The organism is Paenibacillus massiliensis 2301065 = DSM 16942, from assembly GCF_000377505.1.
In the GTDB taxonomy this organism is placed as follows: Bacteria; Bacillota; Bacilli; order Paenibacillales; family Paenibacillaceae; genus Paenibacillus; species Paenibacillus massiliensis.
In genome coordinates this window covers 57,672-173,014 of the sequence record NZ_KB898197.1, presented here as the reverse complement: position 1 = coordinate 173,014, position 115,343 = coordinate 57,672, and the positions used below count along the sequence as shown (strand labels likewise).

105 protein-coding genes and 1 pseudogene (1 of these 106 only partly in view) are annotated in these 115,343 nt (G+C 49.1%); 24 read left to right on the top strand and 82 right to left on the bottom strand.

Annotated features, from left to right (window positions below; genetic code table 11):
• From lanKC to D328_RS0122605, 17 genes are all read right to left on the bottom strand, one after another.
• On the bottom strand, positions 1–1,689 hold the 5' portion of the coding sequence (lanKC, locus tag D328_RS0122685; RefSeq protein WP_033413569.1) for a class III lanthionine synthetase LanKC. Its footprint begins 939 nt before the window's first position; only the first 1,689 of its 2,628 coding nucleotides appear in the window; the start codon lies at positions 1,687–1,689; its stop codon lies beyond the left edge, outside the window.
• Positions 1,682–3,475, bottom strand: a complete 1,794-nt coding sequence (locus tag D328_RS29610; protein ID WP_051091189.1) for an ABC transporter ATP-binding protein — start codon at positions 3,473–3,475, stop codon at positions 1,682–1,684. The genes lanKC and D328_RS29610 overlap by 8 nt, the downstream gene beginning before the upstream one ends.
• Positions 3,476–3,882: 407 nt before the next feature.
• Positions 3,883–4,788 (bottom strand): nucleotidyltransferase-like protein, encoded by a 906-nt coding sequence (locus tag D328_RS29605; RefSeq protein ID WP_018887346.1) that lies wholly within the window; start codon positions 4,786–4,788, stop codon positions 3,883–3,885.
• 206 nt (positions 4,789–4,994) lie between these two features.
• Positions 4,995–6,704, bottom strand: a complete 1,710-nt coding sequence (locus D328_RS0122670; protein WP_018887345.1) for a glycosyl hydrolase family 18 protein — start codon at positions 6,702–6,704, stop codon at positions 4,995–4,997.
• Between the two features lie 187 nt (positions 6,705–6,891).
• Positions 6,892–7,311 carry a peroxide-responsive transcriptional repressor PerR gene (perR, locus tag D328_RS0122665; protein WP_018887344.1) on the bottom strand — a complete coding sequence of 140 codons (420 nt, stop codon included), beginning with the start codon at positions 7,309–7,311 and terminating at the stop codon, positions 6,892–6,894.
• Positions 7,312–7,434: 123 nt separating this feature from the next.
• Positions 7,435–8,883 (bottom strand): DUF4097 family beta strand repeat-containing protein, encoded by a 1,449-nt coding sequence (locus tag D328_RS0122660; RefSeq protein WP_018887343.1) that lies wholly within the window; start codon positions 8,881–8,883, stop codon positions 7,435–7,437.
• Positions 8,883–9,488: a hypothetical protein gene (locus D328_RS0122655; RefSeq protein WP_033413526.1), complete on the bottom strand. Its 606-nt coding sequence runs from the start codon at positions 9,486–9,488 to the stop codon at positions 8,883–8,885. Before D328_RS0122655 ends, D328_RS0122660 begins: the two co-directional genes overlap by 1 nt.
• Positions 9,489–9,839: 351 nt before the next feature.
• Positions 9,840–10,553 (bottom strand): MgtC/SapB family protein, encoded by a 714-nt coding sequence (locus tag D328_RS0122650; protein ID WP_025677875.1) that lies wholly within the window; start codon positions 10,551–10,553, stop codon positions 9,840–9,842.
• 73 nt (positions 10,554–10,626) lie between these two features.
• Entirely contained in the window at positions 10,627–11,085 is a 459-nt protein-coding gene (locus tag D328_RS0122645) for a GNAT family N-acetyltransferase (protein WP_018887340.1), read from the bottom strand.
• Positions 11,086–11,153: 68 nt separating this feature from the next.
• Entirely contained in the window at positions 11,154–12,599 is a 1,446-nt protein-coding gene (gatB, locus tag D328_RS0122640; protein WP_018887339.1) for an Asp-tRNA(Asn)/Glu-tRNA(Gln) amidotransferase subunit GatB, read from the bottom strand.
• A gap of 26 nt (positions 12,600–12,625) precedes the next feature.
• Positions 12,626–14,083: an Asp-tRNA(Asn)/Glu-tRNA(Gln) amidotransferase subunit GatA gene (gene gatA, locus D328_RS0122635; protein ID WP_018887338.1), complete on the bottom strand. Its 1,458-nt coding sequence runs from the start codon at positions 14,081–14,083 to the stop codon at positions 12,626–12,628.
• 31 nt (positions 14,084–14,114) lie between these two features.
• The gene (gene gatC, locus D328_RS0122630) at positions 14,115–14,402 is read right to left on the bottom strand and encodes an Asp-tRNA(Asn)/Glu-tRNA(Gln) amidotransferase subunit GatC (protein ID WP_018887337.1); all 288 of its coding nucleotides are present in this window, start codon (positions 14,400–14,402) and stop codon (positions 14,115–14,117) included.
• A gap of 226 nt (positions 14,403–14,628) precedes the next feature.
• A complete protein-coding gene (locus D328_RS0122625) occupies positions 14,629–15,015 on the bottom strand; it encodes a hypothetical protein (RefSeq protein WP_018887336.1) in 387 nt (128 codons plus the stop codon).
• A 218-nt stretch (positions 15,016–15,233) separates the two neighbouring features.
• On the bottom strand, positions 15,234–15,554 hold the full coding sequence (locus tag D328_RS0122620; RefSeq protein WP_018887335.1) for a hypothetical protein: 321 nt from the start codon (positions 15,552–15,554) through the stop codon (positions 15,234–15,236).
• Between the two features lie 246 nt (positions 15,555–15,800).
• The gene (locus D328_RS0122615; RefSeq protein ID WP_018887334.1) at positions 15,801–16,427 is read right to left on the bottom strand and encodes an MBL fold metallo-hydrolase; all 627 of its coding nucleotides are present in this window, start codon (positions 16,425–16,427) and stop codon (positions 15,801–15,803) included.
• Between the two features lie 6 nt (positions 16,428–16,433).
• A complete protein-coding gene (locus D328_RS0122610) occupies positions 16,434–17,003 on the bottom strand; it encodes a thioredoxin family protein (protein WP_018887333.1) in 570 nt (189 codons plus the stop codon).
• A gap of 1 nt (position 17,004) precedes the next feature.
• Positions 17,005–17,619 carry a DedA family protein gene (locus D328_RS0122605; RefSeq protein WP_018887332.1) on the bottom strand — a complete coding sequence of 205 codons (615 nt, stop codon included), beginning with the start codon at positions 17,617–17,619 and terminating at the stop codon, positions 17,005–17,007.
• Positions 17,620–17,776: 157 nt separating this feature from the next.
• Between D328_RS0122605 and D328_RS0122600 the strand changes: the two genes are divergently transcribed.
• Positions 17,777–18,100, top strand: coding sequence for a hypothetical protein (locus D328_RS0122600; protein ID WP_018887331.1), 324 nt, complete (start codon positions 17,777–17,779; stop codon positions 18,098–18,100).
• A 101-nt stretch (positions 18,101–18,201) separates the two neighbouring features.
• Here the strand turns inward: D328_RS0122600 and D328_RS0122595 are convergent, their stop codons facing one another.
• The 4 genes from D328_RS0122595 to yyaC form a co-directional block, all read right to left on the bottom strand.
• Complete coding sequence (locus D328_RS0122595) at positions 18,202–19,368, bottom strand: class I SAM-dependent methyltransferase (RefSeq protein ID WP_018887330.1); 1,167 nt, start codon at positions 19,366–19,368, stop codon at positions 18,202–18,204.
• A gap of 56 nt (positions 19,369–19,424) precedes the next feature.
• The gene (locus tag D328_RS29600) at positions 19,425–20,102 is read right to left on the bottom strand and encodes a DUF6483 family protein (protein WP_018887329.1); all 678 of its coding nucleotides are present in this window, start codon (positions 20,100–20,102) and stop codon (positions 19,425–19,427) included.
• A gap of 180 nt (positions 20,103–20,282) precedes the next feature.
• Positions 20,283–21,077 (bottom strand): alpha/beta fold hydrolase, encoded by a 795-nt coding sequence (locus D328_RS0122585; RefSeq protein ID WP_018887328.1) that lies wholly within the window; start codon positions 21,075–21,077, stop codon positions 20,283–20,285.
• A gap of 79 nt (positions 21,078–21,156) precedes the next feature.
• Complete coding sequence (gene yyaC, locus D328_RS0122580; protein ID WP_018887327.1) at positions 21,157–21,726, bottom strand: spore protease YyaC; 570 nt, start codon at positions 21,724–21,726, stop codon at positions 21,157–21,159.
• Positions 21,727–21,919: 193 nt separating this feature from the next.
• On the opposite strand from yyaC, the gene D328_RS0122575 reads away from it, so the two are divergent.
• From D328_RS0122575 to D328_RS0122555, 5 genes are all read left to right on the top strand, one after another.
• Entirely contained in the window at positions 21,920–22,144 is a 225-nt protein-coding gene (locus tag D328_RS0122575) for a DUF1128 domain-containing protein (RefSeq protein WP_018887326.1), read from the top strand.
• A 148-nt stretch (positions 22,145–22,292) separates the two neighbouring features.
• Positions 22,293–22,979 (top strand): phosphatase PAP2 family protein, encoded by a 687-nt coding sequence (locus D328_RS0122570; protein WP_018887325.1) that lies wholly within the window; start codon positions 22,293–22,295, stop codon positions 22,977–22,979.
• Between the two features lie 193 nt (positions 22,980–23,172).
• Positions 23,173–23,430, top strand: coding sequence for a GlsB/YeaQ/YmgE family stress response membrane protein (locus tag D328_RS0122565; protein ID WP_018887324.1), 258 nt, complete (start codon positions 23,173–23,175; stop codon positions 23,428–23,430).
• Positions 23,431–23,479: 49 nt separating this feature from the next.
• Positions 23,480–23,890: a YtxH domain-containing protein gene (locus tag D328_RS0122560; protein WP_018887323.1), complete on the top strand. Its 411-nt coding sequence runs from the start codon at positions 23,480–23,482 to the stop codon at positions 23,888–23,890.
• Between the two features lie 101 nt (positions 23,891–23,991).
• The gene (locus D328_RS0122555) at positions 23,992–24,339 is read left to right on the top strand and encodes a DUF5665 domain-containing protein (protein WP_018887322.1); all 348 of its coding nucleotides are present in this window, start codon (positions 23,992–23,994) and stop codon (positions 24,337–24,339) included.
• A 150-nt stretch (positions 24,340–24,489) separates the two neighbouring features.
• Here D328_RS0122555 and D328_RS0122550 read toward each other — a convergent pair whose 3' ends face one another.
• From D328_RS0122550 to D328_RS0122490, 13 genes are all read right to left on the bottom strand, one after another.
• The gene (locus D328_RS0122550; RefSeq protein WP_018887321.1) at positions 24,490–25,464 is read right to left on the bottom strand and encodes a magnesium transporter CorA family protein; all 975 of its coding nucleotides are present in this window, start codon (positions 25,462–25,464) and stop codon (positions 24,490–24,492) included.
• 185 nt (positions 25,465–25,649) lie between these two features.
• A complete protein-coding gene (locus D328_RS0122545; RefSeq protein WP_018887320.1) occupies positions 25,650–26,426 on the bottom strand; it encodes a sigma-70 family RNA polymerase sigma factor in 777 nt (258 codons plus the stop codon).
• A complete protein-coding gene (gene rsbW / locus D328_RS0122540; protein ID WP_018887319.1) occupies positions 26,423–26,872 on the bottom strand; it encodes an anti-sigma B factor RsbW in 450 nt (149 codons plus the stop codon). Before rsbW ends, D328_RS0122545 begins: the two co-directional genes overlap by 4 nt.
• A gap of 16 nt (positions 26,873–26,888) precedes the next feature.
• Positions 26,889–27,227, bottom strand: a complete 339-nt coding sequence (locus D328_RS0122535; protein WP_018887318.1) for an STAS domain-containing protein — start codon at positions 27,225–27,227, stop codon at positions 26,889–26,891.
• 103 nt (positions 27,228–27,330) lie between these two features.
• The gene (locus D328_RS0122530) at positions 27,331–29,004 is read right to left on the bottom strand and encodes a response regulator (protein ID WP_018887317.1); all 1,674 of its coding nucleotides are present in this window, start codon (positions 29,002–29,004) and stop codon (positions 27,331–27,333) included.
• Positions 29,005–29,023: 19 nt separating this feature from the next.
• Positions 29,024–29,887, bottom strand: coding sequence for a CheR family methyltransferase (locus D328_RS0122525; RefSeq protein WP_018887316.1), 864 nt, complete (start codon positions 29,885–29,887; stop codon positions 29,024–29,026).
• A gap of 55 nt (positions 29,888–29,942) precedes the next feature.
• Positions 29,943–33,659: a response regulator gene (locus tag D328_RS0122520; protein WP_018887315.1), complete on the bottom strand. Its 3,717-nt coding sequence runs from the start codon at positions 33,657–33,659 to the stop codon at positions 29,943–29,945.
• Positions 33,656–34,825 carry a SpoIIE family protein phosphatase gene (locus D328_RS0122515; RefSeq protein WP_018887314.1) on the bottom strand — a complete coding sequence of 390 codons (1,170 nt, stop codon included), beginning with the start codon at positions 34,823–34,825 and terminating at the stop codon, positions 33,656–33,658. Before D328_RS0122515 ends, D328_RS0122520 begins: the two co-directional genes overlap by 4 nt.
• 174 nt (positions 34,826–34,999) lie before the next feature.
• A complete protein-coding gene (locus D328_RS0122510) occupies positions 35,000–35,344 on the bottom strand; it encodes a general stress protein (protein WP_018887313.1) in 345 nt (114 codons plus the stop codon).
• 142 nt (positions 35,345–35,486) lie between these two features.
• Entirely contained in the window at positions 35,487–36,014 is a 528-nt protein-coding gene (locus D328_RS0122505) for a hypothetical protein (RefSeq protein ID WP_018887312.1), read from the bottom strand.
• Between the two features lie 60 nt (positions 36,015–36,074).
• Entirely contained in the window at positions 36,075–36,572 is a 498-nt protein-coding gene (locus tag D328_RS0122500; protein ID WP_018887311.1) for a DUF948 domain-containing protein, read from the bottom strand.
• Positions 36,573–36,851: 279 nt separating this feature from the next.
• A complete protein-coding gene (locus D328_RS0122495) occupies positions 36,852–38,063 on the bottom strand; it encodes a C40 family peptidase (protein WP_018887310.1) in 1,212 nt (403 codons plus the stop codon).
• Between the two features lie 622 nt (positions 38,064–38,685).
• Positions 38,686–39,588 carry a cation diffusion facilitator family transporter gene (locus D328_RS0122490; protein ID WP_018887309.1) on the bottom strand — a complete coding sequence of 301 codons (903 nt, stop codon included), beginning with the start codon at positions 39,586–39,588 and terminating at the stop codon, positions 38,686–38,688.
• 212 nt (positions 39,589–39,800) lie between these two features.
• Here D328_RS0122490 and D328_RS0122485 point away from each other — a divergent pair, with 212 nt between their 5' ends.
• Positions 39,801–39,989 (top strand): hypothetical protein, encoded by a 189-nt coding sequence (locus tag D328_RS0122485; protein ID WP_018887308.1) that lies wholly within the window; start codon positions 39,801–39,803, stop codon positions 39,987–39,989.
• 83 nt (positions 39,990–40,072) lie between these two features.
• Here the strand turns inward: D328_RS0122485 and D328_RS0122480 are convergent, their stop codons facing one another.
• On the bottom strand, positions 40,073–40,957 hold the full coding sequence (locus D328_RS0122480) for a LysR family transcriptional regulator (RefSeq protein WP_018887307.1): 885 nt from the start codon (positions 40,955–40,957) through the stop codon (positions 40,073–40,075).
• A gap of 123 nt (positions 40,958–41,080) precedes the next feature.
• On the opposite strand from D328_RS0122480, the gene D328_RS0122475 reads away from it, so the two are divergent.
• Positions 41,081–42,262 carry an MFS transporter gene (locus D328_RS0122475; RefSeq protein WP_018887306.1) on the top strand — a complete coding sequence of 394 codons (1,182 nt, stop codon included), beginning with the start codon at positions 41,081–41,083 and terminating at the stop codon, positions 42,260–42,262.
• 120 nt (positions 42,263–42,382) lie between these two features.
• Here the strand turns inward: D328_RS0122475 and D328_RS0122470 are convergent, their stop codons facing one another.
• The 8 genes from D328_RS0122470 to isdC all read right to left on the bottom strand — a co-directional run bounded on the left by D328_RS0122470 (position 42,383) and on the right by isdC (position 54,328).
• Positions 42,383–44,011 (bottom strand): ABC-F family ATP-binding cassette domain-containing protein, encoded by a 1,629-nt coding sequence (locus D328_RS0122470; RefSeq protein WP_025677916.1) that lies wholly within the window; start codon positions 44,009–44,011, stop codon positions 42,383–42,385.
• A gap of 694 nt (positions 44,012–44,705) precedes the next feature.
• On the bottom strand, positions 44,706–45,527 hold the full coding sequence (srtB, locus tag D328_RS0122460) for a class B sortase (protein ID WP_026281336.1): 822 nt from the start codon (positions 45,525–45,527) through the stop codon (positions 44,706–44,708).
• A 16-nt stretch (positions 45,528–45,543) separates the two neighbouring features.
• Positions 45,544–46,338 (bottom strand): ABC transporter ATP-binding protein, encoded by a 795-nt coding sequence (locus D328_RS0122455; RefSeq protein WP_018887302.1) that lies wholly within the window; start codon positions 46,336–46,338, stop codon positions 45,544–45,546.
• Positions 46,328–47,314 (bottom strand): FecCD family ABC transporter permease, encoded by a 987-nt coding sequence (locus D328_RS0122450; protein ID WP_018887301.1) that lies wholly within the window; start codon positions 47,312–47,314, stop codon positions 46,328–46,330. Before D328_RS0122450 ends, D328_RS0122455 begins: the two co-directional genes overlap by 11 nt.
• Before the next feature lie 178 nt (positions 47,315–47,492).
• The gene (gene isdE / locus D328_RS0122445; RefSeq protein WP_018887300.1) at positions 47,493–48,407 is read right to left on the bottom strand and encodes a heme ABC transporter substrate-binding protein IsdE; all 915 of its coding nucleotides are present in this window, start codon (positions 48,405–48,407) and stop codon (positions 47,493–47,495) included.
• Positions 48,408–48,629: 222 nt separating this feature from the next.
• Positions 48,630–52,799, bottom strand: coding sequence for an NEAT domain-containing protein (locus tag D328_RS0122440; RefSeq protein ID WP_018887299.1), 4,170 nt, complete (start codon positions 52,797–52,799; stop codon positions 48,630–48,632).
• A gap of 155 nt (positions 52,800–52,954) precedes the next feature.
• Positions 52,955–53,425 (bottom strand): NEAT domain-containing protein, encoded by a 471-nt coding sequence (locus D328_RS0122435; protein ID WP_018887298.1) that lies wholly within the window; start codon positions 53,423–53,425, stop codon positions 52,955–52,957.
• 57 nt (positions 53,426–53,482) lie between these two features.
• A complete protein-coding gene (gene isdC / locus D328_RS30855) occupies positions 53,483–54,328 on the bottom strand; it encodes a heme uptake protein IsdC (protein WP_018887297.1) in 846 nt (281 codons plus the stop codon).
• Between the two features lie 520 nt (positions 54,329–54,848).
• On the opposite strand from isdC, the gene D328_RS0122425 reads away from it, so the two are divergent.
• From D328_RS0122425 to isdG, 4 genes are read left to right on the top strand one after another with little or no spacing between them, the layout of a single operon-like run.
• The gene (locus tag D328_RS0122425) at positions 54,849–55,829 is read left to right on the top strand and encodes an ABC transporter substrate-binding protein (RefSeq protein WP_018887296.1); all 981 of its coding nucleotides are present in this window, start codon (positions 54,849–54,851) and stop codon (positions 55,827–55,829) included.
• On the top strand, positions 55,829–56,830 hold the full coding sequence (locus D328_RS0122420; RefSeq protein ID WP_018887295.1) for a FecCD family ABC transporter permease: 1,002 nt from the start codon (positions 55,829–55,831) through the stop codon (positions 56,828–56,830). Before D328_RS0122425 ends, D328_RS0122420 begins: the two co-directional genes overlap by 1 nt.
• A complete protein-coding gene (locus D328_RS0122415) occupies positions 56,827–57,615 on the top strand; it encodes an ABC transporter ATP-binding protein (protein ID WP_018887294.1) in 789 nt (262 codons plus the stop codon). The genes D328_RS0122420 and D328_RS0122415 overlap by 4 nt, the downstream gene beginning before the upstream one ends.
• 5 nt (positions 57,616–57,620) lie before the next feature.
• The gene (isdG, locus tag D328_RS0122410; RefSeq protein WP_018887293.1) at positions 57,621–57,968 is read left to right on the top strand and encodes a heme oxygenase; all 348 of its coding nucleotides are present in this window, start codon (positions 57,621–57,623) and stop codon (positions 57,966–57,968) included.
• A 203-nt stretch (positions 57,969–58,171) separates the two neighbouring features.
• Here the strand turns inward: isdG and D328_RS0122405 are convergent, their stop codons facing one another.
• Entirely contained in the window at positions 58,172–58,753 is a 582-nt protein-coding gene (locus D328_RS0122405; RefSeq protein ID WP_018887292.1) for a LysE family transporter, read from the bottom strand.
• A 114-nt stretch (positions 58,754–58,867) separates the two neighbouring features.
• On the opposite strand from D328_RS0122405, the gene D328_RS0122400 reads away from it, so the two are divergent.
• On the top strand, positions 58,868–59,422 hold the full coding sequence (locus tag D328_RS0122400; RefSeq protein ID WP_018887291.1) for a helix-turn-helix domain-containing protein: 555 nt from the start codon (positions 58,868–58,870) through the stop codon (positions 59,420–59,422).
• 85 nt (positions 59,423–59,507) lie between these two features.
• On the opposite strand, the gene D328_RS0122395 is transcribed toward D328_RS0122400, so the two are convergent.
• From D328_RS0122395 to D328_RS0122375, 5 genes are all read right to left on the bottom strand, one after another.
• The gene (locus D328_RS0122395) at positions 59,508–60,515 is read right to left on the bottom strand and encodes an MBL fold metallo-hydrolase (RefSeq protein ID WP_018887290.1); all 1,008 of its coding nucleotides are present in this window, start codon (positions 60,513–60,515) and stop codon (positions 59,508–59,510) included.
• 152 nt (positions 60,516–60,667) lie between these two features.
• A complete protein-coding gene (locus D328_RS31120; protein ID WP_154659281.1) occupies positions 60,668–60,871 on the bottom strand; it encodes a hypothetical protein in 204 nt (67 codons plus the stop codon).
• Positions 60,872–61,055: 184 nt separating this feature from the next.
• Positions 61,056–61,166, bottom strand: a complete 111-nt coding sequence (locus D328_RS31925) for a hypothetical protein (protein WP_018887288.1) — start codon at positions 61,164–61,166, stop codon at positions 61,056–61,058.
• A 5-nt stretch (positions 61,167–61,171) separates the two neighbouring features.
• Positions 61,172–62,203 (bottom strand): cytochrome d ubiquinol oxidase subunit II, encoded by a 1,032-nt coding sequence (locus D328_RS0122380; RefSeq protein ID WP_018887287.1) that lies wholly within the window; start codon positions 62,201–62,203, stop codon positions 61,172–61,174.
• Positions 62,204–62,207: 4 nt separating this feature from the next.
• Entirely contained in the window at positions 62,208–63,545 is a 1,338-nt protein-coding gene (locus D328_RS0122375; protein ID WP_018887286.1) for a cytochrome ubiquinol oxidase subunit I, read from the bottom strand.
• 361 nt (positions 63,546–63,906) lie between these two features.
• Between D328_RS0122375 and D328_RS0122365 the strand changes: the two genes are divergently transcribed.
• Positions 63,907–65,040 (top strand): virulence factor, encoded by a 1,134-nt coding sequence (locus tag D328_RS0122365; RefSeq protein WP_018887284.1) that lies wholly within the window; start codon positions 63,907–63,909, stop codon positions 65,038–65,040.
• 31 nt (positions 65,041–65,071) lie between these two features.
• On the opposite strand, the gene D328_RS0122360 is transcribed toward D328_RS0122365, so the two are convergent.
• The 3 genes from D328_RS0122360 to D328_RS0122350 all read right to left on the bottom strand — a co-directional run bounded on the left by D328_RS0122360 (position 65,072) and on the right by D328_RS0122350 (position 68,601).
• Entirely contained in the window at positions 65,072–65,578 is a 507-nt protein-coding gene (locus D328_RS0122360) for a mismatch-specific DNA-glycosylase (protein WP_018887283.1), read from the bottom strand.
• A 383-nt stretch (positions 65,579–65,961) separates the two neighbouring features.
• Positions 65,962–67,317: an MFS transporter gene (locus tag D328_RS0122355; RefSeq protein WP_026281333.1), complete on the bottom strand. Its 1,356-nt coding sequence runs from the start codon at positions 67,315–67,317 to the stop codon at positions 65,962–65,964.
• A gap of 159 nt (positions 67,318–67,476) precedes the next feature.
• The gene (locus D328_RS0122350; RefSeq protein WP_018887281.1) at positions 67,477–68,601 is read right to left on the bottom strand and encodes a transglutaminase domain-containing protein; all 1,125 of its coding nucleotides are present in this window, start codon (positions 68,599–68,601) and stop codon (positions 67,477–67,479) included.
• A 277-nt stretch (positions 68,602–68,878) separates the two neighbouring features.
• On the opposite strand from D328_RS0122350, the gene D328_RS0122345 reads away from it, so the two are divergent.
• The 3 genes from D328_RS0122345 to D328_RS0122335 are packed head-to-tail and all read left to right on the top strand — an operon-like array spanning position 68,879 to position 71,353.
• The gene (locus tag D328_RS0122345) at positions 68,879–69,118 is read left to right on the top strand and encodes a FeoA family protein (RefSeq protein ID WP_018887280.1); all 240 of its coding nucleotides are present in this window, start codon (positions 68,879–68,881) and stop codon (positions 69,116–69,118) included.
• Positions 69,115–71,136 (top strand): ferrous iron transport protein B, encoded by a 2,022-nt coding sequence (feoB, locus tag D328_RS0122340; RefSeq protein WP_018887279.1) that lies wholly within the window; start codon positions 69,115–69,117, stop codon positions 71,134–71,136. Before D328_RS0122345 ends, feoB begins: the two co-directional genes overlap by 4 nt.
• Before the next feature lie 34 nt (positions 71,137–71,170).
• On the top strand, positions 71,171–71,353 hold the full coding sequence (locus D328_RS0122335; protein WP_018887278.1) for a FeoB-associated Cys-rich membrane protein: 183 nt from the start codon (positions 71,171–71,173) through the stop codon (positions 71,351–71,353).
• Between the two features lie 281 nt (positions 71,354–71,634).
• Here D328_RS0122335 and D328_RS0122330 read toward each other — a convergent pair whose 3' ends face one another.
• The 3 genes from D328_RS0122330 to xylA are packed head-to-tail and all read right to left on the bottom strand — an operon-like array spanning position 71,635 to position 75,301.
• Positions 71,635–72,441, bottom strand: a complete 807-nt coding sequence (locus D328_RS0122330) for a class I SAM-dependent methyltransferase (RefSeq protein WP_018887277.1) — start codon at positions 72,439–72,441, stop codon at positions 71,635–71,637.
• 30 nt (positions 72,442–72,471) lie between these two features.
• Positions 72,472–73,971, bottom strand: coding sequence for a xylulokinase (gene xylB / locus D328_RS0122325; RefSeq protein ID WP_018887276.1), 1,500 nt, complete (start codon positions 73,969–73,971; stop codon positions 72,472–72,474).
• Between the two features lie 13 nt (positions 73,972–73,984).
• Positions 73,985–75,301, bottom strand: coding sequence for a xylose isomerase (xylA, locus tag D328_RS0122320; protein WP_018887275.1), 1,317 nt, complete (start codon positions 75,299–75,301; stop codon positions 73,985–73,987).
• A gap of 230 nt (positions 75,302–75,531) precedes the next feature.
• Here xylA and D328_RS0122315 point away from each other — a divergent pair, with 230 nt between their 5' ends.
• Entirely contained in the window at positions 75,532–76,704 is a 1,173-nt protein-coding gene (locus D328_RS0122315; protein WP_018887274.1) for an ROK family transcriptional regulator, read from the top strand.
• Positions 76,705–77,166: 462 nt separating this feature from the next.
• Here D328_RS0122315 and D328_RS0122310 read toward each other — a convergent pair whose 3' ends face one another.
• The 4 genes from D328_RS0122310 to trxB form a co-directional block, all read right to left on the bottom strand.
• On the bottom strand, positions 77,167–78,519 hold the full coding sequence (locus D328_RS0122310) for a hypothetical protein (protein WP_033413546.1): 1,353 nt from the start codon (positions 78,517–78,519) through the stop codon (positions 77,167–77,169).
• 283 nt (positions 78,520–78,802) lie between these two features.
• Positions 78,803–80,086, bottom strand: a complete 1,284-nt coding sequence (locus tag D328_RS29590) for a hypothetical protein (RefSeq protein WP_018887272.1) — start codon at positions 80,084–80,086, stop codon at positions 78,803–78,805.
• Positions 80,087–80,432: 346 nt separating this feature from the next.
• A complete protein-coding gene (locus tag D328_RS0122300) occupies positions 80,433–80,669 on the bottom strand; it encodes a glutaredoxin family protein (protein WP_018887271.1) in 237 nt (78 codons plus the stop codon).
• Positions 80,670–80,816: 147 nt separating this feature from the next.
• Positions 80,817–81,761 carry a thioredoxin-disulfide reductase gene (trxB, locus tag D328_RS0122295; protein WP_018887270.1) on the bottom strand — a complete coding sequence of 315 codons (945 nt, stop codon included), beginning with the start codon at positions 81,759–81,761 and terminating at the stop codon, positions 80,817–80,819.
• Between the two features lie 358 nt (positions 81,762–82,119).
• On the opposite strand from trxB, the gene D328_RS0122290 reads away from it, so the two are divergent.
• The gene (locus D328_RS0122290) at positions 82,120–82,854 is read left to right on the top strand and encodes a ZIP family metal transporter (protein ID WP_018887269.1); all 735 of its coding nucleotides are present in this window, start codon (positions 82,120–82,122) and stop codon (positions 82,852–82,854) included.
• A 169-nt stretch (positions 82,855–83,023) separates the two neighbouring features.
• On the opposite strand, the gene D328_RS0122285 is transcribed toward D328_RS0122290, so the two are convergent.
• The 3 genes from D328_RS0122285 to D328_RS0122275 all read right to left on the bottom strand — a co-directional run bounded on the left by D328_RS0122285 (position 83,024) and on the right by D328_RS0122275 (position 88,829).
• Positions 83,024–85,009: a heavy metal translocating P-type ATPase gene (locus tag D328_RS0122285; protein ID WP_026281332.1), complete on the bottom strand. Its 1,986-nt coding sequence runs from the start codon at positions 85,007–85,009 to the stop codon at positions 83,024–83,026.
• A gap of 362 nt (positions 85,010–85,371) precedes the next feature.
• Positions 85,372–86,262, bottom strand: a complete 891-nt coding sequence (locus D328_RS0122280) for a hypothetical protein (protein WP_018887267.1) — start codon at positions 86,260–86,262, stop codon at positions 85,372–85,374.
• Positions 86,263–86,504: 242 nt separating this feature from the next.
• Entirely contained in the window at positions 86,505–88,829 is a 2,325-nt protein-coding gene (locus tag D328_RS0122275; protein WP_018887266.1) for a heavy metal translocating P-type ATPase, read from the bottom strand.
• A gap of 336 nt (positions 88,830–89,165) precedes the next feature.
• Between D328_RS0122275 and D328_RS0122270 the strand changes: the two genes are divergently transcribed.
• The 3 genes and pseudogenes from D328_RS0122270 to D328_RS0122260 all read left to right on the top strand — a co-directional run.
• Entirely contained in the window at positions 89,166–89,480 is a 315-nt protein-coding gene (locus D328_RS0122270; RefSeq protein WP_018887265.1) for a hypothetical protein, read from the top strand.
• Positions 89,481–89,631: 151 nt separating this feature from the next.
• A complete protein-coding gene (locus D328_RS0122265; protein WP_018887264.1) occupies positions 89,632–90,321 on the top strand; it encodes a helix-turn-helix domain-containing protein in 690 nt (229 codons plus the stop codon).
• A 14-nt stretch (positions 90,322–90,335) separates the two neighbouring features.
• A pseudogene (locus D328_RS0122260) lies at positions 90,336–91,196 on the top strand (IS3 family transposase); the annotation flags it as partial.
• 117 nt (positions 91,197–91,313) lie between these two features.
• Here the strand turns inward: D328_RS0122260 and D328_RS0122255 are convergent.
• From D328_RS0122255 to D328_RS0122160, 20 genes are all read right to left on the bottom strand, one after another.
• Positions 91,314–91,685, bottom strand: coding sequence for an ArsR/SmtB family transcription factor (locus D328_RS0122255; RefSeq protein ID WP_025680746.1), 372 nt, complete (start codon positions 91,683–91,685; stop codon positions 91,314–91,316).
• A 41-nt stretch (positions 91,686–91,726) separates the two neighbouring features.
• The gene (gene deoC / locus D328_RS0122250) at positions 91,727–92,404 is read right to left on the bottom strand and encodes a deoxyribose-phosphate aldolase (protein ID WP_018887261.1); all 678 of its coding nucleotides are present in this window, start codon (positions 92,402–92,404) and stop codon (positions 91,727–91,729) included.
• Between the two features lie 74 nt (positions 92,405–92,478).
• The gene (locus D328_RS0122245) at positions 92,479–92,853 is read right to left on the bottom strand and encodes a DnaJ family domain-containing protein (protein ID WP_018887260.1); all 375 of its coding nucleotides are present in this window, start codon (positions 92,851–92,853) and stop codon (positions 92,479–92,481) included.
• Between the two features lie 205 nt (positions 92,854–93,058).
• Complete coding sequence (gene cyoD / locus D328_RS0122240; protein WP_018887259.1) at positions 93,059–93,385, bottom strand: cytochrome o ubiquinol oxidase subunit IV; 327 nt, start codon at positions 93,383–93,385, stop codon at positions 93,059–93,061.
• Position 93,386: 1 nt separating this feature from the next.
• Complete coding sequence (locus tag D328_RS0122235; RefSeq protein ID WP_018887258.1) at positions 93,387–93,992, bottom strand: cytochrome c oxidase subunit 3; 606 nt, start codon at positions 93,990–93,992, stop codon at positions 93,387–93,389.
• The gene (locus D328_RS0122230) at positions 93,992–95,968 is read right to left on the bottom strand and encodes a cbb3-type cytochrome c oxidase subunit I (RefSeq protein WP_018887257.1); all 1,977 of its coding nucleotides are present in this window, start codon (positions 95,966–95,968) and stop codon (positions 93,992–93,994) included. Before D328_RS0122230 ends, D328_RS0122235 begins: the two co-directional genes overlap by 1 nt.
• Positions 95,969–95,993: 25 nt before the next feature.
• Positions 95,994–96,983, bottom strand: a complete 990-nt coding sequence (gene cyoA / locus D328_RS0122225) for a ubiquinol oxidase subunit II (protein ID WP_018887256.1) — start codon at positions 96,981–96,983, stop codon at positions 95,994–95,996.
• A 290-nt stretch (positions 96,984–97,273) separates the two neighbouring features.
• The gene (locus D328_RS0122220) at positions 97,274–97,510 is read right to left on the bottom strand and encodes a hypothetical protein (protein WP_018887255.1); all 237 of its coding nucleotides are present in this window, start codon (positions 97,508–97,510) and stop codon (positions 97,274–97,276) included.
• Between the two features lie 352 nt (positions 97,511–97,862).
• On the bottom strand, positions 97,863–99,536 hold the full coding sequence (locus D328_RS0122215; protein WP_018887254.1) for an ABC transporter substrate-binding protein: 1,674 nt from the start codon (positions 99,534–99,536) through the stop codon (positions 97,863–97,865).
• A gap of 48 nt (positions 99,537–99,584) precedes the next feature.
• Entirely contained in the window at positions 99,585–100,487 is a 903-nt protein-coding gene (locus tag D328_RS0122210; protein WP_018887253.1) for a carbohydrate ABC transporter permease, read from the bottom strand.
• Positions 100,488–100,499: 12 nt separating this feature from the next.
• Positions 100,500–101,474, bottom strand: coding sequence for an ABC transporter permease (locus D328_RS0122205; RefSeq protein ID WP_018887252.1), 975 nt, complete (start codon positions 101,472–101,474; stop codon positions 100,500–100,502).
• A 347-nt stretch (positions 101,475–101,821) separates the two neighbouring features.
• A complete protein-coding gene (locus D328_RS0122200; RefSeq protein WP_018887251.1) occupies positions 101,822–102,931 on the bottom strand; it encodes a DNA alkylation repair protein in 1,110 nt (369 codons plus the stop codon).
• A gap of 78 nt (positions 102,932–103,009) precedes the next feature.
• Complete coding sequence (locus D328_RS0122195; protein WP_233426233.1) at positions 103,010–104,620, bottom strand: response regulator transcription factor; 1,611 nt, start codon at positions 104,618–104,620, stop codon at positions 103,010–103,012.
• Positions 104,617–106,410 (bottom strand): cache domain-containing sensor histidine kinase, encoded by a 1,794-nt coding sequence (locus D328_RS0122190; RefSeq protein WP_018887249.1) that lies wholly within the window; start codon positions 106,408–106,410, stop codon positions 104,617–104,619. Before D328_RS0122190 ends, D328_RS0122195 begins: the two co-directional genes overlap by 4 nt.
• 26 nt (positions 106,411–106,436) lie before the next feature.
• Positions 106,437–107,024: a peptide deformylase gene (gene def, locus D328_RS0122185; RefSeq protein ID WP_018887248.1), complete on the bottom strand. Its 588-nt coding sequence runs from the start codon at positions 107,022–107,024 to the stop codon at positions 106,437–106,439.
• 208 nt (positions 107,025–107,232) lie between these two features.
• A complete protein-coding gene (locus D328_RS0122180) occupies positions 107,233–108,207 on the bottom strand; it encodes a polysaccharide pyruvyl transferase family protein (RefSeq protein WP_018887247.1) in 975 nt (324 codons plus the stop codon).
• Positions 108,182–109,561 (bottom strand): lipopolysaccharide biosynthesis protein, encoded by a 1,380-nt coding sequence (locus D328_RS0122175; protein WP_018887246.1) that lies wholly within the window; start codon positions 109,559–109,561, stop codon positions 108,182–108,184. The genes D328_RS0122180 and D328_RS0122175 overlap by 26 nt, the downstream gene beginning before the upstream one ends.
• A 43-nt stretch (positions 109,562–109,604) precedes the next feature.
• Positions 109,605–110,510 carry a glycosyltransferase family 2 protein gene (locus D328_RS0122170; RefSeq protein WP_018887245.1) on the bottom strand — a complete coding sequence of 302 codons (906 nt, stop codon included), beginning with the start codon at positions 110,508–110,510 and terminating at the stop codon, positions 109,605–109,607.
• Positions 110,511–110,541: 31 nt separating this feature from the next.
• The gene (locus tag D328_RS0122165; protein ID WP_018887244.1) at positions 110,542–111,495 is read right to left on the bottom strand and encodes a glycosyltransferase family 2 protein; all 954 of its coding nucleotides are present in this window, start codon (positions 111,493–111,495) and stop codon (positions 110,542–110,544) included.
• 303 nt (positions 111,496–111,798) lie between these two features.
• Positions 111,799–112,566, bottom strand: a complete 768-nt coding sequence (locus tag D328_RS0122160) for a DUF1836 domain-containing protein (protein WP_018887243.1) — start codon at positions 112,564–112,566, stop codon at positions 111,799–111,801.
• 275 nt (positions 112,567–112,841) lie between these two features.
• On the opposite strand from D328_RS0122160, the gene D328_RS0122155 reads away from it, so the two are divergent.
• Positions 112,842–114,164 (top strand): hemolysin family protein, encoded by a 1,323-nt coding sequence (locus D328_RS0122155; RefSeq protein WP_018887242.1) that lies wholly within the window; start codon positions 112,842–112,844, stop codon positions 114,162–114,164.
• A 154-nt stretch (positions 114,165–114,318) separates the two neighbouring features.
• On the top strand, positions 114,319–115,122 hold the full coding sequence (gene bacA / locus D328_RS0122150; protein ID WP_018887241.1) for an undecaprenyl-diphosphate phosphatase: 804 nt from the start codon (positions 114,319–114,321) through the stop codon (positions 115,120–115,122).
• Positions 115,123–115,343: the final 221 nt, after the last annotated feature.

Below are 115,343 nucleotides of genomic sequence, written 5' to 3'. Positions count from 1 at the left end.
CAAGGTATTATGGGATAAAACGCTAGCCTCCAACCACTCATTGACCCGACTATCCATATAGCCTGTTCTGTGAAGAGCCAATGCAGCGCCAGTACCGCCCGTTAATACATTGATTAAGCCACCTGAATTCTCATACTGTCTGATATCACCATGAACGAGGCCCTGCTCTGGTACCAAGTTGGCTAGCATTCCTCTACTCAGCCCCTGAATGACAGAGCTAATGTCACTAGATGACATCAATGATACAATGACCTGCTCGTCAGGGTACGTTTGCTCTTTTGCAGCTGTAATATTCTCATCGCATTGCTGTTCAACATGCCTGACGAAATTATGGAACACTTCACCAAACTCACTTCTGATCCATTCATTGTGATAGAACGATATACTGCGCTCAATGTTATCGACAGGACCTATAGGCAGTACACAGTATCTCAAGATTTTCTTAACAGCGTACCAATCGCGTTCTTTATGATTCTTATTGCGCGTATCTGAAAAGCCAATGGTATGAATAGCTGCCTTCTCTTCACTGTCCTTATCGCTCGCAGATTCAAAATCAATAAGGATGACCTTCAAATCTTCAGTAATCATGACATTGGATGGTTGTAAATCCCCCATGCCAACCTGGCGGTCATGCATTTCAGCTACAATAGTCATCAGGCTGGTTATGATCGTCTGAACCTTCAACACATACAATGCTGTATTCTTCAATCGATGAAATGGATAATGAGCCGCTAACCATCTCTTGAGATCGATCCCTTCTACAAACTCCTCTACTACAAAAAGATGCTTCCAAGCTTTGAAGCAATCTACAACATTCACTATACCCTTTACATCCGCAAGCAAGGACAACGCCTCATGCTCTTTAACTAGCCGATCTATAGCATCCTTATTCTGCCCGTCCAGACCGACCTTGGGCCTTGCCTCTTTAATGACAACCTTCATGTGATCCGACTTTCGCTCTGCCAAATATATTCCGCCTCCATTATTAAAGCGAATGACCCGCTGGATCTCATACGCTTGGAGGCCGGAGCTGTCTGCCTCATTCTCTGGTATGTTGTTATGGCTATCCAGGTAGATGTCGAATTCCTTCACAAATTCAGGCACCTGATAATAAGGTGTTCGGTTATCCGGGATGAGATTGCCCGATTCATCTCTGATGCATAACTGTCCTTCTTCATTTTGAATACTTCTGAATCCCCCATACCTGTAGTATAGATTGCTATCCTTCCAGCATTTATCGCTGAGGATGTAGGGTCCGTTATCTTCATCTCGAATTGCCTCATGCAGCACATGGAGTAGCTCCAGGAACTCCTCATCCGTTGCAGGGTAGATGGTTATGAATTTCCCTGATGATATCCTGTTGCCATTTTTAGAATTGACGCTATGCAGCTGCCGTTCACTAACAAGGTGCTTGAAGGCCACCTTCCGTTTCACTAATTGTTGACTCACCGTTTCTAAAATAGTGTGCGCGTTATCCATTGTGGCACTGACATGAATTTTCCAGCCCTGATCCTTCAAGCTCTTACCTGTGAAGCTATACATCACCCAGGGGGAATGATGATCTTGATTGATTATGCAATCCTCAGATAATTCCTTTACCTTGTAGCCTATCGTGTGATCCCCTGTCATCATCCTTGTATAATAATCGGAGTCACCCAGATAATTCAGATAGAGTTGGTTTTTATCCATGGACAAGTAGTTCACCCCTTTTTTCGCTTATGGCTGTATTAAATTGTAATTCACAGAATTGCTTGTACAATTCATGCGTTTGCTGTAACTCTTCATGTCTCCCTTGGCCGGTGATTCTGCCACCCTCTATGAAGATAATGTGCTCGGAATCTATGATGGTGGACAGTCTGTGTGCAACGACAATAGCTGTTCTACCCTCTATAACTTTCTTCATCGCGGATTGCACCTTCTCTTCAGATTGGCTATCCAGACTGGAGGTCGCCTCATCAAGCAAAATAATCTCCGGGTCCTTGAGGAACATTCGAGCGATAGCGATTCGCTGCCGTTGCCCACCAGATAAATTCAGGCCTTTTTCTCCAATATACGTATCCATTCCGTTAGGCAGATCGTTGATAAACTCCCAGGCATTTGCCATTTTGCACGCATCTATGATTTTCTCTTCACTCAGATGCTGCTCCAGACCGAACATCAAATTCTCCCTAACAGTACCGCTAATCAAGGTATGCTCCTGTGAGACATATCCAATCTGAGATCGCCAGGAGTGCAACGAGAAGTCCTCTATACGCTCACCGTCTACGAAGATATTTCCCCCTGTCGGCTGATAAAAACGTTCCAGCAGGGCCAACAACGTCGTTTTACCACTCCCGCTCGGCCCAACCAAAGCATAGGTGCTTCCCTTTTGCAGGCTCAGATTCATGTCTTCCAGCCCAAACGCAGAATGCTCATGTGTGCTGTAGCTAAAGCTCAAATTTCTGAGCTCAATTCCCTTGTAATTTGGAGCTAGCAGCTTCCCGGCACTCAGATTCTCCTCTTCCTCTGCGAGTAATTGCGAGATACGTTCTGTGGCCCCCTTCGTCTTCTGCAGCTGGGAGAAGAATAAGCCAAAGTTGGATAGTGGATTCATTATGTAGAAGATCAAGGTTAGAAATGCGATAAAGGTTCCCGGTGACAATTCACCATTCGCAAGCTGCATGCCACCATACCCGATGATCACCACAATGATGAACAGCATGATCATATTAAGAAATGGAGTAACGGCGGCGCTCCATTTGGCCTGTTTTAGACCAATGCGCATTAAATCCTGTATGATGCTGTGCCCCTTCTCGATCTGATTATGCTCTGCTGTGAATGACTTGATCAGCTTGTTCTCTGCAATCATTTCGATAGCCTTCACATTAAGCTTCGCCGTGGATTGCTGTAATTCTCTCGATAGCTGCGATAGCACTCTGCCCAGTGGAATGAAGAACAGCAAAAACAAAGGAATTGCAGCAACAATGATCAATGACAGCTTCCAGCTGTAGTAAAATAACCAAAAACCACAAAACAGCAGCGACAGTGTTGCATTGATAAATTGCGAGAACGAATGGCTAACCAGATTGTAAATAACCGTCGTGTCACTCACCAGTCTACTTGAGACATCCCCCGACTGATTTTTATCAAAAAATGGAGTGGGAAGCTTCACAATTTTAGACCAAGTTAGAGCTCTTAGATTAGCAACAACACTTAATCCTACTTTGCTAAGTAAATAACTCGACAGCACGCCTGTGATGGTTACGAAAATGAACAAGCCCCCCAGACCTGCAAAGGTTGAGCCATTAAAGGTGCCTGATTGTGTATAGGCGTCCACTATCATTTTCAGGAAATGAGGGATAAATGTCGTCAACACGGCACTAAGTGAACTTATAAGGCAAGCAACGACGAACAGAGTAGTTCTTGGCCGCGACTTATGAATCAGTTCAAAAAATTGCCGCCACGAGTAATGGTGTTCTCTTTTGTCTCTGATCATATCTTCACCTTTTCTATTTAGTTGTGTCGTCTGGTCATGTGTGTGGTCAGCGAGGTTCGTTTTAAGAAAGGCTCTGTGAAAGGTCTTGGGATGTGATGGTCCTGGGATGTGATGGTCCTGGGATGTGAACGTACTTGGTCTATTTGCTGGCTGGTGGTTGCCTAGGAGTTAGTATTTATGTAGTGTGCTTTACGAGTGTTAATTTAGTTAAAATTTATTATATATGATCTACAAATACCATAAAATAGTATTTTATTCCCAATTAAGATGGTGCTTAATCCCTAATTATTCCTTAAAATAACTAATATAATAAAAAACGACCCCCTTAACAGACTAAGGAAGTCGTGCCATACTTACATAGCAGCCAGCACGAAGTTGGCTTGCCTTTGCAATAATATTCAGATGCATTAATATGAGCAGTATCGCAATTCATTCGGCTTGTCATTATAGTAAGTAGCCTTGCTCCCGCTCTTGGCAATCTCTTTAATAAAGGAACGATAGACCAGCTTACGCAATACAAGTGGCAGCTCGAACTTGACGTGGATCAGCTCAGGATGATTGATCAGCTCTTGTATGGACCATGGCTCACGGCGGCTGCGTAGAATGCGGAAGAGCAGGACAGAGCAATCGGCCATTTTGGACATAACCGAGAATTCACAGGCAAGCAGTACCAATTCCACCCGTTGCTCCACAGTTTCTATACTTAGTGTCAATTCCTCATACAACTTGTACACGCCTTTGTTAACCATTTGTACCTCCTGCCATACGTTCACGGTTGGCAGGATTCCCCGATCAATTAATTCGATGCATGCCCAGTGATGCAGCGCCTGAAGCACACGGTGATAAGCATCCAACGACTGCCCTTCCTTCATACAGCGCTTGGCAAGTACATAGTGATTCAGGAAGGCGGCGAACTCATGGAATAGCTTCTGCTCACGCAGCGTGCCCTCAAAGGCCATAATTTCCTGCCTTAGCAGTTGAATCTTATGATCCGTCTCCCATAAAATATCGCCCTCCAACAGATAATTGACAAGATCAGAACGTTCTCCATCAATGATCCAGCGACGAAGCTGCTTTAAATGGACATGAAGAATCTGGCATGTAGTATCTCCCAACATCGCATGCTCCATGGAATCTTCTCGAGACTCTTGTTCATAGACGATCAGAATCAATACGCCAAAATCATGAATCAATGACCCGTGAAAACTCGTTCCGTTACGCCTGCAAGCTATCGCTCCAATGGCAGGCTCCTTCATCCACTCCATAGACAGCACATTGAATTTTGTTAACTGCACGTCACCCTCCATAGCCATTATGGCGACCTCCGCCAAATTTGAGTCTGAATAACAATGCTACAATTCTCCAATAATGAAATAAGTATCCCTTATCCGAAGTATTCTACACTGCAATTCCAACTTCCTGCTTAGATCACCATACACTTTACGGGTGAATTTCATTAAATATTTTATACGCCCATCTCTACATATCTCATATCTACATAAAAACATATCCACATAAGCTACTGTGTATTGAACTTGCTTAGTACCTTCCACGCCGTATCATTTGCAAAATTGCGATTCCAAACACCAATGCCCCCCAGCTCGAAAGACTTCGCTTGCTCAACTCTCGCCTGCAGCGACACCTCATCCTCCAGCCAGATTTTTTTGACTATGCCATCTTCCTTGTATTCCACATAGTTTTGTCCGACATCCTCCAGATATTCCTTGTCCAGCTTGAACTCTGTCAAAATGCTTGCCGCTGTACTCATTCCAACAGCCTTGGAGCTGACCTTCGTCTCCCCTTTGACTTCTTCCTCGGACCACACACGAGTATACAGCGGGATTCCAAGCACCAGCTTCTTCGGAGGCACGGAGTCCTCGTCAAGAATGCGGCGAATTGAACTCTCTGTCCATGGAAGGGAAGCGACTGATCCTGCCTTCGGACTGGCAGCCCAGTGCTCATCATACGCCATCAACATCATATAATCAGTGACTTCGCCCAGTGACTTGCGGTCCAGGAACACCGACCACATCTCACTATTGGATTTTGGAGTCACATCAATAGAGAGAATCAGGTCGTTAGCACGTGCCAGTGGCTTAAGCTCTCTCATGAACTGAGTAACATAAGGTCCATCTTTGGTGTAGACATTTTCAAAATCTATATTAATACCGTCCAGATCATACGACTTCGCGAGATCAATCGTCTGTTGAATAATATACTTGCGTCGTTCATAGGTCGAGAGAGCCTCGGTTGTCAGATCAGGATCAAAGCTGTTGCTCAGCAGTCCCCACACTTCCATGCCACGGTTATGAGCCCAGCGGACATAATCCATGTTCGCTTTACTATTCACTTTACCCTCAGGTGTGGTAATCTCGAACCATGTCGGACTTGTGACATTCACCCCGGGCATTGAACCAATATCAGCGGTTCGCGGATTGCGCGAATAGACAGCCTCCCAGGCGAGGTTGACAGGCTTATCCTCCCAATGCTGCTCTGATAATGAAAGTGTCTCTTCAAGAGGTGCCACGCTAAGAGCTGTACCAGGGCTAATATCATTTGCTTGTACATAGCCTGTAGCCCCGTTGTCCATCTGGGCATAATACCAGCCCTCCGCTTCACTCCATAACTTCACGACTGTGCCTTGTGGCATATCCGCTAAGATCGGTGCATACTTGGACGGCTCTGAACGAAGAGGTGCTGTTGAATCACTTTTGCCACTTGGAGTCGATACATTTCCGGTATCCACCTGCTCCCCTGCCCTCATAAGCAGTACCGCTCCTGTCGTCGCATCCTCCTGAACAGTTGCCCCATATATTTCAGCAATGGCCTGAAAAGGAACATACATCACTCCATCCTTCTCGGTCACCACCGTTGTTAATGCATACGCACTTCCATTTAATTCAGCCTCGTTCTCCGAAACGATCAAGCGCATGACCTTCTGCCGAGTAGACAGAACGACCGAATCCGTACTCTCCTCATGCCATACAGCCGAATTAACATATTGCTGAATGACCTCCAACGGCAGGCTTAGCGTATCCCCCTCACCAACCGCACTATAGTCTGTCAGTTGTCCCTCCACAAAAATCGGGCGAGCTACTCCCCAACTTAGCTTCTCATGCAGCGGATTTCCCCACCAGACAACAGCAAGTACACATAGAATTATGGCAGTAAAAAAAAGTCCAAACGTTCGTTTGATCGCCTTCCCTTTATGTCGGCGTTGTCGATTCATTCTAGTCAAAATGGGCCTCCAATGTTCATTTTCGATTTAAAACAGCTTCATGTCGTTAGATTGTAATACGTTCCAAGGAATGGGAGCGTTTCTAAATTACTTAATACCTACCCTTCGCTATCTGGACAATAAAAAAACGTGCAGAGCTGAATAGCTCCACACGTCGTATTGTACGTGAATTTCCGAGTCACCTGCAAGACCTGCATACTCCTCGCAGCTCCAACCGATGCCCACGAACCTCGAACCCGGTCATCTGTGCGGCATGCCGCTCCACATCCACCAAGGATGGATAACTAAAATCCTCAATCTTCCCGCAGCTCTCACACACGATATGGTAGTGATCGGACACATTAGCATCATAGCGGCTTGAATTGTCTCCGTACGTTAACTCATGCACCATTCCAGACTCGATGAATACCTTTAGATTGTTATATACCGTCGCAACGCTCATGTTGGGAAATTTGGGTTCCAGCGCCCGATAAATCTCATCTGCCGTCGGATGCGCCATGGATTCCATTAAATAATCTAATATCGCATGGCGTTGGGGGGTTATACGTACACCGGTCTTCTTCAGTTCTTGCAATGCATGCTGAACTCGAGTTGCCATTATACCCACCGCCTTAATCAATCGTTAACGTCTCTTCATCATATGTTTAATCATCTTATTTTAAATATATTGTAAATTGATATCAACTTTCTTGTCAACGCAGGGAACGGCTGAGTCCTCAGGCTACCCCTCTGCAGGATCTCCTATAGCTTCTCCAGCATTGGTATCCTCCGTATTTGATTCCCCGAAAGCCTCACTATTCGTGCTAGCAGCCGGCCCCTCCTGATCAGAATCAACCTCGTCAGTTTCACCCTGATCAGTTGTCTCCGTATCAGGCTCCTCTACTGGCGGGGGCAGCTCAGTCTGGTTCACAGTGAGGTCACTGTTGCCCTCAACCTTGACGCTGTATGCTCCAAGCCCTACTACACCTGTGATGCTTTTCCCTTCGATTGAGAAGGGGAAATCCGTGGACAGACGCCCATAGCTGCTTGACCCCTCTAATGTAAAATTACCGTCCGGTGGCAGGTAGAGCACAATGTCCCCAACCGCACTATACACATTCCAGTCTCCACCAATGCGATCTGTACGAATCGATACGCTACCATTCAGCGAATTCGCATTCACATTCCATACCGCGCTATTTATGATAATGTTGCCATTCTTGGTGTCCGCCGTAACTTTGCCATTTGTACGGGCAATCTGAATATCACCGACCTGTGTAGAGTAGGACACCAGACCGCTGATATCTCCTGCCAGCATGCTGCCCCGATTCGTCTTCATGTCCACGTTTCCGTCTACACGGTGCACATCGACGTTCCCGTTCAACGTTGTCCCATTTACATCCCCAATAGCATCCTGTACGATAAGCTGCCCATTCCCCGTCTGCAAATTCATACGGTCGATAGCATCGACGCGATCTACGGTAATATTGCCATTGGACGTCCGAATGTCCATATTGAGGCGGCGATTCTCCGGAATGACGATCGTTAGGTTGATTAACGGCTGACGTTTGCCTGACTGGCCGTATGCTTGTCCTTGCGTATGAACCTGTATGCTTGTCCCATTGGATATATCAATGGAGGAGGCTTCGGCAATAGCTGCAGCTTCCACACTACTTACCTGATCGACCCATACCGTCGAATGAACCTCTACGTGGGATACAGGCCCCCGAATCAATCGAATATTACCGTTCACCGACTCGACGAGCAGGCTTTCCGTATCCATGGACAAGGGCAGCAACACACTTCCTTTTGATAAGCGATTGTCAGCCTCTTCACTAAAATCCATTGAGGCTGTCGTTAAATTGATGCTAACTCTATTCCATAAATGCATATAATGGTGCTGCTCAGTCACTATGAACACCGAAGCGGACAAAATGATAGCCAGCATAAGCCCCTTCAGATCTGGACGAAAACGCCGCATTCGATGCGGCTTCCTGCCATTTCTCGTTACACTGACAAGCATAATTAAATATTCGAGTCCCCAACTGACGAAGATCAGCGGCCACCATTTCAATAGCAGCATCATGTGCTCTGTTCCGTTCATTTGATCCAATAACAAGAGAACACCAACTACCAATAGCAGTAAGGAGGAAGTATAGCGCCCAACTCTGATTTTGCTGTTCACGCCCATTATTCCCCCTTCTCCCGGAGATCGCGCTGCCGTTTCACGGAGATTCCCATCTCACGAATGAACAGCAACAGCCCTACGCCCACAAGCAAGAGTGCAGTCAGGACAAAGCCGTAAGCAGCAAAGAACTCTCCCAGCCAACGAGGCTTGGTGTGAAATAAAACCATCAGTCCCCCGCCAAGGATCAGCAGGAGCGCAAACGTAGTTCCCTGCTCCCATGCATCGAATCTGCTCTGCGGCTGATCAGCAGTACTACGAGGAGACAGTCGTCTTGGCTTCCTGCGATACAGCGTGATGTAGTCTGCTGATTGCAGTACATCATACACATTATAAAAATATAGTACCGGAATGAAGATACCTAACAGAATCAGCAAAGGTACATTGATCTGCAGACCCACGGAGGATACATAAAGCATAGCTGAAATATCCAGCAGCAGTAGCATCAGGAAAGTCAGCCCCCGCATATAGAGGCCCAACGAGAGATGGCCAACTCCCGGCAATAGTGCAGCTAGCAGAACAGATATGAACTTGCGGAGACGTGGCCTTAGCTTACGCGGCCGTCCTTTGGTCTGCCTTTGTATACCTCTAAAAAACCTTCTCGGTTGCATCGCTCCTCCTCACTACTGTCCAGACAGCTTTCCTATCTTGTACATTTGCGCATTCTTCATTTAAGCAAAGATCATAAGATCGTATATGTCTTAACCCTGGTACAACTCCGTCATACTATATCGTCTTTACGTTCGGATAGGATATGAAACATGTCTAGCCACATTCCTTCACAGAAGACAGGCCGCACTTAGTCGAAGTTTGTCTTGCGATAATGAGTTGTTCAGCCCCGTTGAAAACGTATGATTTCTTTTATCTTAAAATAGTACCCCATTCTACAGTAAGAGTAACTGTAAAAAAACTGGATAGCACCAAAAGGCCCTCCGCAGCAGCAGAAGGCCCTTGATTATGCATTACTCCACCGACACTCCGGATAACTCTTCCCAGTTACGCAGCGTTCCCGCAATTCGAAGCTGGTCAAACCCGGGCTTGCACAGCACCTCCATCTGAATCTCAACTGCCTTGCCCTCAGATGGAAGCCTGCCGATCGACATTGAATCCTCTTCCTTGATGGTGACCTTCTTAATCTTGATCTCTTCTTCGTTCATAAAATCCGAGATTCGTTCCAGCAAGCCTGGTGAAGAAAAGCCTTTTAAAATAATAATATGAACCTTCTGACCACTCATATAACGCTGCTCAATCTTGTTGAATATCCATAAATTAAGGAGAACAATAACCGTAGACACGATGGAGGCAAAATAAAAGCCTGCTCCCACACCCAGACCGATGGCTGCTACTACCCAAATAGATGCTGCCGTCGTCAGACCCGTAATGGATTTTCCAGTGAACAAGATGGTTCCTGCTCCCAGAAAGCCGACTCCCGTAATTACGGCAGTCGCCAGACGCGCAGGGTCAATACGGACATTAGGCTCGTCAATGAATGAGGCAAATCCATACACTGAAAGCATCATAATGAGCGTGGAGCCTACACATACAAGGATATGCGTCCGCAGTCCGGCTGCATGGTTGGAGCGCTCTCGCTCGTACCCGATAAGTCCGCCTAATAATAGTGCAAGCAATAGCCTACCCAAGATTTGCACATTGCTAATGATCCACGGATCTTCCAGTGATAATCCCTCCCAGTAGCCGCGGTTCAGTGTGCCGGGCGATGTAAGAGCCCCTAATCACCATCAGGAGCTTCTACATGCTATTCAGATGAAAGGTGATTAATTCCACGCCTGGCGCAATCTCTTCCGAGCTCACAGGCTTGAAGCCGTATTTCTGATACAACGACACAGCCGGAAGGTTCAAGGCACCGGTAGATACCACCTTTAGCGGAACCGTACTATACTGCTCCAGCACATACTCCATTAGAGAGCTGGCTATCCCTTGCTTGAAGCAATCTGGGTGTACCATCATTCTGGAAATACAGATAGAGTCCGCACCCTCTTCTACAGCCACTGCGCCTATGATCTCTGCCTCTTCATCCAATCGGCCATAAAACTGCTCTCCGCAGGCTCGTAATGTATCTAAAGTATCCATAAGTGGAGGGATCTGATGAAATCCGATGCGCTCTGCCTCCAGTCTATACGCAATATGCTGCAGGCGCCATAGCTGCTCCAAGGTGTCTTGATCCTGTAAAGATAACGGAGTAATCATCGTTCAGCCCTCCCAGTAAAAGCCATTCGGGACTTGCATCGCTTACCCTCGAATGGCTACTGTTGTTGTTAACGGCTCAGCACATCAGCCAGAAGCTTGTTCACCAGTCCTGGGTTGGCTTTGCCTTTACTTTCCTTCATGACTTGTCCGACCAGGAAGCCGATGGCCTTCTGCTTGCCTGCCTTATAATCCTCTACGGATTGCGGATTAGCTGCGACCACTTGCTCGACAATTGTCAGAATGGCACCCTCATCACTGATTTGTACCAGACCTTTTTCCTCGACGATCTGTTCAGGACGCTTGCCGCTCTCCAGCATTTCCTTGAACACCGTCTTGGCGATCTTGCTGCTGATCGTTCCTTTCTCAAGCAGACCGATCATTTCACCGAGGCCTTGTCCTGTCAAAGGAACCTCTGTCAGCTCCACACCCGCGCTGTTCAGATAACCCAGAAGATCACCCATAATCCAGTTGGCTACAGCCTTGGCATCCTTGGTGTACTCCAGGCTCGATTCCAGCAGATCAGCTAGAGGCTTGGAGGAAGTAATTACCTCCGCATCATAGGCCGACAGCCCGTATTCGGATGTATATCTGGCTTTGCGTTCATCTGGAAGCTCTGGAATAGAAGCTCTGATCCGTTCTTTCCAGGCTTCGTCAATATGCAGCGTCACCAGATCCGGGTCTGGGAAATAACGATAGTCATGGGATTCTTCTTTACCACGCATGGAGAAGGTCTTCCCTTGACTCTCATCCCAGCGTCGCGTCTCCTGTACGACACTTCCGCCCTCTTCGAGGATCTGCTCCTGACGGAATTGCTCGTATTCCAGACCGCGCTGAACGCCACGGAACGAGTTCATGTTCTTCAGTTCTGCCCGAGTACCCAACTTCTCCTGCCCATGAGGGCGGAGACTGATGTTGGCATCACAGCGGAGGGAGCCCTCCTCCATCTTCACGTCAGAGACATCACAGTACTGCATGATCGCACGTAGCTTCTCCAGATATGCTTTAGCCTCCTCTGGTGAAGAAATATCCGGTTCGGATACGATCTCCACAAGCGGTGTGCCGACTCGATTGAAATCAACAAGTGAAGCATATCCGCCATCCACGTGGGTCAATTTGCCCGCATCCTCTTCCAGATGCAGTCTTGTAATCCCAATACGCTTCGTTGTCCCGTTCACTTCGATATCGATCCATCCGTGCTCACCGATCGGCTGATCAAATTGTGAGATCTGATAAGCCTTCGGCGAATCTGGATAGAAATAGTTCTTCCGGTCGAATTTGCTTACGTCAGCGATTTTACAATTCAGAGCCATCGCGGCCTTCATCGCATAATCGACAGCCTGCCGATTCAGCACAGGCAGCACGCCAGGATGCCCGAGACAGATCGGGCAAGTATGCGAGTTAGGTGGCGCGCCGAACGCCGTTGAGCAGCCACAGAATATTTTGGATTGTGTATGTAGCTCTACATGGACTTCCAGTCCAATGACCGTTTCGTATTTTGATGTAGTTGTAGACACGATTGATTCCCCTCCTTCTGGACCGATTACAGCTGCGGACGCTGCTTATGGAATTCCGTATGCTGCTCGAACGCATGTGCGGCACGCAATACGGTAGATTCATCAAATGGTTTACCGATAATTTGCAGACCTACTGGCATGCCATCGGCGAAGCCGCAAGGCACACTGATAGCAGGGACACCAGCGAGACTGACAGGGATCGTCAGGATATCATTCAAATACATGGTAAGTGGATCATCTACCTGAGAACCCAGCTTGAAGGCTGTTGTCGGGGCTGTAGGTCCGATAACGACATCATATTTCTCGAATATTTGATCAAAATCGCGCTTGATCAATGTTCGTACTTTCTGTGCCTTCAGATAATATGCATCATAGTAACCTGAGCTAAGCGCATAGGTTCCCAGCATAATCCGGCGCTTGACTTCATCTCCAAAGCCTTGTGTTCTCGATTGATGGTACAGATCGAGCAGGTTGTCCGGATTCTCGGCACGTACGCCATAGCGGACACCATCGAATCTTGCCAGATTCGAGGAAGCCTCTGAAGAAGCCAGCAAATAGTATGTCGCCACTGCATATTCCGTATGTGGGAGCGATACTTCCTCCCATGAAGCACCGAGCCCTTCCAGTGTCTTCAACGCTTGCAGTACAGTCTCTTTTACCTGCGGATCAACGCCTTCTCCCAGATATTCCTTAGGAACTGCAATCCGCAATCCTTTCACGTCACCAGTGAGTGCCGATGTATAATCAGGAATATCGACCTTCGCCGAGGTAGAATCTGACCCATCATAGCCTGCAATGGCTTGCAGCACATACGCAGAGTCCTCAACATTTTTGGTGATCGGTCCGATCTGATCCAGTGAGGAAGCAAATGCCACCAGTCCAAACCGCGATACAAGACCATAGGTTGGCTTCAATCCAACTACTCCGCAATACGATGCCGGCTGTCGAATGGAGCCACCTGTATCCGAGCCAAGTGTAAAGTAGGCTTCTCCGGCAGCCACAGCTGCTGCTGAGCCGCCACTGGAGCCGCCCGGCACACGTTCAAGATCCCATGGATTGCTGACCGGATAGAAGCTGGAGTTCTCATTAGACCCTCCCATCGCGAATTCGTCCATATTCATCTTGCCCAATGTGATGACGCCAGCATCACGAAGCTTGCCTGTTACTGTAGCATCATATACCGGATTGAACTCACGAAGGAACTGACTGGCACATGTCGTCCGCAGACCTTTGGTAACAATATTGTCCTTGATCCCTGCCGGAATACCGAACAGTGGTCCACGCTTCTCCCCACCAGCAAGCTGGTCGTCCAGTCTTCGAGCGGCATTACGCGCGCCATCCTCATCAATAGTGATATAAGCCTTAACCTTCTCCTCACGCTGACTAATCGTCTCAAAAGCCTGCTCTACCAAATCCGTAACTGACAGTTCTTTGCGATCCAATCTGGATTGTAGCTCTGGCAATGTATGTTCAAACAAACTCAAGTGAAGCTTCCTCCCTTCAATCTTTCGATGATTACTCCAGCACCGCCGGAACCTTGAATTGTCCTTCTTCCTCATCTGGTGCATTCAACATGACCTCATCCAACGAGAGGCTCGGACGCACCTCATCCTCACGCATCACATTGCTGACATGCAACACATGTGTTGTTGGCTCGACCTCATCTGTATCCAGCTCATTTAATTTCTCCGCATACTTCAGAATGGCGTTTAATTGCCCGGTCATGATCTCCTCTTCCTCGGCTGTCAGGTTCAAACGGGACAGCTTGGCTACATGACGTACGTTATCAGCAGAAATACTCATGTCGGCTCCTCCTTATGGATCGGTGTGGTACATGCAAAATATATGTTCAGCAAGAATGACTGTATCTGGTCCCCATGACAGGTCAGATATCCAGTGCATTCATTCTGGCAAATCAAGTAGCTAACGGGGCTATTTCCCCTTTAAAATAACGTTTTTAATTATATTGTAGAATGTTGGACAATTCAATGTCACACCTTGCAAAAAAGAGCCGGCATAGGCCGGCTCCTCATATCCAAGCACGCAAATTAATTTGTTTGATAAATTCCGCCTGTGACAACGGCTCTGTAACCGCCTCATTCTCTTCCGCTTGCTCTTGCTCTTGATCACCATTCATGATGCTTCGGAACAATCGTTCATTATGTGTAGCCAGTGCATAGTCTATCAACGCTTCGCGTTCGACGCGTTCTGCCTCAAGCTTAAGCATGCTCTCCTCAAGCTCTACGTCCTGTTCCGGAACAAAGAAATTCCGGTTGGCCTTGGGCACTCGGATAATATAATCAAATGCATTATCCGGGTTACGGTCATATGCAATGATATAACCATACTCCCCTATTGGAAGACTTTGCTCAAAGGCGTCCGCGACGATTACAATTTTCTCTCCTAAACGGTGCATCGTCTACCTCCCCGGCTGTCTTGGATTATCTGCCTAGTCTACTAAAAAAATATGATAATGTCTATCATCAAATGATAATGCCTATCATTAATTGTAGGTCATCTGCTGATATAAGCGCAGTAATAGCCAGTGAAGACTCCAATATCCCTGTTGTACATCGCCCCGAATAGTGTCCCCTGGTGAGACTCTGCCAGATACTATGACTCTAGCATCCGATGCTATGATCTGCGCTGGTCCCGGTGCTGCTGCAGCCATACGAGCCAGGGATGTCTTGCTAATCTGCTACGTACGTTCTCTCTTCCTCCCCAAGTCACAACCTGAACCCGGCCTGTTGTGCTTCTGCTAGCAAGCGATCCTCTATCTTCATAACTGTTCGCTTCCCTGCGCCATCCCCTGCTCGACCTCCGGTAATCTCTGGATTCTGTCTGATCGACCGCGCGCGATACATCCACTGCCATCAGGACACCTGTAGCTTCTGCCCCATCACTCCAATATAGAACTCCCGAATATGGTACTTTCTTTCTTCCTCTATGCTTCATGGAATCCCCCTTGTGCACCCCGACCGACCACCCTTAATGTATCGAAAACCTAAAAAAAGACAAAAAAAGAACGCAAACCGGGCTTAAATCCACAGTCTGCGTGCTTCGCAAAGTTAATATGTAACATGTAATAAGGCTATATTAGCAAACCTTCCATCACTTGTCCAGATGATTTCGCAAGAAAAACGTCGATTGCTGCATTTTCATGGAGACAAACAATCGATCCGTTCTACTGATCAACTGTGTCTACCTAACGTAAGGATTATGCTGCTTCTCATAGCCAATCGTTGTCTTCGGCCCATGGCCAGGATAGACAATGACATCATCACCCAATGCAAAAAGACGTGAGAGGGAATCGAAGAGATCCCTTTCCCGGCCGCCTGGAAGATCGGTACGACCGACACCCATTCGGAACAGCACATCTCCGCCGAATAGATGCTGGTTGATTTGCAGGCTGACACTTCCCGGTGAATGCCCAGGTGTGTGGAGGACGGTAAAGCTATGGCCAATTAGCTCCAGCTTCTGCCCATCGGCCAGATCATATTCAGGCGGGTCTGTCTGGAGTGGAGTCGTAACATCAGGCCACATGGTAGAGCCATTCAGCTTGGGCGACGCCAGCCATTCATACTCAAGCGCATGCAAATATACGGGGCAGTTATGAAGCTTCCGCAGTTCATCCACTCCGCCCATATGATCGAAATGTGCATGTGTCAGCACGATCGCCTCAACGGTGAGGCCCTCGACTGCACGAATCAACGCTCCCGGATTCATTCCGGGATCAATAACAAGCGCACGCGTGGGGTCATCCCCCTGCAGCAGGTAAGCATTCGTCTGCAGAGGGCCCAGCGTGAAGCTACGAATAGATAATGTCATCCTTTTCTACACTCCTGACAATAGCTCACGCAATTCTTGTACGATCGTGCCATGAATCTCTGTTCCTTCTCCGTAGCGCTCCTTCATCTCTTGACGCGCCACCATAAGCTTGTCCTGATAATCCGCTGCTTCACGATCAGGGTTCTCTGTTTTGAAGCGCACCATAACTTCCTGTACATGGGCCGGGCGAGGGCCCCAGCGTCCCAGCACATGACCGCCGCTGTCTGCCACGATTACAACAGGGACTGAACGCCCCCCCATCGTCAGGAAGTCATCCATCAGCGCTTCATGGTTCTCCAGAATCAGAATTTCAGTCGGTACTCCACTGTGCTCCAGTGCACGCAATATTACAGGCACATTCCGAACTACATCGCCGCACCAGTCAGCTGCCAGTATAAGCACACGCAGATCATCCCGGTGATTCAGACTTTCAAAAAACTCGCGGTCCTCTTCATTCGCCCAGGAGAACTGGTCATACCAGGAGCGGAAAGCCTCCTGATTCTTCGTCATGACCTCCATGAATTGCTCACCAGACAATCCTTTGCCAAAATACTGAGATACGTTGGTTCGACTCATGCTATACACTCCCTTTCTTGTTTTTGGCGATCAGCCACTTTACGAGAAAATAGACAATCATGGCGGCAAGAGCTACCAGCAAAATCGGCGTAACGTAAGGTGTAGCTTTCTCATCAATCTGCGACCAGCTGCTGCCCAGCACCATCCCTAAATAAATAAACAATACACTCCACGGAATAACAGCCAGTGTCGTCAATAGAATGAATTTCCAAACACTCATACGAGCAATCCCGGCCGGGATGGAGATGGCATGACGTACTACCGGGATAAAACGGGCTGTAAAAATCACTCCAGTCCCATACTTGTTGAACCAGGCATCCGCATGGTCGATATGACTTTTCTTGATCAGTATGTACTTCCCGTACTTCTCCAGCACCGGTCTACCACCATACTTGCCAATCCAATAGATAAAGAGCTGTGCGAGCACCCCGCCGATCGTACCGAAAATAACGGCAATAAAGAAATTGATCTGTCCTTCAGATACAAGATATCCCCCATACGCCAGCACGATCTCGCTAGGTATGACCTCGATCATCAGACCGAGCATAATCCCAAAATAACCCAGCCCTCGAATCCACTCGAAGAGCTGTTCAATGATGCTTGATAACAGGTCCACATCCTACCTTCTTTCCGCATGTACTCTGTTTACAACGTTCCAATTCATGGTTCATTGTAGCATATGGCTTCCTAGCACTTCCAGCATGTCCATGTGCCCATAACGGTTCCCCAGCATGGGCTTGCGGCATATTCTGATGTGAGAGGAGCGTGGTAGGATGCCTGCCCATCAATTACCCAAGCACGCCAAAGGCCAATCCGGCCTCCCCACGGCGCGCGGCATTCGAAGAGCCTGCAGCAAGGAACTGTATCGTGCACGAAAGCGTCTTAAGCTCTATATAGCTCCAGAGCTCGTCAATAAAGGAGAAGAGCTCTATTGCCAAAAGGTTGGAGCCAATCTCTTATGGATCTCGGAGAATCACAGCAATCGTAAGGCACTGTGCGACTGGTGGGATACCGAGGTCAGTCAAGAGCTCGCAGAGCTCTGGGAAGTGGACCAGACACAGCTAAGTGCCGCCTTTCGCCAGTCCTTCGGGGGCTAATAGCGCGCAGACCTAACTCCATAATTCATAACATGCCATTAACTCGTGAGGCAGGTGTGTGAATCCTTTGCTACTTATAAAAACCTTTCGCTGTACCTCCCTCACGATGTCGGCAGCAAATCTGCACAGGCCCGTTCAAGATACGGGTCTGCATGGATGAAATCCCGAAATGAGGTATATTCCTCCCACAGTCTCTGCCGATCCTCCTGTGAGCCTTTTACCGCACGAATCAGAATATTCTTCGGAGTATGCTCCATATCAATGAATTCAAGAAGCTGTGTCTTATAGCCCATCACATCGAGCAGCTTGGCGCGAATGCCGTCTGTTGCGAGTGCAGCAAAGCGTTCCTTCAATATGCCATGTGACAGCATCGGCTCCAGCACCGAATTGTTGACCTGGCCGAACAGCTCGTGCTGACAGCACGGAACGGACAGGATGACGGATGCGTCCCAACGGACAGCCTTTTCCAGCGCAGCATCTGTAGCTGTGTCACAGGCATGGAGGGTCACCACCATGTCAACCTGCTCCATTTCGTCATAATCTGCGATATCACCGACCAGGAATTTCAAATTCTGATAGCCCAGCTTTTGCGACAGCGTATTACAGACTTCGATGACATCCGCCTTCAGATCAAGTCCGACAATATTCAGCGGTCTTCGCTGCTGAATCGCCAAATAATGATATAACGCGAAGGTCAGGTACGATTTGCCACAGCCAAAGTCCACAATGGTCAGAGGACGGCCTACTGGCAATGCAGGTAGAATATCCTGTACCATTTCCAGAAAGCGATTGATCTGCCTGAACTTATCGTACTTGCGGGCCAGCACCTTGCCATCGGCATTCATGATACCCAGCTCTACGAGAAAGGGAACTGGCTCCCCTTCCTCCAGCACATATTGCTTCTTGCGATTATGCGCCAGATTCATAGCTGACTTGGTCGGTGACTTGGTCAGGATGGACACCTTGAATTTCTTGCTGATCAGCACCTGATAGTCGGCCTCGGCTGTACACAGCAATCCCTGGCGGAAGGTCTCACCGAACAGCTGGGACAAGCGCTCCTGAGCCTCCTCTGGTGTCAGATTGTCATGTGTAACCTTGTTGCTATAGTGATAGGCGAACTGATAATACAGCTTCTTCTTCAGCTCTACAGGCTTGATCTGCACCTTGGTAAAGGTATCCGACTCCCGCTTGCGTAGCTGACTCAAGGTAGCCGTAATCAGCGTCCCCCCCGACAACAGTTGATTGGTTAAGTTAAGCAATGCTTCCACTACGTATTCCTGCTTTCTGCCTTTATTAGGCTATTTATCAATCGAATCCATCGTGATCATTCGGTATATTGGTCGGATGGCACGAGAGCTCTGAGGCGCAAAAGCTCCTGTCTGCCCTCCTCCACCTCCTGACGGGATAGCCCTCCCTGCTCCAACTCCTCCTCACCAAGCTGCTGCAGTCGGTCGTAGAAGGTAAACGCACCATCAAAAGACTCTGGATGCATGGCAATCAACCTGAACCAGATATTATCAGCCTCCGCCAATTGTCCCTCTCCCTCTTCATATCGGGCCAGCAGTTCGTCCACTTCTCTTGATAGTCGATACTCTCGCAGCTCTAGTCTTACTTCTGCAATGCGTTCCGGGAGCTGTAGCAAGGTACGATCCGCTCCATTCATATCGCTGTATACGTACAGGTAGAGTGCCTTCATCAATGTGGCTGCATCATCCTTCGTCTCCTCCATCTGCATACGCAGTCTGCCGGCCTCCTCCAGTAGCCGGGCAGCCTGCTGGAGCTTGTCAGGCTCAGGTGAACCGTTCATCCGGAATAAATCCGTAATCTGCTCCGGTGGCATCGACTCCAGCAGCTTGAGCGGAATGCGGAACTGCTTGCGCAGCAGCTCGTCCAGCAGTGCAATCGCCTGCGGATGCTTCATTTGACGCTTCAAGCCGAGCACCGCTCCAATAACCTCTCCCATTTCCTCAATCATGCGAGTCAAATAATCTCTTTTGAACACAGGCGCACCTCACTCCTTCCGTTCCATATGACCTGGGTCATCTTTCAATGAATAGATTGTAAGCCAATCCCGCTCCAATTGCCAAATGGACACGAAAAGAAGCCACCCTGTGGACCCGGACTTCCATTCACCAGGTCACACCAGGGTAGCTCATGCTGTAATCAAGCCGTGCCATAATTTTTACTGGATTCGTTCCTTCATGAAACCCGTAATGACTTGTGCCAGTTCAGATGGCGTCTCCAGCATACTCATATGCCCCGCACCTGCTATGATGGTGTGGACAACATTGGGCCCTTCTGCCGTGAAGGTTCTGTCAACAGGAATCAATTGATCCTTCTCCCCTGCAACGAGCAGCACTGGCAAGGAGGTCGCGGACAGAACGTCACGTCGATCCGGACGCTCGCGCATGGCCAAGGCTGCGCCACTCGCTCCCTGAGGAGGTGTCTTGTAGCCGAGCTCTCTGACCTTCAGCACCTGCTCAGGCATCTGCTCCAGATGCTCGGGTGCAAATAAACCTGGCACCAGGCCATCAATGAAGGCTGTAATCCCCTTGTTCTCAATGGTAGATACCGCCTGTAGCCGCTTGTCCTTTGCCTCCTCCGTGTCCGGGTAAGCTGTAGAGTGAATTAACCCTACTGCACTGAGTCGATCGGGGTACCGCTCCGCAAGGGATAGCGCAATATAGCCTCCCATCGAATGCCCCAGTACTGCTGCGCGAGGGATATTCAGCTCGTTCATCAGCTTCAGGACGTCATCGGCCATTCCGTCGATGGAATAAGCTCCCTTCGGAGCATCCGTACGGCCATGTCCACGCAGATCGGGAACAATGCAGCGGGAGGCTTCCGACAAATGTGGGACAACGTCGTCCCAATAAGCCGAGCTACCACAGAATCCATGTAGCAGAATGACAACTTGCTCTCCTTGCCCTTCCTCGGCATAACAGATGGTGGTTCCTTCGCACAGTACTTTTTTCATGAATGGCGCCTTCTTTCTCCGATTATGGCTTAGTCATTATTTTTGAAATATGAATTGTATATTATTAAGCACTAATGGTTCATCTGAAACTATATTGAGCAGCTTCCTCTATCTGAAGCCCGAAACCGACAGCCGCAGCCTCCGCAATCTGTGATGCCATCATAAGCACACTATGGAGGGACGTAGTCTGTAGTGTCCAATAGGGCTTCGGTCCGTATGCATTAACCACACCAGCAATGCTATAATCACCGATACCAGGCAGCTCAAGCCCTACAGATTGTGCCGGCCATAGCGGTCCTTCAGATGTCAGAAATAGTCCTACCGAGCCGGGTAATCCAAGGCAAGCATCAATAGCAATCACTGTATGCTCTGAGGGAATACTGGTGATGACGGATTCCAAGCTGTGTGCATCACAAGGCTTGTCCATCGTACCGAGCACATTCGTGAAGCCCTTATTCTTCAGCATCGTTCCGGCCAATGGCCCAAGCGAGTCACCTGTCGAGCGATCCGTGCCGACACAGATGAAGGTGATGGGTTGTCCCCGATGCGCTTCATGGACAAGTCGGAAAAATGCAGCAAGCTCACGACGGCTCGTTCTCTGCTGACCAGGCCTGCGCTCCCTTCCTTGATTCGGCGTATAGATTGACACCAAGGCATCCCCTTACCTTTCGTTTAAGATGGATTGTATATTTAACGTAGATTTTACCGTAATTATGTACAGCGTGGCAAAGTAATTGTATACCTAACATATCAGTATATAGCTACCGTTGGCTGGATTTATGTAAAATGCTCATGTTACAATATGGGCAATCGAGATTTTACGAAAGGGTGAACGGATTAGCATGGATTTAACTCAACCTTCTCAGGTCAATGTAGAGTACATGATCGAGAGTATCAAAAACAAGCTTCGGATGGCCAGCGGAGCTGCCATGCAGGCCTCAGCATTCTCTGTAGATTATTATGAGGATATCCATGATATATACGAGATGGTTATGAATAAGCCAAGCCTGAGCATCTCTGAGGTGGAAGCTGTCGTGTCCGAACTTGGACGCCTGCGCAAATCCTGATGCACCAACACCAGTATAGAATTTTCTGTATGCGAATTACAGCAAGCTCTGACTGGTGTTTTTTTGTACAAGCTATTTACCTGCACTGGCTGTTCATCGGAAGGCTGTAGCTCATTTAACTTATACTACCTGGAGGCTTTCAAGCTGCATGATTAAGTATCCATCGATTCAAAATTCATACATTCGGAGCATGATGGTTGCTCTAATCGTCATCCCTGTAGCTATGCTATTGATCGTTTATGTGCTCAAGCTACTCGGTACCGAGGGTATATTGCATCTTGATCGTACACTGCATGACCTACTCTTTCCTGGTCGCTCCGAGACTTCGTCACCTGTATTGCAAGCCCTGCTTCCCCTCATGCTGCTCATGAGCACGGCTGGCTCCTTCCCGGGAACTCTCCTGCTCACGATTGCTGTGTGCATCCTATGCTGGATACTACGCAAGCCGCGGACATATATCCTTGCCGTAGGAAGCAGTTTTGCGTCCATGTGGGGACTGAATACATTGCTGAAGTACATTCTTCAGCGCGAACGTCCACCGCTGGATTATTTAATCCAGGTGACGGGCTATAGTTTTCCAAGTGGACATGCGATGATTGCTACCGGCTTCTATGGGATGCTATTTGGACTATGGGCCATTGAAAGACGTATCCGGCGCAAGTCCATGCTGCTGCCTGTCATTCTGGGGATACTGTACAGTTTGATTACCGCCATCAGCCGAATTTACCTCGGGGTACATTATGCCAGCGATGTCATCGCAGGTATGCTAGCGGGAGGCATGTGGCTGTGTCTCATGCTCCCCCCGTTATACCGTAGAGCCGCTCGACTAGCTTAACACGTCAGGCCATGAGAGCTGCCGCTTGTCCTATGTATTTCCGCTCATTACCATGCAAGCTGTTGTTTCAGTCCCCCCTTTCGAAGTTTATATACCAAATAAGCAGATGAGAGATCTGTAACGTATAGCCACTTCTTACGTATTCAATAGTTAGTATGCTTGGCTATGGTATCTTCGAAGGGAGGCCATCTGTATGTGGGGGATTATACTCAGTATCATCATGGCAGTCATTATTGGACTGATTGGAAATGCCATTGCTGGTAAAGAAATGCCTGGCGGCATCATCGGCTCTATGGTTGCTGGATGGGTTGGAGCTTGGCTAGGAGCCATGCTATTCGGACATTGGGGACCAGTCATTGGCGGCTTTGCTATCGTCCCTGCTATTATCGGCACCGCCATCTTCGTGTTCTTGCTCGGACTCGTGTCCAGGCTAATCAGACGGGCAACCTAACTTTATATATAGTTGCACAAGTTTGAATCTATCAAAGGAGTGATTCAGTATGAATAAAGAAGATAATCAACAATGTTCAACCCCGGCTTCATCCTTTGCCAAAGGCGTATTTATCGGAGGTCTCCTTGGTGCAGCAGCTGCACTGCTATTCGCACCGAAGCCAGGACGTGACCTGAGAAGCGATTTGACGGACAAAATGAACGTCGTAACCGACAAGACCAAGGATGTAGCTCATGTTGTCGGTGAAAAAGCTAGCGATCTGGCCAAAACCGTGTCCACCAAGTCCTCAGAAGTAGTCAAGACCGTCGTCGACAGCAAGAACAACGTCGTAACCAGTCTCCAGAATGCTTCAGCCGATATTGCCGAGGAGGCTGCGGAGGCCGATCAGGAGATCATGGAAGCTACCGAGCAGGCCACCAAGGAAGCTAATGAAGAGCTGAACACGTTGTCCCGTTCTTAATCCGAACTCCTTCTTTCTTTACAAATTGAACCAGAACAGCCAGCTCAATTCTGAAGCTGGCTGTTTGCATGAACAGACTCGCAGCAAAGGTAGGGATCGAGATGAGTGAAATCAATCGAAAACACACGCCAGCGAATCCTATAGATGAGCATCCTTTCGAGCTCCGGCACGAGATCAAGCACCTGAACAGCAGATTGGATAAAATTTCAGACATGCTGGAGAAGGCAGAGATTGCAGATATTCTCCAGACCTATTCCAATCCGAAGAAACGACTCATTAGCAATCTCACGGCAGGCATCGCACGAGGACTAGGCTTGTCCCTGGGAACAATCATTGTCATCGCCCTCCTCGCTTGGCTTCTCAGCGCCCTTGTTCAGTTGAATCTGCCTGTGATTGGCGATTTTCTGGCAGAGCTATTGAAATATGTAGACGCGGCCAGAGACAGGTAGATCTAGCCTCACACTTCTGGCTGAGCAAAGCCACGTAAGACATACGTCTCTCTAGCCAAGCCCAAGTACCTTGGCAACTCAAATGTGAGATTAGAGCCACAGCAAGCCTAACAACGGTCGACCGGGCTCGTACGCTTGCTGCGGCTCGCTCTAATCATCTTTTACTTGACGCTGATTATTTAGCAGATCTCCGGTCCAGCCCTTCAAGTACATCCAATAATACATGCCCGCCGTAATCAGGAGCGTCCCCAGCATGACGCCTGTGAAGCCGAGTCTGGTCTGAATCCAGGGCAGGTTCTCAAAATTCATTCCCCATATAGCACCTACAGCCATTACGGGAGTAAATACTGTGGTGACAATCGTAAGCGTCTTCATAATCTCATTCCCACGGAAGCCAGAGATCGCATTATCCATAGATATCATGGTATCAATCTCCTTTTCATACCGTTCAAATAGCACCTCCATCCGCTCCATACGGTATAGCAGCCTCAGGAAAAACGGATTGTCATCAAGCTCCTTCAGACAGGCCTCGCGTGAAGCAGAGAGCAGTTCCCGAAATGGGGCAAACAGATTACTCCAGTACAGCAGCTCGAAGCGCGCCTCAACAATTCGATCCATCAGGGTACGGCGATTATGCCTATGCATTAGCTCCTCCAGCTCTCTCAGGTTCTTGGCGAACTGATCCAGACCCCCATGAAAATAATGCAGCAGCGTACGAATCAGCACAAACATGCCATCCATCCCGGTCCTACATGCATCCATCATCTGTCTGCGCTCATGTCCCAGCATCGTCTGTCTGGTCTGCTCGTCCAGATTGAGCGTAATCAACCTCTCCCTCGATATGAAAAAATAGAAATGATGACAGCCACGCGTACTTTGGAGCCTCTCCTTCATGGAATACTGCAGTGCTCCGAACATCACAGGCTCCTTTCCATCCGGGAAACGAACCGTCAGAAAGTCCACATCCATGTCAGGCAGCATCTTCAACCACATCTCTGCTTCTGGAGCTAGTTGACCAAGCTTGGTCAGCCTCGGATCAGAGGAGGATTCAAGCTGGACATCCCACCATTCCCATTGGCCATCATGAAATACGTGTGTCTCGTAGAAAGATGTATTATGCGGCACAGAACCACTCCCTCAGATATCTGACTTCTTATAGCCACAGCTTATAGCTACAACACATGTGAGTATCAAATACAACTTTTCAAAAAAGGACACGGTATCCATTCTTTCAATGAATACGTGTCCTTATTATGGAACAACTGGAACAACTAGTAGAATAAAGGCGGGATCACTGTTCATAATGACCATCAACCAGACGAAGCCGGATTAGACATAATCTGCTTCAGCTTCTCCGTGGCCCGCTTCTGAATTCGGGATACGCTCATTTGCGATACGCCGAGCTTCTGCGCAATAGCCCGCTGTGACTGTCCATCCTGGAACGCCAATAGCAGCACCTGCTGCTCTTGCTCCTTAAGCTGGTTCATCGCCTGCTGCAAATCCATCCTTTTCTCGACCGCATCATAATCATTGGCATCCGCACTAATCAGTTCACCTAGTGTGGCAGCACTCTCATCCTGAGATAGTGGAGAATCCAGCGATACATAGTGGTAGCATTCTCTGCCCGCTAACACCTCAATCGTCTCCTCTACGGATAGATCCAGATATTCTGCAATTTCCTTGACATCAGGAGAGCGTTCCAGCTTCACTGTCAGCTCATCAATCGCATGCTGAACCAAGGCTCCCTTTTCCTTGATTCTCCGCGGAACCTGTATGTACCAGGACTTATCTCGCAGATAATTTTTCATGTGACCAATCATACTTTTCATTGCATATGGCTCAAAAGGAATACCAAGCCCGATATCGTACTGCTGCAATAATCGAATAAGCGCCATTTGGCCGGTCTGATACAGGTCCTCATATAGATCAGGGCGGTTGCGGGCAATCTTGCCTGCTGCCATCTTGACCATAGGCTCATACTTTTTGATCAGCACAGTAGCGATTTCATTGTCCTTGGTCTGTTGGTACTCCCAGATTAGACTAACGGCTTCATCCATCGACTCTGGGGGAGTTACCTTTTCATTCATACTTTCTCCTCGCTTCTTGTTATGCGCTTAATCAATACGACTTCCGTACCTTTTCCAGCCTCATTCACGACACTGACATCATCCATTAGCGCCTGCATCAAATAGAATCCAAGTCCGCCAATCTGAGCATCGTCAAGCTCCTTCTCATGCAACGTCGGACGTACCCCCGCCTGCTCCAGACGCTCGAAGCTCTGGCCCTCATCCTTGACCTTGATGTGCAGAGAGGTATCATCGAACTCAAAGGTCACCTCTACCGTGCCATGCTCGTCGTTATAAGCATAGAGCACCGAATTGTTACAAGCCTCCGAGACAGCAACCTTCATGTCCTCAATCTCCTCGTAGGAGAAGCCCATCTTGGATGCAATCCCATATAAATTTAATCTGACAATATCGACAAACTCAGCAGTAGCCGGCAAATTAAGCGTTACTTTCTGCAGAACATTCATGCTATTCTTTCCTTTCCTATTGGGAATTCTCCTGTGTAGTGAAAAACTTGGCAATGCCCGTCATGTCGAAGAGCTTTTGAATCTGGCTAGGTACTTCTTCCACGTAAAATTTGGAGCCAGCGGCGTGCCTAGTTTTCAAAATTGACAGCAGAATACCGATCCCCGTACTGTCAATGTATTTCAGCTCCTTCAGGTTCATGATTAAATCCTTCTCAGATTCCCCCACCAGCGGCTCCATCACAAGCCGGAAATCAGGAGCGACCGACAAATCAAGCTCACCGCTTAGGTGGACGACATTTGCCCCGCTGCTTACTTCGGTTCTTGTATTGAACTTCTCGCTTTTATGTGTATTCATAGACTGCTCTCCCCTGTAATAAAGATGATTACCTTACCTAATAACCCAGATGGGCTCCAGTCGAAACAATCTCACATCGCATTCCACATTCCAAATTCAGGAATTAGGCCTCGTGTATATGTTCAATATTTCTTAAGCTTCGTTCATCGACCGTGTGGCGAAGTAGCATCTGCTTGACGCTGCTCATTTTGACTGGCTTACTGATGTAGTCGTTCATCCCTGCCGACAGGCACAACGTCTGTGTGCCCTCCATTACATTGGCTGTCATGGCGATAATCGCTGGTTGAATGGAAGATTGGAGTTGATCCCTGATTTGTCTGGTGCATTCCAGACCATCCATCACAGGCATGTGAAGATCCATGAAAATATAGCTATATTGAGCAGACAGCGCCTTATCCAGAGCCTGTTGCCCGTCCATAGCCACATCCGCCTTCATGCCAAGACGACCTAAGATACTGACCATCAGCTTCTGATTAATGGGATGGTCATCCACGACTAATACCGGAGCCGCTGGTCTGACGGAGGCTTCCTCTCCTGCCAGGTGCTCCAATTCCTCATTCTCCTTGGAGGTATCTGTCTGGCTGTGAGCCTTCTTCATTTTCACCGTAAATTTAAAATGTGCCCCCTCCTGGACGGTTGTATCCACATGAATATCGCCGCCCATCATCTTCACGAGGGTTTTGCATATAGCCAATCCGAGTCCCGTTCCGCCGTATTTACGAGTCATCGAAGAATCCAGTTGGGAGAACGGCTGAAATAACCGATCTGCCTTAGCTGGGTCAATTCCAACGCCTGTATCCTGTACAGAGAATTCCAGCATGACGTTATCCTGTTCTATTTCACGCAAGGAGGCATGTAGCTTTACGTAGCCTTGATCCGTGAACTTCACGCTATTTGAGATGAGATTGATCAATACCTGACGCAAGCGAGCCATGTCTCCATATAACAATGGAGGAATGTGATCATCCGTACGGTACTGAAGATCCAGCTGCTTCTTGCCGACTTCAACCGTGAACAGACTGAATACCTCCTTGATACAGGAATCCAGGTCAAAAGGATGCTCCTCCAGCTCTAGCTTGCCAGATTCCAGCTTCGTAAAGTCCAAGATGTCATTAATGACCGCCACGAGTGCATCCGAGCTGCGACGAATAATCTCGGCGTATTCACGCTGCTCTCCCTTGAGCTCGGTCTCCATCAGCAGATCAATCATTCCAATGACACCATTCATCGGTGTACGAATCTCATGGCTCATCATGGCCAGGAATTCGGTCTTAGCCTTGACAGCAATCTCTGCTGCCTCCTTGGCCACGACCAGCTCATGATTCATCCGTTCCAGCTCCTGAGTCTTCTGATGCAGGAGCGCCGATTGAGTCTTGAGCCGATTATTCGTCTGGTACATGTGAACAAACGCTTCAATCTTGGACTTGAGGATCTGGGGAATGAACGGCTTGACCATATAGTCGATACCACCAGCAGAATAGCCCGCGAATAGATGCTCCGCTTCCTTGCTATTGGCTGAGATGAAGATAATCGGGATATCCTTCGTCTTCTCTCTGGCCTTGATCAATTTGGCGGTCTCAATGCCATCAAGACCAGGCATTTGCACATCCAGCACAATGACGGCAAATTCGTCCTTTAACAAACATCGCAGCGCTTCTTCGCCAGACGTAGCCTTGACAAGATGATATTGCTCACTCTCAAGCACCGCCTCAAGAGCAAGTAAATTCTCGGGGCGATCATCGACTAATAGAATGTGTATCGGCTCATGCAAACCCATGGGACCCTCCTAAGCGTCTCTATTTAATCTTCCGGTATATTTTCTCCGATCGATCCAGGGGCTCGTAATGATCCGTATAATCCGTAAAGTGAATTGATTCCTTAGAGCCCAGGACCAGTACGCCAAATCGACTTAAGCTTTCGTAAAACAAGCCATGAACATGATTGCGTAGCTCATCATTAAAATAGATCATGACATTGCGGCAGAAAATGACATTGAACTCATTAAAGGAACGATCCGTTGCCAGGTTGTGCTCAGCAAAGATAATATTTTTACGCAAAAAAGGGTGGAATATTACTGAATTGTACTTAGCACTATAGTATTCCGAAAAAGACTGGCTTCCTCCAGCCTCCATATAATTTTTTGTGTACGTCTTCATACGGTCAATCCCGTAAATCCCTTCTTTGGCCTGTATCAGTGAACGGGAATTCATATCCGTAGCGTAGATGCGGGCCTTGTCGTACAGCCCTTCCTCATACAGCATAATCGCCATTGAATAGACTTCTTCACCGGTCGAACACCCTGCATGCCAGATGCGAATGTAAGGATACGTGCGCAGGATTGGAATAATCTTTTCGCGGAACGTTCTGAACAAGTCCGGATCACGATACATTTCGGTCACGGGAATGGAGAGGCTCTGTACCAGGCGCTCAAAGCAAGATCGATCGTGAAGCACCTTTTCCTGGAGGCCCGAGATTGAATTCACATTCTCAGATTGGATACTGTAATAAATACGCCGTTTCAAAGAAGGCAGGGCATAATTTCTGAAATCATACCCATACAGCCGATGAATTCCGCTTAACAGCAATTCAATCTCTATCAGTTCACGTTCGTCATGATTCGTTGCCAGCTTGGCTCCAGCACTTAGTTCATTCGAGGTCATACTATCTCTCCAGTTCATCAGTCTACGTTAACCTTTATTTACCCCAATTTTCGGTTTACGAATACAACCAGACACGCATCAGGGATAAAAGCTGATCCGTTTGGATTGGCTTTTTGACATAGTCTGACGCACCTGCTTCAATGCACTTCGCCCGATCATCCTTCATAGCCTTGGCCGTTAAGGCAATAATCGGTAGCTTCTCGAATTGAGGCATCTGGCGAATGCGAGTCATCGCCTCATAGCCATCCATCTCCGGCATCATCATATCCATCAATACCAGATCGTAATTGCTATTGTTCTCAAGAAGCTGAAGGGCCTCTTTGCCGTTCTCTGCGAAGGTGACATTCATGCGGTAGCCTTCCAGCACGCTCGACAGCGCGAAGACATTGCGGATATCATCATCCACTAGCAGGATGTTTTTGCCCTCGAACAGTTCTTCCTTGTTGTACAGCTTTTGTAGAATTCTCCGCTTATCCTCCGGAAGGTTGGCTTCCACACGGTGAAGGAACAATGTTGTCTCATCGAGCAGTCGCTCCGGAGATTTGACATCCTTGATAATGATGGACTCCGCATATTTTCGCAGCTGCATCTCTTCCTTGTTATCAAGCTCCTTGCCCGTATAAATGATAATCGGCAGATCATTCAGCTTCTCGTCATCCCGGATCCGATCAAGCAGATCGAAGCCCGTCATATCGCTGAGCATCAGATCCAGCACCATGCAGTCGTAATGCTGTCTGTTCAGCTCCTCCAGAGCCTCCTTGCCCGTGGATACAGCTGTGATGGCAACATCGTCGTGACCGATCAGTTCCATAATGGATTGCCGCTGCACATCATCGTCCTCCACAATCATGAGCTTCTTCACCGTGCTCTGTGTGTAAGAGGAGATTTGGGCGAACGCACGATCCAGACTTTCCTTGGAGGAAGGCTTCTTCAGATACGCAATAGCTCCCATCATAAGTCCCTGCTTCACATCATCGACGACCGAGATGACATGCACAGGAATATGTCTCGTGGCAGAGGATGCCTTTAGCTCGCCCAGGATGGCAAAGCCGTCCATGACAGGCAGCTGAATATCCAGAATGATGGCATTGGGCAGGTAGGTTCTCGCCATATCAAGCCCAGCATCCCCCTGTAGAGCAACCAGAGCCTTGTAACCACGACTTCTAGCCATCTCCATAAGGATCTTCGCGAATTTCTCATCATCCTCGATAATCAGCAGCACCTGATCTGTCGCTTGAATGTTCTCACGATCATCATTCAGTGGCTCCGACACCGCCGTCTTACTCCTATTCGTTGATGCAGCAGGCGGTGTTGGAGAGACAGCTAAGCTTGAGCGCGTATCTGCTCTGTGCTCCGCGATCGGGGCCACCTCCTGTCTAGCCTTGTACTGCTGATCCTGACTATGCTCCATTTGGGTATAGCCAGAGGTCTGTGCAGGGTCCGCAGGCAGGAAGAGGGTGAAGCAGCTTCCTTTCCCTTGCTCGGAGGTCAGCTCAATGCCACCACCCAGCAAGCGGGCCAGCTCACGACTGATAGACAGACCAAGCCCGGTTCCCCCGTATTTACGACTTGTCGTACCATCTACCTGCTGAAAGGCCTCGAAGATCAGGTCCGTCTTATCCGGTGCAATACCGATGCCCGTATCTTCTACAGATAAAGCAAGATAAGCCTGATTCTCATTCAAATAAGAAGGCAATTGCTCCGCTGCTGCAGGTGAAATGGAGAAGGTGATCGAGCCTGTGCTTGTGAACTTAAAGGCGTTAGAGAGCAGATTTCGTAAGATCTGCTTCACGCGATAGCTATCACTCATAATGGCTGTAGGCAGTTCACGATCGGCTTCGGTAATCAGCTGAAGCTCCTTCTTGGCCGCCATAGGACCAAAATTCTGCTCGACGAATTTTTGAAGCCCCTTCAGGCTGACCGTCTCATAGTTAATGTCCATTTTCCCTGCATCGACCTTGGACAGATCCAGAATTTCATCGATCATCTTGAGCAAGTCCGAGCCAGACATATAAATGGTCTGCGCATATTCCTTTTGTTTGCTACTCAGATTGCCATCCTTATTCTCGGCTAACAGTTGAGATAGGATCAGCAAGCTGTTGAGCGGTGTTCGCAGCTCATGCGACATATTCGCCAGGAACTCCGACTTGTATTTGCTCGTAACCGCAAGCTGCATGGCCTGCTGCTCCAGCTGAGCACGAGCCTTCTCGATCTCAAGATTCTTCTCCTCCACCTCGCGCACCTGCTCCTCCAGCGCTCTGGTCTTGGACATCAGCTCGGTATTGAAATGTTCAAGCTCCTCTTGCTGTCTCTGCAGCATCTCCTCGGAACGCTTCAGCTCTTCTGTCTGCTGCTCCAGATTCTCATTAGAGCGACGAAGCTCCTCCTGCTGAGTCTGTAGCTCCTCGGACTGGCATTGTAGCTCCTCAGTGAGAGCCTGTGATTCGCGCAGCAGCTGCTCGACACGCATTCTACGGCGAATATTGTTCAGGATAATCCCAAGATTCGACACCAAACGATCCATCAAGTCCCTCTCAAGGGCTGAGAACGATCCCAAGGAAGCCATCTCAACGACTCCAAGCAGCTCCTCCCCGAACATAATTGGATAGATCATAATCCCTGTCGGCTCTGTCGAACCAAGCGCTGATCCGATCGTCAGATAGCCTTCGGGGGCATTCTCCAGCAGAATTGGCTTCTGATCTAATGCGCTCTGACCGAGCAGTCCCTCACCGATGAGAAACGTCTCCTTGGTATGGTGATCTTCGTCATTACGGGCATAGCTACCGCTAAGGAAGAGCTTGTCTGGCCCTTTCTCTTCATCGAGAAGATAGATGGAGCCATAGCTCGCCCCAAGAATCGGAGTGAACTCGCTGATGAACGTCTGTGCAATCTGTTCGGGAGAATTGATGCCACGCAGTAGCTCCGTCACTCTGGCCGTATTGGCACTCAGCCATGTCTGATCCTTCTGCGATTGAATGATCGACTGCTCTAACTGGCGCTTCTCCTCCAGGTCCTCAGCCATCTCCTGGAAGACCAGAGCCACCTGCCCGATCTCATCGGTCGTGGTGACCTTCATCCGGCCAATCGCTTTGAATCGGCTTTTGCCGAAGCCAGAGATCATCATGGATAATGTATTCAGACCACGGGTAATGCTTGGAAGCACCCACAGAATAATGCCGAGTGACAGCAGCAGACCTGCAGCCATAATCAGGGTAGTTGTCTGTATGGCCTCCGAGAACATCTGCCTGGATACGGCCATTTCCTCATCGACAGCACTATCCTGATAACGTGACAGGTTATTAATACTGTCCAGAACATCGCTTTGTGCCGGTAGCCCTGTACTGTTACGCAGGGCATTCGCTTCGTCCATCCGATTCTGGGAGAGCAGATTCATCAAGCGATCCTCGTAGCTGTTGAACTCCTGCCACGATCTCACTACCTCCCGCATCAATCGGTCTTCCTCAGGATTCGAATTTCCTTCCTGCATACGGGTAAGCAAATCACCGCCAATAGTGGCTACCTGCGCAAGCTCTCTTATGCTGTCCTCCACGGATATCCCGGGATTCAGGAGCTGGTTAGCCATGATCTTGGCTTTCTCGTTGACCTGGGAGCGAAGTGCAGCCGTCTGTCTCACCTTGATGTATCGCTCCTCATATACCTTGTTCAACTGCTCGCTCATGCTCCCCAGCCTGTCATAGCTGATGACCGTAAGCGCTATAATGATGCACATTAGCAGGCTGAAGCCAATGAGCAGCTTATTTCTAATTTTCATGCCAAGCTCGCTCCTTCTTTCAATGATATCCATACCAGGCATTTATCATCATCGTGTGTGCTCGACGATTCCTGCTGAATGAAGGCCTTACGCATCGCGTCCTCATCCCATTCCACTCGGTCCCGTAGCTGATCAATCAGGAACTCAAGCTGCTCTTCATGCTCACCCTGAACGATCTCTAGCAGACCATCTGTATAGAGAGCAATACGCTCCCCATCCTCATATTGGATCGTCTGTGTCTCTACCTCGATCTGGTCGAACAAGCCAACCGGACTTGCTCCACTACTCAGCTGAAGCACGGTGCCATCGTTGCGGAACATCAGGCCAGGCGGATGCCCTGCATTCACATAATCGATCTTCTTGGAACGCGTATCAATGACCATGTAGATGGCCGTGAAATAGTACTGAACGAGCTGTCTACCCAGATCAAGCTGGCCAAAGCGTCGATTCAGCTCCTGAATCACCCTCTCCGGCTCCACATACGTGGTTACTGTATCCTTGAGAACTGCTGCGATGAACATGCAAAATAAAGAGGAAGAAATGCCGTGTCCCATCATGTCCAACAGGATGACACAATATCTTCCTTCTCCGAGCGAATACCAGGAATAGAGGTCTCCCGCCAGCTCAAATGAAGGCTGATAGATGGCGTGGGCTTGCAGAACGGGATCCTTGATTGCCGGACTTAACACTGCCTGCTGTACCAGAGAGGCCAGCTTCAGCTCATCCTGAATTCGTTGATCACGCTCCTTGTGCCAGTCCTTCTCCAGCTTCAGACGTAGAGCCAGCCGAATACGAGCCATCAGCTCTACCTTGTTGATCGGCTTGGTGACATAATCTGTTGCTCCCGCGTCCAGCGCTTCGGCCAGCTTCTTAGAGTCGCCAACAGCAGTAACCATAATAATAGGAATATCCTTCAAATGCTCATATTGCTGCACGATGCCACAAGCCTCAATGCCATCCATCTCCGGCATCATCATATCCAGCAGAATCAGGTCAATGTCCGAAGCAACTGGCCTAATATCCAAGGTACGATCACCTATTCCCAGTCGCTCCAGCATTTCCTTGGCTGAACTGGCGGAGACGATGTTTCTGTAATTTTCCTTCTTCAATATTTCACGGATAATGATTACGTTCGTTGGATTATCATCGACGATTAGAATTTTCATGGATGTCTCCTTTATATCTGGTTGGAGTTCTATATATAACTATAACTTCTGATCCTGTAGGTTTAAATATGAAAAACATAGATAAGGAATGGGATTGCTGGAATCCCATTCCTTATCTATGTTTTTCAGTTATCGACCGTACCCAGGCACCGTGAAGAATGCGGTCGCAACATATTATGGCTTGGCCTTGGCGATGACGAGCACCTTGCCAAGATCCAGTTCTTTTTCGTAAAATTCAGCCTCGGATTGCTGGAAGCCCATCGAGACGATTTTGGCACGCAGCTCATCACCACGAGAACGGAACAGATTCGCCAGAGAGTCAAAAACGCCTTCTTCCTTGATGCCAATCTCATTCGCATCTACGGTGTCTGCAATGCGATCCGTACGATCCTGACTATGAGCCAGCACGTATACATCCTCATAACGGTAGCCAGCGTTGCGCAGCTCCTTGACTGTCTCTACCGCTTGAACTCCATTCTCCACCACTTTTGCATAAGCTTGAGCATTCGTTGAATTCATTTTTCTCACTCTCCCTGTTACAAAATTCAGTATCTCGTATATTTCATCCCACTTCAGGGATGGATGTAAGATACTTGCTTGGATGACCCTGGAGGTGCATCCTCACGTTGTAACATTAACCCGTCCGTCTCATTCTGAAACGTCAAGGTGATGAGGTTTCGTCAAACAATTCAACAGCCTTTAATTCCCCGCTGTCTTGATCCGTGTATACCTTGATGGCATGATGCCCCCGAATGTATACCTCTCCATCCTCTGCAGTGAACTGAGCACCTCCCAGCTCATGATCCAACGTGCTACGGTCCAGCGGTAGCCAGCGGTCATTCACCTTCACCCGTACAGAGCTATTGTCCACATGTACGTAATTGACGTAGCCATCCCGAACGCCGACGACCACATCCTCATAGTGATATTCAGTAGAGCGCAGAATAGGGTCCTCATACGTACGGATCGGCTGGCCTTTCTTCTGTAGAACATCCTCTGTCCGATCATCAAGGGAAATATCATTTAACGTCTCAAAGCGTTCCTCATAGACTGCACCAGTTACACTTGTACCACGAACGTCCACAGCGTGTGTTATTTTTCCGGCTGCATACGGCGGAGCCGTAGCCTGAACCGTTTCCTGAGCGGAAAAGGGAGAAAGCAAACCTAGCCAAAGAAGTAGTTGTATCATCGTATCTCACCCTTTCAATGGAATGATGGTTCTGAGCACCGTCACACCGCCGCTACCCTGCTAACGCCGCATTTTTTGCCACACACCAGCAGCAATATCTACGTACGTTAACCATTCAGGGCCTGCTTTTCGGGGTTCTCCTCCGATGACGCGATCCTGAGGTAATGGTTGGCTCTCAGGAACAGGAGGCTGTGGCGACACTATAGCTGTAGAGGCTACATCTTTTTGCTTGGGCTTTTGAAATCGATTCATCAATGTAGCAGACGCCTGCTTGGCTGCAGAGGTCAGCTCACTAAGTACCTCGCCCAGATTTTCTACGGATGTAATAATAGGGTCGATCTTCTTCATCTTTTGCTCTACATCCGCTGTAATGCCATTCGCATGACGAATCGTCTGCTTGACCTCGTAGCTTAGCTCATCTACTGTCTTCTGTACCTCTTCCAGCGTAACGGATACCCGGTCCAGGGAGCCCTGCGCGGCTTTCAAGGTCTTGACCAAATACAGCACCAGCACTACAAAAGCCAAAGCAATAATAAAAACACTAATTTCCATTAACATGACGTAACCTCTCTTTCCAATCTGGGCGTGCTCTCCATTATGTATATTCTAGTTACCCTCTGGGTGTTAGCCCGAAACAAAGGTTCGACACCAATGAGGAAGATGAGAAAGACGCCTCTGGACGTACTTTCACAGAAGACAGACCGCACTTAGCGGAAGTTCTTCCTAGGATGTTCGAATGGTTCAGCTCCGCTGAAAACTTATAGATTCTTTATCCAAAAAAACTTCGGAAGCCCGTTACGGGCCCCGAAGTAATTCGAAGGACCAAGGCTGCTGCAATTAGAGCACCCGATCTACTACACTTCCACCATAGAGGAAGCGATCCTGCCATGATTGGCTAAAATCTGTTACCTTCACCCCACCTGCTGCTACAGAGAAGGTGTGAAGCAAGCGTGAATCTCCCAAGTACACAGCTACATGGGTAATGGTCTGCGAGAACGGATCAGGCTGAATAAGGCCATCTCCTGCTGGAACCGCATAATCCCGAAAGAAGACCAGATCCCCTCGCTTCAGCTCCGATATATCCAGTACTGGCTGGCTATTCTGTCTAACCCAGTTCCCCTGCGATCTGGAATCTCCCGGAAGTAGTAGACCCATGCTTTCCAGAAAAATACGCTGCGTAAATGCAGAGCAATCGAAGGTGGCCGTCGAGTTACGGTCCGAACCATACTCATACGGTGTCCCCAGATACGTCATTCCCGTACTAATCATCTGCTCAATTGCCGTATCTACATCACGACCTCTGTAGATTCCTTCCTCCCGCATCACCACGGGCTGGTAGGCTGGTACGGTAGCAGCGGAAAATGCTGGCACAGCCACATTCTGCCCTGAGCCGGAGTTCACATTTACTGAGCTAGCATTGGTAGCAACGGGTACGATTCCTGCTTTGATGAATTTGTCCGATGCTCCTACATAACCGGTGACTCCCGCATCAGTAGCGATCTTGAACCAATATTTATTACTGGTGTCCAGCAGCTTCACCTGCTGTCCGGGGCTAAGCAATCCGAGAATGGCTCCTGTGTTGGCAGGCTCACTTCTCAGGTTGACCGCAGATTGAATGGTGGCTACAGCTTGTCCTGCTGTAGATGTTGCCGAGGATGCGCCATTAGTGCTTGTTGCCGCACTTGGTACCGCCACTGCACGGGATGCTGTGGAAGATGCGCCGGACACGCTGACTCCAGCCTTCCCGACAGGCAGTATGTACTTTTCCGAGATGCTCGTGTAGCCTATGGTTCCATCAGCCGTCTTGACCTTATACCACTGATTCACTGTCTTTTCCAATACGGTCACCTTATCACCCTGACTCAGAAAGCTCAGTGTGTCCCCTTCCATGGAAGGAGAGATTCGTACCCGTACCGGTGCCTGTATGATTCCCTGTTCCCCTGCCGGGATCGTGACAGCAGCCGCTGAGACATGACTGCTTGAAGTCACATCCATAACTGACCATAATGCCGCAGCAACTGCAAGTGTTCCCCAAACGCGTTTGTTCATGCTGTTCCTAACCTCCCGATTACTTCACGAATCTTGACAAGACATGCTGCAGGATGCCGAACATCCGTGTACTTAGCTAATCACCGTCTCACCATGCTTCTCCGTACATAATTCATGCAAATATCGTGAAATACTCCCCATCTGACCTCATTATAGTCAAGCACAAGGAATATAAGCATGATGCAAAAGTCACAAAAAAAGACACATACATTGAGGATGTGATCCCAATTACCCATGTTCTTCTGCAATCTGATAACTTGTCTTTTTATGTATCCCGCTGTTATGTATATCGGTAATTACGGGTTAATCTGTTGCAGGAGGGTATTTCCATTCCCCATATACCTACCTTGTTATTAATCTGTTGCAGGAAAAGTGAAACGACAGGATGTGAACTACTGAACTACTGGAGTACTCAAATAACCGGAAAGCCTGCCACATCTGAACAGTGGGATCATCAATGGATGCAAAAGAAGAGTCTCCGCGATCATCCGCGGAGACTCTTCTTAGCTTACTATATGCACCCAGACAGCCTGTCTGCACTCCATTCAGTAGGAAAACATGCTGCCCTTACCTAGTGTGCCTTGGCCCAGTATGATTTCAGGTTGGTAACCTGGCCAAGATGCTAGTGCTGGAGCTGGGTAGAGCTTATATGCTCACTCGCTCTAGGCTCCACATGCACATGTACATGCATCGTATTATGGAATTTCTTCAAGCGCTCTTCAATTTGGTCACTAATCTCATGCCCTTCAATGAGCGTAAGTGTCGGATCAACCTCAATCACCACATCGACCATGACATGACTGCCATGCACACGTGCCTTTACGTCTCGAATGCTCTCTACGCCTGGTGTTTTGGAGATCGTACCGCGCAGTACCGACAAATGTTTCTCATCAAAGCCGTCCGTTAGCGAGTGTGTGGAATCACGGAAAATTCCCCATGCCGTATAACAGATCATAAGCCCGACTGCAATGGCAGCAACCGTGTCCATCCAGGGGAAGCCGAATTGGGATGCAAAAATGCCTATGGCCGCTCCTATGCTGACAAGCGCATCTGACAGATTATCCTTCGCTGCTGCCATGAGTGCCTGGCTTTTGATCTCACGAGCAAGCTTCCGGTTGTAGAGGTATACCCCTCCCATAGCCAGCGCACTCACTACAGCGACGACTGCAGCCAGCATGCTCGGCTGTGCCTTGCTTCCTTCAAATATAGAGCGAATCGCCTCCACCAATACCTGAATACCGACTAGAGCCATAATGAAGGAGGCGATCATGGCCGCTATGGTCTCTGCCCGAAAATGCCCGTAGGTATGATCGGAATCTGGTGGTTTTTGGGATATGCGCAGACCAATTAACACAGCTACAGACGCTACAATATCCGTCATATTGTTGAACCCGTCAGCAAGGAGCGCACTGGACATGAACACGTATCCGCAGAACACTTTCAGAGACGAGAGCACAATGTAGGAGATAATACTTACCCAAGCGCCCCGCTCCCCTTTACGAATTTCACCATACACATCAGTCACTTGCAGTACACTCCTTCTAAACAAAAAGTTGGTAGCTACGACTTAGACAAATACTTATGATTAAGCTATTCAGAACAGCTTGAACATGCGATATAGGTGGGGCCCGACACGGCAAGCATCGTCATGGTAGTCTTTATTCATTGTAGCCCTTGTCCCCCCTTTTAAAAACGTATAAAATGAAATACAGCTTAGACATTACAGGAGGAACAGGGATGAGCGATAATCAGAAGGAAGTCCGTAAAATTGACCTGGCTGAGGCCGTTCGACAGAAGCTGGCCGAGAAGAAGCTGGCCGCTTCCCAAAAACAAAATGGCGGGTTCCAGGGCAATCAGACCAAGGCATTGAAGAGCCAGAACAACAAAAAGCCTAACAATCAGCGCAGACGTACCGGCGGATCATAAAGTATAACTTTTGCATACATTTGCATACAGCTGTTAGCATGAAGAAGAAGCTCCCAACCGAATTAAAGGTAGGAGCTTCTTCTTCATGCTTCCGTTGACTGTAGGAAAATCTCCTGAGCTACTGCCAGGAAGGCTCTCGCAGCAGGCGAAGCACTGGATTGTGATGGGCATGCTAGAGCAACATTACGCCATCTGGTAATATCCAGATACCCCACTTGGATATGCTGCTGTGTCTTCAGAAATAGCTCCGGCCCAATCGTAATGCCAAGCCCCTCCTGAACCATATTGGCGATGGTGTTACAATCATACACTTCGAAGCGAATCTTCGGTTGCACCTTCATCTCCTCGAGCATGGCCAGAATATGAGCTTGATACATGCCTGTCGGCATAATAAAGGGCTCGTCCTGTAGCTCCTTCATGGAAATCTGGGTTCTTCCATTGAATCTGTGCTCGGCTGAGAAGCCCAGAACCATCTTGTCCTGAATCAGCGGCACACAGTCGAACAATACTGGTGAATCCTCCTCTACCACAAATCCGATGTCAATCACGCCTGTATTCAGCCACTCTGTAATTTCTTCATAAGAGCCTTCATAAAATCGAAATTCAATATGCGGATGCTTCTTCTGAAACCTGGATAACAGCTTGGGCAGCAGGCAGGAAGATGCGCTTGCAAATGTTCCAATGCGGACTGTCCCCGTCTCCAGATTGGCTGCCAGAGCCGCTTCCTGCTGGATCATTTCCATTCGGCACAAGATTTCTCGCATGTGGCCAAGCACCTTCTGCCCCACTTCCGTCAGCATAACCCCCTTCCTGCGGTCGCGAATCAGCAGTGTCGTCCCTAGTTCTTTCTCCAGACTTGCAATAGCATGACTTACAGCGGATTGCGTCATATTCAGTCGCTCTGCTGCTTTAGTGAAATTTCGAGTCTCAGCAATGTGCACAAAAACCTCGAAACGCGCTATAGACATGAGTATTTACTCATCTCCTTCATTAAAAACATGAATTTCCCTCATGATAACATGTCAGCTAAAATGAACACAATCGTTGTAGCAGGCTACATAGCAGCAATTTCTACAAAAGGAGTGAAGTCATTGAATCGTCTAGCTGTATATCTATTAGCGATAGGAGCCTTTATCACAGGCACAGCAGAATTTGTCGTATCGGGGATCCTTGAGCTGATTGCAAGCGACTTACAAATCTCTATTGCGGCCGCGGGACAACTCATTACAATTTACTCTATCTCTTATGCCGTTGGCGCCCTTGTGCTTGTCATGGTAACAGCACGCTATGAGCGCAAAAAGGTACTTGTCTACTCCCTTATAGCATTTATTGCAGGGAGCATCCTTGCATTCCTCAGCATGAACTTTGCAGTACTGATGCTGTCCCGTATTGTCATGGCAGCAAGTGGCGGATTATATACGGTTGTAGCTACAAGCTATGCAGCGCGTCTCGCTCCCAAACAACAACAAGGTAGAGCGATCGCCACTGTCATTACTGGCTTCTCCATCTCACTGGTGCTTGGAGTACCATTCGGAACACTGATGTCCGTCTATATGGATTGGCGCTACATCTATCTATTCCTTGCCATCGCTGCACTTGTCAACGCAGCTCTTCTTCAGCAGTACATTTCAAGGCTTGAAGGGTCAATAGCGCTCACATGGCAGGAGCAATGGCTTCTCTTGAGAGATTCACGCATGCTTACCGGGCTACTTACAACGGTGTTCTGGATATTAGGATACACTATGGTATTCGCATATATCGCTCCCCTCTTAAGTAGTCTGATGGACTTTTCACTGGAAATGATAAGCTCCTCCCTGCTCGTCCTCGGAATAGCGGCTCTGATCGGCTCACGCTTGGGAGGCTATGCAGTTGACCGCTGGGGACCCGCACGTACAATCATCATTAGTCTGACATTACATGCTGCGGCGCTGTTCTTGCTTAAATCTACATTCGCGGCTGTCTCCACACCCATAATTTTCGTGATTCTTTTGCTATGGGGAGCAGCTACATGGACTACGACACCAGCGAATCAATACTATCTCATTACGCTCCAGCCCCGGTCCTCCGAGATCATACTTAGCCTGAACACTGCATTAATGAATATGGGTATGGCACTAGGTGCTGCAAGTGGCGGGATCGTGATTGAATATGCAGGTATTGAGCAGATTAGTGGATTTGCAGGAAGTATTATATTACTGGCTATCCTTACTTCTGCATGCTCATTTAAGCTGAACGCACACGCAGAAAAGGGCAACAGCCATTCCATCAACTAAGCACAGGAGGAGATTGATCGGTAATATATTGCACAACTACGGTAAGATAGATCAAAAAAAGACCTCAAGTCTACTCGTAGGAGTAACTTGAGGTCTTAAGCTTACTATTCAGATCACTAATTAGTTAGCCTCTACTGGATACATCCGTTCACGCAGCTGCTTGACTTCATCGCTCTCCAGGTACTCATCGTACGTCATAACACGGTCGATGACCCCGTTCGGTGTAATCTCCACAATGCGGTTCGCAATTGTCTGAATGAACTGATGGTCATGCGAAGTGAATAACAGTGTACCATCGAAATCAATCAAGCCGTTATTGAGCGCAGTAATGGATTCCAGATCCAAGTGGTTCGTAGGCTCTTCCATGATGAGCACGTTAGCGCCGTTAAGCATCATTTTTGCCAGCATACAACGCACCTTCTCGCCACCAGACAATACACTCGCCTTCTTCAGCGCTTCCTCGCCGGAGAACAGCATACGTCCCAGGAAGCCACGCAGGAAGGTCTCATCTTGATCCTTGGAATATTGACGCAGCCACTCCACGAGGTTCAGTTGGACTTCGTCAAAGTATTGGGAGTTGTCCTTCGGGAAATAAGCCTGACTGGTCGTCACACCCCAGGTGTACTCACCAGCGTCTGCTTCCTTCTCACCCATCAGAACTTCGAAGAGCGTCGTCTTCGGCAAGCCATTAGGTCCGACGAAAGCAATCTTATCACCTTTATTCACGACAATGCTGAAATCATTCAGTACCTGCTCGCCTTCGATCGTCTTGCTCAGACGGTCTACGGTCAGCAATTGCTTGCCAGCCTCACGCTCAGGCTTGAAGTTAATGAACGGATACTTACGGTTCGATGGACGAATATCGTCCAGCGTGATCTTGTCGAGCTGCTTCTTCCGGGAAGTCGCTTGCTTCGACTTGGAGGCATTCGCCGAGAAGCGTTGGATAAAGGCTTGCAGCTCCTTGATCTTCTCTTCCTTCTTCTTGTTGGCGTCGCGAGCCAATGTCAGCGCGAGTTGACTGGATTCGTACCAGAAGTCATAGTTACCCACGTACATCTGGATTTTACCAAAATCAATATCCGCAATATGCGTACATACTTTATTCAGGAAGTGACGGTCGTGAGATACCACAATAACGGTACCTTCATAGTCCATCAGGAAATTCTCCAACCATTGGATAGATTCGAGATCCAAATGGTTCGTAGGCTCGTCAAGCAGCAGATTATTCGGACGACCGAAGAGCGCTTGTGCGAGCAGGACACGTACCTTCTCGTTACCGCTCAGCTCAGACATTTGCTTATCATGCAGATCGCGAGGAATCCCCAGACCAATCAGCAAGGCAGCGGCATCTGGCTCCGCATCCCAGCCATTCAGCTCGGCGAATTCGCCTTCCAGCTCCCCTGCACGCAGGCCATCCTCTTCCGAGAATTCAGCCTTCGCATAGAGTGCATCCTTTTCCTTCATAATGTCATATAGACGTGTATGTCCCATAATAACTGTCTCCAGCACTGGGAACTCATCATATTCATAATGGTTCTGCTTCAGCACGGCCAGGCGCTCGCCAGGTGTCATATGCACCTCGCCGGAATTCGCCTCGATCTCGCCAGAGAGAATCTTCAGAAACGTAGATTTACCAGCACCGTTGGCCCCAATCAGACCGTAACAGTTGCCAGGCGTGAATTTGATATTAACATCCTCGAAAAGTGGGCGCTTGCCATAACGGAGCGTTACGCCGCTTGTACTGATCATATGTGCATTACCGTCCTTTATACGTTTTGGCATGAAAGCCTCATACTAGCTATGTATTATAACACATCGAGGGCTTGAATTCAGCAAATTGCAACGTCTGCAACAAAAAAGACCCCTTCACGGAGTCTACAGCCTTCAATAGATCATTTCAGCCTCATGCGAATTGTCGATATTTGTACAGCTTCACTGCATAGTAGGCTGACCTTGCTACACATGATAACCCAACAATTCCTGCAGCCCAATGCTGAAACTGCATACTTTGAGAGTCAATAGGATAGGTAATTCTAGCGTAAAAAATGGTTCCTATAACTAGGAAAAACAGTGCCAGATTCATAATTAATCGAAATTTTGCCTTGGCAGGTGTGATCTCACCGAAGAAGGTATTCATAGGGTCGTTTCCCCTTTCAATGTGCCATCGTGGCCAGTCTAAGAAGTACACATCATAGGAAACATGCATCATAGGAAATATAGCTATGCTCTCTTCCAAAAATCTCGCTATACCCTATCTTATACATGAATTATGAAATATAAGGAACCTTCTCGCTCCTATTCCTACCAGTACCTGGATTATATCCAAGGTGAGTGTAGCATCGCTGCAAGCGGGGAATCTTGCCGAACTCTGTTAAGCCCCCGCTTTTCGCTAACCACGAGTTCTCCCAATCATACACAATGGAAATCATATTCGGTCAAGGTACTAGACTCCGGCTTTGGAGGTACGCGGTACAAGCTTGCCCTGCACCACCAATCTACCATAGTCGGGGTCCAGTATATAATCGCACGTAGAGAGCGTGATGATACGATCCTCAGGGGTAACCTCCACACCCGTGTTATAGATCGAACGGGCCTGCATTTCGGAGAGAAAAGCACCATATTCCTCATCTGTCGCAAAATCGGTCCGTATATAATTCACATCAGATGTGGTGGTATAGACGGCGAAAATCTCAATATCGTATCCAGCGTAGAGATCATCATAATAGAGCTTCCCATGCTCCTTGAAATACGACTCTTCCAAATAATGCTTCAGACTGCCGAACATACTTCCGTCCTTCATTCGGTGTCCGTAGATGATCGTATTTCGATCCTGTCCACCTACACGATTGCGGTAATCCATGAAGATGCTTCCCGCCCGTGTCGTCTCCTGCTTGTAATTGCGGTTCAGATAATAGGCATTGTCCTGTGCCTGCACGATCGGATAGTCAATAGGTGTCCCATCTATAGTCACCCAGCCGACAACATCCTCATTCACCGCTAGTAGCGGGTCGAATTGTGGGCGTACCTTGCCTGCTTCAGCAGAGCCAGCAGCCGTCCATCCGCTGCCTTCCCTCTCTTCAGAAGCCGCTGTCGTCATGCTGGGTTCCTGTTCCCCATGATACAGCGCCGCAGCCTCCTTCATCAGCTCACGGTTCATATAATCGTCCATCGCAATCTGAAGCAGTCGGCCACCCGAGAACAAAAAGACACCTATCCACACAACCAGCATGCAGCGATTCAGCAGCCTTTTCCGGCTTGAACCTATTCCATGCTTCGGCGCGTTATCCATGCTCGATCATTCCTTGCGCAATACCTGTCGGGATGATATGCATACCAATGTCATCCTCATGCCGAATGCTGACCTCCACCCCATATACCTCCTGCATGAGCTGCTCTGTAATGATCTCCTGTGGTACGCCAGTCCTATGGATGCGACCATCCTTCATGACGATAATGCGATCACTATAACGAATGGCTTGATTGATATCATGCAGCACCATCACGATGGTAATCGCGAACTCCTCATTAAGCCGCTTCACGAGCTCAAGAATCTCCAGCTGATAGTAGATATCCAGGTAGGTAGTAGGCTCATCCAGAAAGAGAATCGGGGTATCCTGCGCCAGTGCCATGGCAATCCATACTCGTTGTCGCTCTCCCCCAGAGAGACCGTCAATGCGCTGCTGGCGCTTCTCCAGCAGATTCGTACCCGTTAAGGCCCGTTCTACCGCCCGCTCATCTTCCTCCCGATCCGCAGATAGCCATTTACGATGCGGCATGCGCCCATATTGGACGAGCTTCTCAACCGTCAGATCAGAGGGCGCCTGATTATGTTGGTGGACTACTGCCAGCTTGCGGGCAAATTCCTTGGGCGTATAAGTGCTGATCGTCTTGCCATCCAGCACGACCTCCCCGCTACTTGGAGCATGATGCCGCGACATCACGCCGAGCAGGGTGGACTTGCCACACCCGTTGGGACCGATAATCGTCGTAATCCGACCCGTCTCTACCTCAGCCTCAATGCTATGCAGGCGATTGATTTTACGGTCATAGGAGAAGGTAACATTTTTAATTTCCATAGATGCGGTCACTCTTTCTCAACAGGAATATGAAAAATGGTCCGCCAATAACTGCCATCAGCGTGGATGCCGGAATCTCCAATGGTGCTACCAACGTCCGGCCAAGTGTATCTGCTGTCAGAATCAGCAGCGCCCCGGAGAGAGCTGAGAAAGGAATCAGCAGCTTGTGGTCCGAGCCGACTAGCAGCCGGGCAATATGCGGAATCAACAGACCGACAAAGGAAATGACGCCAGCAATCGCAGTAGCCGTACCCGCCAGCAATACGGCAACAGCGGATATGAGAAGTCTTGCTCTGGTGACACGCAGCCCCAGATTGCTGGCTGTCTTGTCTTGCAGGGAGAGCATATTGCACCAGGTTACCAGCAGGAGGGACAAAACAAGGCCAATGCCGCCATAGGTCACCATCGTCTGTACATCCATCCATGTCAGCATCGTAATGTTGGAGGTCGTCGACGGATTGATATTCGAGCCCATAATGTAGCTGCAGGCGATAATGAACGCTTCGTTCAGTCCAGTGAACATAGCATTGACTGCGATCCCGACGAGCACGATGCGAATGGGACTTAATCCTGACTTCCAGGATAAGGTATAGACCAGGAAGCAAGCAAGCGCCCCGCCTACGAAGGCCATCAGAGGCGAGTAATAATACAATTGTGGCAGTAGAAAAATGACAATCGTGGGGATAAAGTTAGCCCCCGCAGAGATCCCGATCACGCCTGCATCAGCTAGTGGATTACGCATGACCGCCTGCAGGAGCACCCCTGCTACGGCAAGCGCCGCTCCAGCGAACATCGCTACGATAATCCGTGGTAAGCGCAGATCCTTGATGACCTCGACAGTCTCATTATTCCCTGTCCACATTCCTTGAAGGAACTCCCCGAAGCTCACCTTCAGGCTGCCGGTCACTGCAGACAAAATCACCATATATCCCAGGAGAGCAATGACAATGACAAAGCTCCATACTTTTTTATTCATGAGAGAATACTTCCTTATGTTTACTTAGAATGGGTCAAGCAATGTAACTTCGACTCTACAAATCTTGGACTCTACAAATCTTGGACTCTACAAGTCTTGGACTATACAAACCCAGGACTATACAGATCTTAGCTACAAAATCCTAGACTGCAATAGATGTCCATGAATACAGCGACAATTACGGATAGAGCATCTTCTGCAGCTCATCCAATGCCTGATCAGCGGCCAGATTGGCTGTAGTTCCGAATAGACTTTCCTCCAGATCATATACCCTACCATTCTGAACAGCACTGAAATGCTTCCAGATATCATTGGTTGCGAACTCCTGGTTGAACATCTTGACGACCTCATCAGGCATACCATGCGCGGCACGCAAAATGACATCAGGATTCGCCTGCTGCAAATACTCTGTGTTGGAGGCCAAATATTCCACCTTCTCGTTCTGAACGATATTCTCTCCCCCCGCCAGCTTGACCAGATCTCCGATAAATGAATTCTCCGTAGCTACCAGATAGCTTCCTGGCACGCCTAGCAGAATGAGAACCTTCGGCTTTTCTTTTCCAGCAACCGCCTGCTCAATCTGAGCACGCTTCTCCTCATAACGGGATATCAACGCTGTAGCTTGCTCCTCGCGATCATACGTCTGTCCAAGTCTCGTAATAGTCTCTTCCATATTCCCCAGACTTTGCAGATTCAGAAAATCAGCCTTAATACCGAATTTCTCAAAGGTAGGCTGAAGATCGTATTGCAAGGTCGATACGGACAGAACCTCCGTTGGACGAAGAGATTTCACTACCTCCATATCAGGACTCATAGGGTTGCCAATCGGAGTTAGCCCATCATACCTTGCTGGCAAAGTCTTGGTGCTCGTTGGCACGCCGACCAGATCGATCTCCAGTGCGTCCATAATCTCTGTGACAGCAACGGTCGTGGATACGATTCTATGCTCCTGTGCAGATGACGATGAAGCAGTCTCCTCTGCCTGCTGGTCTACTTGCCCCGCTGTTGGAGTGCCCCCACAGCCAACCAGAACGAGTAGCAGGAGCAATACGGACAGGCCATATATTTTACTAAATCGTTGCTTGCTCAACATGAATGCTCTCCTTATGCAATAGCATTGATATATTTACTGCAGTCATCATCCTAAAGCAAATCTTGGCGAGCTATGGAAGCCCGCCAAGATTGATATACGTGATTACATCAGGTAATGTGTTGTAACTGGCTTAGTGAATGCCAAGCACTGTCTACTATTGTTATCCAACGATTACCGTTATAGAGCTATTACTGTTATCGTAATATGGGTGCTTCTTGTTACTTATTGCTGTTTTTTGCGCTGCAGACGGAAGCGAATCAGCATCGCTGCAGATCCCGCCATCAGCATGGCGTAGAGCATTACAGGAGAGTTATCACCCGTTGAAGGGTTGTCAGAGTTACGTGCTCCTGCCACTCCTGTTGCTTCTGTGCCCGTAATCGAGGCATTCCGTGTCCCTGCCTGATTCGCATCTGCATTGCGGTCAAAGGCAGGCTGTGCACCTTCTTGTCCGTTCACACCAGCTTTACCCGGTGTAGTAGCCGCAGCATTCTTATCAGTAGAGGAATTCGGCGTTCTGTCTCCGTTGGTTGAAGTATCTGTGGTGGCTGCAGAAGCACCGGACCCGGAAGTCGTTCCATTCTGTCCAGCCGTATCAGCTGTAGCTACAGGAACGCGCTTAATGCTATTCGCATCGAACGTGAGCTCCAAATCATATTCACCATCAGCCAATACGATCTCAGCTTGCTGCTCAAGTGCTTGAGCTGCTGCAGCATTCTCTGTCAGAGCAGATAGTGCACTCAGGAACAGCGGTTGCTCGAAGCTTGCAGATCCTGTTGTCACACCTGCCTGATCAGCAGCCGGAGCAGGAGTTGCAGGTGCTGCAATGTGCAGCTTCGCTTTTAGCGGTTGAACCAATGAATCTGGTGTGAACGTTACCTGACGCTGATCCTGCGTCTCGTCATTAGCGCTCACCTCTGGTGATACATAGCTGTCGCCTTGCAGCACAGTGAAGTCCTTCACAGATGAGCTACGGTTCAAAGTAACACTTGCTTGAACTTTGCCATCCTTAACTGTGAGAGATGCTCCTTCTCCGAAGTATTGATCGACACCTTCCGGACCAGACAGCTTGAAGCCAACGTTATACTGTCCTTCCTCCAGAACAGGCTCCGGAAGCGGTGCTGGTTCTACATAAGCTTTAGGCAGACCCTTTTCGATGTCGCCAATGTTGAAGGTAATTTGCAGCTTGTGCTCATTACCTGCCACGTTTACATTCATGAAGATTGGCTTCGTCAGATCGATAACTGCGAACTTGATGACACGAGCATTCTGTTTCGCATCTTCACGGACTACCGTCGGTTTTTTATAAGCCTCACCGCTATCAATCTCGATATCGGACACTGTATCACTTTGACGAATCGTCAACTGAACTTCATTTTTCTTGTTGCTTACAATCAAGCCAGCCGGGCTGATGAATCTATCCTGCACGGACGACAGACGACCAGTTGCAGTATCCTTCACCTCCAGTGGAATGGAGTATTCTCCATCCTCCAGCAGACTTACTGCTGGCACTTCACCAGAGCTCACATATGGGTCTGGTGCTCCTTCTTTGATCGTGCTTGGATAGAATACCAACAGTACATCGTAATCACCAGAATAGTTGATCTCTGGAATATCTACCTGAACCTTGGACCATATCGGCTGATTCAGATCATTGACATCAAAGGAAATGACGCGTGTATTTTGACCTGGATCAGCGCTTACTGTAGCCACTTCTTCATATTCACCAATCGTTTTGACCTGCATTCCTAGAATGTAGCTGCTCTCTTTGACCGTAATCGAGATGGTCTTGCGGTTGCCCATAATATTAAGTGTCGCCGGGCTTACCAGATACGTAGACATACGGGATTCCTTCACACCATCCGGATAGAACGCTCTGAAGTTGATGCTGTACACGCCATCCTCACTCTTAGGAGGTGCCACGCCACCACCGCCACCTGGTACAGGTGTTGGAGTGACTGGTGTCTCTGGATTACCAGGTGTTACTGGGGTTCCAGGGACATTATCCAGTGAGAATACCAGATCCACATTGTATGCTTCGTGGTACGAGATCGCAGGCCAATCAATCTGCACCCAGCCTTTTAGGCGCTCACTTGGATTAGGCACTTCAAAACGAACGGTACGTTGGTTAGCTCCCGCATCCTGGCTTACCACTTCCGTATCGGTGAGTACGCCGTTAACTGCGGTCTTGAAGCTGGTAATCTCCTTGCTTTGCTTCAATGTGAACGTTACATGGTATTTGCCATTAGCAGCAGTCAGTTGGCCACTGTTCTGGTCTACATACGTGTACATAACGGATGATTCATTCGTACCCTCTTTGAGGATATTGAATGCAATCGGATAGGTTCCATCGGCAATAACCTCTGGATCTGGGTTAGGAACAGGCTCAGGAGTTACAGGAGTATCGCCTTTGAAATAGTCCGTGAACACCAGATCCACATTGTGCACCATCAAGCCCATAGGGCCTGCGTTCACGGATACTTTTCCTTTCAGACGGCTTGTCAGATCCGTTACTTCAAAGCGAACGATCCGCGTATTCGTCGCCGTATCCTCACTTACCTTCTCTGTCTCCACAAATGTACCATTCAGCTCCGTCTGGAACGAAGTAATCATACTGCTGCTCAGCAGCTTGAAGGAGACGTACTTCTTCCCACCTACTTCGCTCAATATACCACTGCTCAGATCCACACTTCTGCTCATGGACGATGTCTCGTCCGTTCCATCTTTGAGAACATTGAACTTGATTGGAGTATCTACTCTCAGATAGTCTGTGAACACCAAATCCACATTGTGCACCATCAAGCCCATAGGGCCTGCATTTACCGATACTTTCCCCTTCAAACGGCTCGACAGATCCGTTACTTCAAAGCGAACGATCCGCGTATTCGTCGCCGCATCCTCACTTACCTTCTCTGTCTCCACGAATGCACCGTTTAGCTCCGTCTGGAACGAGGTAATCATGCTGCTGCTCAGTAGCTTGAAGGAGACGTATTTCTTCCCGTTCACTTCGCTCAGCTCGCCACTGTTCAGGTCCACACTTCTGCTCATGGATGATACATCGTTTGTGCCATCCTTCAATACATTGAACTTGATTGGAGTTGTTGGAGCTTCTGCTTGGTAGTATTCCGGGAACACCAGATCCACATTATGGACCATCAAGCCCATAGGACCTGCATTCACGGATACTTTTCCTTTCAGACGGCTCGTCAGATCCGTTACTTCAAAGCGAACGATCCGCGTATTCGTTGCCGCATCCTCACTTACCTTCTCCGTCTCCACGAATGTACCGTTCAGCTCCGTCTGGAATGAGGTAATCATGCTGCTGCTCAGCAGCTTGAGGGATACGTATTTCTTCCCGTTCACTTCACTCAGCTCACCACTGTTCAGATCCACACTTCTGCTCATGGACGATGTCTCATCCGTACCGTCTTTCAGAACGTTGAACTTGATAGGAGTTGTACTTGCAGGAGGAGTAATCACAATACCGCTTGTATCAAAAGTCAGGTCGACATTGTATTCTTCATCATAAATGAATGGGAAGCCCATAATAGCGGTCATATCCCAGTAGATTTTGACCCATCCATTCAGTCGCTCATTTACATCCGCTACTTCAAAACGAACGATGGCCCGATTGTCCTCGACGGACGTTCTTGCTGCATCTTGCAATTGTCCGTTGATCTCAGTCTTAAAGCCTGTGATCTCCTGATCTTGCGTTAATTCGAAAGAAACATACTGCTTGCCATTAATGACTTCCAGCTTGCCACTGGTTGCATCCACATATTGATACATAACAGAAGTATCATCTGTGCCATCCTTAAGAATGTTGAAGCCTAGCTTATATGTCCCGTCCGGGATCGCTGCAGAAGCTGCTGCTGCCGGAATCGTCACATCATAGGAACCCAGGTTAGCAAAGCTAAAAGAATCCCCGTTAACATTCGTTACAGAAGCCGCTTCCAGCTCTATTGTCGTATTCGCAGCCTGTGCTGCTGGTTTGGTCTTGAACACCAGTTGTACTGCATTTTGATTGACTACAGCCCCACCATCTTCGAGGGAATCCGCCGTCGATTGTACCAATACCTTGCCTGTTCCCTGCGGAGCAGTCTGTACGCTAAATCCATTCAGCAAGGATTTCGAGGTAATCAGTTCAAGCTTCTGGTCATCATAAGAAATTTGAGCTGTATGACCATATACGCTGGTGTATACACTGTCTGTAACTCCACCAAAGCCTACATTCACACGTACTTCACCATTGGAATCTGGTGCAGATCCCGTAAGACGCGCCTCTTCACCCGAGGCAGCCGAAGCTGTAGTTGCCCAGCCTGGTATTTGCAAGGAACTCAACAATAGACAGAGCGCGAAAAATACAGAGGCAGTCTGCTTGACTAATCTATTCAATGTAATGTTCTCCCCTTAATCAAATGTAGCCGCGATCTGCTCGCGTCCGCTGTTTATATTCATAATGAACCGGCCCCCAGATCCGTCGCAGCCACTAGCAGCGGCTGCAACAGCTGGAGTGCTCGTAAAAAACAAAGGTTGTTAGATTTGCTTTATTATTGGGCCGCAACAGCCAGTGTAGCTGTGTCGAATTTGATCTGCACTTCATATTGGCCACTGTAGTTGATCGCTGGTACAGACACCTCAGTGTATGCATTCAGCTTCGCGGACAGGTCTGCTACCGGGAATCCCACAACACGTGTGTTCGCTGTTGGGTTCGTGCTGATCACTTCAGCGTTCACATATTGTCCATTTTGTTCTACCTGGAATTTAGTAATCCAGCTGCTGTTCTTCAAAGTCACGTAAGCATAAGCCTGACCGTTAGTCACCTTGATTTGGGCTGGTTTCACGGTGTAAGTATCCATCATGGAAGCCGTATCTGTACCATCCTTAAGCACCTTGAATTGAACTGTATAATTGCCGTCAGCCGGGGCTGCTGCTGTTGCTGTTGTTGCTGCTGAAGCAGAACCAAGTACTGTGAACAGGGACAGGATCAAAGCCATTACGGGAAGCATCATTTTTTTCATGGATATCATTCTCCTCTTTATTGGGGTTTGGTTGGAATCCATTCGTGTTCGTCAAGCTTATTTCTTAGCCGCCAGCACCGTTCTTCCGAGGAACAGGGCAGATACAGCAAGGCCTACAAGCAGCCAGCCATAAGGAACCTCATCTCCAGTATGCGGATTATCCTCTATTGGCTGATTTACAGTGTTCGCGGCCACCGCACCGCTTTGCTGAGATTCGGCAACGGATGCTTTTCCAGCAGCTTGGCCACCTGTTGACGATGCTACCTGTGACGAGGAAGATACTACCTTGGTATCCGTTGACTGCTTGCTCTCGGTGCTTGCAGACGCTGCTGGAGCTGATCCAGAAGCAGCCTTGACGTCCTTAGATACTTTCGTATCCTTGGAAGCTGCAGTGCCGGAGGCAGAAGAAGATTTCTGTGCGGTCTGTGATGCGTTGATTTGGGTAAGGCTGTCCTGCTTGAAGTCAAAGCGAATGGTGTAATCGTGATCATAATCGACGGAAGGTACCGTCACGTGAATCTGTGATTTCAGCGGAGTCGAAAGACTCTCCACCGGGAATCGCACCACGCGAGTATCCTTGGCCGCGTTATTGCTGATTACACGCACATCGGAATAACTACTGCCACGAGCCGTCTTGAAATCTGTAATCCATTCGCTATGATTCAATTGGATCTCCATCTCAATCTTCGAGTCCTTGACGTAGATCCGGGCAGGCTTCTCAAAGTAATCGTTAGCCATGGATACCGAGTCATTCTCCGCCTTGAGAATGTTGTAATCCAACGTGTATTCTCCATTCTTCAATGCCTTGTCTGCCGCTGAAGCCTGCAATCCTGGCCCCCAAGTAAGACCTACTCCGATAATCGCTGCCCACAGGACAGGACCGAACCACTTTTTCTTGAACATTTCTTGTCTCTCCTTACCAAAGTCCACCGAGTGATAATCAAAATTTAAGTTAATAGCAATTGATTATCATTCTCAATAAATCCTGAAAAAATATTGCCCTCGACAGGCAATTTTTGCTTTTTGATGTGTATCTTTGTTGCGTCAGCATGCCTGACTTCAGTGCTGTTTACAGTTACTTAGCTCTCAAGCTCTAGGTGCGTTTTAGGTGCAATTAAGACTACACAAATTCTTTTAACAGCATTTTAAAAATAGCACTTTCAAGCTACCTATAGGCCTCACCTCTTTGATATATGTAAAAAACAGGCATGACATGACAACTCGCCTTGATATTAGCCCACTCGTTTTTAAGTTGTCAATAGGTTTGTAAAATTCATTAAGATTATTTCATAATTCTGTTGACAGTGATATTGATATTCATTATCATTTAATCAAATTGCTTCTCTTTCTATTAATTTCCACGAATTTTAATTTTCACATTTTGAATCTTTATTATCAGATTGACCACAGGAGTGTTTGTCTTATGCGTACAAAAATAAACGGCCTGCTTGGTGCTGGGTTTCTACTATTTGCCCTATCAGGCTGTGCTACTGGTACTGGAGATGCCCACCTATCGGCATCCGGTGCTGGCAGTCCCTCCCCCTCCTCCAACACCGCAGCGTCCTACAGCATTACTGATTTTGCCGGACGATCCATTACATTCAATCAGGTTCCTGAGCGAATTGCCGCACTAAGCAGCGGGGATATGGATGTCATCTATGCACTTGGCGGACAGCTTGTTGGTAGACCTGCAGTAGAGGGCGGGCCTGTTCCAGAGGCGGCTGAACAGGTCGAGCAGATCGGAACGACCCACGAGCTGGATCTGGAGAAGATCGCTTACGTCAAGCCTGACGTTGTACTGGGTAATGCCGCTCTGAATGCCAAGGATACTGCAACCGTTGAGAGCCTTGGTTCCAGAATGGTCCTTACCAGTGCTAACTCGGTGGCAGATATCAAGCAACAGATTGAGCTGTTCGGCAGCATGCTGCACAAGGAGGCTGAAGCTGCCAAGCTGATTGAGACACTCAATGGCAAGCTTGCTACCTTGTCCCAGCAGGTTCCAGCTAATAAGCCACGTGTACTGATGGTCTATGGGGCACCAGGCACTTACATGGCTGCTCTCCCCAATTCACTAAGCGGGGATCTATTAAGCCTTGCTGGTGGAGCTAACATTGCTGCGGACTTCCCACAGCTAGAGAACTATCCACAATATGCACAGCTGAACACGGAGCGAATTATTGAAGCAGATCCCGAATTCGTGCTGATCATTACCCACGGGAATCCAGAGGCCGTCAAGAGTGGATTTCTAAAAGAAATGCAAGTCAATGCGGCCTGGAATCGGATGAGTGCCATTCAATCCGGTCGTGTCGAGGTCCTGCCTTCGGATTTGTTCGGTACGAACCCGGGCACCCGGGTCACTGAAGCCCTGGATGTGCTCGGTAGCATCCTGAGGGATGTCCGTTGATGCCCCAAGTACAGCAGCGGGATCGACGCAGACGCCTCGTCATGCTGATATTGCCTGTTCTACTCATCGCTTCATGCCTGTATGGCCTTACCTATGGCTCGGTTCCTATCTCTCTGCGGGATATTGTGCAGACGCTCACAGGCCAAGACAACACGGCCTACACCACCATCATCATGGATCTTCGGATTCCGCGTGTGCTGACTGGACTCCTGGTCGGAGCCTGCCTCGCAGCCTCGGGTGCACTGCTCCAAGGTGTGATGAGGAATGCTCTCGCTGATCCAGGAATTATAGGCGTCTCGGCTGGCGGTGGGCTGGCGGCCATGATCTGCATGGTCATGCTGCCACAATTGGGGTACCTGCTCCCTGTTGCTGCATTCGCTGGTGCCTTCCTCACCTCAGTTGTAGTGTATGTACTCGCTTGGGATAAAGGGGCCTCGCCGGTGAAGATTGTACTTGCAGGAGTTGCGGTTAACGCCCTTCTCGGTGCAGTTACCAACGGCATTATGGTCATCTACAGCGATAGAGTCCAAGCCGTATTACCTTGGCTCGCCGGTGGCTTGAACGGTCGTAGCTGGTATCATCTAAGCTTCATTACTCCCTATGCGCTGATCGGACTGGTGCTCTCTCTGGCTGCTATTCGCCCGGCGAATGTGCTGCTTCTCGGAGACGATGCCGCCAAGCTGCTCGGTCAGAGAGTAGAGCTGCAGCGTGTGCTGATTATCCTACTAGCCTCACTGCTGGCAGGAGCTGCAGTAAGCGTCGCTGGGCTGGTAGGATTCGTAGGTCTCGTCGTACCGCATATGATTCGGCTGATCGCCGGAGAGGATTACCGTGTGCTGCTACCAGCCTCGATGCTGGGTGGAGCAGCGCTGGTCGTATTCGCGGATACGATCGCACGCTCCTGGTTCGATCCGATCGAGCTGCCGGTAGGAATATTGCTGGCCTGCCTTGGTGCCCCATTCTTCTTGATCCTATTAAGGAAGCGAGGAGCCATGACATGAAGGCCATTGATATTAGGGAGCTTGTCGTAGAGCGTGGCGGCTTCCGTCTGAAGGACATTGAGGCCCTGTTCCCACAGGGACAAATGACAGCAATTGTTGGGCCGAATGGCTCTGGCAAATCCACACTCCTTAAGGCCGTTACTCGTCTGCTACGTATACAGCAGGGTCAGATTCACATCATAGAGCAGCCTGCGGATACGTTATCGCCCAGACAATTCGCCACATTGGTGGCTATGCTTCCCCAGTCCCGCGAGGGCTTCCCCGATCTAACCGTCAAGGAGCTTGTAGCCTATGGTCGCTCTCCCCATAAGCGTCTGCTGAGCAGACGACTGAATGATGAGGACGAAGAAGCTATCCAGGCAGCAATGACAGCTACGGGAGTTCTGGCTTACGCGGATCGGCTTATCCATACTCTATCTGGAGGTGAACAGCAAAAGGCGCGTATTGCGATGGCGCTCGCCCAACAAACGGATATTCTGCTGCTCGATGAACCAACCACTTATCTGGATATGGCTCATCAGCTGGATTTAATGAACATGCTGACAGACCTGAATCGCAAGCGAAAGCTTACCATCGTCATGGTGCTTCATGATCTGCAGCAGGCTGCTGCATATTGTGACTACATGATTGCCATGAAGCGTGGACGCATCGTCGCAGATGGTGAGCCGAGCACGCTGTTAACCGCAGATTTCCTGCGTCAGGTCTACGAACTGGAGGCCAGGGTGACGTTCATGGACGGATATCCCTTAATCATTCCGAGTACAGGATTACATCATAGGAGGTAATAAGAATGGTAATTGTAACGAACACTTCGCAATTGAAAAAAGGCTATGCAGATCAGCTCATCGAACGCTTTAATAAGGTAGGCAAGGTAGAGACTATGGAGGGCTTTTTGGGACTGGAGGTCATGCTGACTGACCATAAGGGCGATTATGATGAAGTGACTGTCGTGACACGCTGGGAAGCAAGAGAGAATTTCCAGGCGTGGACCCGCAGCGATGCATTCCGTGAATCCCATTCCCATCGTCAGATTCCGGATTACATTCTGGATAACAAGATTTCCTTCTATGATGTCAAAATCGTCCGCCATCCCCTTTCCAACGAAAGTGCATTTTTGAGTGAGTCTGAGGCAGGCTAAGATGAACAGCTGAGAACAGCTGAGAGCAGCGAGCCTGGAAACGGACAATCCGCTTTTCCAAGACGTTTCCAAGGCTTCCCCGCTATCCGTTGATACTAGCACTTATAGCTTAGCTTGCAAAAAGCCGTGAAATCAGGGCACTCGTCCTTGATCTCACGGCTTTTATTGTTGAAAATAGTTAGTATCTCCGTATCCCTGCCTACTCAGTGAATCACAATGGTAGCCGCACAATAGATCAGCAGCAACCCCATCACCACATTAAACCCCCTCTGATACTTCGCCAGCAGACTACGAAAGACTGAACCAAAGATACTCCAGCTAAAGGTACCCATACACCCGATCAGTGCTACAATGACAGAATAGCTCAACAAGGCAGCGTACGAGGAATTATTGGGAAGAATAAAAGTTGAAGTTACTGTAATTCCGTACAATATCCCTTTGGGATTAATGAATTGCAGCAGCATACCTGCATGAAAGCTGTTATGGCGAGCTCCCGAGTCAGAATCATTCTCCAGCTTGCTTGTCATCATTTTAAATGCCAGATAGACTAGATATAGCGCGCCAAGCACAGCCATCACAGGCTCGGCCTTCGGCAACGCATGATGTAACATTACATTGAAGAAGCAGCACACCAGAATAATAATAAAGAAGCCGGTCCCCACACCAAGACAAAACTTCACCGTTCTGCTCAGCCCGAATCGATTGGCAAGCATCAGCGCCATGATATTATTGGGTCCAGGCGTAAAGCTCGCGACCAATGCAAAAATAAGTAAAGAACCCAGCACGTTGTGCTCCCCCTATCATATGTTATAACGAACGAATTAGACGTTATATAGCATTTGATCTTTTTATTGTACATATCGGTCGTTATAAAGTAAATAGAATTTGGAGGAATTCGCATGGAGAATATTAATGCCATTATCGCCGAGAACGTCAAGAAGATCAGAGCTGACAAGAAGCTCAGCCTGGAGAAGGTTGCCGAATTAACTGGCGTCAGCAAGACGATGATCGGTCAGATCGAGCGCGGGGAATCGACACCTACCATTACGACGATCTGGAAGATCGCCAATGGCCTCAAAATATCCTTCTCCTCCTTGATTCACCAGCCTCAGCCAGATACTACGATTGTGAAGAGAAAGGACATTCGCCCATTGCTAGAGGATGGTGGTAGATATCGTGTCTATTCCATGTTTTCTTTTGATGAAGAGCGACGCAGTGAGGTGTATAACGTGGAGATTGATTCCGGTGGTAGCCTGGATGCAAGCGGACATATTGAAGGAACCGAGGAATGGATTACTGTCTTCGATGGCGAGCTGTCCTTGAGTGTCGGTAACGAGGAGTACACGCTGCATGCCGGGGATGCCATCCGCTTCAAGGCAGACAGACCGCACTCGTACCACAATTCCGGCCAGAGCATGACCCGGCTGAGCATGATCTTGAACTATCCCTCCTAACAAAGCAAAAGAAACCTTTCCTTTGAAATGTGTGGTCGGTGTCCGCATTTTCAAAGGATGGTTTCTTTTGGGTGTCAACATATACCTATCCGAGCAGATGATTCTCTACCCTCAAAGTCTCACCGTGGCCCAGCACCTGAATCCGCTCTGGCGCAATGCCGAGTCGTTCACGCTCTACCTCTAGCCTATCAAGCGCTTCCCGAGGCGTATCATCAGCCAATTTGAACGTGCCATAATGCATGGGCACCATGAGCTTGGAGCCTGTCTCAACGAAGCCCTGCAACGCCTCCTCGGGCGTCACATGCTGGGAGGTCATGAACCATTCCGGCTCGTAGGCACCAATAGGCATTAAGGTCAGATCAATCGGGAACCGCTCGCCAATTTCCTTGAAGCCACGGAAATAGCCGGTATCCCCGACAAAATATATAGTAGGCGGCATCGGGGCCAACTCCTCGGACGCTACCTCAGGATTTGCATCCAGTGTGCCGCCGTGTCCGCTCACATGCGCTTCGGATTGGAGCACAAAGCCGCCCCAATGGGATGTATTCGTATCCATCAGAGTCCGACGCGTCCAGTGCTGAGCAGGCACAAAGGAGATACGCACTCCTCCCACGATCACATGCTCCCACCAATTCATTTCCTGACAGCGGTGGAAGCCCTTGCGGATCATTTTCGACTTCAAGCCCACCGGAACGATTACCGTAGTACCCGCACTGTACAGCTTCCGTAGGGATGCCATATGCATATGATCATAATGCGAATGAGACAGCAGAATGACATCAAGTGGCGGCACATCATGAATGGGGATGCCTGGTGGAGTGAGCCTGCGGTTAAAGGCCATGCGCTCAGCCCATACCGGATCGGTCACGATATTCAATCCCATATATTGAATGAAGAACGTAGAATGCCCTACCCACGTAATCGTGGTCGTCTCCTTATTTTCCTGCAAATAGGTCAGCTCTGGTGCATGGCTGGGGACTACAAAGGAATAATCCTTGATTTTGCGTCGTCGCTCCTCTCGCCACTGCCGGAACTGCTTCAGGGTCTTGTCTGTGCTGACATTATCTATATTGTTGAATCGGAATTTTGGCATGGTCACTGCTTCTCCTTCCTGACGAGGCTTTTAATACATTTAACACCCTCATCCATCCTGAAACTCTCGCTTTTATTTCGTCTTTAGCAGAATGCCCCGTGATCACGTCATTTCGTCATGAACTGGAAGTATCTAGAACCCGCAGCATGTCGTCACGAACCGGCAGCATCCAGGAACCGCAGCATGCCAAAAACCGCACGCAGCAATATGCCCCTCTCTGGAAGCATACTGCCCCGTACGGTCGATGTCAAAAAACGACATATTGTGCCGCATTCCTCCTGTACTTCTACAAGGCTGAGCGATCTGTCGAATTCTACACTTCCTTCACAGACGGTCTCTATTCTCGTGGTTCTCATGGATTTTGTGGATCTCGTGGATTTGGTGGAGCTGGTGGAGCTCGTTTATCTCGTAGTCCCCTTCGTCCTTATAATCCATGTTGTCCTCATCATTCACTCGATTCTCTTACTTCTAGAGATCATCTTGCTTCTCTTGGCTGCGATAATCCATGCTACTCTCCATCCAGGCCGGGATTGTCCTACCCTAATCCTCCGGGTTCTTGTATCTGGCTGTGTAGATGAACAGGAATACAATAACCGCAAGAATAATTAGCGGAGATTCGTACATGATCGTAAAATGCTCAAAGGCTGCCATCCACCTCACCCCTTCCCGCGGTTATGTCCGCGAATGTATGCCGCATCGAACAGGAACAGTCTGAGTAGCAGAATCAGCGAAGGGATCAGCACAAGCAGCCCCGCGCAAAAGGCCGTTATCAGCGCAATACCCATGGCATCATTCGTGAAGCTCTCATAGATGGATATGTAGGGATACAGAATATAGGGCAGATGCGTGCCCCCATAGCCGTACCAGGCACATGCGAACTGAAGGATCACGAAGATGAAGCTGGTCCCCAGATTCCGCCGCTTCCATAATAAATAGACCGCCAGCACAAAGCATATGAACGAGGCTATGAATATCCAGGCCTGATCAAGCATGTTCGCAAAATGCTCCGGGTTCTGACGATTAATCTGGAAAAAAGCGAGGACACTCGCGACAATTGTCGGCCCGCTCCAGAGCAGAGCATATCCTCTGACCACCTCGAAAGCCAAGTCATCCCCCGCACGCTTGGCATAATACGACAGGAACATCGCGGAGATATACAGCACGCTCACCAGCGCAAGCAGGATGACTGCCCATGTGTAGGGGTTCGCTAAGAACGTCCCCCAGCCTAGCGTGACCAGTCCATCCCGCTCTTCAATAACCCCACCCTCGGATATCGCGAGGATCGTAGACAGAGCGGCAGGGATGAGCAGGCCTGTCGCCCCGTACAAGGCCATGTAAATGATGTTATTGTCCCCATTGTTGCCATAGGTGTTATATGCATAGTACACCCCACGAATTGCAATCAACACCAGCGCGATGCTTCCCGGGACCAGTAGCCCTGTACCATAGTAGTAAGCCGTATCCGGGAAAAATCCGACCAATCCGACTACAAAGAAGATCAGGAACACATTCGTTACTTCCCACACTGGTGACAGGTAGCGCTGGATAATGTTGTGGATCAGGTTGCGGTGACCAGTCAGTACGCTGTAGAAGCTGAAGAAGCCTGCCCCAAAATCAATGGAGGCCACAAGCAAGTACCCGAACAGGAACGTCCAGAGCACCGTGATACCTATCAGTTCATAGCTCATGCTCCTATGCCCCCTCTATGCCAAGCTGCCGAATCTCTTCAAGCGCATCCTTGTTGCGGAACAGCTTGCTGAGCACTCGTATAGCTGATAAGCACAGCACAAGATAGAGAACAATGAACATCACCAGCATCCACCCCACACTGCCAGAGGTTGTTGCGGCCTCAGATACCTTCATATAACCACGTAGAATCCACGGCTGTCTTCCGACCTCCGCGAACATCCAGCCGAGCTCAATCGCCACCATGGCCATCGGACCAACAAGTAGCAGCGCGAGTAGCAGCCATTTCGGATAAGGCTTGCGTCCCGGAAGCCATTTTCGCAGGATATAGAGCAATGGAATGCAGAGAATAAGCACACCGGTCGTAATCTTCAGATCGAACATATAATGGATCGACAACGGAGGTCGCAGGTCCTCTGGATAATCATTCAGTCCCTTGACCACAGTACTCGGGCTATTGCCAGCCAGAATGCTAAGCGCATAGGGAATCTCCAGTGCATACTTGATATCGCCGTTCTTGTCCATATATCCTCCGTATACGAACGGAGCCTCAGACATCGTGTCGAAGTGCCACTCCGCGGCTGCCAGCTTCTCAGGCTGGTACTTCGCCAGGAATTTACCGGATGCATCTCCAATCAGTACCGTTCCAAGCGCGAATACAAAGGTGCAGACTGTCGTCAGCTTCAGCGCTTTTTTGAAATACGCATGATTTTTGCCCTTCAGCAGACTATAGGCTGCAATGCCTGCCAGTACGCCTGCACTCAACGTATAGGAGGACGCAAGGACGTGAGAGACCTTGGTCGGGGTCGCTGGATTGAACATCGCTACGAGCGGATTGATGTCCGTCATAATCCCATTCACTAGCGCGAAGCCCTGCGGCTGGTTCATGAAGGCATTCACTGTCGTGATGAAGATGGCGGAGGCGGATGAAGCAACGGCTACCGGGATCAAGAGTAATAGATGCGTGTATTTACCACGGAATCGCTCCCAGGTGTACAGATAGATACCCAGAAAGATAGCTTCGATGAAAAAGGCGAACGTCTCCAGAAATAACGGCAGAGCGATCGCCTGCCCCGCCACCCGCATGAAGGTCGGCCAGAGTAGACTGAGCTGGAGACCGATCGAGGTGCCTGTTACAACGCCGACAGCGACAGTAATGACGAAGCCACGAGCCCAGCGGCGGGCTAGCAGAGTATAGTGAGGATCACCCGTCCGCACACCTCTCCATTCTGCCAACGCAATCATCAGCGGGATTCCTACCCCGATGGAAGCAAATATAATATGTACGAACAGCGTAATGCCGGTGAGGAGCCGGCTCAGGATCACGGGGTCCAGCGCGGACATACAGCTACACTCCTTTGAACAAATCGGTATTACGACATCAAGCGGCTGATACTTTTAATCAGGGAGTACAGCATGATGACTGCAATCACACAGCATACAATAATCAGAGCTTTTTCCTGCTTGCGGAACATTCATACCACCTCCTGATTCGCTTCGTATCAGCCGATATGCCGATAATTACATTGTGGTCCAAATTTCCACATTTTAACCAAATGCCAACGTGAATCCTGTTCAGTGAATCCTGTTCGGCCTCACCGGAGCGTAAGGTTCCTTGCTTTTGGCACAGACAATAGAATCATGTACAATAGAGTTAGTTAAAATTCAGGAAACTGCAATTCGAAATAAGGAGGAAATCAAGGTTATGAAAGTAACTTCTATAGAGCCAACCCCAAGTCCGAACACCATGATGCTTCATCTGGATGAACGTCTGGAGGACGGCATTCGCAAGACTTATACGCTGGACAACGAGCGCTCAGCTCCTCCCTTCATTCGCCGCATGCTGCGCATTGAAGGCGTGAAGAGTGTATTTCATACGGCAGACTTCGTGGCATTGGATCGTAAGGGCAGTGCAGACTGGTCGACGGTTCTAAGCGAGGTGAGGGAGCAATTCGGTGAAGATGGCCAGGAGGCCGATTGGGAGCTTCCAGAGGAAGGAGCCGGAGAGCATTACGGGGAAGCACAGGTATTCGTGCAATTTTTCCGGGCCGTACCGATGCAGATTCGGGTAAAAGCCGGGCAGCAGGAGGAGCGAATCTCCCTGTCGGAGCGATTCGTGCAAGCTGTCACCGAGATTGCCAGCGCTACGCTGATCAAGGAACGGAAGCTGAGCGACTATGGAGTACGATACGGTGAATTGCCGGACATCGCCAGGGAGGTCGAGCAGGAGCTGGAGGCGGCCTATCCGCAAGAACGGCTGCGCAAGCTGATCGAGCAGGCGATTGCGCACAGCATAGACGGTGGCGAATTCGTGGAGCAGCGTCGCAGCTACACAGATGCCGAGCTACAAGAAGCCATGCAGCAGGCAGATTGGCGTGTACGCTACGCCGCGCTGGATGCGCTGGAGCCGGAGCCAAAGCATCTTCCACTACTACGTCAGGCTTTATCGGATGACAAAATGCAGCTGCGCCGGCTTGCTGTCGTGTACCTCGGCGATCTCAAGACACCAGAGGCCATGGAGCTTCTCTATCAAGCGCTGAAGGATTCGTCGGCTGCTGTGCGCCGGACAGCAGGGGATACTTTGTCCGATATCGGGGATGCTGCCGCTACACCTGCCATGATTGAGGCTTTGTCCGACAGCAGCAAGCTCGTGCGCTGGCGCGCGGCCAGATTCCTGTACGAGGTAGGCACGGAGGATTCCCGGGAAGCACTGGAGCAGGCAGCTCAGGACCCTGAATTCGAGGTCAGCCTGCAGGCCAGAATGGCATTAGAACGTATTGAATCCGGTGAGCAGGCCGCTGGGACGGTATGGCAACAAATGGCCCGCAGAAATTCTTAATACCCTCACCCACCGTTTGAATGAAGCACAGCTATTCGCTAATCAGCTCATGCAGACGTGTATACATGCCCACAACCTCTTCCAGCGGCATACGGACAAGTCCGCTGGAAGAAGGGGCTACGAATTCATGCACACCATCCACGACAGAATGCTCCTGTAATCCCCATGGCACATCAGACAGACGACTGAACTCTGTGTACACTCCTTTACCAACAAAGCAAGCATAGCTAGGGCGAAATTTCGCCAGCTTGTCATAGAGCAGGCTTCTTCCCTCTTCATATTCCTCACGGGTAATCTCGGCCGCTGTGCGGGTGGGCCTTGCTACAATATTCGTGAAGCCATATCCCAGCTTCAGCAGCTCGCCATCCTCGCTTGGCTTGTACAGCCGCGGGGTCAGACCAGACTGATGAAGTATCCGCCAGAACCGATTCCCGGGATGACCGTAATGATGACCCGTCTCGCCTGAGCGGAGACTGGGGTTATAGCCGACGAAGACAATCGTCAATCCATAGTCCAGATGGTCTTGGACTGTATCCATTAGACTCCTCCTTCCCGCTTACTAATACTTACGAGAAATGCCAAGGCGTGAACCATTGCAGACCCTATAGTTGCATAGGGTTGTATGGGGATGTATAGAGTCGCTGCAAGCTCTCCAGATACGAGCAAAGTACGAGCAAGATACGATTAAAGTACGAACAGCCCGACCTATTCTGAGCTCATGTTGAATGATCTGGAGAGCGCCGCCGTTAGCGGAAAGCGGGGAAGCCTTAGAGAAACAAAGTCTCTGCCTTGCAGCTTGCTGTTCACCTGCTTACGATCTTTGTTCAAAAGAACAGTAGGCTTAGTAGCAGCCGACAGGGCTCATTGCTTGCAGCGACTCTGTACTTACGTGTGATCGGGGCAAGATACTATTGCTGCCGACTAATTCACGCCCTGTGCAGAAATAGGTTCAGATGAGGTGTTGCCATCCCTCGCGAAGGATCTGCGACCAAGCCAACCAATCAATACCGCCGTTCCTGATAACAGCCCAGCGAATACATACAGATTGACAATTCCGAACCGTTCGGCGATCCAGCCCATCAGTAACAAGGATACACAGAAAGTGAAGCTCATAAGCGTTGCCTGTGCCGAGAGCACCTTCGGCAGATCATGTACCGCCACACTTTTCTGAATCAGAGTCCTTCTGGATACTACAGCCAGTTCAGCGGGCAAGCCCATAATTAGCACCACGATGAGACTAATCAGGGGTAATACATTTACAGCATACAGTATGGTCAGAATAGCATAACCAGTCATTCCAGCTAACATAGCCGGGAACAATCGGTGCTGAAGGCGATTCACTAGCATAAGCACCAGCAGGCCGCCGACAATCGTCCCCGCAAAATATGCGGCATTAATATATCCCCACCAGGACTCGTCCTTAAGCAGTACCTGCTGGACGAAGGCCAGTGTGAATGCACCGACCCATACGGAGCCCCCCAGCATGTCGACCATATCCATGAAGGTGAGAATCCGCAGGCGAGTGCTTTTGCCAATCAACATCCAGCCTTCTCGTAGTATGGCCCATTTTCCATCTCTCGATGGTTGATGTTGCTCAGAGCCAGCCGTCACCGCAGAAGCCGAATGGATCGGAGTCGGTTCCTCGGGCAGCCTCTGATCTCCACTCTTCACCAAGGTATGCGGTCGAAGCAAGAAGAAGCGCCCTGCTTCCATTGGATCACGCAGCAGAGCAGTGAAGAGCATAGCGATGGCATATAGCACGACGGCAATTATCAGTGTCTTCTCCGCTCCTGCGAAAGCCACAAGCATTCCACTCAGCCCCCAGCCCGCGAGCTGTACCGTCTGATCACTGACGGAAATCATACTGTTAGCCTTCATTAACGCATCTCCCGTCGCAAGACGCGGAACCAGCGCATTCCTTGCAGGAGTCGTCCAGCCATCCAGGAAGGACATGCCCAGCACAAGTGAGAATACAACCAACCAATCCGTGGCTGGGTGTGCCGCATTGATATATAGCACGAGTAAGGTGAAGAAGGCCAGCTGACCGGTCTGGGATATGAACAAAATAAAAGGAAGCTGATATCTGACGAGCAATAGCGGCGCAAAAAAACCGCTGATCATCTGGGCTCCCATGCGTAGCAAGGGAATGAGTATGGCTGTGATGATAGAGTCAGTGCTATTAAAGATGAGTGACACCAGTGCCATAATATATAGCACATCGGCAGCATTTGCCATGCTCTGTGTGCCGAGCAGGCAAAAGAACGATTTTTTGTACAACATAGTCTTCTCCTTATAATGATTAGAGCCAACAAATAGAATCGGGGTTGCAACCTATGCGTCTGTATACTTCAACAGTACAGGAGCTTCTTACATGTACTTTCACGCCTTCCTATAAAAATGGAGCAGCCCGCTAAAAGTGGAGCAGCCCGCCCCGGACTAGATCGTCCAGGACAGGCTGACTCTAAGGTGATTAGAATCGTGCTGATTCGTTACGCGATAGGAGATGGATTTCATCCCTAGCTGATAGAGGACCTGCAGATCCTTCTCCAGATTTTTCTCCGTCCCCTTATAGGCGAACACTAGTGTTTTGGTCCCCGCAGACATGGCCTTGCGTGCCTTCTCTACCATTTGCGGAGCTGATGATACCAGATTGCCCTCCTGATACATAGCGTATTCCAGCTCATTGTACATTTCCTGGTAGACCTTGGCCTTGGCCCCTCCGGCAGTGATTAACTGCGTGAGCGTCTGTTCATAGACGGTACTTGCTGCAGGATATTTCTTCGTCCAGGAATGATCCTTGCGAATCTGCGCATCCGTCAACAGATAGTAGGCGGTGCTCACTTCATTCGGCCGGTCCGGTGTCGGGTCATCCCATGTCGTATCCAGGTGGTACCACTTGCCATCCAGCAGGACCAGATTCCACGCGTGCAGCTGCCCCCCGGCTCTTCCTTCCACAATGCGGTTGGTAATTCCGGTTTCGTTCAGCATCTTGTAGGTTAAAAGTGCATAGCCTTGGCATACTGTAGTACCTGTAGCCAGCCCGTCATAAGCTGTATATTTCTGTAGTGTCTCATCGTAGGCCAGACGCACGACCACCCAATCATGAATGACCTTGACCTTCTCGTGGTCGGTCATTTCCGGCTTAATTAGCTCCTTCAGTGCGGCGCGTACCGTCTGATCCACAAAAGCTGTCTGCTCCTTGGTCTCACGGTATTTGAGCGTCACGGTAACCTGTGCCGAGTTGGACGAGCCTTTATAATTGTAGGCATAGCTTTTCAAAGTATAGTTCACATAAGGATCGCTCTGCATGGCCTCATCAATGGCGGTCTGCAGATCCTTTTTCAGATTCTTGACCTGTCCCTTATATGTAAAATTCAAGCTGTCTTTACGGTCCATCATGGCCGCCAGCAGCTTCTCCTCCAATTGCCCTGTAGTCACCTCGACTGACGGATTGACAGCCGCATAGACCTCGCTCCACTCCACTACCTGAGGAATGCCTAATGCCAGTACAGAGCTTAACAATAGCAACTTAATCAGTCGCGGACGTACTCGATTCATCATCCATGTGCCCCCTTCCAGCTTGTCTGTTACACCTTTTATATCGGAGATTCGGCTTCATTCATGAAGTTAAGGTCATTTTACCACATAAAAGACACAATAAGCTGATTATGCGTGCTAATTTATGGAATTACTCTGTCGCATGGCACATTCCCTCACCATTTCATCATCTGGCTTCACACTGAGAGATTCATCACTGTCTGGAAAAGTGGGCTGTGCTACATTACATTCACCAAATGAATGATATTGATTCTCATTTTCGCATGAAGGGTGATTGCTGATGTCTATCGGTATTTCCTTATTGAAGCTGAAGCCCGGAAGTACTGGGCAGCTTATGTCTCTTGATGCACTCGATCCTTTGGTACACCGAAGACTCACCGATATGGGAGTAAGGACCGGAGCCACAATACGTCTTCACAAGGTCACGCCACTCGGCGGTCCGGTTATTATTGAATGCAATGGCCAACTGATTGGTCTGAGACAGAAACAAGCTGGTCATATGGAGGTCTGTCCCGCATGAATACGATTGCGTTATTCGGGAATCCGAACACCGGGAAGACTTCTCTGTTCAACAAACTAACCCGCACCTATGCGGAGACTGGGAATTGGTCTGGGGTTACCGTATCTATGAAAAGCGGGCTCCTTCGCAACAAAAGCGGGGTGCTGGTGGATCTCCCAGGACTATACTCTCTATTACCCTTTTCCCTTGATGAAGGTGTAGCCGCGCGCTATTTGCTTGAGCAGCCTCCTTCTTCCCTGATCAATATCGTGGACGCTGCTCAGCTTGAACGCAATCTGTATCTGACCGTCCAGCTGCTGGAGTACGGAGCTCCCTTGGTGCTTGGTCTCAATATGATGGATGTTGCGCGCTCCAGCGGAATTACCGTAAGCCCTGAGAAACTCTCATCCGAGCTAGGTGTCCCTGTCATACCAATGAGTGCACGCACCGGAGCAGGTAGTAAAGAGGTACTGGCTGCTGTTCATGAGAAGTCGGCCTCTATCTCTCACAAGCCGCTGCATCTGAACTATGGGCCCGAGGTAGAACAAGCAATAGACCGCATCATGGCTATCCTCCCTGACATATATAGTGCTGAATCGAGATGGCTTGCCCTCCAGCTGCTAGAGCGTAATCCTGTTGTATGGGCGGAAATAGCGGACCCTAATCTATATGCTGGAATCACGCAAATTATAACGGAATGCCAGGCAGCCCTCATGCAGGCTGACCCGACTTCCAGTACCAGTCCCGAAGCTCATCTACGCAACGTACGCGTCAACTGGATTGCTTATGTCTGTCAACAGGTCATGGTCCGCTCCACAGAACAGCGCAAGACATGGACAGAGCGAGCAGACATGATTCTAACCCATCGAGTATTTGGACTGCCACTGTTCCTGCTATTCATGTTCCTGACCTTCAAGGTTACCTTTGACTGGCTCGGCAATCCGCTCTCGGACGTGCTGGACGGCTGGATTGCTGGCGGTGTGAGCGACACGGTAACAGCCTTGCTGGAGAGCCTTGGGGCTTCCTCCTTCACTCAGGCATTAATTGTAGATGGGATTATTGCCGGGGTCGGGGGTGTATTAGTATTTACACCGCAGATTGTGCTGCTGTTCCTCATCATATCCATCGTCGAGGACTCGGGTTATATGGCCCGCGTGACCCTGCTGATGGATCGTCTGATGGAATCCGTAGGACTGAACGGGAAAGCCTTCATCCCCTTCATCATCGGCTTCGGCTGCAATGTGCCAGCGATTATGGCCGCGCGTTCGATTGAGCAGCCCAAGGAGCGCTTGCTGACTACACTGCTCGTTCCCTTCATGTCCTGCTCCGCCAGATTGCCTGTATATGCCCTGTTCGCAGGGGTGTTCTTTCGGGAGCATCAGGCATCGGTTGTAATGCTTATGTACGTGCTCGGTATCGTTCTGGCTCTGTTACTGTCCAAGACGTTCTCTGCGCTTCCCTTCGTCACCAAGGAGCCATCATTATTCGTTGTAGAGCTTCCACCATACCGCATGCCCCAGGCCCTGACGTTGTTCCGTATCACCTGGGAGAAGGTGAAGGGCTTCCTTCGCAAGGCTGGGACCATCATTCTGGCGGGCTCTGTCATCATCTGGTTCCTGTCGAATATGGGGCTGCATGGCTTCGGAAGCGAGATGGACGACAGTCTGCTCGCCATGCTCGGTGGCTGGCTGGCACCGCTACTGACACCGCTTGGCTTTGGTACCTGGCAGGCTGGGGCATCACTGGTGACCGGGTTCATGGCCAAGGAGGTCGTCGTCTCGACGATGAATATCATTTATCATGCGCCGGATATGAGCGGGCTGGAGACTAGCATACACGCGGTATTTACACCGCTGAGCGCCTTTAGCTTCATGGCATTCTTATTGCTGTATATTCCATGTCTAGCGACTGTCGGGGTCATTCACAAGGAGACTGCTTCCTTCCGCTGGACGATGATTTCGATGCTCTATCCGCTGGTAATTGCTTACGTCATATCCATGCTGATTTACCAGGGCGGGCATCTGCTGGGCTTGTCCTGAACCCATATCTTCATCGGAAAAGGAGACCTGACCCATGATTGATATTCTGATTATTGTTGCCGTACTAGGCTATTCAGGCTGGATTGGAGTACGCTTCTGGCGTAAGAGTCGTCAGGGGGCATGTGCTGGCTGTGCGTCGACTGGAGCATGTCCGGGCTGCCCTCCTGCACCTGACAAGTCAAAGAACGTGGAACATAATAGACCTGAGTCAACGTAATAGTTAAATGATATAGCAGTAGTTGTATAAGGTATTGAGCTGAGAATTGCACAAGTCTACCTAAGGCATGCTTATCGCCCCCTCATTCCTCGTGCATGCAATGATCCTTGAATATAATAGTCCTTGGACTGGTCCCAACACCAAAATCAGCGACAGCCATGGGTGAGTATATCCCCCAGACTGTCGCTGATTTGTTGTACTAACAATCGAAGCTACTTCAACAATGGCCTCTCAATGATGTTGCTCCTCATAACTGGCACTCGAATCCATTTCCTGTTCACTTATAGCTTCCTTGCTTTCATTACAAAAGTTACAGGAAGCATCTTTGCTTTTTTGGCAAAATCACTGTCACTTGACTGTATGATGTCATCATCAGATTCCTCAATCATTTGCTCAATGACAAATCCCGCTTTTGCCAACGCATTCACATAAGTGGATAGTTTGCGATCTGATAAGGTTAGCTTACCTTCGTCAAGGGATACCGAATACCAGGATTCATCGAAATAACACTTTTTAAACGCAAGCATGTCATTCTCTGCAACAACACATTTGTGTATAGGGTGAGACCAACTGAAGATCAATATGCCATCTTTTTTCAGGTAAGAAGCAATCCTGCATAAAGTCCCCTCAAGGTCGGTAGTCCAGCCTATGGCATAAATCGAATACACAAAGTCAAAGTAATCCGCTGGTATGCCGCATTCCGCTTCCATGGGAGAACAAATTAATTGTGCCGAGAGACCGCACCCCGTCAAATGTGCCCTTGTCTTCTCGATCTGGTTCTCTGACATATCCATGCCCCATAGTTCGGATGCTTTGCGCTCCCCGAGATATTGCAAGGATTGACCGCTTCCACAGCCGATCTCCAGCACCTTTTTTCCTGTGACATCCCCAAAAAGCTGACACTTTTCTTCTGTGACAAATGCTCCATAAAAAGGAAGTGCGGTTGTCCCCAGGACATCATTTCCTTTGGTATCCCAGAACAAGCTGTTTGTCTGATGAACCACTTTCGTATCCATGTCGACCGAGATGGCAATGCCAACCTCGCCAGCCCCTATAATATTAGTTCTATTCGAAGAATTCTTCTTCATCTAGACATCCTTCCGAGCATATTCCCCAGCTCATCGGTGGGAAGACAATCCATCATTCAGAGCACGGGTCGCAGGGTATACTTCCTTATACAGGGCATACAAAAGATCATACTGATCTGCCGTCTCCGATCGCGGCGAGAATCGTCTGGCCGGACGAATGAACTCCTGCGCACAAGCCTGTAGTGAGTCGAACCAGCCAGCACCGTACGCAGCCAGCATGGCAGCGCCAAGCGCAGGCCCCTGCTCACTTTCGAGCTTGATCACGTCAGCCCGGAAGATATCCGCTTGCATCTGCAGCCATATATCACTACGGGCACCGCCGCCAATCGAGATTACCTCGTTCACCGTTTTGCCCGTCGCACGCAGGATATCAATGGACTCCCGGAGCGAGAAGGTAATCCCCTCCAATACGGCTCTGGTGAAATGAGGCAGCTTATGCCCGGCGTCCATGCCGATAAAGCTTCCGCGTATATTCGCATCCGGGTGCGGTGTCCGCTCCCCTACAATATACGGTGTGAACAGCAGTCCTCCGCTCCCTGGACGAACATCTCCAGTGGCGGCCAGCAGCTCCTCGAATGGCTGCCCCGGAGCAAAGGTCTCCTTGAACCACTGCAGGCTGTAGCCCGCGGCCAGAGTCACACCCATAATGTAGAACGCATCCTTTTCACTATGATTGAAAAAGTGCGCCTTCCCCTCCAGCTGAATGTGCTTGCGTTCCTCGTAAGACAGCACGACCCCGGAGGTGCCGATGCTGCACATCGTCTGGCCCTCCTGTAGAATCCCTGCACCAATCGCGCCGCACGCATTATCGGCTCCACCAGCGAAGATAGCCGTATCAGCAGCAAGTCCGGTCTGCTCGGACCATTCAGGCAACAATCCGCCAGTCTGATCGAAGGACTCCACGAGTGGCGGGAACAGACTGAGCGGCAGCTGGAACGCCTCAGCGATGGCTTCACTCCAGTGCTTCGCCCCCACCTCTAGCAGCAGGGTTCCTGCTGCGTCGGAGTACTCCATAGCGAGCTCGCCTGTCAGCCGATAGCGTACATAATCCTTCGGCAGCATAAAATGTGCTGCCTGTGCCAGCAGCTCTGGCTCATGCTCCTGCACCCATAGCAGCTTGGGCAGCGTGAAGCCTTCCAGCGCACGGTTTCGAGCCAGCTCCAGCAAGCTTGCCCCCAGCTTCTCTTCAATACGGCGGCATTGGGCTGTGGTCCGCGTATCGTTCCACAATATTGCATTTCGCAGCACCTGGCCTTGCTCATCCACAAGCACAAGACCATGCATTTGTCCGGAGAAGCTGATGCCTTCTACGCTATCAGGCGCAATGCCAGCACCTTCTACCAGTCTGCGCAGGGATGCAATCGTACCCCTTACCCAGTCTTCGGGACGCTGCTCGCTGTAGCCTGCTTGCGGCTGTAGCAGCTCATAAGATTCCGAGGTCTCATAAGCTACCTGTCCGCTTGGGGTCACAAGTACCGTCTTGACGCTGCTTGTGCCAAGGTCTACACCAATAACATATCGCTCCTTCATCATAGGTAGCTCCTTAATCGGCCAGAATATATTGGTTCAGCTTCGCCTTCAGCCATTCCTGACGTCCGGATTCATTGCGGCGTGGATTCTCGTTGTTCAGGGCGTATTCAGCAAGTGAAGCCAAGGTTGCCTTGCCAGCTACGACATCAGCACCAATACCTTCCTTGAAGCTGCTATAACGCTTCTCAATGAACTCCTCCAGTACGCGATCCTCAATCAGCTTGGCAGCGACCTTCAGTCCTTTCGCATACGTATCCATTCCTGCGATATGAGCCAGGAACAGATCCTCTGCCTCGAAGGATGCACGTCTTACTTTGGCGTCAAAGTTAATGCCACCTTTACCGAGCCCATCATTCATCAGCACCTCATACATGGTGAGCGTAGCATCATAGATGTCTACCGGGAATTCATCGGTATCCCAGCCAATGAGCAGATCTCCCTGATTGGCATCCAGCGAGCCCAGCATGCCGTTAATACGAGCTACACGCATTTCATGATTGAACGTATGGCCAGCCAGCGTCGCATGGTTCGCTTCCAGGTTCAGCTTGAAGTGCTTATCCAGATCATATTTTTGCAGGAATGCAATCGTCGTAGCCGCATCGTAATCATATTGGTGCTTGGTTGGCTCCTTCGGCTTCGGCTCAATCAGGAATTGTGCATCGAAGCCAATCTCCTTGGCATAATCCACTGCGAGGTGGAACATACGCGCCAGATTATCCAGCTCCAGCTGCATGTCTGTGTTCAGCAGTGTCTCATAGCCTTCACGTCCGCCCCAGAAGACATAGTTCTCTGCACCAAGACGCTTACCCACCTCAAGACCCTTCTTGATCTGAGCCGCTGCATGTGCGTATACATCCGCATTACAGGTCGTAGCTGCACCATGCACATAACGTGGATTCGAGAACATGTTCGCTGTGTTCCAGAGGAGCTTTTTGCCCGTTGCTTTCATTTGCTGCTCGATCAGATCGACGATGGTATCCAGATTGCTATGGAATTCCTTCAGGGAAGCGCCCTCAGGTGCAATGTCCACATCATGGAATGCAAAATACGGGAGGTTCAGCTTCTCCATTAATTCGAAGGCAGCCTCTACACGAGCCTTGGCCAGCTCCATTCCTGTCAGATGATCCCACGGACGAACGGCTGTATTTACACCAAACGGGTCACTACCGCCAGCTGTCAGCGTATGCCAATAGGCCATGCTGAATTTGAAGTGCTCCTCCATCGTCTTGCCTGCTACGACTTCCTCAGGATTGTACCATTTGAATGCATATGGATTAGATGAGTTCTTGCCTTCGTAGTTTACTTTTGAAACGTTTTCAAAGTATGCCATAATGTTGACGCCTCCCCAGATTTGTCAGGATTTAATTAGCTTCCCGGACGATCCGGGAGCATTTACACCGTTATACTAACACAACCCATCAAACTTTGTCTATTGCTTAAACTAAGTTTATTTTTTATGATAGAGACACTATTTGTTGAAATGGTTTCGGGCATTATTGCCATGGTAAGCCAAGCTACTAAAGCCATAAAGAACACGTTAACGAACAGGATGTGTACACGATGAAGGTTACAGGTGATCAGGCACTTGTCAAAAAAATAAATAAATCCATTGTGCTGGATACGATTCGGCAGTATGCTCCCTTGTCACGCGTGCAGGTGTCACAGCGAACCGGCTTGAACAAAGCCACGGTATCCAACCTCGTAGCCGAGCTAATTACGGAGGATTTGATTCAAGAGATGGGGCCAGGTGAATCCAGTGGAGGGCGCAAGCCGTTGCTGTTGCTGTTCAATGGTCGTTCTGGCTTCGCCATCGGTCTGGAGCTGAGCGTCAGCTATCTCAAGGGAGTACTGACGGATCTGCACGGGCATGTAGAGGCTGAGCAGTCCCTCCCGCTGGAGCGTACAGACTATCCGTCGGTATTGGAATATATTCAGGCGATGGTGCGCCAGCTATCAGCGCTTGCTCCTTCTTCAAGACATGGCATTGTTGGTGTTGGTATAGGAGTGCCGGGGATGGTCGATGCCGATGGTACAGTACTATTCGCTCCCAATCTGGGCTGGGAAGAGGTGCCTCTTGGACAACAGCTGGCGGCAGAGCTCCAGATGCCCGTACTTGTAGACAATGAAGCTAATGCCGGAGCACAAGGTGAGCTACATTACGGGATGGCTGGCGAGGAAGGCTATGGTACAAGGAATCTGGTCTACATCAGTGTAGGCTCAGGGATTGGATCGGGCATCATTATGGATGGCAAGCCGTACAAAGGATCATGGGGTTATGCCGGGGAGACAGGTCACATGTCGATTGACTGGGATGGGCTTCGCTGCTCCTGCGGTAGTCGGGGCTGCTGGGAGCTGTATGCGTCCGAAAGATACTACACGCGTTCGGAGCCACCATTGCCCACGCTTCACACACCAGAGCTATTACAGCATGCAAGTCATGGCAATACGCAGGTGCAGCAGCTATTTCATGAGATCGGTGCCTATATGGGAATCGGGATTACGAATATTGTGAACAGCTTCAATCCAGAGCTGATTATCATCGGAGGAAATCTATCCGAGGCTCGCGCATGGCTGGAAACGCCGTTGCAGGATATTGTCGCGGAGCGTACACTTCCCTACCATCGTCGGGAGCTGAACATTCGTTTCGCCCAGCTTGGCAGCCGCTCCACTATGCTCGGTGCAGCCTATACGGCGATCTCTGCGTATTTGGGGCATGTTCGGGTGTCGCTATAGTACCTTGACCAAATCATATGGGAGTGTAGAGCCGCTGCAAGCGGGGAGCCCTGTCGACCGCTGTTAAGCCTACTGTTCTTTTGATCGAACATAACAAGCAGATGAACAGTACGCTTAAAGGCGGACACTTCGTTTCTCTAGGGCTTCCCCGCTTTCCGCTAACTACTACGCTCTCCAGATCATTTAACATGAATAAGTTTCAGCCAAAGCAATAGCTGTGTCTGTAAGAAATAGAAATTAGCTAAACGTTCTAGTGGGTGACCACGATAAGAGTTCAATGGATAATATCCACTGGATTTAGGCCACCAGCCTATCGCTGATGACCCTTCTTGCTATTAACCACCGTGATGCTCAGTTTGAGGTGTTATTACAACTCCTTTTGAAATAATCGGAGGCGTTGTAATAATAATCATTGTGCATAATAGTAAAACAGACATACTAGCTAATTTCTTCATTTAAAATTCACTCCTCTGTAACCAGTAAACGATAATCATTGCATAAATCATTTGACGCACTCTGCCTATAACGTTCAAACAATTTCATACAATTAAGTATGCATTTTTCATTGTTAATTGCAATTGAATTTCTTAAACTCAACATTAAATCACGAAAACCCCAGTTGTATTCTTCCCTTTGTAAGTAATAGAAAGCCAACTCATATAATAATTTGGTGACTCGCTCACTAATATATTGTTGTGTGTATACACCCGCATCGAATTTGCGATGGACAATTTGCTCAATTACACTACTATATTGATTTAAAACATCCTTCACATCAAATCCATACTTGTTAGCAGCCTGGATAATGTTTAGAAGCCCCGGAAGTAACTCCTCGTTCCTGACATTTAAATAATCCAAATATTTTGGAATAACGTTCGTATCACCAGACATGAGAAGAGTGACATAAGTGTTCACCTCAGCCCACTCTATAAATAAACCTTTCCAACGTAACGTCTCCACATCCGTCTCACGTACCCATGATAAATCGGAATACTGTCTAATATAGACTAAGGCTTGCTCATGATTCTCCCACTCGGCATGGGCATTCGCCGTTAATAGGTTCGCTAAAGCAATGTAGTAAAATAAAGGCTTCTGCGTTCTGACAGGCTCCTCTTTTCTTCTCAGCTCGGTATTATGTAGCAGTTCATACATGATATTCGCCTTCTTGCCCATAATATGAGCAATATTTGCTACCTTATCCCACTTTCTCAGTGAGCGATAAGCATTAGCTAAATCCCGCAGCGCGTCCAATTGTTCCATCTCATCAAGACGCTCTACATAAGGCTCAAAATGAATTGCCGCCTCCAGATTCTTCCCCTGGTCCTCACCCAATCGCAGCGTGAAGAGTCGATACTGACATAGGGCAAGTCTCTCTGAATGCTGACTGCGTTCACTGAGGGCCACACCTTCATACAACAGGGCTGCTGCTGCAAGCTCCCCAAGATCCCTCAACTCCTCAGCCGTCTCAAATAGCAAAGGGGAATAGGTCAGGTTATCCAACAGCAAATTAACGATGCGCTGAGTACAATCCAGACGATTCAACTCCGCACAGCGAAATAATAACGGCTTCAGCCTGCGCCAGTTCGGAGGTGCATCTACCATAGATTCTTGTATGTATTGCGAATAAAAATACCCTTCCTCCAGCCCCATGACTGAAGTTACCCGATCAAGCTGATCAACAGCAATGAGCTTATGGCCATTAAGAATAGAGCTGATCGTCCCTGGATTCAGCCCTGTCTGTCTTCCTAGCTGGCTAACCTTGAATTGTTGCTGATCCATGAATTGCTCAATCTCTGAACGTATTGTGCTCGTCATCTCCAAAGTAACCACCCCTTAGCTATTAAGGAAGCGTAAACGCTTTGAAATCCATATAATACACTACAAATACAATCCGAAGTTATTATGTAATATTTTTACTTTTATTCACCAAGTATAGCACATGGGATAAGTTGGTCAATACTGAACCTCACACCAACAACGATTTAAATACAAAAAAAAGCCAGCACGTTCATAGCTCTGGCTTTAGTCTGTGTACAGCAATGATTTAAAATCGGAAGCCTATCCAAGTAACACTTATAGAAGTTCTACATGTGTAAGACTAATGAGCATCTGGTGTGTCATTATCTATACCAGAAGTCAGCATGTCTAACAGCATATGATACCTGAGAAGAGATTGCTCATTATTCAACGTCGTATACTTTTTCCAGACCTCGATATACTCCTTCGCTTTTAAGAAATCTCTCCTACCAATGTAGTACATTGCTAATTCGTAGAACAACAGAGACATTCGATCGTTAAAATACTGTTTCGTATACACCCCTAGATCACTATCTTGGCTCTGTAATGTTAAATGGCTGATGGCTAGATTGATCTTCTCTATATACATTTCCAAATCAAAGCCATACTTATTGGCAGCTTCTAAAATATTGTTAATTCCAGATAACAATTCCTGCTTCTTACTCTGAAGGTAGTTCAGATAAGAAGGAATAACAGACACATCACCTGACAATAACTTACATACATGAATATTGACCTCAGCCCACTCTTTAAATTGATTCTTCCAATACAATGTTTCCTTATCAGTCTCTCTTACCCAAGATAAATCTTCATACAATCTAATATATCGAAGCGCCCCTTCAAAATCTTCTTTTTCCAATACAACATTGCACATTAACAAGTTTGAGAAAGCTATGTAATAAAATATAGGTCTACTTGCGTGCTTCGGCTGCTCCCGTCTTTTCAGCTCAGGATTATGGGACAGATCGTACAGAATACTTGCCTTTGTTCTTAGCATTAGCACTAAATCCTGCACTTTATCCCATCTGCGCAAAGAGCGATAAATATTAGCCAAATCCCGCAACGCATCCAATTGCTCAATCTCATCTAGACGCTCTACGTAAGGCTCGAACTGGATCGCCGCCTCCAGATTACGTGCCTGATCCTCACTCAGCTTGAGAGTGAAGAGACGATACTGGCACACGGCAAGCCGCTCAGAATGCTGTCGCAACTCACTCTGAGCTATGCCTTCATACAATATCGAGGCCGCCTCCCCCTGCTGCATCTGATACATATCCTCTGCCGTCTCGAATAGCAAAGCGGAATACATCAGGTTATCCAATAGTAAATTAACAATTTGCCTTATACAATCAAGCAGATTCAGCTCCACGCAGCGATACAATAAAGGTCTTATTCGGCGCCAATTCGGTGGCGTATCGACCATGGATTCCTGAATATACCGTGAGTAATAGTGTCCTTGTGGCAATCCCATAACCGAGGTGATCCGGTCAAGCTGATCAACAGCGATGAGCTTGTGGCCGTTCAATACGGAGCTAACTGTACCCACGTTCAGGCCACTGAGCCTGCTTAATGTCGTAATATTCATTCCTTGCTCCCTCATATAGCACTCTATCTCTGAACGTATTACCGTCATTTGCTCCACCCAGTGCCTACCTCACCCTCTTATAAAATAAATTACCACCCGCAAAAGACAATTGATTAATAATTCATATAATTCAAAGTTATTATGTAACATATTTACTTTTTCTCATCGAATGCGATTACGACACCATGAAACATCCGCAGAGACTGTCGCATGCCAAATAGATATATTTTATACATTTCTCAGACATGTCTGTGTCCGCACACAAAAAAAGCCAGCACTCCTAAGAGTAACTGGCTTCTGTATAGATTGGGCCCTTTGCCGCTTCTCAGCAAAAGCTCTTACCTTATTAACCTTCTGGGTTCAGCACCTTGTTGAATTGGGTCTTGTTCATACCAGAGATACGAGCATCCCCGATCAAGGTCAGGGGTACTGCACGAATTCCCATATCCCACACCTCTTGTGCATAAGCGTCATTCGTCTCAATGTTGCGTTCCTCGAATTCCACGCCTTGCTCGGTCAGGAAGCTCTTCACCTGTTTGCAGTGCGGGCAGTTGCTGGATGTATATACGATCGCTTTTTCCATCGAAATCACCTCATCATTAGATTTGTAAAAAATATTCCCTCCAAGAGCTCCAATGCTCCGGATGAATGCCTCGAACAAATGTCTTAGCACTATTGTAAAACATGGCCAATCAACGTTTCAAGCCAGCCTGTAATAACCTACAACAACTTACAGCGTTACCGAGCTGTGCTCCAGGCTTTCAATATATTTCTCAGCATCCATTGCAGCCATACATCCACTACCTGCAGCAGTGATTGCTTGTCTGTAGCGAGTATCCTGTACGTCACCACAAGCGAATACGCCCGGAATGTTCGTCTCGGAGGTGCCTGCCTTCGTTACAATATAACCATTCTCATCCGTAGTAATCTGACCGTTCAGGAAGCCTGTATTCGGATGATGTCCAATCGCTACGAACACACCGCTTGCTTCCAGCAGCTCTTCCTCACCTGTCTCGTTGTTCTTCATACGCAGTCCGGTTACGCCGCCATTCTCTTGAGCAACGACTTCCAGCGGTGTACGGTTGAGCGCCCATTCGATCTTCTCGTTAGCACGTGCACGATCCTGCATGATCTTGGAAGCACGCAGCTCTTCACGACGGTGAACCAGCGTTACTTTGGAAGCAAAGCGAGTCAGGAAGTTCGCTTCCTCCAGCGCGGAATCTCCACCGCCCACCACGATGATCTCTTTGTTGCGGAAGAAGAACCCATCACAGGTTGCACATGTGCTGACACCACGTCCAATGTTCGTTTGCTCTCCAGGGATACCCAGATATTTTGCAGTTGCACCCGTGGACAGAATGAGGGTATCGGTTACGAGCTCACCCAGACCTTCGACCTCCAGCTTGAATGGGCGGCTCGACGTATCGACCTTGTTGACCCATCCTGTACGGAACTCCGCACCAAAGCGCTCTGCTTGCTGACGCATGTTTTCCATCAGCTCAGGGCCCATGATTCCTTCCGGGAAGCCTGGGAAGTTCTCAACCTCAGTAGTGGTGGTCAATTGACCGCCAGGCTGTGGGCCCTCAATGACGAGTGGGCTCATGTTCGCACGAGCCAGATAGATTGCTGCTGTCAGACCCGCAGGTCCTGTACCGATAATGATAGATTTATACATAAGATCAACCTCCAATATGTGAATTAAGGAAAGACAAGCTACATGGATGAGCACCCTCGGCATATACTAGGTAAGGGCCCGAGCAGGAAAGCTCGAATCTTTATCTATGGCTGGATGCAGGCTACTCTCTAATTACGTTTGAACTACTTTTGAACAAAAGTCTAGGTTGAAATAGCCATTTCCTACTGTTGTAGTTTATAATCATTCTAATGTGTAACTTAATTATGCGGAATAGGAGAGAAAAGGTCAAATGAAGTTTTCATGAAGCAATCTAGTATGAAGTAATTAAATATTGAACAATTAATTATGGAATCTCGAAATTATTTATATAAGTACTTGGGGAGGTCTTGTCCGTCAAATGAATGATGTATTTATCGGTAGCTTCATTTCAGCGATGTCTACCGGACTCGGAGCTATACCTATTCTGTTCATGAAGCGGGTCACGCATCGCCTGCGTGATATCCTGCTGGCCTATGCGGCTGGCATTATGACCTCAGCTTCTGTATTCAATCTGATTCCGGAGTCCTTGAATCAATCTAATTTTTTGGTGCTGTCGTTAGGTGTGCTACTGGGAGCTGTTGTACTGCTTGTACTGGAAATGTATATCCCTCACGTGGATTTGGAGGACCCGACCCAGCCGCAGATCTTCCAGCTGGAGTCCAAGGCCTTCATGATCATCGCTGCAATCACCTTGCATAACCTGCCTGAAGGGCTATCTGTAGGTGTGAGCTATGCGAGCGAGAATGAGAGTCTCGGGAATCTGATCGCACTGTCAATCGGATTACAGAATGCTCCTGAGGGCTTCCTCGTTGCCCTCTTTCTGGTGCATCAGAATATCGGACGATTCAAGGCACTTGGTATCGCCACATTGACGGGTGCCGTCGAGATCATTACGAGTCTCATTGGCTATTATCTTAGTTCCTTCGTTGCCGGGCTGGTGCCTTACGGACTCGCCTTTGCAGCCGGTGCAATGATGTTCATCGTCTACAAGGAGCTGATCCCGGAGAGTCATGGGGACGGCAACCAGCGCGTTGCGACCATCTCATTCATCCTGGGATTGCTAACGATGATCGGTCTAACGGTACTGCTATAGCTAATCGGAGATATACCAATGCTATTGAAAATCTCCTACCAACCGTCAGCTGTCTTCTAACTACATCACGCTTCTCCCGGATACTGACTGCGGATACTAGCTGCAAAAAAACGCTACTGACATCGAACCGTCAGTAGCGTTTTTGGCGTAACATGTGTTGTCTCCTGCTTCATTGATTCGTTCCCTGTGAGACAGGTCGCAGCAGTCTTAGACCATTCAAGATCACAAGCAGTGTACTGCCCTCGTGTCCGATTACGCCCAGCGGGAGCGCAATATTCTCCAGGAAGTTCGCCGTGATGAGGATTAGAATGACCAGAATCGCAAAGATCATGTTCTGCTTCACGATACGTGCAGCGCGGCGAGCTACGATAATCGTGGAGGCAATCTCCTCAATGCCATCATTCATCAAAACCACATCAGCCACCTCCAGCGCAGCACCACTGCCATTCATGCCCATCCCCAATCCCACTGTAGCAGCGGCTAAAGCCGGGGCATCATTGACACCATCCCCCACCATCACGACATGACCATGCTGCTCTCGCAGCTGCCGCACATGCTCCACCTTTTGCTCCGGCGTCAGTCCGCCATATACCCAATCCACTCCTGCCTCTCGTGCAATGACAGCTGCGGTGTCGGGATGATCGCCCGATAGCATCGCTACCTTTACCCCAATGGCACGTAGACGTTGTATTGCTTCTCGGGCCTGTGGGCGCAGTTCATCCCGTGCTCCAATCAGACCAACAAGGGCATCCTCCCGCAAAATAACAGATACCGTCTTGCCCTCCTGCTCCAGCTTCGTTCGAAGCTCCTGCCAGTGCGGAGCCAGGTTCGGCAGCTGCGTCAGCACGTCAGAGCGACCAATCTTCCATTCGATTCCCTCTACTCGACCTTCCATCCCCCAGCCGGTAATAGACCTCACTTGCTCGGCCTCAGGCAGCTCCAGCCCTTCCTCTTCAGCCTTAGCTACGACTGCCTTGGCCAGCGGATGCTTGGACAGACTTTCGATCGCTGCTACAGCGGTCATGGTGTCCTGGCGATCGAAGCCATCTGCCGTGAACCAGTCTGTAACCTGTGGAGCCCCCTTAGTCAATGTTCCCGTCTTATCAAAGGCCACCACGGAGGTCAGAGCCATATTTTCCATGTGGCTACCGCTTTTGAACAGAATCCCACGTCTTGCCCGGTTGGAGATAGCTGACAGCGTGGCAGGCATAATCGAAGATACCAGCGCACAGGGGGATGCCACCACGAGAAATACCATCGCCTTGTAAAAAGTCTCTTGCCAGCTCCAGCCGAACAGCAGCGGTGCCAGAGCAAGGATCAGCACCGTAATCGCCACTACAGCCTTGGCATATATCCCCTCGAACCGCTTAATGAAGCGCTGGGATTGCGGAACCTCTGTCTTGGCTTCCTCTACCAGCTTGACGATCTTGGCGAATACCGATCCCTCTGATGAGCGACTAACCTCCACATACAGTACACCCTCTCCATTCACGGTCCCCGCATATACTTCGGCTCCAATCGTCTTGTCAATGGGTACAGATTCTCCCGTAATGGATGACTGATTCACAGCGGAGCGACCGCGGTCGATGATGCCATCTGCTGGAATCAGCTCTCCTGGACGAACAAGGATGAGATCGCCAGGGATCAGTTGTTCAATCGAGACCAGCTCCATCCCTTCGTCTGTCATTCGGACAGCAGTCTCAGGCTGAAGCGCCACCAACTGCGATATATCCCGGCTGCTACGCTCATTCGTCAGGCTCTCCAGGGCTCCGCTCAGGGCAAAGATAAAGATAAGCATTGCCCCTTCGTTCCAGTAGCCGATGGCAGCAGCTCCAAGTGAGGCAGCAATCATGAGCAGATTCACATCCAGATCCCGTTCCTGTAGCAGTGTCTCCAGACCTTCCCGAGCCTTGGACCACCCACCGAGAGTATAAGATACGATATAGAGCGCTACAGACAACCAATAGGAGTAGCCCGTTACTCCCCATGCAATCAGCATAAGTGCCCCACTACCCAATGCTGCCTGCATCTCCTTGTTGCGAATCAGAGCTTGCATTCGAGAGCCTGGCTGTGGTCCTGATCCCGGACGGCCCAGTTGGGCTTTCTTGGTGTCCTCTTTCTGTGGACGTACGATTCCTTTGTTAATAGCTTGCATGACCATCACGATCCTTTCTGTCCAATCATAATTCTGTCCTTAATGAGAATGAGAGCCATTGTTAGTCCCCTGAAAATGACACATGCTGCACCGATATGAACCGGTGCAGCATGTCAGACAATGAGAATGATAATCATTGTTTACCTTATACAATTATTTTTACCAAATGCAACTTATGCAGTCATTATACGCTCCTATTGTATAGCTGTAAAGGGCAAATCGCTGAGGTGCAATATCGTATGCTACACACAGCAAAAAAGGCACACATCTCCGCGAGATGTGTGCCAAGACGGGATCATATTTTTTTCAGCGCCCATGGGCATGCCCTGCTAATGTCTCATTATAATGACGTTGTAAGCTGGTCAGGCTTGAGTAAATACACCCGGCTCGCAGATGAAGCCGTAAGCTTCACCCAGCGTCACGTCTTCAAGATAGCGCTCTATGGCACAAGGCTGCTGCCCTTTGGCCGTCGCCCATACCTTAATATGCGGCTTGATACCGCTCAGTGCATGAGCCAGCCCCGCCCACTCTCCGGCTGATGCGAGATGGTTATAGCTGCTACATGTGTCTGCAGTCGTCTTGGGGAGCCCATCCAGAATGACAAAATCTGCGATTCTCGCCATATCCACATGAATCCGTGTATAGTCGATCCCACTGTAGATGGCTCCAACCCGATACCGTACTGAGCCACGGTAGCCAAGTAGTGTCTGCCTGCTCACCTGCTCCAGCCATTCGTCCATCTGACGGAAGGTACTTATACTGTCGGGATCTGGGATCGCAATCTCCAGTTCAAGCTCCTTTCCTTGGCGAATGGAGGTCCAGGCTGCTCGTAGCAAAGCTTCGGCTTGAATATCCTGGAGCTCGCGCAACAGACCTGCCTCAGGTACCGAATGTACCAGAGCTACAGACAACGCCTGCCCGCTCAGCACAGACATGCATGAATCATATTGGGCTTCGAGTATAGCCCTCATTCTTCTTCCCCACACAAGCCGGGTATCGGGAGGCGATCCTTTGTACATTTCAACAAGCTCAAGTAGGCTCGTTGCCATGAACTGGGCATCTCCCCTGAGGAACACCCCATCTACGCTGGCGGGTACCTCAGGCCATGACGGATGAGAGAAATCCATCATATACCTGGACAGATCCATACGGATGCCTGATCGCTTACTCAGCGTGCCAGACTCCCTGACTCTAGCTACCCTGTCTTGGCCAGCATGCTCCTCAAGCCTTAATTCCCCTCGTCTTGCGCTCATGCATGCTCATCCTTTCCAACTCATATTGAATACACTAATTCACGCTGCATGATGGTTCCAATAAAGCGTTATCAGCAGCCCTAGAATTACCATATTAGCTTCCATCTTCCCTTATGCCGATTAATGGATGGATCAATAAAAGAAGGCACCGCAGCTCCCAAGAACTGCAATGCCTTCGACTCGTCAACATGAACTGACTCTTCACTACCTGCTAATTGATCTTGACGATATTAGAGAACCGTTTACCCTGTTGCGGTGGTTGGTTGATCAGATGCTCCCGTATCCTCTGTTTCAACTTTTAGCACCCTCATCACATTTAGTACGGCCAACAAAGTAACCCCTACATCAGATATGACTGCTTCCCACATCGTTGCAATACCGAAAGCCCCGAGAGTAAGAAACGCTGTCTTGACCAGCAAGGCAAAAATAATATTTTGCCATACAATCGTGCGCGTGCGCTTGGCAATTTTTATCGCATCTGCCAGTCGAGACGGCTCATCATTCATAATGACAATATCCGCTGCTTCAATAGCTGCGTCCGAGCCTAGTCCTCCCATTGCCACCCCTACATCAGCTCTTGCCAGCACCGGGGTATCATTGATCCCGTCACCTACGAACAGAATTTTCTCCTTAGTGGCCTTGCTCGCAGCCAAGCGCTCAATTTGCTCCACCTTATTCTGTGGAAGCAGCTCTGCATATACCTCATCGAGGCCTAGCTGCTCACCAACCGCCTGCCCCACTGCTTGCGCATCGCCGGTTAGCATGACTGTCTTCTTGATCCCCAGCTTCTTCAATTCAGCCAACGCCCGCGCAGAGTCCTCCTTCACCTCATCAGCGATGTTCAGATATCCTGCATAGGTGCCATCAATAGCGAGGTGTACAACCGTACCACTACTCTCTGCCTGTGTGAAGTTGATGCTCTCAAGCTTCATTAGCTTAACATTGCCTGCCAGTACCTGATGACCATCAATGACCGCTTGAATTCCGTGACCAGATATTTCGTCATATTGTGTGATACGCCCAGCTTCTAACGGATGTCCATAAGCAGAGCGTACAGATTCTGCTATAGGATGCGTGGAATGCAATTCTGCCAGTGCAGCTGTCTCCAGCAGCTCATTCTCGCTTAAGCCCTCTGCCGGATAGATGGCAGTGACTTTGAAAGTTCCCTTGGTCAATGTTCCCGTCTTATCAAATACCGCGTAGCTGACATCGTTAAGGGCCTCCAGGAAGTTTCCTCCCTTAATTAATACGCCAATTCTGGAGGCCGCACCGATCCCGCCGAAGAAGCCAAGTGGAATGGATACGACCAGCGCACAAGGGCAGGAAATCACCAGGAAGATTGTCGCGCGATAGATCCACTCCGTAAAAGTCGCATCAACAAGCACAAGCGGAGGAATGACCGCCATCAGGAGCGCAATCACGACAACTACAGGCGTATAGTATCTTGAAAATTTAGTGATGAATTTCTCGGTCGGCGCTTTCTTGCTGCTCGCGTTCTGCACCAGCTCCAAGATTTTCGATACTGTGGATTCCCCGAATTCCTTAGTAACCTCCACCGTGAGCACACCGCTCTTGTTAACCGTACCGCTCAGCACTTGTTCTCCTACATCGACACTCCGTGGCACCGATTCACCTGTGAGCGCTGAAGTATCAATCATAGACTGGCCCGAAATGACCTTACCATCAAGCGGAACCTTCTCCCCAGGCTTGATCTGAATGTGATCACCTACCTCTACCTCTTCTGGCGGGACACGGCGTACCTCTCCATTCACTAACAAATTAGCGGAGTCTGGACGGATATCAAGAAGCGAGGTAATCGATTTGCGAGAACGATTCACCGCAATTCCCTGGAACATTTCGCCTACCTGGTAAAATAGCATAACTGCCACGCCTTCAGGATATTCACCAATAGCGAACGCGGCCAGTGTGGCTACGGACATCAGGAAATACTCATCGAAAAGATTGCCTCTAAAGAGGTTCCTTATAGCCTGATAGACAATGTCACCGCCAATAATGAGATAAGCTAGTGCATAAAGAGAAAATGATGGCCAAAACTGATCGTTCAGTAAAATTCCACCAATCCCCAACACCAGCGCTGCTCCTAGACGATACAGCATCTTTCGTGTTGCACCTTCGCCGTGATCATGACTATGTCCGGCATGACCATCCCCGTCATGGACATGGCTATGATCATCGTGATCATGATCTGCATGCGAGTGTCCATCATGCTTGTGTGAATGCTCCTGGCCTGCATGGTCGTGACCAGCATGGCCAGAACTATGAGCATTTCTGTTGCTACCAGCTTTCGATCGGCGTGCGACAGCCCCGGCATCCATCATCTGAATATGAGGCTCCAGGCTCTTAACCTTTTTACGCGCTCCCTCCGCAACCGCTTCAGCCAATTCCTCTTTCATTTCCAGCGTTAACTTCTTGGTTACAAAATTCACGGAGCATGAAGTTACACCTTCGACCTTCTGTACTCCATCCTCAATCTTACGGGCACAGTTCGCACAATCCAGTCCTTCCAATATCCATTCCCGCTTGACGCTTCCTTGAGCCGTACTCATGTTAGCACCTCATCCCTTAACGAATAACATATGAGCAATTGTTCATGTTTTGGTTTATACAGTTATTATATTCACCCCTACTTTGGTAAGTCAACCACATTTGCCTGCTCAAACGGATTTTTTTCGGGAATATCAAACACATGAGCATGATGAATCATTCCTAAGAGGACTCCAGAGCTTATAGCTTCAGGCGATTGATATCGAATGGTGCAAAATGCTAACATATGAACAATTACTGAATTCTTCAAGAAGGGCTATTCCAGACGGTGCTTATCCACTACAATTTGAAGTATAGCGATTATTTTAAATTTTAATCAAGCTACGAAAGGGGTCCCCATGAACAATAAGCTTTTTATGATGCTGCGTATGGTGCTGTTAAGCGTGTTCCTTTTGTTACCTAGCGCCCACATAGCCGCTGCCGGGTCTAGCGGAGCTGATGCTGTACCTGTAGCTAGCATCGACAATACGAGTACAACAAATTCACATGACAATGAAAACGGTAATCAAGTAGAAATGACTCCGGCTCCGACCAAGGGGTACATTGTCTTTGAAGACGAATTACCTTATACCGGCCTGATCCTTGGCTGCGTCCTGATTCTACTGATCGTCCTTGGCCGGATTGGCTTCTCGTACTGGAGCCGAAAGCGCTAATTAACACTCTCCGTTCCTCCTTCACCCCACGCTTTACAGAGCTGGAGCGCACAAAAAAACAGGCAGGATACTGAACATGTGATATGCTCCCATCATAGTAGACAGTAGAAAAAACAAAACTTCTACTTCTACTATGATGGGAGTTTTTGTAATGTCCAAGAAAAGTCCGATTTCGTACGAATTAAAGATTCAGGCTGTGCGGCGTTGTTTACGGTATGAATCAAACCCAAACCATGAGGCGAAGCAACTGGGAATCTCTCCAGATACGGTGACCGATTGGGTCAGAAAATATCAAGCAGATGGAGAAGAAGGATTAAGAAAATCCAAAGGATGGAAGGCTTACTCCAAACAACTAAAACGATCAGCTATCCAGGATGTACTTTCTGGCGAATACTCCGTACGAGCAGTGGTGAAAAAGTATCACATTTCGAGTAGAAGTGTGTTACAGAGTTGGGTTTCCAAGTATACTGGAGAGATACCCATGAAACCAACTCGTAGAGAAGAAGGACAACCCTACATGAACAAAGGACGGAAAACGACTTACGAAGAACGGATTGAAATTGCACAATACACCATCGCTCACGATCTCAATTATCAGAAAGCAATCGACAAATATGGTGTCTCTTATCAGCAGGTATACGCATGGGTTCGTAAATATAAGGCAAGTGGCCAGGAGGCTTTACAGGACCTCCGGGGCCGGAAGAAGCCGCCAGAGGAGCTAAATGAGCAGGAACGCTTAAAGCTTCGGATTAAGGAACTTGAAGCGCGTAATGAGCACTTGGAAATGGAGAATGCACTCTCAAAAAAGTTGGCAGAGATCCGGCGAAGAAACACGGACTAACCTTTGTTCGGCATGTAGACATCTACCAAGCCATTAGGGAATTACATGCCGACAAAGGATATGCGATCAGCAAGCTCTGTGAGCTAGCAGGAATCGCCCGATCTGCCTATTACAAGTGGCTAAAATGGACGCCATCCACCCGGGAACTCGAAAATCTTGCACTGGCTAAGGAAATCAAACAGCGTTATGTCAAACGAAAGGGAATACTCGGCTACCGCCAGATGCGTATGCAATTGAACCGTAAGCTGAAAAGAAGCTACAACCGTAAACGATATTACCGCATCATGCGTGCACTTGGATTAAGGTCAGTCATTCGCAAAAAGCGACTAAACTACGTGAAGGCTCCAGAACTTCATCTCGCAGAGAATGTCATGAACCGGGACTTCCAAGCGGATGCTCCAAATCAAAAGTGGTGCACCGATGTGACTGAGCTGAGGTACGGAAATGGCCGCAAGGCCTACCTGAGTGCCATGATCGACGGATATGACAACTCTATTGTTTCGTGGGTATTAAGTCCTTCCAACAACAATGAGCTTGTCATGGATACGGTAAAGAAAGCCTACCAAAGAAACCCAGGGGTCACGCCGCTGTTGCACAGTGACCGAGGCTTTCAGTATACCTCGCTTACATACAAGCAGATTCGAAAGAAATATAAGTTTACCCAAAGCATGTCTCGTGTAAGTCGGTGTCTGGATAACCAACCCATTGAACGATTCTGGGGTATCTTTAAAGCAGAACGCTTTTATCTAGAGAAGTACGATACCTATGACGATCTCCTGCACAGTGTGAGATCCTATATCCGTTATTACAATAATGATCGGTACACAGAACGACTAAACGGCTTGTCCCCGAACGAATTTCGACGAGCAGCTTAACAAAGAATAATCCCCCTTCACCGAGGGGGACTACATACAGATGTTTTTGTTTTTTTAGACTGTCTACTTGACAGGGAGCATTTCAATGTTCAGCTCCTGCCTGTTTTTTGTTGCGAATCATTTATGCGTTATGTGCTCATGTGTCTGCAAGAAGATCTGCTCGACATGATTGTCGTCCAAAGAATAGTAGACCGTCTTGCCTACTTTTCTGCGCTTCACAATACGAACGTTCCGTAAATAGCGCAACTGATGGGAAACGGCGGATTGACCCATATCCAGAATGACTGTCAGATCATGCACGCACAATTCATTTTGCGCCAGGGCATAGATGAGCTTAATGCGGGTTGGGTCACCGAGTGCCTTGAATAGCTCTGACATTTTGTAAGCTGTGTCATCTTCAATGATGGAAGACTTGATATGATCAAGCTCCTGTTCACCCGATCCATGACACGTCTGCTCACATTCCATGGCCTCTGTCTCGGAATTCATCGTCTCACCCCGTTTCTTGAGCTGCAATTCGAGCTCATTCATTAATATGCCGACTGGGACTCCTCGCCCTTCGCGATTGCAACCCCACCACTAGTTCCGATACGTGTAGCACCAGCTTCTACCATGATGCGAGCATCCTCAGCGCTACGTACACCACCAGATGCCTTCACACCTACATCAGGGCCTACAGTCTTACGCATCAAGGCGATATCTTCCTTGGTTGCTCCACCTGTAGAGAAGCCTGTGGAGGTCTTCACATAATCAGCTCCTGCTTCCACAGCCAGCTTGCATGCCCGTACCTTCTCATCGTCCGTAAGCAAGCAGGTCTCAATAATGACCTTGGTCAATGCCTTACCACGCGCAGCCTCTACGACAGCAGCGATATCACGGCGCACCAGATCATCCTCTCCGTTCTTGAGAGCTCCGATGTTAATGACCATGTCCACTTCAGTTGCACCTTTGGCAATAGCGTCACCTGTCTCAAATGCCTTCGTCTCCGATGTAGAAGCGCCCAGAGGGAAACCAATCACGGTGCATACCTTCACTTCAGGTGTGTCTTTCAGAACCTCATAGGCTGTAGCTACCCAAGTCGGGTTCACACATACCGAGGCGAACTTGAACTGCTTGGCTTCCTCGGCCAGCTTTACAATATCCTCACGGCGGGCATCCGCCTTTAATAACGTATGATCAATAATGCTGGTTAGGGATTGCTGGGTCATGGGTATTCCTCCATATAAGTAATATCTTCTCTTCGTTATCATACCAATTGCCGACGATTTTGCCAAACTGTATCCTATTCCTCTAGCCTCTTGTGCACAGCTGATTCATATTCATAGAATGCAAGCGAATTGCCAAGCCCTCTCTCCTCCAAAAGCATCCGCAATCGCAAGGATTTTTCCGTCAGCCTGCGGCTAATCCGCTCCTTCTCCCCTGCTTCACGGCAAGCATGCAGTAAGTCGTGCAGCTTGATGCATTCCTGACGAAGCTGCAGCTCCTCCGGAAGGATGCCGGCATTTTTCAAGAGCTTATACGACATGCGCAGGTCCTCCGGGACATGGGATAAATCCTCCATGACAAGAGGCTTACCTGCTCCTGGTAAATGATCAAATTCTCCCTTTGCCATAGCCTCGGTAATCTTCTGCTCCGCTAATCTGGAGAACATCCCCATAGCACGTATCAGCTCCTTTTCTCAGCCTCTCACATACTAACTATGATACACCGAACTGAAGTCTGGAGGACAGTTTTTTGTCCCTTACCTGAAGAGATAAGCCACAACTACCGCAATCAATCACAAAAAAAGTGCCCCGGACCAGTACAGTCACGGAGCACCTGAATGAAGCTGTTATGCAAGGGAAATCATCCCCGAATATGAATCAGTGAGCAACTGTGTTGTTCCCCATGATCCAGATAGAGCCGCCTACGATCGTCAGCAGAATGGTCACTCCAAGTACCAGAGTCATCACATTCCAACGAGGTCCTTGGCCATCACGGATATGCATGAAGAAGTACAGCTGTACAATGAACTGCAGCACGGCAGTTACGAAGATCACGATCAAGGTACCAAGACGATCCACCATATCGTTCATGACGATAACGAGTGGAATAATCGTCAGCACAATGGAGAGGATGAAGCCAACTACATACGACTTCACTGAACCATGACTCTCATGCTCATGGGAATCTGAATGATGCTGCGCCATCTTACATCACCCCCATCAGATAAACAACGGATAATACGAAGATCCAGACGGCATCCAAAAAGTGCCAGTAAAGGCTGAGCGTGTTGACCTTGCCCTTGGTATCCGCTGTGATGCCGCGCTTCTTCAGTTGAAGCATCAGACCAAAGAGCCAAAATGCCCCTACGGTAACGTGAAGACCATGCGTACCTACCAGCGTATAGAACGCCGTCCAGTAGGCACTCGTTGAGATCGCTGCTCCTTCATGTACCAGTTCACGGAACTCATGAATTTCAAGCCCCAGGAACGTCAGACCCAGCAGCAATGTAACTGCCAGCCAGAACAGCATTGGCTTGAGCTTGCCTTTGTTCATTTCCAGAACAGCAAGCCCGCTTGTGAAGCTACTCGTCAAGAGCACGAAGGTCGAGATAATGATACCTGTCATATTGAATAGCTCAGGTCCCGGACCACCAGCCGTATTATTCTGCAACACAATAAAGGTAGCAAAGATCGTACTGAACAGGATAACGTCCGTCACCAGGAATATCCAGAAGCCAAGCATCTTCATCTCTTGAGGATCATGATGCCCATGATCATGGCCATGATGGTTATGAGCTGCTGCTTGTGCCATTACACTGACCCCCTTATAGCCGCTTCCGTACGTTTTACCTCATCGACAGGGATATAATAATCGTTGTCGTAGGAGTAGAACGAACGTGCAATCATACAAGCTGCTACGCCGATCAGGCCCGGAATGTAGAAGAACCACCAGCCGAATACGAAGCCAAAGCCAGCAATGAACCAGAACACCGACATGATGAATGGAATTGCAGAGTTCTTCGGCATGTGAATCGGTTCGATCGGTTGTTCCTTCTTGAAGATGCCTTGCTTACGACGTTCTTTCTCTTCCCACCAGTCATCACGGTCAGTAACCTGTGGCAGTGTGGCGAAGTTATATTCAGGAGCCGGAGAAGGAATGGACCACTCAAGCGTACGAGCATCCCATGGATCTCCAGTTGTATCCTTCAGCTTGCGGTAATTCAGAATACCTACAGCAATCTGTGCAACCTGGAACAGGAAGGCAATCCCCATCAGGAAGGCACCGATTGTCGATACGAAGTTGAGCGGAGCCCAGCCTGTATCCCAGCCATAGGTGCTGATCCGGCGCGTCATACCCATCAGACCGAGTGAGTATTGCGGCAGGAAGCAGACATAGAAGCCGATGTTCCAGAACCAGAATGCCCATTTACCCAGCGTCTCCGGCAAGCAGAAGCCGAACATCTTCGGCCACCAGTAGTAAAGACCTGCGAAGTAACCGAACACCACACCACCGATCAGAGCAGAGTGGAAGTGAGCAATCAGGAAGTAGCTGTTATGGAACTGGAAGTCTGCCGGTGCAACGGCCAGCATAACCCCTGTCAGACCCGCGATGAGGAAGTTCGGAATGAACGCAATCGCCCACATCATCGGCGTCGGGAAGGTCAGCTTACCACGGTACATCGTGAACAGCCAGTTGAATACTTTAACCCCTGTCGGGATTGCTATCGCCATTGTACTTATCGCGAAGAAGGCATTGACGTCCGCCCCCGAGCCCATCGTGAAGAAGTGGTGAGCCCATGTGAAGAAGGACAATACGCTGATGATCAGCATCGCGAATACCATGGATTTGTAACCGAACAGACGCTTCTTGGAGAAGGCCGCGATGACATCAGAATAGATACCGAATGCAGGCAGAACTACGATATACACCTCAGGGTGTCCCCACATCCAGATCAAGTTGATATACATCATCGGGTTCCCGCCCATATCGAGCGTGAAGAAGTGTCCGCCAGCGAAGCGGTCGATGAACAGCATCGCCAGAGTTACCGTCAGAATCGGGAATGCAAAAATGATAATGATACAGGACGCGAATACCGACCAGGTGAACATCGGCATTTTCATCCAGGTCATGCCTGGAGCACGCATCTTGATGATCGTTACGATAAAGTTAATACCTGTTGCCAGGGAACCGATACCTGAGATCTGTATCCCCCAGATGTAGAAGTTCTGTCCGACACCAGGACTGTGTGAAAGCTCCGATAGTGGCGGATAACTCAGCCAGCCTGCATCCGGCGAACCGCCGATGACGAAGGACAGGTTGAACAGCATTGCACCCATGAAGAACAACCAGAAGCTCAGTGCGTTCAGGAATGGGTATGCAACGTCGCGCGCGCCGATCTGCAATGGCACGGCAATATTGAAGAGACCGAACATGAGTGGCATCGCCATGAACAGGATCATGATCGTACCATGTGTCGTAAATACTTGGTTGTAATGCTCAGGATGCAGGAAATCTATACCTGGCAGTGCGATCTGGGCACGCATCATGAGCGCATCCACACCACCACGGAACAGCATCAGAATACTCGCGAGGATGTACATAATCCCCACTTTTTTATGGTCAACAGTTGTTAACCAGTTTTTCCAGAGCCAGCCCCATTTTTTAAAGTACGTCAGTCCTCCTACAATCCCGATCGACGCCAGTGCGATGGTAACCATCGCTCCGTAGATCAGCGGATCGCCAGTAACGAAGAAGAACTGTGCGAACTCTTTAAGGTTCTCTAACATTGGGGGCCTCCTTTCCCATCGTCAATTAATGTCCAGAATGTGATTCACTGCTCTCGCCATGCTCAGCATTGGCATCCGGTGCAGTGCGGTATTGCGACATATCCATATCGCCCATGCTGTTAGCTCCGTGGCCTGCATGAGGGTTATGGGAGCCTTCAACTACATACTTGGTAACGATTCGGAAGAACAGGCCTTCAGGGAACTCGGAGTACGTCGTCACATTGGATACGCCAGGCTTAGCAAGCGCCTCGTAGCCTTCCTCTGTCAACGGATTCGTATCCTGCTTCACCTTCGCAACCCATTGATTGTAATCCTCTCGGGATACGGCATTCACATCGAACTTCATCTGTGCAAAGTGCTCTCCACTAAAGTTCGCACCCGAGCCATAATACGTCCCTGGCTCATCCGCCTGCAGATGCAGTACCATAGCCATCCCGGACATCGTATAGATCTGACCACCCAGCTGTGGAATCCAGAAGGAGTTCATCGGAGCATCCGAGGTCAACTCGAAGCGCACAGGCACACCCTCAGGAATCGTCAAGGTGTTCACCGTAGCGATCCCTTCCTCCGGATACATGAACAGCCACTTCCAATCCAGTGAAGTCACTTGGATGACTACTGGCTTCTCGGTCGAAGCAAGCGGCTTGGAAGGCTCCAATGCATACGTGTATCTAGCTGTAATGATGGAGATGATCAGGATGATCACGATCGGGATCCCCCACCACACGGTCTCCAGCTTGAAGCTGTCATCCCAGTGCGGCTTATATTTGGCCTTGCTGTCAGGTCTCTCGCGATAACGCCATATAATCACGAATGTCATGATCATGACTGGCAGAATGATCGCCGCTGCGAGAGCCGTCGTAATGATAATAAGCTCTTTCTGCGCTTGCCCAATGGGGCCCTTTGGATCAAACACCCAATAGCTGCCGCCGGCAAAGAAGCACGTCCAAATGATCAGCGCAACCGTGAGCACGGTCAAAACCAATGCAATAATAGCTTTTGGTTTTTTGTTCATGATGTTCCCCTCTCTTTAAAAAGTGCTCAAACTTTTCGAACTACCCTAATATTCTGTCCTTATATAAGATAGCAGAAAATCGCTCCGATTTTTGCGTTGTTAACAAATTTGTCGATATTTATTCTTGTTTTTGTGAAATAGTTCGCAAAAAAATAATTTCCTCTTGCCAAACGAGCTTGTCTTATGAAAGAAAGTCACTATGATTTTTAAAGTGAAAGCGCATGCATTTCCAACCAAAAAAATCTCCGGCTGAGTCGGAATTACGACCGGAGATTCCTTGTGATACCGATTTATCGTTTTCCCTCTTCCTGCTCCTCCTTCATACGAGCCGTGCCGAGCGACTTGCCGATCATGTAAATGAATATGCCACCAACGACGCACCCGATGCCAATCATCAGCCCCAGGTTACGATCACTGAAGAAGCCCACATTTACGACGATTAGAATAATACCGATAATACCAGCCACCCATGCCAGAATGGACATGAATGATTCCGTACCCTTCATTTGCTTCTGCTTGGTCTCCAACTTGATCCCTCCTCTACACTCTGCAGAGTGTCCTAAGGTTATTCCTTGAAGCTATCCCATGAGCCTTCACTAAGTATCCCAACTTGCGGGTCTGATCATGCATACTTGCTTGTAGCCTGCCTGATGCATGTCTTGCTTGCAGTTCGCTTATAATTGTTATTTAACCCTTCTATACATCCTCCTAAACATGACAAGCAGGACTGAAGCTACGCTCCAGTCCCCAATCCTCCTGCCTGTCTTCTATTAGGTTTATCTTAATTTGTCGTTGTCTACATCAGAATATTATTAGGTTAATTAGAACATCATATGCTAATCAGCTCATCATTGTGGAATCAGGTCATCATTATGGGAATCAGGATTCGCCGTTCCACAGCTTCACCCGGTCCTGCACCATCTTGGAATACTCCTGTTCCATCTCTATGGCTCCTGCTGCATCCACTTCCCCCAGCATGGTGTCATAGACCGCGTCAAAGTTGTCTGGCGAAGTCAGGATCGCTTCAGGTATTCTTTTGCGAATAATATCCTGTGTCTTCTCAAAGGCGACTGCATAGCTGGAGTCATTCTCCATAGTCATGTTATAGGCTGCGCCCCATGGCTTAACCGGGAACTCTTCCTTACTAGGATACAGATCCTTCCACGTGGTAGCTCCATAAGCAGCCAGCGTCTCTTTCTCTGGCTCGGAATACGATTCGATAATCTGCTCAGGGAATCGGGTCGTGTAATAGTTGCCCGTAGCATCCTTCACTCCGTCGCCATAACGGCCACTCATGAGAGAATACAGCTCAATGCCGGTGGTTCTTTTGAAATTGATCGCATTGTTCACCTTCTCGTTCAGCACATTCTCGGGAATGACACGCTTGCCATCCTCGACTACATAATGCTTGCCTTCAATCCCCCAGTTCACCAGCACCTGACCTTCATCCGATGCCAGAAAATCCAGGAATTTGATCGCACGTACAGGATCTGGGCAGGAGGTCGTAATGCCTACACCATACCCGGACAGAAATCCTGCATCCTGAAAAGAATGATCCTTATACTCCTCCGTTAACGTGACAGGGAAATGGGCATAGGAGGAATCCTCCATACCAGCCGCCTTCAGCGCATCCTCCGCATCCTGATAGCCCCACTCCGCATCAATCAGACCGAGCACTCGTCCGCTGGCAATCTTGGACTTGTATTGGTCGCTCTTCTGTACAAAGGACTCCTTATCCAGTAGACCTTCGGCGGACATATGGTTCAGCCAGCGAAAATATTCCCGTGCCTCCGGACGTTTGTAATGCAGCTTGGCCTCATACGTATTCGGGTCAATGAAATACTCTCCATCATCCGGTGCACCAGTCGTCAGGAACGCCGCATTGGTGACGGTGATCATAATTCTCCAGTCATCCGCATCGAGGGTCAGTGGAATGGTTGGTCCACCGTTCGTCGTCGGGTGCTTCTCATAATAGGTGCGCAAGACATTCTCGAAGTCCTTTACCGTCTTGACCTCAGGATAGCCCAGCTCCTTCAGGACCTTGTGCTGTATTTCGAATCCGCTCGTCGCATCGAAGGTCGTCTGGTCCACCTGACTGTAGCTAGGAATGACATAGATAGACGGGTCCTCCAGACTGTACTTCAAGCGATTCATATGCGGGCCGAACATCTTCTTCAGATTCGGGGCATGCTCCTCGATCAGATCAGTCAGATCCAGCATCGCTCCTGCGTCTACAAGCTTGCTAACCTCTGTCTTCGCCGAGATCAGATCAGGGTACTCTCCACTGGCAGCCATGAGAGACAGTCGGTCCTTACCTCCGCCACTGACCGCAAATTCGGCATTGAGCGTAACCCCCGTTCTTTTGATAATCTCTTGACCGACCTCATCCTTCATATTGTTCCATTGGGGGCTTGAGTCGGCTCCGAAGAATGTGAGCGTTATGGGTTCAGTGCCCGTATCGCCAGTCGGTGCAGAAGAACCACCCGCACAGCCAGCAAGAAGAGTTGTGGTTATGAATACAGCTCCGATCCACTTCCAGGTTTTGGTGATCATATATAGTCTCCTCCCAGTCTCTATCGTTGACTTTATCTCCTTCGTACTTCAAGACTTCACAGCACCGAGTGTCATACCCCCGACGAAATACTTTTGAAGGAACGGGTACACGAGCAGGATTGGTACGGTCACGATGATGGTAATGGACATCTTGATGGATTCGGGCGAGATCTGCGTCATTTGCCGCGCCATATCGTTGACATTGTTCATGCCTGCCCCCCCTTGCTGTGTGCTCTGCAGCACCTTCATCAGCTCGTATTGCAGCGTGGTCAAATGTGCCTTGCCCCCGTTATAGAGGTACGTATCGAACCACGCATTCCATTGACCAACAGCAAGGAACAATGCGATCGTAGCCAGCACAGGCTTGCAAAGCGGCAGAATGATCCGCCAGTATATGGTGAAATCATTTGCTCCGTCCAGCTTGGCTGATTCCTGCAGGGCATAGGGCAGGCCATCAATGAAGGAACGAATGACAAATACGTTAAAGGCACTGACCATTCCGGGGAAAATGTACACCCAAAAGGTGCCGATCAGCCCCAGATCACGCATCAGAATATATACCGGGATCAGACCACCTGTGAAATACATCGTTAATGCGAGGAAGACGGAGATGAATCTTCTGCCTTGAAAGTCAATCCGGCTTAGCGTATAAGCCAGCATGGATGAGCTGAATAGCCCGAGCAGCGTACCGGATATCGTTCTCAACACCGATATATAAAGACCTTGCAGCAGGCCTTCATACTGGAAGATCGTGGAGTAATTCTGGAGTGTGAACTCACGCGGCCAGATATAGATTCCTCCACGTACGGTGTCTGTAGAATCATTCAGCGAGATGGCGAGCACGTTCAGAAAGGGGTACAGCGTTACGACGACTACCAGACACATGAATGCCGTGTTCAGAATATCAAAGAGCTTCTCGGAACGAGTGGCGTTGAAAGCACGGTTCGTCATCACATTTACCTCCTACATAATGCTTTCTTTGGTATATTTCTTGAACAGACCATTGGCAACGAACAGCAGCGTAATGCTGACGAGCGAGTTGAAGATCCCAATCGCCGTTCCGTAAGAGAATCGTCCCATGTTCAGACCGTAATTCAACGCATACAGGTCAAGGACCTCGGAATAATCGGTGACCAGACTGTTGCCGAGGAGGAACTGCTTCTCAAAGCCTATACTGATCAGATGTCCAATGGACATAATGAAAAGCACCGCTATCGTCGTACGGATGCCTGGCAGGGTTATATGCCAGATTTGCCGAATACGACTGGCCCCATCCACACGGGCCGCCTCATATTGCTCCTGATCAATACCTGCGATAGCAGCCAGATAGATAATCGTATTCCAGCCTGTCTCCTTCCATAGATCTGCTCCCGTCACGATGTACCAGAACCAGCTGCCCTTGGCCATGAACGTCACAGGCTCATCCACAATATGCAAGGCGAGAAGCAGATCATTCACGACCCCGCCGTCAATGGATAGCATCTTGGTCACAATCCCAGCAACTACAACCCAGGATACGAAGTGGGGAAGATATGAAACCGTTTGCACAAAACGCTTGAAAATCATGCCGCGTAGCTCATTCAGCAACACTGCAAACAGAATCGGAATCGTAAAGCCGAATATAATCCCCATAGAGCTCATCGCAAGGGTATTGCGTAGTACCAGGTAAAAACGTTCATCCTGGAACAGCTCTACAAAGTGCTTGAAGCCCACCCATTCCTGCTGAAAAAACGATCTGGCTGGCTTGTAATTCTGAAAAGCCATCGTCCAGCCCCAGAGCGGTAAATAGCTGAATACAAACACCCAGATCACAAATGGAATGGACATAAAGTAAAGATACTTCTGCTTGCGTGCTGTCTTCCAGAACCCCGTCTTGCGGGCATTCAGAAGGAGAGATGCATCCGAACGTCCAGAAGACTTTTTTGGTAGCGTTTCCATTTAAATCCCTCCCAGGTATGCTGTTTCTTTAATCATACTTTGGGAGAGTTTGGCATCATACCCAAGGGATTGGCGGGAATTTCAGGTCAAAATTAGTGATTGCCACTATGCATTGCTCCCTGCTGCATGAGCAACGCAAAAAAGACCAACTGCATACAACAGTTGGCCTATAATGTCCTACCTTATTTTATGATGCTGCTATCATACGATGCTACTCTCTATGATACTACTATTTTATGATGTTAGTTTATGATGTTAATTTAGGATGTAACTATCCTATGATGCGAATTACATTCTATTACTCTATCCATATCATATGATTCTATTCCATTATACGATTATAATTACTATACTAATGGTTCTAATACCACTTCTGTCTCTGCCAGGGTTACTCCGTTTGCAAGCAGCGAAATCCTGTGAGCACCCGGATAATGCTTGCGGGTCGTGAGATCAGCCCAGCGATGCGTACGTGTCCGCTGGAAGGTCTCAGCTTGTGAAAATATATGGTCTACCAGCAGGAACTTCTTGCGGGAGGACTTTCCATTTGCCTTCACAAAATCAATGGCATATTCGATTCGAACCCGCTCTGTCATCGGCTCCGTAATCGTCAACTGCCAGCTGAGCACCGTGGATTCACCCATAGTTACGCGGGCTGGATCAGAATCAATCCGTGCATGCTGAAGCCGTGACGGAGACTGGCTTAGATCCGCATATTCGAACAAGGCATAGGCTTCTGCGCGCTCTGTGCGCAACAGCCCTCTACAGCCGTGCCGAACAATCCAGTCGGTGCCCGGATGCTGCCCGCGCCACCGATTGGCCAGCTCTAGCACGAGCTGAGGATGATCCTTGGAAATATCGTTCAGATTATTCGCCACACTTTTTCTCACATACAGAGACGGATCTTCCTTTAATAGCTCCAGCACCTGAAGTACAGGCAGCGGGTCCTCACGGAACATGGGTAGCACTTGTCCCCAAGGTAATCTGGGACGGCAGCCTTCGCTAGCCAGTCTTCGGACATGCTCGTTATCACTCCTTGCCCAGCGCTGCATCTGCTCCATCATTCGCTCTGGATGCTGAAGCAGGAATGGCCGCACTGCAAATTCGGACGAGGAGCCCTTGGTAAAGTGCTCCAAAGCCTGCATCGACAGATCCCAGTCTTCCTCCTGCTGGCCGTACACCTCTACAAAATCAGGAAACAGCACAAACAGTCCCTTTTGTCGATCATTCCCCAGACTTATGAGGAGCTGGACTGCCTCACTATAATCAGCAGGCAAATGCTGCCCCAATGCCCGAGTTATATGGCGAATACGCTCTTTAAGTGCAAGTGACTCCCACGTATCATCGAATATTTGCTTCATGAAGCTTGCCGTCTGGAAAGGAGCATATACCTCCTTCAGGTGCGCTGCTAATTGCTCCAGCACTACTGGATTGTACATATCTCTTAATGGTTCAGCCATTTCATCACCCCTATGCATTGTAATGCACTATACTTGACAGCTATATGTCATCTTTATGAATGAACAGGAATGATTAAGCTACTTCGCCCCACTAGCCCGATAGCTTGATGGAGAGCAGCCAACGTATTTCTTGAATTTGGCATGAAAATAGTCAGCATTGGCATAGCCAATCTCGACCGCCACCTGATGCACCTTCTTCCCTTCCAGTAAAAGCCGCTTGGCCTGCTCGATTCGAACCTTGTCCAGATAGACATTGAATGACTCACCCGTATGGCTCTTGAACAGCTTCCCCAGATAGCCGCTATTGTAACTGAATGTCTCAGCGAGCAGCTCCAGCTTCAGATTCTCATGGTAATGAGCCTGAATGAAGTCGGTCATCCGCTTCATGGCTCCCTCACGGGTATCATCATGCAGCCGATCGGCGATATCACTTAGCTGCTCATAAGCATGGTCCAGTAGAGACTGGAGCGTCTTTCGGGCATAAACTTCCGTGATCACGCCGGAATAATCACGAAATAACCGTTCATGTCGACCCGTGAACAGCTTATTTAACACCAGGGTAAAGGAATGGGCACAGGCATCCTTGAGCACCTGTTCAGATAGGGAGCAGCGTATAAGCTCCTCCCTTAATTCTTTCAGTATGCCCTTTACTGCCTCTTTATTGGCTACCTCCACCGCATAATAGAGCCGCTCGCCATACGGCTGCAGCTGCTCCATAGAGATGGTCGTATCTCCCTGCAGCTCCAGATCATATTCAGGCGCATCGCTAGATAGCAACACACGGTTGCCACCAAGTGCAAAGCGGACCTCAAGCAGGCGCAAGGCACGCAGGTAAGATTGGTGTATATGTTGCATCTCGGCCACGACAGGACCTGCAACAGCATAAGGGGACAACGCCAGCGGCTGAAATACCCGTTCCAGCTTTTCCTGCATCCAGGCAGCTTGATGTCTCCCTGTCAAGGGCTGCTGCAGCAGCAAGCCTAGCCCACCCGCCAATATGAATGATACCGTATCTCCTTCCAGCGCAAATCCCTCATCAAGCCTCTGCTTCAGGGCTGTTAACGGCAGATGGCTATCTGCTGATGCTGAAGTCCATCCAAGCAGAAGCACCTGATAAGCCGACCAATCTCTCAGTCCAGTCGGGATTGGGATTGTCTGCATAGGCTCTTGCAGATGCTCCTTTACGATCTCCCATGTGCCAAGCAGCAGGGATTCCATGATCCTTTCAAGCGTTGCCTCCTGCTGCTCCTGTCCCGTGTGATGCCATGTATGCTGCTGGTGCTGCTCGGCGGTAATAAGCTTATGAATTCGCTTCAGCTCGCTCATCATCTCTTCCTCATCCACTGGCTTAAGCAGATAGCCATCCACACCATAGGCAATTGCCTGGCGCGCATACTCGAAGTCAGCATAGCCAGTTAACAACAACACGTGGGGGGATATAGGATGAGACGATGTGTCTGCTGAGTACTGATCCCTGATTGTGCGAATGACCTCCAATCCACTCATACCAGGCATTCGAATGTCCATAATAACAAGCCTCGGCGCAAGCTTCTCCAGCTTCTCCAGCGCTTCCCGTCCGTTACCCGCCGTATCTGCCACCTGAAAGCCACAGGCTTCCCAATCAATCAGGGTCGTCAATCCTTCCCGAATGGCAGGCTCATCGTCTACAATCAGCACTCTATACATCATTCATCCTCCTCCACTGGTATTAAGAATCGGACTATTGTGCCTTCCCCTTCCCTGGCCTGTACCTGCAACCCGTAAGCTTCACCGTACATCAGCCGCAGTCGGTGATGTACATTTCGCATGCCGATGCCGCTATTGTCCTCCTCCAAGCGCTGCAGATGTTGCTCCAGCTGTCGCAACCGTTCCTGAGACATGCCACTCCCGTTATCCTTGACCTCGACCTTTACAAGCCTATTAGCCTCTTCCAGAGTAGCGGATACCTGCACAGTAACGGCATCCTCCATGTTCTCCAGACCATGGATTACAGCATTCTCCACCAAGGGCTGAATGAGCAGTGGAGGAATTCGAACGCTCTCGATTCCGGGTTCGCACAGCACCTCAGGCCGTAGTCTGTCACCATATCGGAAGTGCTGAATATCCAGATAGGAGCGAACCATGTCCAGCTCCTCTTGAATCGTCGTATAGCCGCTACCGATCTCTAGCTTGCGTCGCATGAGAGTACCAAGTAGCTTAATGACATGGGCAATCTCCTTCTCACCTTTCATATGTGCCTTCATGCGTAGAGATTCGAGCGTATTAAATAGAAAATGCGGATTAATTTGACTAGCCAGCATCTTCAGCTTGATATCCCTCTGTGCCAATTCTAGGCGGGCATTCTGCTCGCTGGTCTCATAGACCTCCACCATCAGCTGCTGGATGCTAGCTACCATTGTGTTGAACTTTCGTGACAAATCACCAATCTCATCCTTCCCCTCGACACGGGATACAACCGTCAGATTGCCCCCAGCTACATCATGCAGCTCGCTGCTCAGCAGATGCAAACGTCTTGTAATTAGAAAGGAAATCAGCATAACCAGCAGTAAACCCGCCAATAGAACCGTCACAACACAGATCGTACCTAGCAAAATGACACGATTTGCCTCGCGGACGATGCTCTCATTCGAGAATATGGAGATGAAGGTTAGACCATTCTTGCTACCACGTGGAATCAGTTCATCTACAATAATATGGGAGGATTGTCCCTGCAGCTCTGCCTTGTAAATGCCTTTTTTTAGTTCAGGCAGCTCAGCGCCAACCGTATGTCGACTCACCTTGGTTCCGACCATGGCTGGATCTTTGGAAGCTACGATAATTCCCTGTTGGTCAATGATCATCGTATTGAAGGGTTCTATGCTTAACATATTGTTCAGCTCATTCCGGTTGATTCCGACCACAAGCACTCCCCTGCTCCGATATTCAGGAAATGGAATCTGGCGGACAAGGCTCAGTCCGGATATGGGATTATTAACAGAATCGCGCACATAGAGCCAATGCACACTCGTGCCCTGCATCGCAGACTGAAACCATGACTCATGCATTTGGCTTGACTGAACGGGGATGAACTCCGTATTGTTGACGAGCGTTGGATTAAAGGAGTAGAAGCGGATATTCTCAATCTCCCGATACTGATCTCGATAGGTCTGGAATTCATGAAAATCATTATAGGCTGTTGTAAGCTCCAACATGCCGCTGTACCGTTTGTTCACTATACCGGCGAAAACCTTATCGAACATCAGTCGGTTCGAGATATCCAGCGGCACTCTAAGTAAATTATCTGTCTGATTCTTGAGCTTGTTGACATTGTTGACGGTCTGGGCGATCGCCGATTCCAGGGCTTGCTCACGCAAATGATAAATGACGGTCCCCCCTACCAGTAGCACGGGTAGCATGACCACGAATACGTAAGAGAATAAGAGCTTGTTGCGAAGACGAACATTGTTAATAAAACGAAGTAGTCTGGCTGACAAAACCATACAAGCCCTCCCCTCCTATCAAGCGCTTACATGATAATAGGCCGGACACTCACATGATCAGGCAATTGGAATGGATTCGGTAGAGAGATGTGATCGTAGAACAGAACACCGTCCAGGTGATCCAGCTCATGCTGCACAACAATACTAGTGTAATCGTGGAATGTGTACTCATTTACCGTGCCCCATGCATCCGCGGCCTGAACCTTTACCCACTCATAGCGCGGCACGAAGCCCGGAACATATCGATCAACCGACAAGCAGCCTTCACCGGCCGCCAGGAATATCATTGTATCGGAATGACTGATCAGAACAGGATTGTACAGCTCGTATTCCACTTGAAGCTCTGGCTTCTGAATGCAGATTACGCACATGCGCTTATCTAAGCCGATCTGATTGGCAGACATACCTACGCCCGCTCGCAGCTCGTATCGCGAGGCTACGTTAGGGTCTTGGCTGTTCTTCAGGTATTCCATCATAAGCTGCATGTAATGTCTGTCTTCTTCGCCCGGAGGTGACGACACCGCTACAGCACGTCTATGCAATGCTGGAGCACCTTCTCGAATAATATCCTTCATCAGCAACAACGGAGGGGCTAATGGCTTGATTATGGACATGGACAGCCTCAACTTTCTTATTCAGCATCTTGAGCTAATGCGATTCTTGTCACGATATCCGCATCAGTTCATTACATGTACGATTATAGCGAGGACAGCCGTTTACTGTCAAAAAAATGTATTTATTGGCGGATATAGAAGAATAATTAATACCAAAAAAACATGGACGACCCTATGAGGCTAGGGCCACCCATGCTCGTGCTGATATCTATAAGAGTTGCTCCACCGGAGCTGACTCTTCACTGTACAGCTTGGCCTTGGTATTTCCCGTCGACCAGGTCTGGAAATACAGCGAATTCTTCCCGTAAGAATTATCAATTACAATATGCGGGATGTCCAAGAGGCATGCAAGAATATGTCCATGCAAACGGGAGGTACGTACTTCACGGTAGGAGCTGAACAGATCCACGGCCTTACTCATTAGATGGTCTGTATACTTATACCAGAATACCCGTGTGGGAAGCGGGCCGCCGATCTTTTTGTCGAGACGGTAAAATTTCTGGAAATATTCTATGCCACGAATCTCGAACGGTGTGAACAAGGTATCCCAATCCCGACGATGATCCGCATCTGCTTCACGATCGAACTGCTGCTGATCCTTCACCGTCTCAATATCATTGCGCAGGAAATAGAGCACCTCCTGCTGTGGAGCAGAAGTCGTCTTGAGCGGCCATAATTGATGCGCCATATCCGGACACATCTGGATATCGCAGTTGTTGAATTTCTCAGAGGCATAGGCGTAAGAACGTGTGTCCCTTACAAAGATGTGCATATCGGGATGACTGTTGAACAACGCCGCCGCTTCATTGGCCTTGGCCTCACTCTGGAAGTGGATCGTCTGCGGCATGACTACAATCCGATGCGTTGGAAAGTCACGCACGACCTTCTCTCTGAGATTCTGGTGATTCAGATACAAGTCCCCGAAGTTCCCCCCCCCGTGACAGACGATAATCCAGTCCTTCGGGACATTCAGCTTATCGGGAAAATCCATGGCACTATATCGGGCACGGACACGAATGCCATTTGCCTTGAAGAACGCCTCCGTTCCCTTCATGATCAGCACGTCTCCACCGTTGTTATACACCGGGTAGTCTACATAAGCAATGTTTGAGCCTGGCGGGACCACCTTCAGGATCATCTTCAGCTTGTTCTTGAGCTCATCCATTGGATGCAAGTTTGCCATCGTTCAGTTCTCCCTTCTTGCGCTTCTTGTGTATCATTTCCATAAGGAAAGTAAAATCGTGTCTGTCGAATATGATTCGCCGGAGCGGAACCCCAAAAAATACAGGGAATGAAAAAACGGAAAAGACAAGTCTGACACAGGCCCCGGACAACAGAGCAAGCGCAATGCCCTCCAGCCCTAACAGAGGGGTGAATACGAAGAACAGAACTACGGTAATCGCATAAGCGACGATTTGCCGAATCAGCACAAGCCCTGGGCGACCAAGCGCGTTGAAGGCTGAAGCCAGAATCCATGAGCCGCCTCCGACTATGCATTCCAGGGACAACAGATAGAAGGTCGTAGAGGCCTCCAAAAATGACGATCCGTAGAGCAGCCCCAGCATATATCGACCAACAAAGAGACTGGGGACAATTACGATCAGCATAAGCGCCATGGAGATGCGGAACGCACGCCCCACCGTCTCGATAATCTTCTGCTGTGCCATGCCCGTTACCTTGGGGAAGGTAACGTTGGTAACCGCGTTCTGCACGACATTGAAGACACGAGAGAGCGCGTAGACGACGGAGTATAACCCGAAGTCACGTGGGGACAGCAGAGCCACAATGACAATCTTATCCGTCTGGGTGGACAAGGTGCCCATCAGCTCCATACCGTACACTCTGGCTCCGTAATTGTAATAAGGACGCATGACTTTGCGGTCCATGAAGTGCTTGAAAGAGCGAAGCTTGAGTGACCCACCTAATTGATACAGCGCCCATAGCAGGGCCGCGATGCTAGCCACGAGGTTGATGGCTGCTGCAATCTGCACCGTCAAGAGCCCCATCAGCCAGACGACAACCAGACCAACGAAGTTAACAAATGGATACAGGAATAGCAATCCGTTATAAACCTTGAATTTCTCAAGGCTTTGAGAGAGCGCCGTTGTAAGAGCCGTAAGTACCGCTGCCGGTATGGCAGCTATGGCATATAGCTGTGCCAGTTGAATGATCTCTGGTCCATATCCATTCAGCCACATCGGCATGAAGAGCCAAGCAATGGCCGCTGAGAGTAGACTGGCTGGTAATTGGATCAAGAGCGATAGGCCGATCAGGTCCTCTGTATTGCCCGTCTTGTTCTTCACGTTGTAGATCAGCGAGGTCGGCAGTCCGAAGCTGAGCACACTCCCGATGAGCACCGGCCAGAAGATCACCGCGGCCAGCTCTCCTTTTCCCTCTACACCCAGCATGCGTGCAGTCAGGATCGAGGTCAGAGTCGTGACGATGAGCACAAAAAAATTGTTAAAGCTCGTTCGCATGATGGTCTTGGCGAGCCCTTCACCTGAGAAGAACTGCTTCGCTGATGTCCATGCGCTCATTCACTCCACCTCCTTCTGACGCCACTATACCATTCGAATGCATTCAACCAAGCGCCTCCCTGGAGAACATGGACTTGAGTGCCTTGGCATATCCACGAATGGCCGAATTATTCTTCTTGGGTCTTTCTCGTAATATAAAATACAGTGTAGTCCAGCACAGTGCTGCATAAGGCACCACTCCTGCGCGCTCATCCCGCAGCAGATGCACATGATTCATAACTCTCATATACGCTACATGCTCCATGTTATCCCTTGAGGACGGGGACTCATGGTGCTGAAGCTTCAGCACCGGATTGATCAACAATGGCCCGTGCATCCGTGCGATCCGTGACAGCAACAGGTCCTCACCAACACTATAACTCTGCAGCCAACTGACAGGCTTGATCGAACGAATGGCCTCCCGTCGGAACGACATGTTACAGCCGTGAAAGAACTCAGACTTGAAGGTACGACGTGCTCTGTGCCAGTTGTACATGGAGCCAGACTGGCCACTTAACGACAGCCGCCCCATAAAAGGAGACTGCTGGAAGGATAGCAAGCAACGAAGCGTACCCATCAGGCTGTTCCTCATCCCAAGCGCGATACCGCCTACACCTGCAGCATCGGGGTTCTCGCGGTAAGTCCTCATGAGATTGTCAATGTAATCCACAGGCAGCTCAACATCATCATCGAGGAACAGAATGATATCGCCGGCTGCGATCTCAACCGTCTTGACCCGGGACAGCCACAGTCCGGGCTGATCCTTCCTGTAGTAACGAAAGGAAAAGCCTGCCCGCTCCAATCCCTCATTCATCTCAGCTCTTAGCTTGGGGCATAGATCTCCATCATCCACCACCAGCACCTCGGCTTGAAGAGAGGGCTCCGTCATTCGGCTAGCTGCTATGGAAGCGGCACAGCGGGCCAGATCCTCCTCCCGGTTACGCGTGCATATAGCAATCGTCAAATCCATCCGTGCTCCTCCTCTCATCTGCCATGATTCGTCATGCCTTCTCCGGCGATAACCGGGCATTCATATATTCCTTATACGATTCTTTGCGGGGATTCAGGACGAACAGCATTCCTGCTGCGTAGCCCTTCACGGCATTAAAATTGCGCTTCAGGGATTCCTTCCCCATGAGATACGTTAGCGTCCAGAGCAAGGCCACATAATGCCTCATGCCTGCCTGCTTCAGGTTCAGGAAATAATAATGATTCACTGCCGTTGCCTTAGCGACGCGTCCCGCATTATCCCGGGAACGAGGCGATTCATGATGCAGGATCTGAAGGCTGGGATCGATGATTAGCGTGCCGTACTGGCTCGCCAGATGGCACATATACAGGTCGTCTGCCACAGCATAGCTTGTCATCCACGGATACGGCAGCATATCCTTCAGTGCTTTGCGACGGAATGACATGTTGCAGCCATGGAAAAATTCAGTTCGAAATGGCTGCTCCGCCTCATGCCACCGCAGCAGTGAGCCGGCCAGCCCGCTTACTGACAATCTGCCAAGAGATGCTGACATTTGGAATGTCAAAATACCGAGCAGCTTCCCGGCCCGGCTCGTACTCAACCCCTTGGCGATGCCTCCCACACCTACAATCCGTTCATCCTGGTGATAGGTATCCAACAGCCGCCGGATATATAGCGGATCATCTAGCTCCGCATCGTCATCAAAATACAGCACAATATCGTATTGAACCATGGACAGGGCCTCATAGCGAGACAGCCACACTCCTGGCTTCGATTTCTTATAATAGACTACACGACTGCCAGACAGCCGGGAGAGCAGGCTTCTAAATTCACCAAGCACCTCTTCCGGAATGTTTCCGTCGTCCACAATAAGCAGTTCAACCGCATCTCCCACCAGCTTCTGCTGAACGGAAATGGATCGAATCAGGCGTGTCAGATCTTCAATCCGATTACGGGTGCATATAATGATGGACAATTCAGACATGCTCCATTCCCTCCTGCCTCATTCTTCCAATTGCTGGTTCTTAATAACTCAATTGTAGCTGTGTGTACAAAAGACTGTACATACCACTTTCGTATACTTTTTACATGGGTCAATATGAGCAAACACCTTATGGAATAAGACATCTCAGGGTATCGAAAAGCAAGACCAGGCGGTATGCGTAGGAAATTCCGGGGGATAAGCTCTATCTATAAATCAGGTACTTCGGCATAAAAAAGAAGCGTAAGCTACCGATGCTTAACGCTTCTATACACGCTGTGGTTCCATTCGCAGAAGGGAATCATTTCAATAATCCAAAAACAGGGTTGCGTTCACATATCGACGGGCCATGGACAAAAAATAAGAGTTCTGCACTGATACGACGGCCACCAGCAAAGTGTTGCACAGCGCCTCACGCTGAGCTGGTTGGAGATGCCCCAGATTCTCCGTGTACTTGGCAGCTACTCGGAGCAGCATATCCTCGGTCAATACTCCACCCAAGCCGCCCGCAGCGGCTCCCGATGGAATATCGAACATTCCGTCCTCGTTCGCATCCAGCTCCTCGAACATAGACGCATAGGCTGCATACAGCTCCACAGGCTGCATCAGATCATCCGCATCATCGTCAGGCTGGCCGAACAGCAGTTGGAACAATCTACGGATGGATTCAAAATCAAGACTGGACTTGAGATCCTCAATAATCAACAGCAACGCTGCTTGATTCACCGAGTATTTCTTGCCAATTTTGGGAGCACCCAAAAATTCGCGAAAGTCACGCTTGACCCAGTTCTGCATCGAGGCAAGCGAGACGTGGCTATATTCCACCAGCTGTGCGAGGGAAGCGATCTCCTGGAGAGAGAAGGCTCCGTGTTTTTTTCCTTTGATAATCTTGTCCAGTACCGGATGGATCTCGGTGCTTACAAACGTAGGCAGCGCCCTGCCAGAACCAAGCTTGTCCGCATGACTTTTTCTCCAGGCTGCCTGAAGTACAGTCAGGGGCGGTTGCTCTCGACGGTGATCCAGAGCAAGCAGTAAATGCGCCATATCTCGGCGTGTCAGGGTAAAAGATTCCATAGTCCTTCCTCCTTTCAGAGCTCAGCTATCAACGAAGCAAGCTGTCATTTGAAGTTCATGCGAACCCATCATACGCCCCCGGAAGTGTCCTTGTAAAGGGGAGATACAAAAGAGCGCTACGGAACGAGTGAGCCCCATTCTTCCTTCTTTTCCGCCTAATTCGGCCCTTAGAAGGTTAATAGCTTTCTTTTTGACAGTTGTCATATTGATTTTAAGTTCTTACAATAAGTTCATATGAACTTAAATATATATGAAAAGGAATGAGTAAAAATCATATGGACATAGGTGTCAGTCTATTCTTATTTGCGCTATTGATTATATTGAGCGGATTTTTTGTAGCTACGGAGTTCGCAATCATCAAGGTCCGTTCCAGCCGGGTAGACCAATTGGTGGTTGAGGGACGCAAAAATGCGTTAGCACTTCAGCGGGTCGTTAGCAATCTGGATGGCTATCTGTCCGCCTGTCAGCTCGGTATTACGATCACAGCGCTGGGACTTGGCTGGCTCGGTGAACCGACCGTGGTCAAACTGCTGGAGCCCTTGTTCCTCAGTCTGCACATTAACGACGAATTAGGTCACGTTCTTGCTTTTGTCATTTCTTTCATTCTCGTTACTTACCTGCACGTCGTTATTGGTGAATTGGCACCGAAGACGCTGGCCATTCGCAAGGCAGAGAGCGTCAGCCTGCTGACCTCGCAGCCAATCATTTGGTTCAACCGGATTATGTATCCTTTCATCTGGCTCTTAAATGGTTCGGCTAACCGTCTTGTGCGTCTCTTCGGACTACAGCCAGCTTCCGAGCATGAAGAAGCTCACTCCCAGGAGGAGATTCAGATCATTCTGTCCGAGAGTGTGGAGAGTGGCAAGATCAACAATACAGAATACGGATATGTGAATCGTATCTTTGCTTTTGACGAGACCGTTGCCAAAGAAATCATGGTTCCTCGTACGGACATGGTCGTTCTGTATACGACCCGTTCGCTTCAGGAGAACATGCAGACGATACAGGAAGAACAATATACCCGTTTTCCAGTCGCTACGGATAGTAAAGACCAGATCATCGGGATGATTAATACGAAGCAGCTGTTCCTGGAGCACAACAAGAATCCCGAGGTGGACTTCAACTCTCTGATTCAGCCCATTTTGACGGTGCCTGAGGTCATTCCGGTCAATGACCTGCTCAAGCGCATGCAGAAGCAGCAGGTGCACATCGCCTTGCTGGTAGATGAATATGGCGGTACCTCGGGACTGATTACTATTGAGGACATCATCGAGGAGATCGTCGGCGAGATTCGGGATGAATTTGATACAGATGAACGTAGGGAAGTTGAGCCATTGTCGGAGAACAGCTACCTCGTGGATGGCAAGGTGATCCTGTCCGATCTGAGCGACCTGACGGGGCTGGATCTGGAGGATGAAGAAGTGGATACTGTAGGTGGCTGGGTATACAGCCGTGTGCCTGAGCCAAGAATAGGTAAAGAGTTCACTGAAGATCATGTCCGGGTCATCATTCGTGAGATGGGCAAAAACCGGGTACGTCGCGTCGAGATTATTATTGAGAAGGCTGAGGAAGCAGCAGAGGAGCAGCCTACAGACTAAACATTTCTTGGTGTCATGCGGTTCTTGACGCCTGGTCCTGTACACCTCCAGATTGTGGACTTTACTTCCACTCCTACAACTGTATACAATAATGGACAGGGCAATGGGTCTTACCCGTTGCCCTCTATATATGTGTAGGAGGAGACTGGAGTACATGGACTTTATATCTGCAATCATACTGGGAATCATTGAAGGCCTGACGGAATTTCTGCCTGTCTCGTCGACCGGTCATATGATTTTGACTTCACATCTGTTGAATCTGAATACGGATAGTGAGGCGGTCAAGACCTTCGAGGTCATCGTTCAGTTGGGTGCTGTACTCGCTGTAGTGGTGCTATACTGGGAGAAGTTCCTCAGCCTGTTCGATTTCAGACAGCAGACCCGCAACTCCCTACAGCCGAGGCTCAATCTGCTTCATATCATCATAGCGATGATTCCGGCTTGTCTACTGGGCGTACTGCTCCGCGACGTGATCAAGACTTATCTATTTGGACCTGAGACCGTTGTATACAGTCTTGTGGCTGGCGGTATACTGATGATCATTGCGGAGAAATTCCATCCAAAGGCTACAGCGGAGACCGTCGATGACATTACATACAAGCAGGCCTTTGTTATCGGCATGTTCCAGATTCTGGCGCTCTGGCCTGGCTTCTCTCGCTCCGGCTCCACCATTTCTGGTGGTCTGCTTGCCCGAGTAAGCCATACTGCTGCGGCTGAGTTTACATTTCTGGTATCCGTCCCGATCATGATCGGAGCAACGGGGGTCGATTTGCTTGGAAGTATGGGACACTTATCTATGTCTGATTTCCCGATCTTCGCAGCAGGCTTTATTGCCGCTTTCATCGTGGCCATGCTTGCGATCAAGACGTTCCTGGGCTTGCTCAAGCGTCTGAGTCTGACGGTATTTGCTGTATATCGTTTTGTACTTGCCGCCGTATTCTTCTTCATCATTCTGTAAGTAGAGTAGAGAATATTGGCTTGCCTAAGTTCATAGCTTGCTCGAAAATAAGACTCCAGCATCGAGCTACAAGATGGTAGAGGTCAGTTCTGACTACGTATCATCGTGACAGCTCGCCCACAATTTGTGGTGCGGAGTCTTTTTTTGTATAACAATTGAAAATTGACTGCATTTGCTTGCTATCCAGACATTGTCCTCTTCCGAAGCTCGTCGCTTAAAAA

Coding starts and splice junctions, on each gene's coding strand:
- D328_RS29610 (WP_051091189.1), bottom strand. CDS start 3,475: ATGATCAGAGACAAAAGAGAACACCATTACTCGTGGCGGCAATTTTTT.
- D328_RS29605 (WP_018887346.1), bottom strand. CDS start 4,788: ATGGCTATGGAGGGTGACGTGCAGTTAACAAAATTCAATGTGCTGTCT.
- D328_RS0122670 (WP_018887345.1), bottom strand. CDS start 6,704: ATGAATCGACAACGCCGACATAAAGGGAAGGCGATCAAACGAACGTTT.
- perR (WP_018887344.1), bottom strand. CDS start 7,311: ATGGCAACTCGAGTTCAGCATGCATTGCAAGAACTGAAGAAGACCGGT.
- D328_RS0122660 (WP_018887343.1), bottom strand. CDS start 8,883: ATGGGCGTGAACAGCAAAATCAGAGTTGGGCGCTATACTTCCTCCTTA.
- D328_RS0122655 (WP_033413526.1), bottom strand. CDS start 9,488: ATGCAACCGAGAAGGTTTTTTAGAGGTATACAAAGGCAGACCAAAGGA.
- D328_RS0122645 (WP_018887340.1), bottom strand. CDS start 11,085: ATGATTACTCCGTTATCTTTACAGGATCAAGACACCTTGGAGCAGCTA.
- gatC (WP_018887337.1), bottom strand. CDS start 14,402: ATGAGTATTTCTGCTGATAACGTACGTCATGTAGCCAAGCTGTCCCGT.
- D328_RS0122625 (WP_018887336.1), bottom strand. CDS start 15,015: ATGCACCGTTTAGGAGAGAAAATTGTAATCGTCGCGGACGCCTTTGAG.
- D328_RS0122620 (WP_018887335.1), bottom strand. CDS start 15,554: ATGAAGCATAGAGGAAGAAAGAAAGTACCATATTCGGGAGTTCTATAT.
- D328_RS0122615 (WP_018887334.1), bottom strand. CDS start 16,427: ATGACATTATCTATTCGTAGCTTCACGCTGGGCCCTCTGCAGACGAAT.
- D328_RS0122610 (WP_018887333.1), bottom strand. CDS start 17,003: ATGAGTCGAACCAACGTATCTCAGTATTTTGGCAAAGGATTGTCTGGT.
- D328_RS0122600 (WP_018887331.1), top strand. CDS start 17,777: ATGCCTGCCCATCAATTACCCAAGCACGCCAAAGGCCAATCCGGCCTC.
- D328_RS0122585 (WP_018887328.1), bottom strand. CDS start 21,077: ATGAAAAAAGTACTGTGCGAAGGAACCACCATCTGTTATGCCGAGGAA.
- D328_RS0122575 (WP_018887326.1), top strand. CDS start 21,920: ATGGATTTAACTCAACCTTCTCAGGTCAATGTAGAGTACATGATCGAG.
- D328_RS0122570 (WP_018887325.1), top strand. CDS start 22,293: ATGATTAAGTATCCATCGATTCAAAATTCATACATTCGGAGCATGATG.
- D328_RS0122565 (WP_018887324.1), top strand. CDS start 23,173: ATGTGGGGGATTATACTCAGTATCATCATGGCAGTCATTATTGGACTG.
- D328_RS0122560 (WP_018887323.1), top strand. CDS start 23,480: ATGAATAAAGAAGATAATCAACAATGTTCAACCCCGGCTTCATCCTTT.
- D328_RS0122555 (WP_018887322.1), top strand. CDS start 23,992: ATGAGTGAAATCAATCGAAAACACACGCCAGCGAATCCTATAGATGAG.
- D328_RS0122545 (WP_018887320.1), bottom strand. CDS start 26,426: ATGAATGAAAAGGTAACTCCCCCAGAGTCGATGGATGAAGCCGTTAGT.
- rsbW (WP_018887319.1), bottom strand. CDS start 26,872: ATGAATGTTCTGCAGAAAGTAACGCTTAATTTGCCGGCTACTGCTGAG.
- D328_RS0122535 (WP_018887318.1), bottom strand. CDS start 27,227: ATGAATACACATAAAAGCGAGAAGTTCAATACAAGAACCGAAGTAAGC.
- D328_RS0122530 (WP_018887317.1), bottom strand. CDS start 29,004: ATGGGTTTGCATGAGCCGATACACATTCTATTAGTCGATGATCGCCCC.
- D328_RS0122525 (WP_018887316.1), bottom strand. CDS start 29,887: ATGACCTCGAATGAACTAAGTGCTGGAGCCAAGCTGGCAACGAATCAT.
- D328_RS0122520 (WP_018887315.1), bottom strand. CDS start 33,659: ATGAAAATTAGAAATAAGCTGCTCATTGGCTTCAGCCTGCTAATGTGC.
- D328_RS0122515 (WP_018887314.1), bottom strand. CDS start 34,825: ATGAAAATTCTAATCGTCGATGATAATCCAACGAACGTAATCATTATC.
- D328_RS0122510 (WP_018887313.1), bottom strand. CDS start 35,344: ATGAATTCAACGAATGCTCAAGCTTATGCAAAAGTGGTGGAGAATGGA.
- D328_RS0122505 (WP_018887312.1), bottom strand. CDS start 36,014: ATGATACAACTACTTCTTTGGCTAGGTTTGCTTTCTCCCTTTTCCGCT.
- D328_RS0122500 (WP_018887311.1), bottom strand. CDS start 36,572: ATGTTAATGGAAATTAGTGTTTTTATTATTGCTTTGGCTTTTGTAGTG.
- D328_RS0122495 (WP_018887310.1), bottom strand. CDS start 38,063: ATGAACAAACGCGTTTGGGGAACACTTGCAGTTGCTGCGGCATTATGG.
- D328_RS0122485 (WP_018887308.1), top strand. CDS start 39,801: ATGAGCGATAATCAGAAGGAAGTCCGTAAAATTGACCTGGCTGAGGCC.
- D328_RS0122480 (WP_018887307.1), bottom strand. CDS start 40,957: ATGTCTATAGCGCGTTTCGAGGTTTTTGTGCACATTGCTGAGACTCGA.
- D328_RS0122470 (WP_025677916.1), bottom strand. CDS start 44,011: ATGATCAGTACAAGCGGCGTAACGCTCCGTTATGGCAAGCGCCCACTT.
- D328_RS0122455 (WP_018887302.1), bottom strand. CDS start 46,338: ATGGAAATTAAAAATGTTACCTTCTCCTATGACCGTAAAATCAATCGC.
- D328_RS0122450 (WP_018887301.1), bottom strand. CDS start 47,314: ATGAATAAAAAAGTATGGAGCTTTGTCATTGTCATTGCTCTCCTGGGA.
- isdE (WP_018887300.1), bottom strand. CDS start 48,407: ATGTTGAGCAAGCAACGATTTAGTAAAATATATGGCCTGTCCGTATTG.
- D328_RS0122435 (WP_018887298.1), bottom strand. CDS start 53,425: ATGAAAAAAATGATGCTTCCCGTAATGGCTTTGATCCTGTCCCTGTTC.
- isdC (WP_018887297.1), bottom strand. CDS start 54,328: ATGTTCAAGAAAAAGTGGTTCGGTCCTGTCCTGTGGGCAGCGATTATC.
- D328_RS0122425 (WP_018887296.1), top strand. CDS start 54,849: ATGCGTACAAAAATAAACGGCCTGCTTGGTGCTGGGTTTCTACTATTT.
- D328_RS0122420 (WP_018887295.1), top strand. CDS start 55,829: ATGCCCCAAGTACAGCAGCGGGATCGACGCAGACGCCTCGTCATGCTG.
- D328_RS0122415 (WP_018887294.1), top strand. CDS start 56,827: ATGAAGGCCATTGATATTAGGGAGCTTGTCGTAGAGCGTGGCGGCTTC.
- isdG (WP_018887293.1), top strand. CDS start 57,621: ATGGTAATTGTAACGAACACTTCGCAATTGAAAAAAGGCTATGCAGAT.
- D328_RS0122400 (WP_018887291.1), top strand. CDS start 58,868: ATGGAGAATATTAATGCCATTATCGCCGAGAACGTCAAGAAGATCAGA.
- D328_RS0122395 (WP_018887290.1), bottom strand. CDS start 60,515: ATGCCAAAATTCCGATTCAACAATATAGATAATGTCAGCACAGACAAG.
- D328_RS31120 (WP_154659281.1), bottom strand. CDS start 60,871: ATGAGAACCACGAGAATAGAGACCGTCTGTGAAGGAAGTGTAGAATTC.
- D328_RS31925 (WP_018887288.1), bottom strand. CDS start 61,166: ATGGCAGCCTTTGAGCATTTTACGATCATGTACGAATCTCCGCTAATT.
- D328_RS0122380 (WP_018887287.1), bottom strand. CDS start 62,203: ATGAGCTATGAACTGATAGGTATCACGGTGCTCTGGACGTTCCTGTTC.
- D328_RS0122375 (WP_018887286.1), bottom strand. CDS start 63,545: ATGTCCGCGCTGGACCCCGTGATCCTGAGCCGGCTCCTCACCGGCATT.
- D328_RS0122365 (WP_018887284.1), top strand. CDS start 63,907: ATGAAAGTAACTTCTATAGAGCCAACCCCAAGTCCGAACACCATGATG.
- D328_RS0122360 (WP_018887283.1), bottom strand. CDS start 65,578: ATGGATACAGTCCAAGACCATCTGGACTATGGATTGACGATTGTCTTC.
- D328_RS0122350 (WP_018887281.1), bottom strand. CDS start 68,601: ATGATGAATCGAGTACGTCCGCGACTGATTAAGTTGCTATTGTTAAGC.
- D328_RS0122345 (WP_018887280.1), top strand. CDS start 68,879: ATGTCTATCGGTATTTCCTTATTGAAGCTGAAGCCCGGAAGTACTGGG.
- feoB (WP_018887279.1), top strand. CDS start 69,115: ATGAATACGATTGCGTTATTCGGGAATCCGAACACCGGGAAGACTTCT.
- D328_RS0122335 (WP_018887278.1), top strand. CDS start 71,171: ATGATTGATATTCTGATTATTGTTGCCGTACTAGGCTATTCAGGCTGG.
- D328_RS0122330 (WP_018887277.1), bottom strand. CDS start 72,441: ATGAAGAAGAATTCTTCGAATAGAACTAATATTATAGGGGCTGGCGAG.
- xylB (WP_018887276.1), bottom strand. CDS start 73,971: ATGAAGGAGCGATATGTTATTGGTGTAGACCTTGGCACAAGCAGCGTC.
- xylA (WP_018887275.1), bottom strand. CDS start 75,301: ATGGCATACTTTGAAAACGTTTCAAAAGTAAACTACGAAGGCAAGAAC.
- D328_RS0122315 (WP_018887274.1), top strand. CDS start 75,532: ATGAAGGTTACAGGTGATCAGGCACTTGTCAAAAAAATAAATAAATCC.
- D328_RS0122310 (WP_033413546.1), bottom strand. CDS start 78,519: ATGACGAGCACAATACGTTCAGAGATTGAGCAATTCATGGATCAGCAA.
- D328_RS29590 (WP_018887272.1), bottom strand. CDS start 80,086: ATGAATATTACGACATTAAGCAGGCTCAGTGGCCTGAACGTGGGTACA.
- D328_RS0122300 (WP_018887271.1), bottom strand. CDS start 80,669: ATGGAAAAAGCGATCGTATATACATCCAGCAACTGCCCGCACTGCAAA.
- trxB (WP_018887270.1), bottom strand. CDS start 81,761: ATGTATAAATCTATCATTATCGGTACAGGACCTGCGGGTCTGACAGCA.
- D328_RS0122290 (WP_018887269.1), top strand. CDS start 82,120: ATGAATGATGTATTTATCGGTAGCTTCATTTCAGCGATGTCTACCGGA.
- D328_RS0122285 (WP_026281332.1), bottom strand. CDS start 85,009: ATGCAAGCTATTAACAAAGGAATCGTACGTCCACAGAAAGAGGACACC.
- D328_RS0122280 (WP_018887267.1), bottom strand. CDS start 86,262: ATGAGCGCAAGACGAGGGGAATTAAGGCTTGAGGAGCATGCTGGCCAA.
- D328_RS0122275 (WP_018887266.1), bottom strand. CDS start 88,829: ATGAGTACGGCTCAAGGAAGCGTCAAGCGGGAATGGATATTGGAAGGA.
- D328_RS0122270 (WP_018887265.1), top strand. CDS start 89,166: ATGAACAATAAGCTTTTTATGATGCTGCGTATGGTGCTGTTAAGCGTG.
- D328_RS0122265 (WP_018887264.1), top strand. CDS start 89,632: ATGTCCAAGAAAAGTCCGATTTCGTACGAATTAAAGATTCAGGCTGTG.
- D328_RS0122255 (WP_025680746.1), bottom strand. CDS start 91,685: ATGAATTCCGAGACAGAGGCCATGGAATGTGAGCAGACGTGTCATGGA.
- deoC (WP_018887261.1), bottom strand. CDS start 92,404: ATGACCCAGCAATCCCTAACCAGCATTATTGATCATACGTTATTAAAG.
- D328_RS0122245 (WP_018887260.1), bottom strand. CDS start 92,853: ATGGGGATGTTCTCCAGATTAGCGGAGCAGAAGATTACCGAGGCTATG.
- cyoD (WP_018887259.1), bottom strand. CDS start 93,385: ATGGCGCAGCATCATTCAGATTCCCATGAGCATGAGAGTCATGGTTCA.
- D328_RS0122235 (WP_018887258.1), bottom strand. CDS start 93,992: ATGGCACAAGCAGCAGCTCATAACCATCATGGCCATGATCATGGGCAT.
- D328_RS0122230 (WP_018887257.1), bottom strand. CDS start 95,968: ATGTTAGAGAACCTTAAAGAGTTCGCACAGTTCTTCTTCGTTACTGGC.
- cyoA (WP_018887256.1), bottom strand. CDS start 96,983: ATGAACAAAAAACCAAAAGCTATTATTGCATTGGTTTTGACCGTGCTC.
- D328_RS0122215 (WP_018887254.1), bottom strand. CDS start 99,536: ATGATCACCAAAACCTGGAAGTGGATCGGAGCTGTATTCATAACCACA.
- D328_RS0122210 (WP_018887253.1), bottom strand. CDS start 100,487: ATGACGAACCGTGCTTTCAACGCCACTCGTTCCGAGAAGCTCTTTGAT.
- D328_RS0122205 (WP_018887252.1), bottom strand. CDS start 101,474: ATGGAAACGCTACCAAAAAAGTCTTCTGGACGTTCGGATGCATCTCTC.
- D328_RS0122200 (WP_018887251.1), bottom strand. CDS start 102,931: ATGGCTGAACCATTAAGAGATATGTACAATCCAGTAGTGCTGGAGCAA.
- D328_RS0122195 (WP_233426233.1), bottom strand. CDS start 104,620: ATGATGTATAGAGTGCTGATTGTAGACGATGAGCCTGCCATTCGGGAA.
- D328_RS0122190 (WP_018887249.1), bottom strand. CDS start 106,410: ATGGTTTTGTCAGCCAGACTACTTCGTTTTATTAACAATGTTCGTCTT.
- def (WP_018887248.1), bottom strand. CDS start 107,024: ATGTCCATAATCAAGCCATTAGCCCCTCCGTTGTTGCTGATGAAGGAT.
- D328_RS0122180 (WP_018887247.1), bottom strand. CDS start 108,207: ATGGCAAACTTGCATCCAATGGATGAGCTCAAGAACAAGCTGAAGATG.
- D328_RS0122175 (WP_018887246.1), bottom strand. CDS start 109,561: ATGAGCGCATGGACATCAGCGAAGCAGTTCTTCTCAGGTGAAGGGCTC.
- D328_RS0122170 (WP_018887245.1), bottom strand. CDS start 110,510: ATGGATTTGACGATTGCTATATGCACGCGTAACCGGGAGGAGGATCTG.
- D328_RS0122165 (WP_018887244.1), bottom strand. CDS start 111,495: ATGTCTGAATTGTCCATCATTATATGCACCCGTAATCGGATTGAAGAT.
- D328_RS0122160 (WP_018887243.1), bottom strand. CDS start 112,566: ATGGAATCTTTTACCCTGACACGCCGAGATATGGCGCATTTACTGCTT.
- D328_RS0122155 (WP_018887242.1), top strand. CDS start 112,842: ATGGACATAGGTGTCAGTCTATTCTTATTTGCGCTATTGATTATATTG.
- bacA (WP_018887241.1), top strand. CDS start 114,319: ATGGACTTTATATCTGCAATCATACTGGGAATCATTGAAGGCCTGACG.